88 protein-coding genes, 1 tRNA gene and 1 riboswitch (1 of these 90 running past the window's edge) are annotated in these 102,991 nt (G+C 67.3%); of the genes, 45 read left to right on the top strand and 44 right to left on the bottom strand.

The window, feature by feature from the left end:
- Positions 1-1,894: M4 family metallopeptidase (locus VF557_10145; protein HEX8080557.1), on the bottom strand; the 1,894-nt coding region annotated here is incomplete at its 3' end.
- Between the two features lie 450 nt (positions 1,895-2,344).
- On the opposite strand from VF557_10145, the gene VF557_10140 reads away from it, so the two are divergent.
- From VF557_10140 to VF557_10130, 3 genes are all read left to right on the top strand, one after another.
- On the top strand, positions 2,345-2,824 hold the full coding sequence (locus VF557_10140; protein ID HEX8080556.1) for a hypothetical protein: 480 nt from the start codon (positions 2,345-2,347) through the stop codon (positions 2,822-2,824).
- A gap of 200 nt (positions 2,825-3,024) precedes the next feature.
- On the top strand, positions 3,025-4,347 hold the full coding sequence (locus VF557_10135) for an ATP-binding protein (GenBank protein HEX8080555.1): 1,323 nt from the start codon (positions 3,025-3,027) through the stop codon (positions 4,345-4,347).
- Positions 4,344-4,997 carry a response regulator transcription factor gene (locus VF557_10130; protein ID HEX8080554.1) on the top strand — a complete coding sequence of 218 codons (654 nt, stop codon included), beginning with the start codon at positions 4,344-4,346 and terminating at the stop codon, positions 4,995-4,997. Before VF557_10135 ends, VF557_10130 begins: the two co-directional genes overlap by 4 nt.
- Positions 4,998-5,019: 22 nt before the next feature.
- Here VF557_10130 and VF557_10125 read toward each other — a convergent pair whose 3' ends face one another.
- The 4 genes from VF557_10125 to VF557_10110 form a co-directional block, all read right to left on the bottom strand.
- Complete coding sequence (locus VF557_10125; protein HEX8080553.1) at positions 5,020-5,430, bottom strand: ChaB family protein; 411 nt, start codon at positions 5,428-5,430, stop codon at positions 5,020-5,022.
- A gap of 72 nt (positions 5,431-5,502) precedes the next feature.
- Positions 5,503-6,630, bottom strand: coding sequence for a Vms1/Ankzf1 family peptidyl-tRNA hydrolase (locus VF557_10120; protein ID HEX8080552.1), 1,128 nt, complete (start codon positions 6,628-6,630; stop codon positions 5,503-5,505).
- Positions 6,631-6,765: 135 nt separating this feature from the next.
- Positions 6,766-8,013 carry a hypothetical protein gene (locus VF557_10115; protein HEX8080551.1) on the bottom strand — a complete coding sequence of 416 codons (1,248 nt, stop codon included), beginning with the start codon at positions 8,011-8,013 and terminating at the stop codon, positions 6,766-6,768.
- A 45-nt stretch (positions 8,014-8,058) separates the two neighbouring features.
- Positions 8,059-8,925: an LLM class F420-dependent oxidoreductase gene (locus VF557_10110; GenBank protein ID HEX8080550.1), complete on the bottom strand. Its 867-nt coding sequence runs from the start codon at positions 8,923-8,925 to the stop codon at positions 8,059-8,061.
- 251 nt (positions 8,926-9,176) lie between these two features.
- On the opposite strand from VF557_10110, the gene VF557_10105 reads away from it, so the two are divergent.
- The 12 genes from VF557_10105 (at position 9,177) to VF557_10050 (ending at position 23,562) form a co-directional block, all read left to right on the top strand.
- Positions 9,177-11,885, top strand: coding sequence for a PEP/pyruvate-binding domain-containing protein (locus tag VF557_10105; GenBank protein HEX8080549.1), 2,709 nt, complete (start codon positions 9,177-9,179; stop codon positions 11,883-11,885).
- Positions 11,882-12,781 (top strand): UbiA family prenyltransferase, encoded by a 900-nt coding sequence (locus VF557_10100; GenBank protein ID HEX8080548.1) that lies wholly within the window; start codon positions 11,882-11,884, stop codon positions 12,779-12,781. The genes VF557_10105 and VF557_10100 overlap by 4 nt, the downstream gene beginning before the upstream one ends.
- Positions 12,778-13,404 (top strand): hypothetical protein, encoded by a 627-nt coding sequence (locus VF557_10095; protein HEX8080547.1) that lies wholly within the window; start codon positions 12,778-12,780, stop codon positions 13,402-13,404. Before VF557_10100 ends, VF557_10095 begins: the two co-directional genes overlap by 4 nt.
- Positions 13,398-14,126: a DUF6182 family protein gene (locus VF557_10090; protein ID HEX8080546.1), complete on the top strand. Its 729-nt coding sequence runs from the start codon at positions 13,398-13,400 to the stop codon at positions 14,124-14,126. The genes VF557_10095 and VF557_10090 overlap by 7 nt, the downstream gene beginning before the upstream one ends.
- A 52-nt stretch (positions 14,127-14,178) precedes the next feature.
- Positions 14,179-15,084, top strand: coding sequence for a hypothetical protein (locus VF557_10085; GenBank protein HEX8080545.1), 906 nt, complete (start codon positions 14,179-14,181; stop codon positions 15,082-15,084).
- On the top strand, positions 15,081-16,265 hold the full coding sequence (locus VF557_10080; protein HEX8080544.1) for a hypothetical protein: 1,185 nt from the start codon (positions 15,081-15,083) through the stop codon (positions 16,263-16,265). Before VF557_10085 ends, VF557_10080 begins: the two co-directional genes overlap by 4 nt.
- The gene (locus VF557_10075) at positions 16,262-17,293 is read left to right on the top strand and encodes an AfsA-related hotdog domain-containing protein (protein HEX8080543.1); all 1,032 of its coding nucleotides are present in this window, start codon (positions 16,262-16,264) and stop codon (positions 17,291-17,293) included. The genes VF557_10080 and VF557_10075 overlap by 4 nt, the downstream gene beginning before the upstream one ends.
- The gene (locus VF557_10070) at positions 17,290-18,339 is read left to right on the top strand and encodes a beta-ketoacyl-ACP synthase III (GenBank protein ID HEX8080542.1); all 1,050 of its coding nucleotides are present in this window, start codon (positions 17,290-17,292) and stop codon (positions 18,337-18,339) included. Before VF557_10075 ends, VF557_10070 begins: the two co-directional genes overlap by 4 nt.
- The gene (locus VF557_10065; GenBank protein ID HEX8080541.1) at positions 18,339-18,575 is read left to right on the top strand and encodes a phosphopantetheine-binding protein; all 237 of its coding nucleotides are present in this window, start codon (positions 18,339-18,341) and stop codon (positions 18,573-18,575) included. The genes VF557_10070 and VF557_10065 overlap by 1 nt, the downstream gene beginning before the upstream one ends.
- Complete coding sequence (locus VF557_10060) at positions 18,575-19,810, top strand: beta-ketoacyl-[acyl-carrier-protein] synthase family protein (GenBank protein HEX8080540.1); 1,236 nt, start codon at positions 18,575-18,577, stop codon at positions 19,808-19,810. The genes VF557_10065 and VF557_10060 overlap by 1 nt, the downstream gene beginning before the upstream one ends.
- 87 nt (positions 19,811-19,897) lie before the next feature.
- Positions 19,898-22,501 (top strand): PEP-utilizing enzyme, encoded by a 2,604-nt coding sequence (locus tag VF557_10055; protein ID HEX8080539.1) that lies wholly within the window; start codon positions 19,898-19,900, stop codon positions 22,499-22,501.
- Between the two features lie 17 nt (positions 22,502-22,518).
- Positions 22,519-23,562, top strand: coding sequence for a PEP/pyruvate-binding domain-containing protein (locus VF557_10050; protein ID HEX8080538.1), 1,044 nt, complete (start codon positions 22,519-22,521; stop codon positions 23,560-23,562).
- 51 nt (positions 23,563-23,613) lie between these two features.
- On the opposite strand, the gene VF557_10045 is transcribed toward VF557_10050, so the two are convergent.
- Together VF557_10045 and VF557_10040 are read right to left on the bottom strand one after the other, a co-directional pair.
- A complete protein-coding gene (locus VF557_10045) occupies positions 23,614-24,630 on the bottom strand; it encodes a methyltransferase (GenBank protein ID HEX8080537.1) in 1,017 nt (338 codons plus the stop codon).
- Positions 24,631-24,640: 10 nt separating this feature from the next.
- The gene (locus VF557_10040; GenBank protein HEX8080536.1) at positions 24,641-28,516 is read right to left on the bottom strand and encodes a beta-ketoacyl synthase N-terminal-like domain-containing protein; all 3,876 of its coding nucleotides are present in this window, start codon (positions 28,514-28,516) and stop codon (positions 24,641-24,643) included.
- A 233-nt stretch (positions 28,517-28,749) separates the two neighbouring features.
- On the opposite strand from VF557_10040, the gene VF557_10035 reads away from it, so the two are divergent.
- Positions 28,750-29,745, top strand: coding sequence for an amidohydrolase family protein (locus VF557_10035; protein ID HEX8080535.1), 996 nt, complete (start codon positions 28,750-28,752; stop codon positions 29,743-29,745).
- A gap of 76 nt (positions 29,746-29,821) precedes the next feature.
- Here VF557_10035 and VF557_10030 read toward each other — a convergent pair whose 3' ends face one another.
- Complete coding sequence (locus VF557_10030) at positions 29,822-30,853, bottom strand: hypothetical protein (GenBank protein HEX8080534.1); 1,032 nt, start codon at positions 30,851-30,853, stop codon at positions 29,822-29,824.
- A gap of 325 nt (positions 30,854-31,178) precedes the next feature.
- Positions 31,179-32,219 (bottom strand): hypothetical protein, encoded by a 1,041-nt coding sequence (locus tag VF557_10025; protein ID HEX8080533.1) that lies wholly within the window; start codon positions 32,217-32,219, stop codon positions 31,179-31,181.
- 203 nt (positions 32,220-32,422) lie between these two features.
- Here VF557_10025 and VF557_10020 point away from each other — a divergent pair, with 203 nt between their 5' ends.
- Positions 32,423-33,160: an aspartate/glutamate racemase family protein gene (locus VF557_10020; GenBank protein ID HEX8080532.1), complete on the top strand. Its 738-nt coding sequence runs from the start codon at positions 32,423-32,425 to the stop codon at positions 33,158-33,160.
- Positions 33,161-33,170: 10 nt separating this feature from the next.
- Here the strand turns inward: VF557_10020 and VF557_10015 are convergent, their stop codons facing one another.
- From VF557_10015 to VF557_10000, 4 genes are all read right to left on the bottom strand, one after another.
- On the bottom strand, positions 33,171-33,806 hold the full coding sequence (locus tag VF557_10015) for an NlpC/P60 family protein (protein HEX8080531.1): 636 nt from the start codon (positions 33,804-33,806) through the stop codon (positions 33,171-33,173).
- Between the two features lie 59 nt (positions 33,807-33,865).
- Positions 33,866-34,720 carry an SDR family NAD(P)-dependent oxidoreductase gene (locus VF557_10010; GenBank protein HEX8080530.1) on the bottom strand — a complete coding sequence of 285 codons (855 nt, stop codon included), beginning with the start codon at positions 34,718-34,720 and terminating at the stop codon, positions 33,866-33,868.
- 25 nt (positions 34,721-34,745) lie between these two features.
- Positions 34,746-36,458 carry a tachylectin-related carbohydrate-binding protein gene (locus tag VF557_10005; GenBank protein HEX8080529.1) on the bottom strand — a complete coding sequence of 571 codons (1,713 nt, stop codon included), beginning with the start codon at positions 36,456-36,458 and terminating at the stop codon, positions 34,746-34,748.
- A gap of 79 nt (positions 36,459-36,537) precedes the next feature.
- A complete protein-coding gene (locus VF557_10000) occupies positions 36,538-37,509 on the bottom strand; it encodes a hypothetical protein (protein ID HEX8080528.1) in 972 nt (323 codons plus the stop codon).
- 230 nt (positions 37,510-37,739) lie between these two features.
- Here VF557_10000 and VF557_09995 point away from each other — a divergent pair, with 230 nt between their 5' ends.
- The gene (locus tag VF557_09995) at positions 37,740-38,144 is read left to right on the top strand and encodes a VOC family protein (GenBank protein HEX8080527.1); all 405 of its coding nucleotides are present in this window, start codon (positions 37,740-37,742) and stop codon (positions 38,142-38,144) included.
- Positions 38,145-38,195: 51 nt separating this feature from the next.
- The gene (locus tag VF557_09990; GenBank protein HEX8080526.1) at positions 38,196-38,897 is read left to right on the top strand and encodes a DNA alkylation repair protein; all 702 of its coding nucleotides are present in this window, start codon (positions 38,196-38,198) and stop codon (positions 38,895-38,897) included.
- 19 nt (positions 38,898-38,916) lie between these two features.
- Here VF557_09990 and VF557_09985 read toward each other — a convergent pair whose 3' ends face one another.
- Positions 38,917-40,344 (bottom strand): serine hydrolase domain-containing protein, encoded by a 1,428-nt coding sequence (locus VF557_09985; GenBank protein ID HEX8080525.1) that lies wholly within the window; start codon positions 40,342-40,344, stop codon positions 38,917-38,919.
- A 218-nt stretch (positions 40,345-40,562) separates the two neighbouring features.
- Here VF557_09985 and VF557_09980 point away from each other — a divergent pair, with 218 nt between their 5' ends.
- The 7 genes from VF557_09980 (at position 40,563) to VF557_09950 (ending at position 47,474) form a co-directional block, all read left to right on the top strand.
- Positions 40,563-41,888, top strand: a complete 1,326-nt coding sequence (locus VF557_09980; protein ID HEX8080524.1) for a peptide ligase PGM1-related protein — start codon at positions 40,563-40,565, stop codon at positions 41,886-41,888.
- Positions 41,885-42,868 (top strand): zinc-binding dehydrogenase, encoded by a 984-nt coding sequence (locus VF557_09975; protein HEX8080523.1) that lies wholly within the window; start codon positions 41,885-41,887, stop codon positions 42,866-42,868. Before VF557_09980 ends, VF557_09975 begins: the two co-directional genes overlap by 4 nt.
- A gap of 1 nt (position 42,869) precedes the next feature.
- On the top strand, positions 42,870-43,799 hold the full coding sequence (locus VF557_09970; GenBank protein ID HEX8080522.1) for a CoA ester lyase: 930 nt from the start codon (positions 42,870-42,872) through the stop codon (positions 43,797-43,799).
- Positions 43,796-45,028 (top strand): aminotransferase class I/II-fold pyridoxal phosphate-dependent enzyme, encoded by a 1,233-nt coding sequence (locus tag VF557_09965; protein HEX8080521.1) that lies wholly within the window; start codon positions 43,796-43,798, stop codon positions 45,026-45,028. The genes VF557_09970 and VF557_09965 overlap by 4 nt, the downstream gene beginning before the upstream one ends.
- The gene (locus VF557_09960; protein ID HEX8080520.1) at positions 45,025-45,585 is read left to right on the top strand and encodes a MaoC family dehydratase; all 561 of its coding nucleotides are present in this window, start codon (positions 45,025-45,027) and stop codon (positions 45,583-45,585) included. Before VF557_09965 ends, VF557_09960 begins: the two co-directional genes overlap by 4 nt.
- A gap of 57 nt (positions 45,586-45,642) precedes the next feature.
- Positions 45,643-46,782, top strand: coding sequence for a hypothetical protein (locus VF557_09955; protein ID HEX8080519.1), 1,140 nt, complete (start codon positions 45,643-45,645; stop codon positions 46,780-46,782).
- Between the two features lie 113 nt (positions 46,783-46,895).
- A complete protein-coding gene (locus VF557_09950; GenBank protein ID HEX8080518.1) occupies positions 46,896-47,474 on the top strand; it encodes a GNAT family N-acetyltransferase in 579 nt (192 codons plus the stop codon).
- Between the two features lie 9 nt (positions 47,475-47,483).
- Here VF557_09950 and VF557_09945 read toward each other — a convergent pair whose 3' ends face one another.
- Positions 47,484-47,765, bottom strand: a complete 282-nt coding sequence (locus VF557_09945) for a hypothetical protein (GenBank protein HEX8080517.1) — start codon at positions 47,763-47,765, stop codon at positions 47,484-47,486.
- A 124-nt stretch (positions 47,766-47,889) separates the two neighbouring features.
- Between VF557_09945 and VF557_09940 the strand changes: the two genes are divergently transcribed.
- Entirely contained in the window at positions 47,890-48,321 is a 432-nt protein-coding gene (locus tag VF557_09940; protein HEX8080516.1) for a VOC family protein, read from the top strand.
- Positions 48,322-48,535: 214 nt separating this feature from the next.
- Here VF557_09940 and VF557_09935 read toward each other — a convergent pair whose 3' ends face one another.
- From VF557_09935 to VF557_09910, 6 genes are all read right to left on the bottom strand, one after another.
- Entirely contained in the window at positions 48,536-48,961 is a 426-nt protein-coding gene (locus VF557_09935) for a hypothetical protein (protein ID HEX8080515.1), read from the bottom strand.
- Positions 48,962-49,104: 143 nt separating this feature from the next.
- Positions 49,105-49,422 (bottom strand): NAD(+)--rifampin ADP-ribosyltransferase, encoded by a 318-nt coding sequence (locus tag VF557_09930; protein ID HEX8080514.1) that lies wholly within the window; start codon positions 49,420-49,422, stop codon positions 49,105-49,107.
- Positions 49,423-49,940: 518 nt separating this feature from the next.
- Positions 49,941-50,825, bottom strand: coding sequence for a carbohydrate ABC transporter permease (locus VF557_09925; GenBank protein ID HEX8080513.1), 885 nt, complete (start codon positions 50,823-50,825; stop codon positions 49,941-49,943).
- A gap of 13 nt (positions 50,826-50,838) precedes the next feature.
- On the bottom strand, positions 50,839-51,792 hold the full coding sequence (locus tag VF557_09920) for a sugar ABC transporter permease (protein HEX8080512.1): 954 nt from the start codon (positions 51,790-51,792) through the stop codon (positions 50,839-50,841).
- Positions 51,793-51,802: 10 nt separating this feature from the next.
- Positions 51,803-53,134 (bottom strand): extracellular solute-binding protein, encoded by a 1,332-nt coding sequence (locus VF557_09915; GenBank protein HEX8080511.1) that lies wholly within the window; start codon positions 53,132-53,134, stop codon positions 51,803-51,805.
- A gap of 381 nt (positions 53,135-53,515) precedes the next feature.
- The gene (locus VF557_09910; protein HEX8080510.1) at positions 53,516-54,298 is read right to left on the bottom strand and encodes a phosphotransferase; all 783 of its coding nucleotides are present in this window, start codon (positions 54,296-54,298) and stop codon (positions 53,516-53,518) included.
- A gap of 385 nt (positions 54,299-54,683) precedes the next feature.
- On the opposite strand from VF557_09910, the gene VF557_09905 reads away from it, so the two are divergent.
- The 3 genes from VF557_09905 (at position 54,684) to VF557_09895 (ending at position 56,146) form a co-directional block, all read left to right on the top strand.
- Positions 54,684-54,959 carry a hypothetical protein gene (locus VF557_09905; GenBank protein HEX8080509.1) on the top strand — a complete coding sequence of 92 codons (276 nt, stop codon included), beginning with the start codon at positions 54,684-54,686 and terminating at the stop codon, positions 54,957-54,959.
- 268 nt (positions 54,960-55,227) lie between these two features.
- Positions 55,228-55,830 carry a helix-turn-helix domain-containing protein gene (locus VF557_09900; GenBank protein ID HEX8080508.1) on the top strand — a complete coding sequence of 201 codons (603 nt, stop codon included), beginning with the start codon at positions 55,228-55,230 and terminating at the stop codon, positions 55,828-55,830.
- Positions 55,823-56,146 carry a LuxR C-terminal-related transcriptional regulator gene (locus VF557_09895; GenBank protein HEX8080507.1) on the top strand — a complete coding sequence of 108 codons (324 nt, stop codon included), beginning with the start codon at positions 55,823-55,825 and terminating at the stop codon, positions 56,144-56,146. The genes VF557_09900 and VF557_09895 overlap by 8 nt, the downstream gene beginning before the upstream one ends.
- Positions 56,147-56,296: 150 nt before the next feature.
- Here the strand turns inward: VF557_09895 and VF557_09890 are convergent, their stop codons facing one another.
- The 6 genes from VF557_09890 to VF557_09865 all read right to left on the bottom strand — a co-directional run bounded on the left by VF557_09890 (position 56,297) and on the right by VF557_09865 (position 62,388).
- Entirely contained in the window at positions 56,297-56,842 is a 546-nt protein-coding gene (locus VF557_09890; GenBank protein ID HEX8080506.1) for a hypothetical protein, read from the bottom strand.
- Entirely contained in the window at positions 56,797-57,381 is a 585-nt protein-coding gene (locus VF557_09885; GenBank protein ID HEX8080505.1) for a glycoside hydrolase family 15 protein, read from the bottom strand. The genes VF557_09890 and VF557_09885 overlap by 46 nt, the downstream gene beginning before the upstream one ends.
- Before the next feature lie 148 nt (positions 57,382-57,529).
- Positions 57,530-58,939 (bottom strand): DUF4038 domain-containing protein, encoded by a 1,410-nt coding sequence (locus VF557_09880; protein HEX8080504.1) that lies wholly within the window; start codon positions 58,937-58,939, stop codon positions 57,530-57,532.
- Positions 58,940-59,143: 204 nt separating this feature from the next.
- A complete protein-coding gene (locus VF557_09875) occupies positions 59,144-59,989 on the bottom strand; it encodes a carbohydrate ABC transporter permease (GenBank protein HEX8080503.1) in 846 nt (281 codons plus the stop codon).
- 4 nt (positions 59,990-59,993) lie between these two features.
- The gene (locus VF557_09870) at positions 59,994-60,959 is read right to left on the bottom strand and encodes a sugar ABC transporter permease (protein ID HEX8080502.1); all 966 of its coding nucleotides are present in this window, start codon (positions 60,957-60,959) and stop codon (positions 59,994-59,996) included.
- 106 nt (positions 60,960-61,065) lie between these two features.
- On the bottom strand, positions 61,066-62,388 hold the full coding sequence (locus VF557_09865; GenBank protein HEX8080501.1) for an extracellular solute-binding protein: 1,323 nt from the start codon (positions 62,386-62,388) through the stop codon (positions 61,066-61,068).
- A 558-nt stretch (positions 62,389-62,946) separates the two neighbouring features.
- On the opposite strand from VF557_09865, the gene erm reads away from it, so the two are divergent.
- The gene (gene erm / locus VF557_09860; protein ID HEX8080500.1) at positions 62,947-63,750 is read left to right on the top strand and encodes an ErmE/ErmH/ErmO/ErmR family 23S rRNA (adenine(2058)-N(6))-methyltransferase; all 804 of its coding nucleotides are present in this window, start codon (positions 62,947-62,949) and stop codon (positions 63,748-63,750) included.
- Between the two features lie 37 nt (positions 63,751-63,787).
- Here the strand turns inward: erm and VF557_09855 are convergent, their stop codons facing one another.
- Genes VF557_09855 through VF557_09845 form a run of 3 tightly spaced genes read right to left on the bottom strand, consistent with a single transcriptional unit; the run spans position 63,788 to position 66,532 of the window.
- The gene (locus VF557_09855; GenBank protein HEX8080499.1) at positions 63,788-64,783 is read right to left on the bottom strand and encodes a Gfo/Idh/MocA family oxidoreductase; all 996 of its coding nucleotides are present in this window, start codon (positions 64,781-64,783) and stop codon (positions 63,788-63,790) included.
- Between the two features lie 28 nt (positions 64,784-64,811).
- On the bottom strand, positions 64,812-65,768 hold the full coding sequence (locus VF557_09850; protein ID HEX8080498.1) for a Gfo/Idh/MocA family oxidoreductase: 957 nt from the start codon (positions 65,766-65,768) through the stop codon (positions 64,812-64,814).
- The gene (locus VF557_09845) at positions 65,768-66,532 is read right to left on the bottom strand and encodes a sugar phosphate isomerase/epimerase (GenBank protein ID HEX8080497.1); all 765 of its coding nucleotides are present in this window, start codon (positions 66,530-66,532) and stop codon (positions 65,768-65,770) included. Before VF557_09845 ends, VF557_09850 begins: the two co-directional genes overlap by 1 nt.
- A 566-nt stretch (positions 66,533-67,098) precedes the next feature.
- On the opposite strand from VF557_09845, the gene VF557_09840 reads away from it, so the two are divergent.
- The 4 genes from VF557_09840 (at position 67,099) to VF557_09825 (ending at position 72,056) form a co-directional block, all read left to right on the top strand.
- Positions 67,099-67,992, top strand: a complete 894-nt coding sequence (locus VF557_09840) for a phytanoyl-CoA dioxygenase family protein (GenBank protein HEX8080496.1) — start codon at positions 67,099-67,101, stop codon at positions 67,990-67,992.
- 31 nt (positions 67,993-68,023) lie between these two features.
- Positions 68,024-69,043: a hypothetical protein gene (locus tag VF557_09835; protein ID HEX8080495.1), complete on the top strand. Its 1,020-nt coding sequence runs from the start codon at positions 68,024-68,026 to the stop codon at positions 69,041-69,043.
- Between the two features lie 199 nt (positions 69,044-69,242).
- Entirely contained in the window at positions 69,243-70,007 is a 765-nt protein-coding gene (locus tag VF557_09830; GenBank protein ID HEX8080494.1) for a class I SAM-dependent methyltransferase, read from the top strand.
- A gap of 99 nt (positions 70,008-70,106) precedes the next feature.
- Positions 70,107-72,056 carry a carbamoyltransferase C-terminal domain-containing protein gene (locus VF557_09825; protein HEX8080493.1) on the top strand — a complete coding sequence of 650 codons (1,950 nt, stop codon included), beginning with the start codon at positions 70,107-70,109 and terminating at the stop codon, positions 72,054-72,056.
- Between the two features lie 8 nt (positions 72,057-72,064).
- On the opposite strand, the gene VF557_09820 is transcribed toward VF557_09825, so the two are convergent.
- The 12 genes from VF557_09820 to VF557_09765 form a co-directional block, all read right to left on the bottom strand.
- The gene (locus tag VF557_09820; GenBank protein ID HEX8080492.1) at positions 72,065-73,060 is read right to left on the bottom strand and encodes an aldo/keto reductase; all 996 of its coding nucleotides are present in this window, start codon (positions 73,058-73,060) and stop codon (positions 72,065-72,067) included.
- A 54-nt stretch (positions 73,061-73,114) separates the two neighbouring features.
- On the bottom strand, positions 73,115-74,116 hold the full coding sequence (locus VF557_09815) for an aldo/keto reductase (GenBank protein HEX8080491.1): 1,002 nt from the start codon (positions 74,114-74,116) through the stop codon (positions 73,115-73,117).
- A 28-nt stretch (positions 74,117-74,144) separates the two neighbouring features.
- Positions 74,145-75,326 (bottom strand): hypothetical protein, encoded by a 1,182-nt coding sequence (locus VF557_09810; protein ID HEX8080490.1) that lies wholly within the window; start codon positions 75,324-75,326, stop codon positions 74,145-74,147.
- Positions 75,327-75,426: 100 nt separating this feature from the next.
- Positions 75,427-76,521: a Gfo/Idh/MocA family oxidoreductase gene (locus VF557_09805; GenBank protein ID HEX8080489.1), complete on the bottom strand. Its 1,095-nt coding sequence runs from the start codon at positions 76,519-76,521 to the stop codon at positions 75,427-75,429.
- 271 nt (positions 76,522-76,792) lie between these two features.
- Positions 76,793-77,173, bottom strand: a complete 381-nt coding sequence (locus VF557_09800; GenBank protein ID HEX8080488.1) for a hypothetical protein — start codon at positions 77,171-77,173, stop codon at positions 76,793-76,795.
- Positions 77,170-78,696: an NTP transferase domain-containing protein gene (locus VF557_09795; GenBank protein HEX8080487.1), complete on the bottom strand. Its 1,527-nt coding sequence runs from the start codon at positions 78,694-78,696 to the stop codon at positions 77,170-77,172. The genes VF557_09800 and VF557_09795 overlap by 4 nt, the downstream gene beginning before the upstream one ends.
- A complete protein-coding gene (locus VF557_09790) occupies positions 78,693-79,232 on the bottom strand; it encodes an SIS domain-containing protein (protein ID HEX8080486.1) in 540 nt (179 codons plus the stop codon). Before VF557_09790 ends, VF557_09795 begins: the two co-directional genes overlap by 4 nt.
- Positions 79,233-79,395: 163 nt before the next feature.
- Complete coding sequence (locus VF557_09785; GenBank protein ID HEX8080485.1) at positions 79,396-80,523, bottom strand: glycosyltransferase; 1,128 nt, start codon at positions 80,521-80,523, stop codon at positions 79,396-79,398.
- A 620-nt stretch (positions 80,524-81,143) separates the two neighbouring features.
- Entirely contained in the window at positions 81,144-83,225 is a 2,082-nt protein-coding gene (locus tag VF557_09780; protein HEX8080484.1) for a RiPP maturation radical SAM C-methyltransferase, read from the bottom strand.
- A 492-nt stretch (positions 83,226-83,717) separates the two neighbouring features.
- Complete coding sequence (locus VF557_09775) at positions 83,718-84,848, bottom strand: condensation domain-containing protein (GenBank protein ID HEX8080483.1); 1,131 nt, start codon at positions 84,846-84,848, stop codon at positions 83,718-83,720.
- Positions 84,849-85,124: 276 nt separating this feature from the next.
- Positions 85,125-85,691, bottom strand: coding sequence for a phosphopantetheine-binding protein (locus VF557_09770; protein ID HEX8080482.1), 567 nt, complete (start codon positions 85,689-85,691; stop codon positions 85,125-85,127).
- A gap of 19 nt (positions 85,692-85,710) precedes the next feature.
- Entirely contained in the window at positions 85,711-87,201 is a 1,491-nt protein-coding gene (locus tag VF557_09765; protein ID HEX8080481.1) for an AMP-binding protein, read from the bottom strand.
- A gap of 565 nt (positions 87,202-87,766) precedes the next feature.
- On the opposite strand from VF557_09765, the gene VF557_09760 reads away from it, so the two are divergent.
- The 4 genes from VF557_09760 (at position 87,767) to VF557_09745 (ending at position 94,198) form a co-directional block, all read left to right on the top strand.
- Positions 87,767-89,194 (top strand): AMP-binding protein, encoded by a 1,428-nt coding sequence (locus tag VF557_09760; GenBank protein ID HEX8080480.1) that lies wholly within the window; start codon positions 87,767-87,769, stop codon positions 89,192-89,194.
- Positions 89,195-89,224: 30 nt separating this feature from the next.
- Positions 89,225-90,385 carry a thioesterase domain-containing protein gene (locus VF557_09755; protein HEX8080479.1) on the top strand — a complete coding sequence of 387 codons (1,161 nt, stop codon included), beginning with the start codon at positions 89,225-89,227 and terminating at the stop codon, positions 90,383-90,385.
- A 250-nt stretch (positions 90,386-90,635) separates the two neighbouring features.
- Positions 90,636-92,399: an ABC transporter ATP-binding protein gene (locus tag VF557_09750; GenBank protein HEX8080478.1), complete on the top strand. Its 1,764-nt coding sequence runs from the start codon at positions 90,636-90,638 to the stop codon at positions 92,397-92,399.
- Positions 92,393-94,198 (top strand): ABC transporter ATP-binding protein, encoded by a 1,806-nt coding sequence (locus VF557_09745; protein HEX8080477.1) that lies wholly within the window; start codon positions 92,393-92,395, stop codon positions 94,196-94,198. The genes VF557_09750 and VF557_09745 overlap by 7 nt, the downstream gene beginning before the upstream one ends.
- 228 nt (positions 94,199-94,426) lie before the next feature.
- Here the strand turns inward: VF557_09745 and VF557_09740 are convergent, their stop codons facing one another.
- Positions 94,427-94,783, bottom strand: coding sequence for an ArsC/Spx/MgsR family protein (locus tag VF557_09740; GenBank protein ID HEX8080476.1), 357 nt, complete (start codon positions 94,781-94,783; stop codon positions 94,427-94,429).
- A 120-nt stretch (positions 94,784-94,903) separates the two neighbouring features.
- Positions 94,904-94,976, bottom strand: a tRNA-Lys gene (locus VF557_09735).
- A gap of 160 nt (positions 94,977-95,136) precedes the next feature.
- A riboswitch (cobalamin riboswitch) is annotated at positions 95,137-95,275 on the top strand.
- A gap of 93 nt (positions 95,276-95,368) precedes the next feature.
- Between VF557_09735 and VF557_09730 the strand changes: the two genes are divergently transcribed.
- The 6 genes in view from VF557_09730 to cobC are tightly spaced (at most 60 nt apart) and all read left to right on the top strand, a layout consistent with a single transcriptional unit that may run on beyond the window.
- A complete protein-coding gene (locus VF557_09730; GenBank protein HEX8080475.1) occupies positions 95,369-96,331 on the top strand; it encodes a cobalamin biosynthesis protein in 963 nt (320 codons plus the stop codon).
- A complete protein-coding gene (locus VF557_09725) occupies positions 96,328-97,884 on the top strand; it encodes a cobyric acid synthase (GenBank protein ID HEX8080474.1) in 1,557 nt (518 codons plus the stop codon). Before VF557_09730 ends, VF557_09725 begins: the two co-directional genes overlap by 4 nt.
- Positions 97,881-100,109 carry a magnesium chelatase subunit D family protein gene (locus VF557_09720; GenBank protein ID HEX8080473.1) on the top strand — a complete coding sequence of 743 codons (2,229 nt, stop codon included), beginning with the start codon at positions 97,881-97,883 and terminating at the stop codon, positions 100,107-100,109. The genes VF557_09725 and VF557_09720 overlap by 4 nt, the downstream gene beginning before the upstream one ends.
- Positions 100,109-100,723 carry a cob(I)yrinic acid a,c-diamide adenosyltransferase gene (cobO, locus tag VF557_09715; GenBank protein HEX8080472.1) on the top strand — a complete coding sequence of 205 codons (615 nt, stop codon included), beginning with the start codon at positions 100,109-100,111 and terminating at the stop codon, positions 100,721-100,723. The genes VF557_09720 and cobO overlap by 1 nt, the downstream gene beginning before the upstream one ends.
- Positions 100,720-102,078, top strand: coding sequence for a cobyrinate a,c-diamide synthase (locus tag VF557_09710; GenBank protein ID HEX8080471.1), 1,359 nt, complete (start codon positions 100,720-100,722; stop codon positions 102,076-102,078). Before cobO ends, VF557_09710 begins: the two co-directional genes overlap by 4 nt.
- A gap of 60 nt (positions 102,079-102,138) precedes the next feature.
- Positions 102,139-102,991 carry the 5' portion of an Rv2231c family pyridoxal phosphate-dependent protein CobC gene (cobC, locus tag VF557_09705; protein ID HEX8080470.1) on the top strand. It continues 638 nt past the right edge of the window, so the window shows 853 of its 1,491 coding nt (coding positions 1-853); it begins with the start codon at positions 102,139-102,141; its stop codon lies off the right edge, out of view.

Raw genomic sequence — 102,991 nt, 5'->3', positions numbered from 1 at the left:
CCGGCTGGCCGGTGGAGTTGTCGATCACTCCGGCCGAGGCCGACCACGGTGCTGCGGAGCCGGTCTCAAAGCCGGGGTTGCCCAGCTTCTGCCCGGGGGCTGTGCAGCCCCCGCCGGTGCCGCTGATCGTCCAGGTGAACGCCGCGCTGCCACTGGCGCTGGCGGCGTCGGTGGCGGTCACGTTGACGTTATAGGTGCCCGCGGTCGTCGGAGTGCCCGAGATCAACCCGGTGGAGGCGTTGATCGACAGGCCGGCCGGCAGGCCGGACGCCGTCCAGGAGTACGGAGCGGTGCCGCCACTGGCCGTCATCTGCTGGCTGGTAGCGGTGCCCACCGTGCCGGACTTGGCACCCGGGTTGGCCACCGTCACACCACCGGTGGTGGAACAGGTCGGGTCGGCGGTCTGTGCGGGAACGCTGACGGCGTCCCAGGCTGCCTTGACCTTGTTGAAGTTGGTGCAGTTGCCGGGGGTGAGGTTCTTGGCGGCGTTCAGGGTCTGGGTGCGGTACCTGAAGTACGTCATGCCCGAGGTCTTGGCCAGCATGGCGTTGTAGAAGATCTTGGCGGAGGTCTGGATGCCGATGCCGACCAGGCCGGTGGAGCCGTTGCAGGTGGTGCTGGTGGGCTGGCCGTTGGTGGGGTTGGTGCCTTCGGCGAGCAGGTAGAACCAGTGGTTGCCCGGACCGGCCGCGGCATGGGTCGCGGTGGTGGGAATCGAGCTGGAGTAGCAGTTCGGGTGACCGGCCAGCGACGGGTTGTACATGTAGCGGATCGGCCCGTTGCCGACCAGGTTGACCTCTTCGCCGATGGTGTAGTCCGGCGGGTCATAGGCGGCGGCCTGGTTGGAGTACCACTCGGTCGTCGTTCCCAGGACGTCGGCGGTGAACTCGGCGACCGCGGAGGAGCCGATGCCGCCGGGGGTGTTGGCGTCGATACCGTGGCCGTATTCGTGGCCGACCACGTCTATGGCCGAGATCCACTCGCCGGCGTTGTTCTTGCCGATCGCGACCTTGGTGCCGTCCCAGAATGCGTTGGTGTCATTGAGGCCCACGTGGACGGGGAACCCGCCGCCGGTGCCGTTGATGCCGTTACGGCCGAGCCAGCTGGCCAGCATCTTCCACTGGGTCTGGACGCCGAACAGGCTGTCCACGCAGCCGGTCTCGATGTTGGTGCCGACGCCGTTGCCCCACACGTCATCGGAGCCCGAGAGCACCGCTCCGCCGCTGTAGTTGCGGCAGGAGATGCCCGGACGGATCGGGTCGGTCATCGTCCAGGTGGTGGTGGTGGGGTGGCTGGTGTCGATGGTCAGCGGGTTCGGGCCGTTCCACTTGCCGGTGCCGGTGCCGTGGCTGACCTCGTCGTAGGAGTAGGCCAGCGCGCCGGTCCTGGCGTCGGTGAACACGTGCAGCTTGCTGGGCTCGGCGCCGGTGTGGCTGGCGACCACGGTCTCGTAGGCCAGCCGCGGCGTGCCGAGGGCGAGCACGACCTGGCGGGTGCCGGTGACCGAGTCGATGACCTTGCCCTTGGCGTGGGCCCGGGCGGCGGCCGCGGCCTGGGCAGGAGTGCGGGCGGCGCTGGTGGCCACGTTGATGGCCCTTTCCTGGGCCACCGAGGTGGACAGCACCTTGCCGGTGGCGTCGGTGACCACCACGAAGTCGCCGCCGACTACCGGCAGGCCCTTGTAGGTGCGGTCATAGGGCACGTACTGCAACCCCTCCGGCGTGGAGACCACCTCGCGGGCGATGAACGCGTCGTGGTTGCTGACGTGCAGGGCGGCTGCCTTGGAGGCAACCAGCCGGGCCGCGGACGCCGCGGCCAGCGCGCTCGGCGACGCCTTGGGGCCGGGCGCGGCGGTAGCCGAGCTGCTGGTGAGCGCGACGCCGGTGACGGCCATGGCCGCCAAACCCGTGAGGGCGGCAATCGCAGTGGAGCGACGAGGTCGCTGGGCAAGAACCATTGGGTGGGTTCCTTCAGGGGTCGGTGAAGCAGGGGAGTGATGGGGATGGACGGGGCACGGCTATGGATCGTTCACAGCGACCTTGCAGGCGCGCGCCCACCCCGACTCTGCTGACGGATGAGGGCCCCCCGCGCGTAACTACTGCCCGTAGCGGACGTTATCGAGGTTTGCAGACAATTTCAATGGAAATTCTTATATTTCAAACAATGGGACGAAAGGGGCTGCCGGGGCTGATGGGACCATGTGTGCAGGCCCCTATGACGGCGCTGCCGCCGACGGCCCGGCGGCGGGCCGTCGGGGGTACTAGTCCTATCGTCTGATGGCGGGCGTACCGGGTCGGGGAGGAGAACTGTTAGTGACAGTTCCAGTAGCCACTTGGAGATCGACATGAACCGGGTGTTCCTTCTAACCGCAGCAGCTCTCACCGCTGTCGGACTCGCGGCCGCTCCCGCCGTGGCCGGCCTGGTCAACAACCCGTCGTTCAGCCAGCAGTTGCCGGTGCGCGCTCCCAGCGGCGCCCAGACGGTCGAGGTCGGCGACAACGCCTCCCTGACGGTGCGCCCGAGCGCGACCCCGTCCGCCAGCCCGAGCGAGAGCCCGTCCGATGACCGGAGCCGGTCCGCCGAGCCGAGCCGGTCCGCCGAGCCGAGCCGGTCCAGGACGCCGGAGCCCGGTGATGACAACGGTGGTGACCGCAGCAGAAGCGCCAGTTCCGGACCCAGCGATGACGATGACCGCAGCAGCAGCGCGAGCTCCGGAACCGATGACAACGGTGGTGACCGCGACGACAACTCCGGCAGTGGCTCGGACAACTCCGGCAGTGGCTCGGACAACTCCGGCAGCGGTTCCGGCGACGACGACGATTAAGGTAGTGGCGCGCCAAATCAGGCAGTGGCTCGGGCAGCGATGACGACTGAGAAGGACCGGCGTAAGCAGTGACGGCCCAGAACGACGGCGGCGCCGTAGCGGTCCCCGCGACCGTTACGGCGCCACTGCCTGCGCTGCCGACGCCGGATACCGGACCGGGCGGGGGGCCGGACGCCGGACCGGGTCGGTGGCGGACCCTGGTGTCACCGCAAGCCAGCGCTCCACGGCCGGCCTCGGTCCGGCGGATCCTGACCCAGGTGGCGGCCTCGGTGGCGCTGGCGTTCACCGTGGTGGCGGCCAGCGGCATCCTGATGTTCCAGCAGATCGCCAAGCAGGAAGCCGTCCACCGGGTGGCCGAGGTGACCGACGTCCTCGCCGAGAGCCTGGTGCAGCCGGCACTCACCGACGCGATGGCCAACGACCCGGCAGCGGCCACGGCAGGGCTGGACTCGGTGATGCGCAACCAGATCCTCACCACCCAGGTGGTACGGGTGAAGCTGTGGAACCCGCAGGGGCTGGTGCTCTACTCCGACGAGCGGCGCCTGATCGGCCAGCGCTTCGCCCTGGACGCCGATGCCCGGGACGCGCTGACCGCTCCGCGCACCCAAGCCGGTATCACCGACCTGGACCGGCCGGAGAACGGGCTGGAGTCAGCGCCCGGCAAGTTGCTGGAGGTCTACCGCCCGGTCTGGACGCCCAATGGCCAGCCGCTGCTGTTCGAAGCCTACTTTCGCTATGACCTGGTCTCCCAGCGCAGCGATGAGCTCTGGCGGGGCTTCTCCGGCGTGATGCTGAGCACCCTGGCGGCGGTGCTGGTGTTGCTGGCTCCGCTGCTGTGGCTGTTCTACCGGCGGGCCCGCTCGGCGCAGCTGCAGCGCGAGCAGTTGATGCGCCGGGCGCTGGATGCCTCCACCGAGGAACGGCGGCGGATCGCGGCGACCCTGCACGACGGCGTGGTGCAACAGCTGGCGGGCGCGGCCTTCTTGGTCGGCAGTGAGGTCGAGCGGGCCAACACCCAGGGTGAGCAGGCCCGGGCGGAGCGGCTGGCCGAGGCGGCCGCGTCGGTCCGTGACGGGGTGGCCGGCATGCGGTCGTTGCTGGTCGACATCTACCCGCCGAGCCTGACCGTCGGGGGGCTGGCCGCGGCGCTGGCAGACCTGGTCAGGACGCAGTCGGGCTCGGCCGCTCGGATCCACCTGGAGGTCGATCCGGCAGCCGAGGCGGCGCTGGACGCCGAGCAGCAGCAGGCGGTGTTCCGGGTCGCCCAGGAATGCCTGCGCAACGCGGTGCGGCACGCCGGGGCCGGCAACATCTGGATCGAGCTGAGCCAGCAGCCCAAGGACGTCCGGCTGGAAGTGGCCGATGACGGTCGCGGCCTGGAGCCCGAGCGCGTTGAGCAGGCCGCGGCCGGCGGGCACCTGGGCCTGCGGTTGATCACCGACGTCGCGGTCGCGGCCGGCGCCCGGCTGTCGGTGGCCAGCAGCTCCACCGGCACCCGGTTCCGCCTGGAGGTTCCCAGATGATCAGGGTGCTGCTGGCCGATGACCACCGGCTGGTGCGGGCCGGACTCGCCGGGCTGTTGAGCACCGCCGCCGACATCGAGGTGGTCGGCGAGGCGGCCGACGGCCGGCAAGCGGTGGACCTCAGCGTCACGGCACGTCCGGATGTGATCCTGATGGACCTGTCGATGCCGGTGCTCGACGGGATCGAGGCCACCCGGTTGATCCTCGATCACGCCCCGTCGACCCGGGTGATAGCGCTGACCTCGTTCGCCGACAAGGACAAGGTCAGCGACATGCTGGCCAGCGGGGCCGTCGGATACCTGCTCAAGGACAGCGAGCCGGCCGAGCTGCTGGCGGCGGTGCGCTCGGCCAGCGCCGGCGGCGCGCCGCTGGATCCCCGGGTGGCGATCACCCTGCTGCCCAACAGGCAACCCACCTCCGTCGTCGAGCAGTTGAGCAGCCGCGAGCGCGAGGTGCTGGCACTGGCCACCCAGGGCCTGGCGAACAAGCAGATCGGTCGGACGCTGGGCATCGCCGAGCGAACCGTCAAGGTTCACCTGGGCAATGTCTTTCGCACGATCGGTGTCAGCGATCGGACGTCAGCCGCCGTCTGGGCCCGTGACCACCTGCCCGAAGCGCGCGACCGGGGCGACGGCAGCCCCGGTTTCTAGGCCGCGCCGCCTACCCGCCGCGTCAGGACCTGGATTTGGCGGTGGACTTCCGGTTCGCCTTCTTGAGCGCTTCGACCAGTTCTGACTTGGTCATTCGCGATCGGCCTGGCACGTCGAGCCGCTTGGCCAGCTCCATTAGATGTGCCTTGCTGGCGTTGGCGTCCACCCCCTCGGCGGTCTCACCACCGCGCCGGGCGCGCGCGCCGCGCCGCGCGGAGTGCTCGTCAGAGGGGCCTTTCTTGCCGTCCTCCTTGGGCTCCCAGTGATCGCCGACCTTCTCGAAGGAGTGCTTGAGCGAGGAGAAGGCGGTGCGGTGCGCCCGCTCGCCCTCGCCGTAGCTCTCCACCGCCGAGTCGTGCGTCTTGGACCAGGTCTCCTGCGCCTTCTTCGGCGATCGCTTCAGCGTCGAGGGCAGTTCTTCCTTGGCAGGCATAACTTTCCTTCACTGGTTGGAGTCGGTTACCGGATGCTTGGGAGAAGGTGCGGCTCAGATCGGGGGCGCGGCTCAGGTCGGCGTCGAGGCATCGGTGTAGCGCAGCAGCGCGGCGATGCCCTGCTGCACGTACTGGTGACCGCCCGGGGTGATGACCAGGCCGGCGCCACTGCCCGCCAGCGCCCTGACCAGCGCGGCGTCCAGCCGGTCGTGCTGGATGTCGGTGATACCGAGGTCGCTGAGCTCGGCGTCGGTCTCGGCCAGCAGCAGCGGGTCGGGCCCGATCGAGGCGGTGGCGGTCGAGGACGGGTCATCGGAGAGCACCAGGGTGTCGACCTGGGCCTTGCGAAGCGCGTCCAGCACGGCCGAGATGCCGGTGACCGCGTAGTCGTGCCTGCCCACGGCCTGCTGCAACCGAGCCAGGATGTCGCGCCGTTCGGCCCAGATGTAGTGCAGCAGCGCGGAGTGCACGGCCTCGTCCAGCGCCTCGCGCGAGGCCCCCTCGGCCCGCGTGCCGTGCTCGAGCTGGTCGACTTTCACCCGCTGCGGCAGCACCTTGGACAGCTCGTCGTTCACCAGGTGGCGGGCCCGGACGTCCCCGGCCAGCAGCACCACCTGCACCTCGGGCGGCAACTGGTGGTTGATGGCCTGGGCCACCTCCTTGCTGTTGGTCTCCCAGGCGTTCTCGACCCGGTTCTGGAAAGCGCGCTCGTTCCAGACGTCGCGGCCGGTCTTGCGCAGCGGGTACTCCGCGCCGCCCTCGACGGAGGACTGCTGGCTGTGAATGTCGTCCAGGACGGTGTAGACGTCGGCGCCGGTCCGGTCGATCAGCACGATCAGGTGCGGGATCTGGGTGGACCGGTGGGCCAGGTAGGGCAGCACGTGGGGCAGCGGTGACCAGCGCCCGAGCTCGCGCAGCGGCGGCTGGCGGGTGATCTCGTCGACCAGCACCCCACCGCCGGCGGCCACGATGAACTGCCCGTGCCGGCCGGCCACCTCCAGATGCGCGCCGGCCACCTCGTCGATGGCTTCCAGCGTCTTGTCGTCGGCGCCGGCCTCGGCCAGTTGCGCGCGCATGCCCCGCCAGCGGAGCTCGACTTCGGTGTCGCCGGACTCGCTGGCCCGGGTGGCGTCCAGGTAGACCGAGGCGAACGGGCCTTGGTGGCTGTACAGGGCGGAGATCGGGTCTGGAATCTGCATGGCGGTATGCGTACCTCGTTAGACACGAGCAACCGGGCACGCTGTCGGCTCCGGGTCGAGGCGAACCTCGACGTAGGTGTCGATACTACGTCTGCCGGTTGCGAGCGTGCTCGGCGGAGCGGTCTTGAGGCGTGGTCAGGACTCGGTGTAGCTGACGATCCCCAGGCACATCTCATCGGATGACCCCTCGCCCCACACCACGTAGCGCGGCGGCAACTTGTCCAGGGCAGGAAGCTTCTGGCGCAGGGTGGCGTCGTGGGTACAGGTCACCCGCAGCCGGTCCCCGGCACGCACCGTGAGCGTCTCGGGCAGCACGGTGGCGCGCTGGTCGTCGAAGTCCCAGACCTTGACGTCGAGCAGTCGCCGGCTCGTCCCGTCCTGCCGTTGCAGGTCGATCCGGATCGACCTGCCGAGCAGGTGCATGTGCCCGGCGGTGGCCCTGAGGTCCATCGTCTTGGTGACCGGGCGTCCGCAGCTCTGGGTGGGACCGGCCTTGGGGGCGGTGAGCGAGCCGTCGCACAGCAGTTGCAACCCGGCCACCACCCGGCCCGAGTTCACTCCGAACCGGCGCATCACATCGATCACCGAGGCGTCGCGGTCGCACAGCGCTCCGGTCTCGTTGGCCGGGCAGGGCAACTCGACGGGCGCCGGCAGCAGCATGGTCTGCAGCGGCTGCAGCCGCGCGCCGCGGGGGGCGACCCGCAACTTGACGGTGGTGTTGTCGGCGCCGTCGCCGTTGAGCAGGTTGTAGTGCATCTGCAGGATCACCCGGGTGCCGGCCCTGGTGCGCTGGCCGGTGCCGGCGGCGAAGCGTTGCTCACCGCCCGAAGTCGCCCAGGCGGCCACCCAGGGCGCGGAGTTGAGCCCGCCCAGGTCAGCGCCGTTGCCGGGCAGGCCCGGCCCGCCGAAACAGGACCAGCCCAGCCGCGGGTCACTGGCGTCCTTGGCCTTGGCCGCGCCCAGCTGCTCCGGGTCGACCCGGTAGAGGATGGCGTGGTGCACCAGGTTGGGGTTGCCCGGCTGCAGCACCACCCCGGACAGGAACGAGTCGGCGGCGATCTTGGGGTCCAGCAGGATGCAGCGGTAGTCGTCGGTGCCGCCGGCCTCGGCCTGCGGGCGGTAGGCGCCACCGGGCATCGGCAGCGTGATCCAGCGCTCGCCCGGGCGCAGGGCCGCGATCGACACCGCGGTCGGCGTGCTGGAGTGCGGATGCGCCGATCGGGACGTCGAGGTGCCCGCGGTGGAGCCGGTAGGCCGGTCCGACATCGACGGATTGCCGCCCGCCGGGTCGGTGGCAGACGGCGCGGAGGTGCAGCCGGCGATCAGTGAGCCGACGGCGAGCGCGACGGTGACTGCCCGGCCCAGGCGAGAAGTTCCAGGCACCGTTACATTCTGCCCGGTTCGGCCTCCGCCGCGCAGCCGGGTTGATCACATCGCCGCGGCGGGAGTCACCACCTCCTTGCCGAGCAGTTCCAGCCGCTCGGTCTGGAAGACCTGCGGCACCCAGCCGTGCGCGTGGCTGACGCCGAGAGCGGCCAGGTCCCGCAGTTGCGCGAGCAGGTCGTCGATCTTCTCGCCATGCTCGCCCGGGTCCAGTTGGACCAGCACGGTCTTCTCGATCTCGTCGTAGTCGCGGCCCTCGGCCTCGCAGTGCCCGCGCAGGATCTCCAGCTTGCGCTCGAGGTCCGGGCCGGCGAACAGGTTGCAGGCCTGGGCGTAGCGGGCCACCAGGCGCAGGGTCTTCTTCTCCCCGCCGCCGCCGATCAGGATCGGCGGCCGACGGATCGGCTGCGGCACGTTGAGGGTGCGGGCGAGCTGGTAGTGCGTGCCCTGATAGGGGCCATCGTTCTCGCTCCACATCTGGAGGCAGATCCGCAGGGTCTCCTCCAGCCGCTCGAACCGCTCGGCGGTGCTCGGGAACGGCAGCCCCAGCCCGGCTGCCTCCTCACCGTTCCAGGCGGCGCCGATGCCCAGCCAGGCCCGGCCCTTGGACAGCACGTCCAAAGTGCTCACCAGCTTGGCGAGCATTCCGGGCTCCCGGTAGCTGACGGCCGTCACCCAGGCCAGCAGCTCCACCCGTGACGTGCGCGCCGCGAGGTAGCCGAGCGTGGTGTAGGCCTCGAGCATCTCGTGCTCGGGCGGGCCCAGCACGCCGATCTGCCAGACGTGGTCCATGACGCTGACCCGCGCGAAGCCGGCTTCCTCAGCCGCCACGGCCACTCTGGTCAGGTCATCGGCCAGTCCGGCCGGCCCGCTCGGATAGGTGAAATCCGCGATGTGCAGCCCGATCTTCACGTTGCTCCCCTTCCCGCGCAGAGCACCGGCGCGAGCTGACCGTCCTCGGCTTCGACCCACCGACCCTAGGGCGGTTGCCGCCGGGGGTAAAGGAGCGCTCCGGCAGGAAGGCACAGAGCGAGAGGCGCTACCGAGTTCTCCGTGTGAGGCTTGGCCATCCTGTCCGCCTGTAGCAATCGTGCTCACTCGCCACCGGACGTGGCCGCCGGAGTCGTGGCCGTTTACTCGAAGGCCTAAGGAGAAGCGCGTTGGTGAACCCCGTCTCGGAGTGGCTGGTCGAGAGCGAGTCGACCATCGCCAACCCCGAACTCTTCGGACACAAGTTCACCCGGCAGGCGTCCCTGGAGCAGGCGGGCTTTCCGATTCCGCGGCTGGCCTGCGTGCCGGCGACCGTGTTCGACTACGCGGTCGGGCCCGAGGTCCGCGCCTCGATGGCGACCCCGCTGGAGGCGTCTGACCGCGCCCAGGCGCTGCGGCGTCGGGTGCGGGAGCTGGGCGTGCCGCCGGCGTTGCGCGCGAAGCTGGACAGTTGCTTCGACGAGATCGCCGGGCCGGACGGGCTGGTCGCCGTCCGGGCCTGCGTGGTGCCCAAGGTCGGGAACTCGGAATCGGGTGAGGACTCGGCGGCCGACCCGTTCGCGGGCCTGTCCGACAGCTTTCTCTACGTCCGCCGTGCCGAACTGGCCGACCGGGTCGCGGCCTGCTGGGCTTCGGCGTTCAATCCCGAGGCGGTGCTGTACCGGGCGCACCGGGGGATGGACCCGTTCGCGACCCGGGTGGCGGTGGGCGTCCAGCGGATGGTGATGGGCGTCCGGTCCTTCGTCGCGTTCACCCGCAACCCGCTGGACGGCGCGGCGCAGTGCGTGATCGCGGCGGCGTACGGAATCGGCGAAGGGGTGGTGCAGGAGAAGGCCGACGTCGACCACTTCTTCGTCGACCAGGCGAGCGGGCAGATCCAGGCGCGCGTCGAGCTGAAGTCGCGGGCGGTCGGTTGGGATCCGGCCCGGCCCGACCAGGGCCCGGTCGCCGTCGCGGTCGAGCCGGGGTTGGCCGCGCTGCCGGTGCTGGCCGATGCCGAGCTGCACGAGATCACCGCCCTGGCCGCTCGGGTAGAGCAGCACTTCGGCGCCCCGCAGGACATTGAGGGAACCATCACCGCCGACGGCCGGATCCACCTGGTGCAGGCCCGTCCGATCACCGCTCCGGCGGCTGCCCAGCCGGCGGCTCCGATGCCGAGCCAGGCGCCGGCGATCCTGTGGGACAACAACAACATCACCGAGAGCTTTCCCGGGGTGAGCTGCGCGCTGACCTACTCGGTGGGCCGCGAGCTGTTCGAAGTGGGCTTCACCGACCTGTACCGGCGGATGGGCGTACCCGCCCGGGTGATCGCGCGCAACCGGCCGCGGCTGCGGCAGATGGTGGGATACCTCGACGGCCACGTCTATTACGCGATCGACAACTGGTACCAGCTGCACGCCATGATGCGGTGTTTCCGGCCGCTGTGGTCGACCTGGGAGCAAGCGCTGGGCCTGACCGCGGCAGAGCCCGTCGCCGTAAGGCCGAACGCGATCAGCAAGGCGCTCGACCTGGCCGAGATCGCGCTCCGGCTGACCGCCCATCCCCGGCGGGTGCGAGAGTTCCTGGACTGGTGGGACAGCTACCACGCCCGGCTGGACGTGTCGGAGCTGAGCCCGTCCGAGGTGGTGGCGGCCTACCGGGAGCTGTGGCGGCAGGTCAGTGACCGCTGGGGCGTCACGCTGGTCAACGGGGTGTTCCTGTTCACCGCCAACTGGGCGGTGAACGGACTGCTGCGGCGCTGGGCGTCGACGGCTGACCGCAGCGTGCTCAACGGCATGCTGAGCGGCGGTCGGCTGAACCGGTCGGCCCAGGCCCTGCACTCGGTGGTGGCGCTGGCCTCCCAGGCCGGCGAGTCCGCCGCGCTGCGGCAGGCGCTGCTGTCCGACGCCGATCCCCGGCGACTGTGGAACGAGCTCATCGGGGGCAGCCACGGCCAGGAGTTCGCCTCGGCGCTGAGCGAGCACGTGCGCCGTTACGGCGACCGTGGCCTGCAGGACCTCAAGCTGGAGGCGATCACCCCGCGCGCCGAGCCGTGGACGGTGCTGCCCGCGGTGCGCGCCTACCTGCGGCAGGGCAAGACCGTGCGGGACAGCCTGGCGATGGGGCAGAAGGTTCGTCGCCAGGCCCGCCGGGAGCTGCGCCGGCACTGCCCCAACCCAGCCGAACGGGCAGTGCTGGCAGGGCTGTTCAGCGCCATGCGGACCCTGCTGCAGGTCCGCGAGGACACCCGGTTCTGCCGGAGCCAGCTGTTCGGCGACCTGCGCGCGTTGCTGCTGCGCCAGGGCGAGCACCTGGTGGCGGCCGGCCTGCTGGACGAGCCGAGAGACGTCCTGGACCTCACCGTCGAGGAGGTTCTGGGCGCGTTCGACGGCACCGTCGCCGGTGCGGACCTGCGGGGACTGGCGGCCGTCCGGGCGGCGGAGCGGGCCGGCTGGATAGCGGCTGAGCGCACTTTTCCCGCGCGGCTGGGGACCGATCCCGACGAGCCCCTGACGCTCGCTCTGGCCGCCTTGGGCCAGCAGTTGCCGGCTGCCGGCGGAACCGACCGATCCGATGTCCTGGTCGGCCTGGCCTCCAGCGCCGGCACGGTCCGCGGCCGGGCGATGGTGGTGCTGGATCCGACGGTCACCGCCGATGAGACCCGTGACCGCATCCTGGTGGCTCGCGAGACCGATCCCGGCTGGCTGTTCCTGATGATGTCGGCCAAGGCCCTGGTGGTCGAACGGGGCACGCTCCTTTCGCATACCGCGATCACCGGCCGGCTGCTGGGCATTCCCACCGTGGTGGCGGTCCCCGAGGCCACCACGCGCATTCGGAACGGCAGCCTCATCGAGGTCGACGGGGCCGCCGGCACCGTCCGCATCCTGGACACCGAGTCGTGATCAGCAGGTGGGGCCGCTATATCGGCGCCGCCTACCGGCCGTCGGTGCAGCTGCCGTACACGGTCTCCTGGGCGCTCGGGCTCACCGCCCTGTTCGCCTGCGGAACCGGCGCGGTCCGCAGCTGGCGTCCCGATGCCGAGCTGCTGATCACGGCAGTGACGCTGGTGGTCACCATGCTGCTGATCCGGGCGCTGGACGACGTCAGGGATCTGGACTACGACCGCAGGGTCAATCCCGACCGGCCGCTGCCCAGTGGCATGGTCTCCGAGCGCGACCTGGTGAGCCTGGTCGCGCTCGGCAGCGCCTTGCTGCTGCTGCTCAACGCCGGTCGTGGGGTGGCCCTGGCGATGCTGGCCGGGCAGATGGCCTACACCATCGTGGTGGTCGCCCTGGAGCGGCTGGCCGGCTGGCCGCACCGGGACCAGCTGGCGTTGCAGCTGGCGGTGAACCTGCCGATCCTGGCGATGCTGAGCCTCTACGTCTACTTCGGCTTCCTGCGTGCCGAGGACCTGCGCCCCACCGCCGCCGGGCTGATCACCGTGCTGGCGGTCACGGTGAGCGCGCTGTGCGTGGAACTGGGCCGCAAGGCGACCCGGCAGCCGCGGCCGGGGGAGCGCAGCTACGTCACCGTGCTCGGCCCGTCCGGCACCTCGCTGGCCGCCTTCGGCGCGGCGGTGACGGCCACCGCTGCCGTGCTGGTGATCCTCACCCCCTGGCATTCGGGGGCCGGCTGGGGATGGTTGGTGCTGGCTCCGCTGGCCCTGCCGGCGCTGGCCGTGGCGAAGTTCGCCGCCGGAGCCCCGCACTGGCCGATTCCCCACACCGTGGCATACATCCCCGCTATGTATACGAGCTTCTTCGCCGTGGGCTGGTTGACCAAAGGAACTCTTCGATGACCCCGTTCTGGACGCTGCTCGGACCCGATTTCGCCGGCAAGTCGACCGCGCTGGCCCGGCTGCGCGACGAGCACGGCTGGCAGGTGGTGTCCCACGACGACCGCTTCCTGCGCGACTACCCGCTGGTGGCCCTGCTGCGCGGCTGCTGGATCGACGACGCGCTGGTGTGGGCCGGCAAGCGCTACACCGTCGAACTGGTGATCTCGGTGATGCACTCGGTGATCCTGCACCAGCGCGACGAGCTGGCCCGCCAGACCGGCCCGGGGCCGGTCATCATCGACTCGTTCTTCTACAAGGTGCTTGCCGCGTGTGACCTGCTCGGCGTCTCGCACGAGCCCACCTTCGACTACTGGCGGTCCTTCCCCCAGCCTGAGGGCGTGGTGTACCTCGACGTGCCCGCCGAGGTCACCTGGGAGCGCGCCGGACGGGGGGTCAAGGCCAGCGCCTTCGAGCATTACGGCCCGGTGGTCTCCCGGGACGGCTTCCTCCGGATGCAGAGCGATCTGCGGGCCCGGATGCTGGCCGAGATCAAAGGGCTGCCGCTGACCATCGTCGACGGAACCGCCTCGCCGGACTCGGTGCTGGCCAAGATCGTGTCAGCGGTGGGGGAGGCGGCGTGTTGAGCACCGTGTCGCCGGAGCAGTCCCAGTCCCAGTCTCAGTCGCGGTTGGCGGAGCTGCTCGCCGAACGGGTCAGCGCGGTGACGGCCCAGCCGGCGGCGGGCGAGGCGGACGCCACCGTGCTGGTGCTGCTGCGCTCGGTGCGGCTGGGCGACCTGGTGCACGGGGCGCGGCAGTTCGCCGCCGCGCTGGAGCCGGCCGAGGCAGTGGCCTGGCTGCGGTCCTGGACGCGGACCCGGTTCCTGTTCGGCAATCCCGCCAATCTCACGGTGCAGAACCAGGCCCGGGTGGTGTCGCCGGCCGCGACGGCTGCCTGGCTGGGGCCGTTTCCGAACAGTCACCGGCCCGGCCTGAGCCGGCTGCTCAAGCCGGTGACCGGGCAGCTGCCGGAGCTGCCCGGCGACCTTGACCTGCCGGGCGAGCCGGCCCTGCCGGGTGAGCCGGATCTGGCGGGCGAGCCGGATCTGCCAGGCGCCGGTCCGCGGCGGGTCCTGCAGGTCGCCGTGGCCGGGCTCAGCCTGGCCGACTACCTCATCCACCTGCACCACACCCTGGCCGAGGCGGTGCTGCTCGGACGGCTGGGCGCTGGCGAGTCGTTGCGGCTGAGCCACCGGCCGACGCTGGCGATCGATCCGACCGGTGACCCACCGGCCTATGCCCGGGTGCTGCCCGAGCGCGGCAACACCGACCGGCTGCACCTGCACACCTTGCTGTCCGCCGTGTGAGCGGCGATCACCACCATCCGGACGTGGCACGACGAACCCGAAGGACCATCGCGTGGACATCACCAACCTGACCGAGACCGACCTGGCCCGGCTGGCCCTGTCCACCCGGTTGCGCGACCTGTCGGAGGCGTTCCGGGTGGCCGTGGCCGCTGAGGACGGCGCCTCCGCCGCACCGGGCGAAGCCTCCGCCCAGCCTGACGGGCAGCCGGTGCTGGCCGGCCGGCTGTGGTCACTGCTGGCGAGCGAGCTGCCCAAGCTCGAAGAGGCGATCGTCCACCACCTGCGCAGCCGCGGCGCCAGCTGGGCCGAGGTCGCCGCGCTCGGCTCGCTGACCGAGGACCAGGCGCGCGAGCGCTGGAAGGACGTCGAGCTCTCGCCCACCTCCGACCCGGTCGCCGACGCGGCCGCGCTGGACGAGTGGTACATCCGGCACGCGCAGCTGGAGCCGCTGGCCCAGGTCCGTGATCCGTTCAGCCGGTTGCTGAGCGCGCACGCGGTGCAGGAGCACGAGTGCCTGATCTGCGTCAAGTACCGGGGCGGCGCGCTCCCCGCCTACGGCGGCTACATCTCCCCGCCGGGCGGATACCTGTTCGACGACGGGATGTGGCGGCTCGGGCACGGCCCCACCCCGTACTGGCCGGCGGGCACCCTGCTGATCGAGTCGCACCGGCACTACCTCGACTTCGCCGAGATGCGGGAGGAGGAGGCGGCCAGCATCGGGCCGCTGATCCACCGGTTCGTCGGCCCCCTCAAACGGGCCACCGGCGCCACCCGGATCCACGTGTTCTCCTGCATGGAAGGCGCCGAGCACTTCCACCTGTGGCTGGTGCCCCGGATCGGCGAGGTGCCGAGCGGGCGCAGTTTCATCGCCAACCCCGGCTACTGCAGCATTCCCGAGGCTGAGCAGGCGATCAGCCGGGTGCGCCAGGAGCTGGCCCGCGAGGAGACCGGCGTATGACGGTCGCGATCCGCCCCGCTCGCCGCCGGGTGCTGCTGGCGCCGGTGACGGTCAGCCCCACCAAGCCGCTTACCCCGTCCCACCTGAAGCTGCTGCTCTCGATGGACCTGCTGCACCGGGCGAGCGCCACCTTCGCCGACGTGACGCACGTGTATCACCCGCTCGCGCACGCCGGCAGCCGGCAGGTGGCCGGGTTCTGGGAGTACCTGGACCGCCGGTACCCGGGCTTCGACTTCAGCCGGTGCGCCGAGGAGGAGATCGGCGAGCTGTACGGGGAGTTCCAGCGCGATGAGCGGGTGGACTACCCGGCGCTGGAACCGCTGGTGCGCCGCGCTGCCGCCGGCTGGGCCCATCCGGTCAGCGCGCGCCTGCTCGATCTGTGGCAAGGCCACTACCGGATGCTCGGCATGCTCGACCCGGGGCTCGGCCGCACCGGCCCGACCCCGATGGCAGCCGAGGAGCTCATCGAGCTGTTGGTGCGCAACGACCTCTGCATCGACGGGCGCCCGTTCGGAGCCCCGGTGTACCTGGACGCGACGGCAGCGGGCCTTCCGCTGCGCATGATGCTCGGCTCGGACGGGCACGCCAACTACCTGATGTCGACGCTGTGCGAGCTGGTTCCGCAGCTGGCCGATCACGACCACGTGGTGCTCGCGCACGACGTCGAGATCCGCGCCGACTACCGGACGATGGCCCACGTGCTGACCGGGCTCGGAGCCGAGGTGTCGCGGCTGGAGTTCCCCAGGGTGCCCTTGGACGGCGTCGCCCGGGCCACCCGGTTCGGCGGCTGGCAGGGCTACACGGTGGGCGCGCTGTCCGGGCCGCTGGTGGCCGAGTTCGGCGAGCCGGCCTTCGCGCTCGGGCTTCGGCTGTACCTGGTGGCCGGGCTGGGCCGTACGGCCCGGGAGTCGTTCTCGACCAGGCACCTGCGGCGTTGGGTGCAGCGCGCCGGGCGGCTGCTGGCCGAGCACGGCGACCGGCCGGTGAGCTCCGCCGGCCTGGCGGCCAGCACTGCCGCCCTGTCGGCGCTGGCCGGCCGGCTGCCCTACGTGGACCCTTACCGGCTGGTCACCAGCCTGCTGAGCAGGGACGCGGCGGCGCCGCCCGCGCAGTTGCTCGGCGCCCTGCTCGGGCCGTCGGCAACCACAGCGGCGGGCTCAGCGGCGGGCTCAGCGGCATGAGAAAGGCAACCGTGATGTCGAGAACTCCGGACGACTCGGCGCCACCGGTCGCGGCCGGGCTGAGCTTCACGGCCACCGTGGACCGCGCGCTGCTGCATCGCCGCAACCCTGCCGAGGCCTTTCTGACCGGCGCGGTCCGAACCGGGCCGGCCGGCTTCACCGCGGCGGCTCTGCTGCCGGCCGGGCACCCGCACTACGCCGGGCACACCGGACCCAGCCGGCGTCGGGACCCGATGCTGCTGCTGGAATGCGCCCGGCAGGCCGAGACCTACGCCGCGCACGCCCTGTTCGGCGTCGAGCCGGACGCGCATTTCGTGCTGCGGAACTGGTCGGCCGAATTCCCTTCGACCCGGGCCGGCGCGAGCACGGCAGCCGCTGCGACGACGGCGCCGGGTCCGTCCGAGCTGCTGATCGCCGCGGTCACCAGCAACCCGCGGGTGGTCCGGGACCGGGTCCGGGGGCTGGACTACCGGCTGGAGCTCTGGACCGCCGGCGATCTGATCGGCCGGGTCCGGATGGAGGTCGGCTACCTCAGCCACCCGGCCTACCGCGTGGTCCGCTCGCGCGAGCATCCCGGCGCGCTGCCGTCCTCGGACGAGCTGACGCCGGCCGGTGGGAGCCCCGTCGCGCCCGCAAGGGTCGGCCGGCTCCGGCCCACCGACGCCGTGCTGCTCGACGTGGCGGCCGGCGACCGGACGGTCAGCGCCCGGCTGCGGGTCCCGGTGGAGAACACCAGCCTGTTCGACCACGCCCAGGACCACATTCCGGCGATGGTGCTGGTCGAGGCGGCTCGGCAACTGGCGGCGCTGGCTACCGAGCACTGGGGCGGCGCGGGTCCCGAGCACACCGAGATGACGGCGATGAGCTCGTCCTTCAGCGCCTACGCGGAGCTGACCGAGCCGATCGAGCTGATCGCCACACCGCTCGACGGTGTGCGGGGGGCGGTCGAGGTGCGCTTTCGGCAGGCCGGAGCCGAGATCGCCAGGGCGCAGTTGGCCATGACCGAGCCGGAAAGCAGGACCGCGTGACCCGGGCCGCCGTTCTGACCGGGGTAGGCGCCTGGGTTCCGCCCACTGTGGTGCGCAACGACGAGCTGATGCCGTGGTGGGACACCGACCCGGAATGGATCCGCACCCGCACCGGGATCGAGCAGCGGCACGTGGTGGGCGCCGGCCAGGCCACCAGTGATCTGGCCGTCGAGGCGGGCCGCTTGGCGCTGGCCTCGGCGGGCGCCTCGGTGGCCGACGCCCTGGTCATCGCCACCAACACGCCCGATCAGCTGAGCCCGGCGATCGCGCCCGACGTGGCCGCCCGGCTGGGGCTGGGGCCGGTCGCCGCGTTCGATGTGGGAGCGGTCTGCACCGGCTTCGTATACGCGCTGGCGACCGCGGCCGGGTTGATCGCCGCCGAGACGGTCGACAGCGTCCTGGTGATCGGCGCGGACGCCTTCTCGACGGTGCTGGACCCGACCGACCTGACCACCCGGGCGGTGTTCGGCGACGGCGCCGGCGCGGTGCTGCTGCGAGCCGGCACGGCCGGTGAGAGGGGTGCCCTGACCGGGCTGAACCTGGGCAGTGACGGCACCCGCCGCGAGCTGATCGAGATTCCCGGCGGCGGCTCCCGGCAGCGGTCCCTGGGCTTGCCGGTGAAGGAGGAGGACACCTACTTCCGGATGCAGGGCCGGCCGGTGTTCGCCCAGGCCGTGCACCGGATGACGCAGTCGGTGCAGCTGACAGCAGACCTGGCCGGCTGGCCGGTGGGCGAGGTCGACCGGTGGGTGCTGCACCAGGCCAACGCCCGCATCCTCGCGGCCATCGCCCGAAACCTGCGGGTGCCGCTGGACCGGTTCGTCAGCAACATCGCGCAGGTCGGCAACACGGTGGCCGCCTCGGTTCCGCTGGCACTGGCGGCCGGAGTCGGGTCCGGCGAGCTCCGGACCGGCGACCGGGTGGTGCTGGCGGCCTTCGGCGGCGGCCTCACCTGGGGCTCGGTCGGCCTGGTCTGGCCCGAGCTGCCCGAGGGTTCCGGCACCGAGCCGACAACCTGGTCCGACCCCTCAGAAGGGCGAGAATAATGTCTCTCCAAGAGCGGATCACGAAGATCCTGCTCGACGACTTCAAGGTCCAGCAGGAGCACATCGGCCAGGACACGGCTTTCGGTGATCTCGGCTTCGACTCGCTGGTGATCGTCGAGCTTGCCCTGGTGCTGGACACCGAGTTCGGCGTCACGCTCGAGGACGGCGAGCTGACCGACACGATGACCGTCGCCGACGCCGCCCAGTTGCTGGTGGCCAAGGGCGTGCTGCCCTGATGCCGCCGCAACGGCGGCCGTTCGAGGTAGCCATCACCGGGTTGGGGCTGGTGACGCCGGCCGGCATCGGGATCGGGCCGAACTGGGACCGGGTGAGTTCGGGCATCTCCTGCGCCAGCCGGGATGACCGGCTGCTGGGCTGCCCGGTGGACTTCAGCTGCCGGGTGCCGGACTTCGACCCCGACACCCTGATCGGCGGCTTCGCCTCCCGGCAGCTGGCCCGGTTCGTCCAGCTGGCGATCGTGGCCGCCCGGCAGGCCGCCGGCGACGCGGGCTGGAACCCCCGGACCTGGGACGGCGCCCGGGTCGGCGTGGTGCTGGGCAACTCACTCGGTGGGGTGCAGGCTTTCGAGGCCAGCCAGCTCGCGATGGCCGAGGGCGGCCCGCGCAAAGTGTCGCCGCTGATGGTTCCGATGTACCTGGCCAACATGGTCGCCGGCCAGGTCGCGATCGACCTGGGGGCCAGGGGGCCCAGCCAGGTCACCGCGACCGCCTGCGCCTCCGGTGCGACGGCGGTGGGGATCGCGCGCGAGCTGCTCCGACGGGGGGACTGCGACGTGGTGGTCGCCGGTGGCGCGGAGGCGGCGCTGACGCCGCTGGCGGTGACCGGACTGGCCCGGATGGGCGCGCTGTCCGGACGAACCGAGAATCCGGAGCTGGCGTCGCGGCCCTTCGACGCCGACCGGGACGGCTTCGTGCCGGCCGAGGGGGCCGGCGTGCTGGTCCTGGAACGGCTGACCGACGCCCAGGCGCGCGGCGCCCGGGTCCGGGCGGTGGTGCGCGGCTACGGCGCCTCGACCGACGCCCACCACCCGACCGCGCCGGCGCCTGGCGGCGAAGGCATCGAGCAGGCGCTGCGGGCCGCGCTGGCCGACGCCGGGCTCAGCGGCTCGGACGTCGATCACGTCAACGCGCACGGCACCTCGACGCCGCTGGGCGATGTGATCGAAGGCCGGATGTTGCGCCGGGTGTTGGGTGGGCGCGCGCTGGTGACGTCCACCAAGGGTGTGACCGGCCATCCGCTGGCGGCGGCGGGCGCCATCGAGGCCGCCTACACCGCGTTGGCGATCGAGCACCGCAGCGTGCCGCCGACCGCCAACCTCGCCCGGCTGGACCCCGAACTCGACATCGACGTGGTGCACGGCACGCCCCGCCCGGCTCCGATCGAGGTCGCGGTGAGCACCTCGATGGGTTTCGGCGGCCACAACGCCGCGCTGGTGCTCACCGCCGCCTGACCGGCAACCGCTGAACCGACTGACCGCAGAACTGACCTGCCGAACCGACTGATCGCAGAGCTGACCACCGACGACATTGGAGTAGAGATGAGCAAGCTGAACAAGATCCGCCTCGTCGCGCTGGACAGCGACGGGGTCCTGCTGAACGACACCTACAGCCCGGTGATCGAGCGGTTCGTCACCAAGCACGGCGGCGAGTACACCGCGGCGGTCGAGCGCGGCGTGTGGGGCTCGCCGCAGCTGGCGGCCGGGCAGAACATGGCGCTGGCCTGCCGGCTGCCGTGGTCGGGCAAGGAGACCATCGCCGCCTTCTTCCGCGAGCGCGACGAGTACCTCAAGGAGCACCCGATCCAGGTGATGCCCGGCGCTGCCGAGCTGTTGGCCACCTTGCGCGAGGCCGGGGTCCGGGTCACCTGCTACGGCGGCCGCAACCGCGAGTACACCTTCGACAAGTACCTCGGCCACCTGCGCGAGTTCTTCGACGCCGAGATCCCCTATGTCGACGTCAACGACTTCCGGCCGGGCATGCGCGAGATCGTGCGCGACATCTTCGGCTACGACTTCGACGAGGTGCTCTTCGTCGACGACATCAACCGGGTGGCCGAGGTGAGCAAGGCGCTCGGCGCCGGCTTCCTCGGCGTGCCGGCCAGCATGGCGCACAATTTCCAGCGCGCCGAGATGGCCGCCACCGGCGTGCGCCACACCGTCGACGACATCCGCCAGATCGACCTCGCGCTGCTGCGCCGGCTTGACGACGAGCTTGCCGCAGGCGCCCTCTGGCAGGAGCCGGGCGGCTCCGCGCAACCCCAGGCAGCCGGTGCGGGCCAGCTTTCCGAGCGGAGCGCGGGGTCAGCAGAGCCGCCCCGCTTCGCGTTCTTCCACGAGGTGCCACCACCGGCCGGCGGCGAGGGTTGGGAGTCGATGTACCCCTACTACCTCATCCCGTCCGAGGAGACCCGCGCCGAGGAGACCTCCCGGCTCTGGTTCGCCGACACCATGCACTGGTCGCGCGGCACCCACCCGCTGGGCAGCGTGGTCGCCGAGGCGGCCTACTTCGGCGCCGCCCAGAGCAGCACCCGGATCTTCTCGCTGCCCGCGTCGCTGGGCCTGGACGTGCGCGTCCAGCACGGCTACCTCTACATCTCGCCGATCGCGGTCAGCGATCCCGACGAGATCGCCCGCCGCGTCGAGCACTTCCAGGAGCGTGCCGGTTTCTACTACCAGAACTGGGATTCCCTCTACGCCCGCTGGAAGGACAAGGTCGTCGCCCTCGTCGATGACATGCGCACCGTCAGCTTTGCCCCGCTGCCGGAGTACGAGCCGATGGAGGTGGTCACCGAGGCCCGCGGCCGGTCCACTGCCTGGGAGGTGATCGCCGACTACCACCGGTTGATGGACGACCTCTTCGTGGTCTGGCAGCACCACTTCGAGTTCCTCAACCTCGGCTACGGCGGCTACATCGTGTTCTTCCAGTTCTGCAAGGAGGCCTTCCCCGAGATCTCCGAGCAGTTGATCGCGCGGATGGTGGCCGGCATCGACATCCTCGCCTTCCGGCCGGACGAGGAGCTGCGGACCCTTGCCCGGCTGGCCTGCGAATTGGGCGTGCACGACCTTATCGTGGGCGATGATCCGGAGAAGACCTTCGCGGCACTGGCCGGCACGGCTGACGGACAGAAGTGGCAGCAGGCCTATGACACCGCCAAGGACCCGTGGTTCAACTACTTCGCCGAGTACGGCTTCACCCACGACCAGGACACCTGGCTCAGCAATCCGGCGATCCCGCTGACCGGAATCGCCCGCTACATCGGCAGGCTGCAGGCGGGTGAGGAGATCGAGCGGCCGGTGGCCCGGCTGCTGGCCGAGCGCGACGAGATCGTCGCCGAGTACCGCAGCCTGCTCACCGACGAGGAGGCCGTCCAGTTCGACGAGCTGCTGGGGCTGTCCCGGCAGGTGTATCCCTACATCGAAGAGCACAACATCTACATCGAGCACTGGGCGCACTCGGTGTTCTGGCATAAGCTCTGGGAGCTCGGGGACTTCCTGGTGGCCTCGGGGTTCACCCGGCAGCGCGACGACGTGTTCTTCTTCAATCGCTTCGAACTCGAGCAGGTGCTGCACGACATCGTCCAGTCCTGGGCGATCGGCGTTCCACAGCGGGGCGTCCAGCGCTGGGCCGCCGAGATCGACCGGCGCCGGCCGATCGTGGCCGCGCTGCAGGCCGCCAATCCGCTGCCCGCGTACGGGCCCGCACCCGAGGAGGTGGTCGACCCGTTCGCGATCATGAACTACGGCGTCACCACCGAGCGGGTCGCGGCCTGGCTGGGCCTGGATCAGGACGGCGGCGCGGCCGACAACCTGACCGGGATCGGAGCCTCGCCGGGCGTCGTGGAGGGTTCGGTGCGGTTGCTGCGTTCCGAGCGCGACCTGGGTGACCTGCGTCCGGGCGAGGTGCTGGTCTGCCCGATCACCGCCCCGTCCTGGGGGCCGGCGTTCTCGGTCGCCGCCGGAGTGGTCACCGACATCGGCGGCATGATGAGTCACGCCGCGATCGTCTGCCGCGAGTACGGGCTGCCCGCCGTGGTCGGCACCGGGTTCGCCACCATGCGGCTGCAGACCGGTGACCGGGTTCGCCTGGACGGCACCACCGGTGAGGTCGTGGTGCTGTCCGCGGCGGCCGGGCAGGCGGTGTGAGCGCGGCGCATTCAGCCGTGCCGGCGGCATTCACCAGAGGGCTGGACGATCCGGCCTGCCGGGACCCGCGCGAGTTCGGAGGCAAGGCCGCGGGCCTGGCCGGGCTCTGCGCGGCAGGGCTGCCGGTGGCCCCGGGGTTCGCCATCGGCGCCGCGGCCTACCGCGCCTTTCTCGACGAGTCGGGATTGCGGGCCGCCGTGGTCGCCGCGCTCGAAGGCGGCGATCCGGCCGCGGCCGCCGACCAGCTCGGAGCACAGCTGGCGGCGGCCCCGACCCCGGCGGCGGTGGACGCCGAGATCAGGCAGCGTTATCAACGCCTGTGCGAGCAGTCCGGCGTCGCCGACCTCGATGTCGCGGTCCGATCCAGCGCCACCGCTGAGGATTCGGCGACGGCCAGCTTCGCCGGAGAGTTCCAGACCTGGGTGGACGTCGTTGGGGCTGAGGACGTGCTGGCCCATGTGCGGCGCTGCTGGAGCAGCGTTTTCGCGGCCCAGGCCATCGGCTATGCCCGCAACAGCGGCCTGGACCCGGCCGCCGTCGAGATGGCGGTGGTCGTGCAGCGGACGGTGCGAGCCCGCGCGGCCGGGGTGATGTTCACCATCTCACCCGTCACCGGAGACCGGTCCCGGATCGTGATCGAGGCGAGCTGGGGCCTGGGCCTGGCCGTGGTCGGCGGCGAGGTCACCCCGGACCGCTGGGTGATCGACAAGGTGGGACTCGGCATTGTGGAGTTCACGCCCGGCGACAAGCGGATCGAGTACCGCCGCGGCGGCGCTGCTGTCGGCGTCGACCCGGCACGCTGGGCGCAGCCCTGCCTGACCGACGCGCAGGTGATCTCGCTGGCCCGGCTGGGCAAGCAGATCGAGCGGCAACAGGGCTGCCCGCAGGACCTGGAGTTCGCAGTCGAGCAGGACCAGCCGGCCGGCCGGGAGCTGGTGCTGCTGCAGCGCCGGCCGGAGACCGTCTGGTCCAGCCGGCCGCACCGGCCGCGATTCGACGCCAGCCATCCGGTGACCAGGTGGATCAGCGGCGCGGTGACCGGTAACCGCGCCGGCGGCTAGGTCCGCGCCGGCGGCTCGGTCCGCGCCAGCCGGCTCGGTCCGCGCCGGCGGCTAGGACGCCCGGACCGCCACCAGCAGCCCGGTGGACGCGGCCACTTCTCGAGTCTCGCGCAGCCGCAGGCCGGCCCGGGCGAACAGCGCGGCGAACTCGGCCTCGGTGCGTTCGCGGCCGGGGTGCAGGGTGAGCATGATCAGATCGCGCAACTTGCCGTCGTGCGCGGTGTTTCCGGGTGGCACGATGGCGTCGACCACCAGAAGCTCGCTGTGCTCTCCCATGGCCTGCCGGGTGTTCGTCAGGATGCCGACCACCTGGGCGTCGTTCCAGTCGTGCAGGATCATCGACATCAGGTAGGCGTCGGCGCCGGCGGGCACCGAGGTGAAGAAGTCGCCGCTGATCACCTCGCCGCGGTCGGCCACCCCGGCGCCGGCCAGCACCTTCCAAGCGTGGCGCACCACCTCGGGCTGGTCGAAGACGGCAGCCCGCAGGTGCGGGTACCGGCGCAGCAGGGCCGCCACCAGGTGCCCTCGGCCGCCGCCGATGTCCAGCAGCCTCCCCACTCCGGACAGGTCATAGGCATCCACGGTGGCCGCGTGCAGCCGGCGGGCCAGATCGCCCATCGCGGCGTCGAACACCGCGGCCTGGTCCGGCCGCGTGGCCAGCTGCGCCCACCAGCTCAGGCCGTGCAGGTGCTCGAACGACGGCTGCCCGGTGCGGACGCTGTGCAGCAGGTCACCGATCGCGGCGTGCCGCTCGGGCAAACCCCACAACCGCGCCCAGTTGCGCAGCGAGTGCTCGCCGCCGGCCCGCAGGGTGTCGGCCAGCGGGGTGGAGCCGAAGGTGCGCGCCGACACCTCGCAGAACACCCCTGATCCGGCCAGCGCCCGCAACACCCGGTACAGGCCGTCCGCGTCCACCTCGACCTCGGCGGCCAGGCTCTCCACGGTGCGCGGCCCGCCGGTGAGGAGGTCCGCGATTCCAAGTTCGGCGGCCACCACCAACGCCTGGGTGATCAGCGGCGCGTGCAGCATCCGCATCATCTCGACGTACGGCGCGCTTGCTGTGGTCATCGACGCCTCCTCAGGCCGCGGGGCGCTCGTCCGCCGAGGCGCGGGAGTTGAGCAGCGAATCCGCCAGGAACTCGGCCACCGCCGCCACGCTGGGCCGGTCCCAGAGCAGGCTGCTGGGCAGCGCGATCCCGAATCGCCGGTTCAGCTGCTGCCGGATCGATTCGCTGAGCAACGAGTCGACCCCCATCTCCGACAGCGGGCGGTGCACGTCGAGATCGGTGGGGTCCATCCGCAGCTCGGACGACACCACCCCCCGCACCGCCGAGTCGACGTAGCCGGCAAGCTCGGGGGCCGGCAGCTCGTGCCACTGCTGGTCCAGCTGGTCGCGCACGCCCTCTGATGCTCCCGGTTCGGGAAGCGCCGCCTGCTGAACCACCCCGAAGTGCACCCCGAGCATCTCGGCGAGCACGGCCCCGTCCAGGTCGGCGATCGTGACGTCCACCTCGACGTCCTCGGCCTGGTCGCGGTCCTGGCCTTCGCCCCACTGCACATCGACCAGCCGGACGCTGACGATCGCCTCTGCCGGCGGATCGCCGTGCACGCTCACCTCGCTCAGCCGGCTCGGCATCCGCAGCCGTGGCAGGCCGGGAAACAGGATCGGCGCCGCTGACAGCCCGCCGTCGAACAGCGAGCCCCAGGTCGCGGTGGCCATCAGCCGGTCCGGGTCCGCGGCCATCCTGACCAGCAGGTGCTCGGCAGAGCGGCGAACCGCCAGCGCCTGCCACGGAAAGCCGATGCCGACCACGCCGATGTCGTTCAGCCGGCCCATCACGCAGCCCGGATCGAGCTCGTCGGTGCCGGCGTCGATCAGCGCGGGCGCCAGCCGGCCGGCGTCCCGGTCCTGCGCCTTCGCGACCTCGGCCGTGGAGTGGGTGAGCCAGGACTGGTCGCTGGCCTGGCCGGCCAGCCGCGAGCTCAGCCGCAGCGAGTCGTCCTGCCGGACGGCCTGCAGATCGCGTTGCGTGGTAAGGGCGATCGGCACCCGCAGCACGACATCGGTGAGACCTGATCCGCCGGCGGCCGCGAGGAAGGTGGTCAGCACCACGGCGGCCGGCAGGATCTCGGTGTCGAGCACCTTGTGCCCGCCGGGGTAGGGGCGGCTGAAGTCGTCGATCCGGGTCTGCCACAGCGACACCGGTGAGCTGCCCTGCACCAGGGTGTGGTGACCGAGCACGGTGTGGCTGTCGACGTCGTGCTGCAGGTGCCCCTGCGGCTCCGCCTGGACGGCATCGACCCAGTAACGCCGGTGCTGCCAGGCCGTGGTGGGCAGCCCTGCCAATTCCCGGTCGGGGTACAGGGCGGACCAGTCCAGCCCGACCCCCAGGCAGTGCAGGACGCCCAGGTTGTCCAGCAGCGTGGGCCGTTCGGGACGATCGCGCTTGAGCGTGGCGACCACGACGCCGTCGGTCAGCTGGCGAGCCGCCAGCGTCTCCATGATCGAGTGCGCCACCACGGGATGGGTCGACACCTCCAGGAAGATCCGGTGGCCGTCGTCGATCGCGGCGCCGATCGCCTCGGCGAACCGGACCGGGTTGCGCAGGTTGGCCGCCCAGTAACCGGCGTCGCGCGGCGGGTTGGCCCGTGGATCGGCGAGCGCGGTGTTGTAGACCGCGCTCCGGCCCGGCTGGGCTGGCAGGTCGGCCGCCCCGGCGAGCAGGTCCGGAACCAGATCGTCCATCTGCGCGCTGTGAAAAGCCACGTCGGAGTTCACCCGCCGCAGTGTCAGGCCCTCGGCCGGCCACTGCTCCAGCAGCTGCTCCACCGCGGCGGCGCTGCCGCTGAGTACGGTGGACACCGGCGATGCCGCGATGGCGGCGGTCACGTCCGCGCGGCCGGCCAGTCTGGCCTCGGCCTGCTCGAACGGCAGGTTCACCATTGCCATCGCGCCCTGTCCCGCCACTCGTCGCAGCAGCCGCGAGCGGCGGCAGATCAGTCGGGCGGCATCGGTCAGCTCCAGCATGCCGGCGGCGACCGTGGCCGCTATCTCGCCGACCGAGTGGCCGATGATCGCGGCCGGCTCCAGGCCGTACCCGCGCCAGATGCGGGCCAGGCCCACCTGCATGGCGAAGGTCATCGCCTGGATCTGGCCGACATCGCCAAGGTCACCGTCCAGCACCGCCTGCCGGGGCGAGAACCCCAGCTCGGCCTGGTAGATCTCCTCGATCTCGTCGAAGGTCGCGCCGAGCAGCGGCTCGGTGCGCAGCAGGTCACGGCCCATTCCCGACCACTGGGCCCCGTGCCCGGAGAACACCCAGACCGCGGCCGGCGGCGTCGCGCCGCGCAGCACCTGCCCCGAGCTGAGGCCGGCGGCCGGCCGGCCGGCCGCAAGCTGGTCCAGCCGACCGGCCAGCTCCGCGCGGTCCCCGGCTACCACGCAGGCCCGCGTGCCGAGGGCGGATCGTCCGGCCGCGAGGGTGTGGCCGATCGCGGTGAGCGGGGTGTCCTCGTCGGCTCTGAGCCAGTCGGCCAGTTGGGCGGCGTTGGCCCGCAGGCCGGCGACGGACGCTCCGGACAGCGGGAACAGCAGTTCCCCCGCGACCGGGGCAGAACGGACGGCAGCCCGGAGCACCGGGGGCGCCTGCTCGACGATCACGTGCGCGAGCGTCCCGCCGTAGCCGTAGTTCCCGACCCCGCCCCGGCGCGGATGCTCGCCGGACTCGGGCCAGGCGGTGTTCTCGGCGACGACCTCGAGGCCCGAGCCGTCCCAGTCGATGTTCGGGTTGAGCCCGGCCCGCGACAGGGTCGCCGGAATCTCGCCCGCGCGCAGGGACAGCACCAGCTTGATGATTCCCGCCACTCCGGAGGCAGCCTCCAGGTGGCCGATGTTGGTCTTCACCGAGCCGATCAGGCAGGGCCGGCCAGGGTCCCGGTCAGCGCCGACGGTGGCGGTCAGCGCCCGGATCTCGATGGGATCGCCCACGCTGGTTCCGGTTCCGTGCGCTTCCACATAGTCAATCGAGGCCGGGGACACCCCGGCGTTGCGGCAGGCCTGCCGCACCAGGTGGGCCTGCGCGTCCTCGCTGGGCGCCATGATGCCGTTGGTCCGGCCGTCCTGGCACACGGCGCTGCCGCGCACGACGGCGAGCACCTGGTCGCCGTCACGGTGGGCGTCGGCGAGCCGCTTCAGCGCCAGCACCGCGCATCCCTCGCTGCGCACGTATCCATTGGCCGCGGCGTCGAAGGCCTTCGAGGTCCCGTCGGGTGAGAGCGCGCCGGCAGCGTCGAGTACCAGCGCGAAGCTCGGGCTGGCCACCAGCATCACCCCGCCGGCCAGGGCGAGTGAGGTCTCACCGGATCGCAGGCTCTGGCAGGCCTGGTGCACCGCGACCAGCGATGCCGAGCAGGCGGTGTCGATCACCACGCTGGGACCGCGCAGGTCCAGGGCGTAGGAGACCCGGTTGGCCACGGCGCACATCGACGAGCCGATGCCCGTCCAGGCCTCCAACCGCGGCAGGTCTTCCAGCAGCCTGCGCCCGTAGTCGTCGCAGCAGACCCCCATGAACACGCTGGTGTCGCTGCCGGCCAGGCTGCTCGGCGCGATGCCGGCGTTTTCCAGGGTCTCCCAGGCGACTTCGAGGCTCACCCGCTGCTGAGGGTCCATGAGTTCGGCCTCGCGTGGCGAGATTCCGAAGAAGTCCGCGTCGAAACCCTCGATGTCATCGAGGTATCCGCCGTACTTGATGGCCCGCCCGACCGCTCTAGCGTAGTCGGGGCCCCTTGCCGCGTAGGACTGCCAGCGGTGCGCCGGCACCTCGCCCAGGGCGTCGAGGTTGTCCTGCAGCAGCTGCCAGAAGGCGCCCGGGGAAGTGATTCCACCGGGAAACCGGCAACCCATTCCGATGATCGCGACAGGCTCGAGCTGGCCGTGCTCACCTTCAGGAGTCAAAGCGAAGCCTTCCTCATTGACGCGGCTCAGTCGCCTGGTCCTGTCGATTGGCAGCCCGAACGGGAGGTCGGCGCTTTGTCACAGGCTGGTGCCAGCGGGCGCCTCGGCGCATCTCCGCAATTGCGCCGCAGGCAGGGACAGGGCAGGCATGAAGTCGCAGCTCCCGGAGTCCTCCGATGACAATCGCGCTGTCGGAGAAGACATCTTCCGGCGCCTCTCTGAAAGGGCGTGGCGTGACCGATCTCATCGACGTGCATTCCCACTTCGTCACCGAGGAGTACGTCCTTGAGGCCACCCGCGCCGGCCACCAGCAGCCGGAAGGGATGCCGCGCTGGGCGAGCTGGAGCGCCGCTGAGCACCTCGCCCTGATGGATCAGGCCGGGGTGCGGACCTCGATGCTGTCGGTGTCCTCGCCCGGAACCCACTTCGGCGACGACGAGGCGGCTCGGCGGCTGAGCCGGTGCTTGAACGAATTCGGGATCGAGCAGGTGCACGCTCATCCTGGCCGGTTCGGGCACTTCGCGTCGTTGCCGTTCCCCGATGTCAGCGGCTCGCTTGTCGAATTGGCCTACGCCCTCGACGTCCTGGGCTCGGACGGGGTAGCGCTGCTCAGCAACGCGCACGGGGTCTATCTGGGAGACGAGCGGTACGAACCGGTGTACGCCGAGCTGGATCGCCGCGGCGCGACGGTCTTCGTGCACCCGGTGTCACCGCCGAACTGGCAGGCCGTGTCGCTGAACCGGCCGAGGCCGATGTTGGAGTTCCTCTTCGACTCGGCCCGGACGGCCAGCGATCTGGTGCTGCGGGGAGTGCTGACCCGCTACCCCGACATTGATTGGATCTTCTCGCACAGCGGCGGCGCGTTGCCCGTCCTTGCCGAGCGGATCCAGCTGTTCGGCGAGATGTTGCCCGGCGGCGTAGCAGGTGGGCTGGCCGGTGGCCGGCCGGTGTCGGAGCAGCTCGGCAAGCTCTGGTACGACATCGCCGGCACCCCGTTTCCGAATGCCGCCGAGGCCCTGGTTCGCGCGTTCGGATGCGAGCGGGTGCTCTATGGCAGCGACTACTGCTGGACGCCGGGACCGGGCGTGCTGTCACAGGTGGCGTCGGTGGATGCCGCGCCGCAACCCGATGGCGACACCTGGCGCCGCCTGACCACACGCAACGCCGAGCGGCTGATTCCGCGGCTGCGGCTGGAGGACCCGGTGTCGCGGCCGTCGGTCGGCTCATGACGAAAGCCGGCTGCCCGTCGGGTGATGACGGGGCAGCCGGCTGATGCGACGGGTGCGTTAGGAGTGTTGGAACTTCTCAGGAGCAGATCGCGGCGCTCGGGATGTTGCTGGGGTATCTGACCATCAGGATCCGGTAGCAGGTGCCGGCCGGCGGCGAGGAGTAGTCGGTGGCCGTGCCTCGGCTGCCGGTGCCGCTGATCGCGGGGTACTGCGAGCCGACCGAGAGCCAGCTGGCCTGGGCGTCGGTGCTGCGCTGCAGGACGTAGCCGGTCTCGTCCTTCGCGTTGTCGGTGAACCCGATGATCATCGAGGTGCCGGTGTTGGTCAGCGTCAGGTTGGTGGGCGGGCCGTAGACCGTGTAGGACCAGCAACCCAGGTTGGTGTCGACGCCGCCACCGACGTTGATCGCCCGCACGCACAGCGTGTGGGAGGTGCCTATCGCGGTGGACTTGAGACCGGTGAAGGTGTAGCGGTGGTAGTCGCCGTAGCCGGGGTACCTGGTGTTCAGTCCGCTGTAGAAGGCGTTCGCGGTCGCGGTCTGGGTGACCACGCCGTCCACTGACAGCGAGACCTCGATCGGGGCGATGGTGTCGAAGTCAAGGGCCCAGCCGGTGATCGAGTAGGAAGGCCCGTCGGGTGAGTAGCTGTTGCTGATGGGCGACGCGCCGACCGGGTTGGCCGGTTGCTGGCGGGTCTGGACCGACACCCGGACCGAGGCGCTGGAGGAGCAGGCCACGTCGGTGCACCGCTCGGCCGAGAGGTAGTACTCGAGGTAGCTGCCGGCCGGGGCCGTGGTGTCGGTGAACGTGGTGCTGTTGGCCGCCAGGCTGAAGTACGCGGTAGCGCCGTTGACGACCCGGCGGAGGTTGAAGGCGGTCTCGGTGCTGGACTGGTCTGCCCATTGCAGCGTGACCGAGGTCTGCAGCACCGATGTGGCCCGCAGCGAGGCCGGGGCCGTCGGGGCCGGCGGGGGCTGCTCCTCGAAGCAGTAGTCCGGTGGGTCATAGCTCTGACACGGGTGAATGGCCGCCGCCGGCGCGGCCGTTGCCAACAGCGAGGCAAACCCGGAGACGGTCACCGCCGCGGCGATCGCCAGGACGCGCTTCATTCCTTGCATTGTCGTTCCTTTCTATAGGTGGACGATGCCGAAAAGAGCGGCCTGGCTGTGCGGTGATACCGGCGGAGAGCGGCAATAACTGACATGGGTAAGGGCGTTTGTTTGGGTATCGAGCGCTCATCGGGCATCTCGGATAAGGGCGTCAGAGCCGATAACCGGGTCGAGTCCGGCGCGTGCGATGGGGGTTATCGCCAAGGCGTGCGAGAGCACCAGGGCGCACCAGCGACCGTTGGAAAACCGGCTGCCCCGTTGGCCCGGAAGGGCTAACGAGAGGCAGCCGGTTGACGCAGATTGTGCTGTGCGTGTGCTGGGTGATTTACGAGCAGACCGCCGCGCTGGGGGTGTTGCCGTAGGAGTTGACCATCAGGATCCGGTAGCAGGTGCCGGCCGGCGGGGTCGAGTAGTCGGTGGCAGTTCCTCCGCTGCCGGAGCCGCTGACCGGCGGGTACTGCGAGCCGACCGAGAGCCAGCTGGCCTGGGCGTCGGTGCTGCGCTGCAGGATGTAACCTGCCTCGTCGCTGGCGTTGTCGGTGAAGCCGATGACCATCGAGGTGCCGGTGTTGGTCAGCCGCAGGTTGGTCGCAGCCGACGGCGGGCCGTACACCACGTAGGACCAGCACGACAGGTTGGTGTCGACGCCGCCGCCCACGTTGGTCGCCCGGACGCACAGCGTGTGGGTGCCCTTCACCGTGGTCTTGCCGGTGTAGAAGCTGTAGCCGTGGTTGTCGCCGTAGCCGGGGTGGCTGGCGTTGAGTCCGGAGTAGGCGCCGTTCGCGGTCTTGGTCTCGATAACCGTGCCGTCCAGCGTCAGCGAGACCTGGATCGGGTCGGTGGTGTCCCAGTCGGCGGCCCAGCCGGAGATCGCGTAGTAACCCCAGGTGCCCGGACTGGTGCTGGAGGACAGCCCGCCGGTCGGGTTGGCCGGCTGCTGCTTGGTCTGGACGGCGACCCGAACCGAGGAGCTGGTGGAGCAGAGGCCACTGACGCAGTTCTTGGCCGCGACGTAGTACTCGATGTAGCGCGCGGCCGGGGCCGTGGTGTCGGTGAACGAGGTGGCGTTGGCCGGCGCGTTGAGGTAGCTGGTGGTGCCGCCGTTGACGACCCGGCGGATGCTGAAGCCGGTCTCGTTGCTCGACCGGTCGGTCCACTGCAGGGTGACCGAGGTCTGCAGCACCGACGGCGCGGTCAGCGAGGCCGGAGCCAGCGGGGTCGGCGGCGCCGGGTCGTAGTCGTAGCAGTAGTCCGGCGGGTCGTTGTAGTCGCAGGGGTTCGCTGCCGACGCCGGCGCGGCAAGTGTCAGCATGGACGCCAACCCGGTGAAGGTCGCTGCCGCGGTGACTGCCAGGACTCGCTTCATTCCTTGCACTTTCTGGTTCCTTTCAAAGGGTGGTCGATGCCGAGAAAGAGCGCCCGGCCTGCGGATTGATACCCACGGAGGCTGGCAAAGGTTGACATAGAAAGCGGCATTCGCTTGGGTATCGAGTGCTCACGCGCATCTCGGGTGATAGCTCGTCAGACAGCTGCGAAGCCGACATCCGCCGCTCGATTACGCTCGCCAGGATGAAGACCATCGGCGTCCTGGGCGGCATGAGCAGCGTCGCCAGCGCGGAGTACTACCGGCTGTTGAACCAGGGCGTCAACGCCGCTCTCGGCGGGCATGCCTCGGCCGAGCTGGTGCTCTACAGCGTCGACTTCGCCGTGATCGAGGACTGCATCCGGATCCGGAACTGGGATCGCGCGGTGGAGCACCTGATCGAGCGGGCGCGACGCCTCGAGCGCGCCGGCGCGGAGTTCGTGCTGCTGGCGACCAACACCATGCACCGGGTGGCGCCCCAGCTGCAGGACGCGATCGGCATCCCGCTGATCCATGTGGTCGACGTGGTGGCCGATGCCGCGATCGAGAACCACGCGAAGGTCCTCGGCCTGCTGGGGACGGACCCGGTGATGCGCGCCGACTTCTACCGCGACCGTTTCGCCGAGCACGGCCTCGAGATCCTGACGCCGGCCGACGCCGATCATGCCGTCGTGCACCGGGTGATCTTCGAGGAGCTCACCCGCGGGGTCATCTCTGACGCCTCGCGGCAGGAATACCTTCGGATCATGGGTGATCTGCTCACCAGGGGCGCTGAGGGCATCGTGCTCGGCTGCACCGAGATCAGCCTGCTGGTCTCGGCGCGGCACCTGCCGGGCCACCGGCTGTACGACACCACGGCGTTGCATGTCGAGCGCGCGGTGCGGCTCAGCCTCGGCCTCGAGCCCCTGCCGGCGCCGGCAACGCCACCGCGCCGGAGGAGCTAGCCGCGCTGGCTCAGAAGTATCGGCGCACGCTCAACACGTCGGAGCGGTAACGCAGCGCCAGCTTGAACGGCCCGGCTTCGGAGCCGTGGGAGAACACCATCCCGCCGCCCAGGCAGACGGTCACGTGCTCTCCCGGGGCGCCCGACCCGTAGATCACCAGGTCGCCGACCTGGGCCGATGAAGCCGACACCGCCCGTCCGTGCCGCAGCATCGTGCCGGTGTAGCCGGCGGCCCAGCGCTGGCCGTTGACGACGTCGGCCATCCCGAGGTGGATGTGGAGGGCGTTCCACAGCAGCCAGGTCGCGGCGCTGGAGCAATCGCTGTAACCGGGAAAGCGGCCGTCGCGCACCAGCAGCCGGTTCGCGATGCCCTGCCACCGGCGCGGGCCCTGGGTGTAGTGCACCGCGGCCGGGCGGGCCAGCATCAGCCGGGCGCCCCTGAGCACCAGGTTCTGCGCCGCGGCGCGCTGTTGCGGGGTAAGCGCCAGCGCGGCCGGGTCCGGTGGCGTGCCGGTGTCGTCGGCGAGGTCGTCGGTGGCGCCGGCATCGCCCTCGTCCGGGGGTAGCCCGACCGGATCGGTGACCGGCAGGTCGGGCAGTCCCTCGTCCTCGAACTCATCACCCGGTTCGTCGTTCAGTCCTGCCACGTCGGCACAGCCTCTCCTCGGGTGATCGCTCGGGCCGCTATCGGGGTAGCTGCGAAAGGCTAACTGTGCGGAGTCGGGAACTGCGAGCGCAGCAACCGATCCCAGGCCCGGGTCGGCAGCAGCCGGTGCTGGTTGACCAGGACGTGCGCCGACGGGGTCACCCGGACCCGGACCGGGGCTCGCCGGGCGGTGATGGCGCGGGCGATCACCTTGGCGACGTCCTCGGCCTCACCGCCGAGCTTGGCCAGCGCCCCGCTCTCGTACACCGTCCGCGTCGCGCGGGCCACGCTGGCGTTGAACTCGTCGTAGGGCCCGGCCTCGGCGGCGGGCTTGGGCACTTCGGCGACGGCTCGCTCGCTGAACGACGTCCTGATGATGCCCGGCTGAACGACCGTCACGCCGACGCCGAAGCCGGCGACCTCGAACCGGAGGGCGTCGGACAGCGCTTCGACGGCGTACTTGGTGGCGTGGTAACTGCCGCCGCCGGGAAAGGTGAAGTTAGCTCCCATCGAGGACACGTTGACGATCCGGCCCTGGCCGCGCTGCCGCATGGACGGCAGGACGAGCTGGCACATCCGCAGCAGGCCGAAGACGTTGGTCTCGAACTGGCGGCGGACGTCGTCCAGGGCCAGGGTCTCCAACGCGCCGGACTGGGAGTAGCCGGCGTTGTTCACCAGCGCCCCGACCGCCCCGGTTTCGGACACGACGGTGTCGACGGCCGCGCGCATCGAGTCCTCGTCGGTGACGTCGAGCGACAGGGTCCGGCAACCCGCCGCTTCCAACCCCGCCAGGCTGGAGCGCTGCCGGGCGGTGGCGTAGACGGTGTGCCCCTGACGGGCCAGCAGCGCGGCGGTGGCCTGGCCGATCCCGGACGAGCAGCCGGTCACCAGGACCGCGCCTACCGATGACGACATGTGCGGCTCCCTCAATGGCTGGGCTTTACGCGCCGACCACAGCGTAGAGGATCTTGCTGCCGCCATAGGTGAGCTGGCTGAACGCCTGCCAGCCGCCGTTACCGATGACCTGGGGGGTGTTGACGTCGCCGCTGCCGTCGCGGTGGTAGTCCCGGTAGTAGAGCAGTCGGCCCAGGTCGTCCACCGCGTAGAGCACTCCCTGCTCGCCGGCGACCAGGCGTTTCATGTGCTGCCAGCCGCCCAGGCCGATGACGGACGGGGTGTGGACGTCGCCGGTGCCGTCGCGGTTGTGGTCGCGATAAAACAGCAGCCGGCCCTGGTCATCGACGGCGTAGATGATCCCGTCGCCGCCGTAGGTGAGGTGTTGCATGTTCTGCCAGCCGCCCAGGCCGATGACGGACGGGGTGTGGACGTCGCCGGTGCCGTCGCGGTTGTGGTCGCGGTAGAACAGCAACTGCCCCTGGTCATCGACGGCATAGATCACGCCCGGGTCGCCGCCGAACAGGTGTTGCATGTGCTGCCAGCCACCCAGGCCGATGACGGACGGGGTGTTGACGTCGCCGGTGCCGTCGCGGTTGTGGTCGCGGTAGAACAGCAGCTCGCCCTGGGTGTTGACCGCGTAGAGGATGCCGTCGCCGCCGGAGAAGACCTTGGTCAGGTACTGCCAGCCGCCCTGTCCGATGACTGACGGGGAGTGCAGATCACCGACGCCCTCACGGGTGTTGTCGCGATAGAACAGCAGCTGGCCTTCGATCAGATCAGGTGGCGACTCGCGCAGCGCGATCTTGCACCTGGACGAGTCGTTGAAAGCAGGCACGCCCGCGAGGTAGCCGCCGAGGAAGAACTGCTGCTCCGGTGTCAGATTCTGCGCGAGCTCCGCTGTCGTCGGCGGGATCAGCGAATCGTCGATCTTGGTGGACAGGTCGGGCCAGTGCTCGGGCTGCAGGTAGCGGGCGAAGAACATCGTCACGGTGTCGGTGGTGTACGCGCCGACGAACGGGCACGGGCCGCGGAGCTTACGGCAGCGGAGCTCGGTGTCGTAGAGGTAGTCGAAGTGCTCGGCGCCGGCGAACAGCACCCGGTACTTCGGCTGCGGGACGGGGTTCCAGTACTGGGGAGGAAGGTCTGCGTAGGCCTCGGAGTCCGTATTGGTGCCCCAGGTGAACAGCCGGGCCGGCGCGCCCTGGTGGATCGGGAACGGCTGCTGCGACAACTCCTCCCACACGCCGCTCAACGAGGCGACGGCCAGAACCGGCCGGGTGGTGGCCAGGATGCCGGCGTGCAGCGCGCCATAGGAGTGCCCGGCCAGGCCGGTGGCAGGCGGTGGTAGCAGGGTGTCGCGGTGTTCCCAGCCGGCCCGCATCCAGTCGAGCAGGCCGTGCAGCAAGGGCTGCACCTCGGGACGGTCCTGCGGCAGCCCGTCGATCTTCTCGATCTGAGGTACCGCCACCACATAGCCGGCCCGGGCCAGCTGGGCCGGCAGCTCGAACCATTTCTGGTACTGCAGGGGCTCACCCGGGCAGTAGCCGTGGCAGAACATGATCAGCGGGTAGCGCCCGCAGCCGAGCAGCGGCGGCGCGCCATCGGGAGCACCGTCCAGGCTGGGGTAATAGACCCGCACCGTCATCGGGGCGCCGTCGGCAGTCGTGTACTCGCGGTAGCCGTAGAACACCGGGGCCAGCGCGCTGGGCTGCCAGTCGATCGGGCAACTCGATTCCTGTATAGGAAGTGGCGGCATGGGGCAAAGCTAAACCCTCACGGCAGCTGTCGGGAAGAGCCGGAGAAGGGCGTTTGCACCCTGATTCGGCTACCAGGCGCTAGCCGGGGCGCATGACTCCGCCGGGCATCAGCCGCTTGGCGATCCCGGTCACCGTGGCGGGGGTACCCGAGTTGTACTCATACGGCGGCCCCTTGACCAGGATCGCCACGGCGTAGCGGTCGGAGTTGACGAAGCCGGTGGAGTTGAAGTCCGAGGCCGCGCTCCAGTCGTCGTCGTCCTGGCCCCAACCCTGCTTGATGGCGGCGTTCGGGTCGGCCTGCTTGAGGCCGAAGAACTGGTAGGTGCCGTCGGAGCCGTACTCGGTGGCCGCGTGCATGGCCTTGGACAGCCACGGCCAGACCTTGGGGTCGGCTTTGACCTTGGCGTAGAAGCGCACCAGGCCGGCCGCGGTGATCTTGGCGTTGGACCACCAGCCGACCTGGGCCGGTGGCGCGCCCAGATCGGGGATGTCGTAATGATCGGCGATCCAGGGCGTTACCTGGTCCGCGCCGGCGAACCCGTACAGAGCGTCCATGGCGCCGTCGTCGGACTGGGCGATCATCCGGAAGGCGATGTCGGCCCGATCGCCGGTCAGCTGCCCGGTCAGCAACAGCCGGGTGGCCACGAACACCTTCACCACCGATTCCGAGGCGAACCTGGCGGAGTGCTCGCTGGCGCCCCAGAGCTTGCCGGTCTTGGTGTCGAGTACCGCCACTCCGGCCCGGTATCCGCGCGAGGTCGCGTAGTCGGCCGCCGCCTGGACCCCGGCGCCGCCGACCGGGACCCGGGCCGGGGACGGTGCGGTCTTGGCCAGCGGGGACTCGGTCTGCGACGGGGTGGCGGATGCGCGGGCGCTGCTTCGCGGCGGGGACGTGGCGGCCGATGATGACGGACTGGTCGCGGGCGACGCGGCTTCGGCTCCAGAAGATGTCGCGGGCGCTGCTTCTTGCGCAGGAGCGATCGAGGAACTCGACCGGCTTCCGGTGTCGGAGTCATTGCCGTCAGGAGGCAGGATGCCCGTCGCGAACAAAGCCAGGACGGTCGCGCACGCGGCCAGCGGCGGTAGCGCGTACCACCGGCGTCTGCTCGTGCGAGCAGCGGCTTGGTCAGGGCGTTTTGCGGGCATCTAGTCCAGTGAACCATCTTTTTCTAAGCGTCGCCTGTAAGGCATGCGGGCAGTCTCGCGGGCAGCGCCGGGCTCGCGGGCCGGTGATCAGAAAACGGCTGGACTGGAGGGGCGCCAACGCACAAGATCACGGCATGGTCCTACGCATCCAGTGCTTGTGCATCGACACCACCGACCCTGCTCGGCTGGCCGCCTTCTGGCAGTCCGCGTTGGGCTGGCGTCAAACCTTTGCCGACGACGATGAAGTCGTGCTCGAGCCGCCGGCCGGCAGCCCGCAGGACGGCGTCGCGCCGGATCTGGTGTTTCTGGCCGTCCCCGAGAGCAAGGCCGGCAAGAACCGCCTGCATCTGGACCTGCGACCGGAGGACCAGTCCGCTGAGGTGGCCCGGCTGGAGGAGCTGGGCGCCCGGCGGGTCGATGTGGGTCAGGACGCGAGCGTCAGCTGGGTGGTGATGGCCGACCCGGACGGTAACGAGTTCTGCGTGCTGCGGCCCCTGACCGAGGCCGAGCTCGCCGAAGACGCCGTCAAGGCGGGCTGACCTCGTTCGCCACCCGAGCGCCGCGGCGCCCGGCGCTGGCAGGATGGCGACGTGACGACGCCCGCATTAGACGCCGACCAGTTCAGGAAGCGCATGGAGGTTCTCGCCACCGCCGAGAACCGGAGGAAGTACGAAGGGTTCTTTCCGCCGGACAAGCGCAGGGGCGATGTGTTCATCGGGGTGCGGATGGGCGACACCTTCGCCCTGGCCAAGGAGTTCAAGGGCCTGTCGCTGGCGGAGGTGGAGAAGCTCCTGGAGAGCCCCGTTCATGAAGTCCGGGTGGGCGCGGTGAGCATCATGGACTTCAAGGTTCGCGACAGTAAGGCTTCTGAGTCCCTGAAGAAGGACGTGTTCGACCTGTACCTGCGACGCCACGATCGCATCAACTACTGGGACCTGGTGGACCGCGCCGCCATCAACGTCATAGGGGCGTATCTGCGGGACAAGCCGCGGGATGTCCTGTACGCGCTGGCTACATCGAAAGATATGTGGGAGCGGCGGACTGCCATCGTCGCCACCATCGCGCTCGGAGACTCAGCCGACACGTTCAAGATCGCCGAGCTGCTGATCGAGGAGAAGGAAGACCTGGTACAGAAGGCCACCGGTTGGGCGCTGCGTTCTGCCGGTGGACCCAGGCTCGTGGACTTCCTCGACGAGAACGCGGCCAGGCTTCCTCGGGTCACCTTGCGGTATGCGATAGAGAAGTTCGACAAGGACACCCGGGCGAAGTACCTCAAGGCCAAAGCTCGCTGACTCGTGCGAGAGCGCCTTCTCAGGCGGGTGGTTGGAACGGGCGCATGGTCAGGCCGCTGGTTCCCCGCACCGACCGGATCGCGCCGTCCGGTGCGAATTCGTAGCGCGCCAGCTCACCGACCGAGCCGGTGCCCGGGCCGCTGATCATCTTCAGCGTGGTGTCATCGACGACTTCCAGGGCCACCGGGTCATCGGTCGGGCCGGCCCCGGTCGGGTTGAGTCCGAACAGCCGGCCGTCGAGCAGCGCGACGTCCTGCACCCCCCACAGCGTGGCGAACCGGCCGGTGAACCTGGCGCCGGTCGGTGCGGGCTGGTGGTCCGCCGACGCGGCCAGGTCCATCAGCTTGAACAGCGCCATGGCCAGTGGCTCGGCCGGTCCGTCGACGGCGTTGGTGAGCACCGACACCACGGTCCGGCGCTTCGGACAGGCCAGGGTCCTGGTGATGTGCCCAGGGAAGCCGCCGCCATGCCCGAACAGCTCGTGCTCGCCCACCCGGTTCAGGGACACGCCGAGCCCGTAGCCGTACTCCGCATCCTTGATATCCCACATCCGGTGCCGTAGCTGGCGCAAGGAGTCCTCGCCGAGCAGCCGGCGGTCTCCGGGCAGCTGGTCATCTCCGGACGGCTGGCGGTCTCCGGGCAGCTGGTCATCCCCGGACGGCTGGCGGTCTCCGGGCAGCTGGTCATCCCCGGGCAGCAGGGCGCTGTAGAAACTGGCCAGCTCGGTGGCGGTGGAGAAGAATCCGGTGGCCGAACCGAGCGCGGCGGTATGGACGTGCCCGATCACTGTTCGCTCGGTGGCGTAGGAGAGCGCGCTGTGCCCGGCGGCGAACTCGCCCTGTCGTTCCGGTGGGAGGTCCGGCCCGGTGTCGGCCAGCCTGAGCGGCTCGAGGATCTCGCTCCGGGCCACCTGTTCGAAGGTGGACCCGGTGACCTGCTCGATCACCTGACCCAGCAAGCCGTAAGCGATGTTGGAGTACTTGAACCGCTCGTTGCGGGGCAGCACCGCCGCGGAGGGCTCGGCCGCGATCCGCAGCAACTCGTCCCGGTCGGGATAGGGCCGCGACAGCTGCCAGAAGTCACCGTCCTCACTGTCACGGATCACCCCGCCGCCGTGGCTGAGCAGCTCGCGCAGGGTGGTGTTCGCCACCGCGCTGCCGGCCAGTGCCGGCAGGTGCGCCCCGACCGGATCATCCAGGCGCAACCGGCCCTGCTCGACCAGCCGAAGCACCAGCACCGCGGTGAACGTCTTGGAATGCGAGGCGATCCGGAACAGGTGCCGTTCGGTGAGCGGCGTGCCAGCCGGTTCGTCGGCGTAGCCCAGCGCGGTGGACAGCCGCTGCTGGCCCTCCACGGTGACGCATGCCTGCACGCCGGGAACCCGCAGGAACCAGCGCCGGTAGCCCAGCCAGTCACGGTAGTAGTCCAAGGTGTCCTGCCCGACCACGCCTGCCCCTTTCTGCCGTGAGCTCGCCGCACATCCCGAACAGCTTAGAAAGTCTCGCAGCTCTGAGCACCAGGTGTGCGCAGAATAATTATGTAGGAATCACCTATTGCTACTCATTCGGACATTTAGTTTAATCAGGAGGAGCCACCACACTGTTCTGTCGATCGGGGGATCACGTGCCGGCATTAGTCCTCGGCAACAGCCGCACTGAGGAGATGGTGGGCGAGCTTGCGGCGTTGACTGGCTTGGAGCGTCAGCTCGGTGGCTGCGCGGCGCTGCGTTCACTCTGGTTCACCCAGTCGGGCGATGTGGTCGTCCTACCGTATCCGCCGCGGGATGAGTATCTGACGTATGTCACTGACCTGACCCACACCGATCCCGGCTCCCTCACGGTGTTGGTGCCACCGCCGGGCGTTCTCGGTGCGGACTTGTTGACTCCGGACCGTACCGCTGATCCCGGTTTCCGAAAGCAGGCACAGGCCGCCGTGCGAGAAAGAGGCGTTGACCGGGTCCTGGCGGTCTACAAGGACGTGCCGATCGCGCAGTTCGCCGTTGCCGTGGGATTGGCCTTGCCCGGTCATGCGTTCGCCGCCCAGGGCGGTGACGCGATCGTCAATAGCAAGGCGGCGTTCAGAGCGCTGGCCGCAGGCGCCGGAGTGCCCATCGCGCAGGGCCTGGCCACTACCCGAAAGATCGAGGCTCAGGCAGCGATCACCGAGTTGCTTGCCGCCGGGCACAGCGTGATGGTCAAGCAGGAATATCAAAGTGGCGGGTTCGGAAATGAGATCCTCAGCCCGGTCGCCGGGGTGCGGCTAGCCGGCGCACCGGCAGCGGTCGTGTTGCCCGACTCCGCTGCTGTGGCTGACTATCTGGAGCAGCGCTGGGAAGGGCTCACAGTCGGCGGCAGTCTCAAACTGATCATCGAGCAGTACCTTCCCGATTGCGCCACGGTCTATGCCGAGTACCTGATCTGCGATGAGGGCCCCGAGCTGTCAGGCACCGGGGAGATCTTGATGGAACCGGTGGCGATCGGTGAGATCGTCCCCGCACAGGCCCTCACGCCGGCCAGCCGGACCTTCCTGGTGGAGTCGGGCCTGCGGTTGTGCCGCTCGCTCCATGCGATGGGCTACCGCGGTTACCTGAGCGCCGACGCCGTGCTGACTCCTGCGGGTGACATCGTATTCACCGAGACCAACGGGCGAATCAGCGGCTCCACCCACCTGCACATCTCGATCGGCGCCCGGGTGCTCGACGCCGCCCACCGCGGCCGGCGGGTGCTGCTGCAGCTCAGCGGTTGGGCAGTGCCGTCCTTCGCCGCCGCGGTCGAGCGGCTCAGGGACGCCGACTTGGCCTTTGACCGCGAGACCGGCGTCGGGGTCGTGCTCGTCAGCGATCTGATGCCCGATGGCACCCTTTCCTATTGCGTGGTCGCCGAGAACCTTGAATCGGCCCGAGCGCTCGACCGCCGGCTCACCGGGTTGTTCGACCTGGCGGCTCAGGGGAGCACGGTCGACGCGGGCGATTCGGATATGAGCAATAGATGAGGGCCGCGGTAATGCGCAGGGTCGGTGGCCCGGACGTGCTAGTTGTTGAGGATCTGCCCGAACCGCTGCCCGGCGTCGGCCAGAGCCTGGTCGACGTGACGCTCGCGGGCGTCAACTTCGATGACCTCGAGCGGCGAAACGGTGACCACCAGCCGCTGTCGCTACCCGCCGTGCTCGGGGTCGACGTGGTGGGCCGCAGGCGTCGCGACGGGCGCCGGGTGGCCGTGCTGCTGCGCGACGGCGGTGGTTACGCCCAGGTCGTCGCCGCCGAGGACCGGCACTCCATCGACCTTCCCGACCACGTCGAGGACGATCAGGCCAGTGGCCTCACCGAACAGGGCTGCACCGCCTACGGCGCGTTGATGCTGGCGGGGCGGCTGCGTCCCGGAGAAGCGGTCGCGGTTTCCGCCGCTGCCGGTGGCGTCGGCCACCTGGCGATCCAATTGGCTTTGGCTTATGGAGCCAACCCTGTCATCGGTCTGGCGTCCACCGCCGCCAAGCGGGAACTGGTCACCGAACTCGGAGCCCACCGCGTCCTGGACCCGGCTCACGGGGACCTCGGTGAGCAGTTGCGCGAGGCCTCCGGCGGACGAGGGGTGGACCTGTTCATCGACTCCGTCGGCGGAGCGGCGGCCCGTTCGGCCCTCGACGGGCTGGCGCCATTCGGTCGACTGGTGTCCATCGGCTGGCGGGCGGGCGATGACCGGTCCGGTGACCGGTGTGGGCCGATCCAAGTGTCCACTGAAGCGCTGACCGACCGGTCCATCGGTTGCGCGGGGTTCTGGATGCGGCACGTGGTGGAGGACCGGCAACTGCTGTGCCGCATCGCCGACGAATTGTTCGACCTTTCCAAGCGAGGCCAACTGGTGGCCCGGATAGATCGGATCGTGGCGCTGACCGAGGTGGGCCAGGCGCACGTTGCGATGGCCGCCCGGGTCACCGCCGGCAAGGTGCTGGTCGATGTGAACAGGGAGCGCTGAGATGTACACCCGTTACTGCCGTTCGATGCTGTGCACCCCGGCGACCGACCTTGGCAAATACGCCAAGTGCCACCAGTCCGGCGCTGACATCTGCCAGGTGGATCTGGAGGATTCCGTTCCACTGCCGCAGAAGGAGGAAGCGCGCCGCAAGGCGTCGGCGTTCTTCTCCGCCCGAACCGCGACCTCGACGACCGCGCCGGTCCGCTGCGCGGTGCGCATCAACGCCGTGACCGAGCTGAACGGATTGTGCGACCTGCTGGCACTGCGTGGCTACCCGACCAAGCCGGACATCGTGGTTGTTCCCAAAGTGGAGTCCGCCCGCGACATCGAGATCGTCGAATCGGTGCTCAGCGAGGACTGCCCACGGCTGGAGCTGATGGCGATCATCGAGACACCGCGCGGACTGGAGAACCTGACCGCGATCGCGACGTCCTCGCCACGGCTGCGGGCCCTGATCTTCGGATCCGCGGACTACGCCGCGGCGCTCGGCATCGGTTTGGCCTGGGAACCGTTGGCCTATGCCCGGTCCAGGCTGGTCAACGCTGCCCGGGCGGCGAACATAGACGCGATCGACTCACCGCAGTTCAACCTGACGGATCAGCTCTTGCTCGGTCGCGAAGCCGAGCGCGCGCAGAGTTTGGGTTTCAGCGGCAAGATCGCGCTGCACCCGCGGCAAATACCTGTGATCAACGAAGTCTTCTCACCGAACGCGGCCGAGCTGGAGCACGCCTATCGCGTCGTCACCGCCGCCCACCGCAGCGGACAGGGCATCACCACAGTCGGTGGCTCAATGGTTGGCCGGCCGTTCTACCAGGCGTCCCAGCGGCTGCTGGACGAGTTCGGTCAGCTCACCACGGCCGGGCAACAACCCCGCCCACCCCTGAACACCGAGTCAAGTACGGCAGAAGCTCGACGAGGAGAGCAACGATGACCGAGACCGAGATCCGGCACCCAGTCGTGGGACCGCGCCGCTACCGCAACGGCGAGAAGATGGTGCAGGGCTCTGACCCGGTGTGGCAGGCCGCCCTGGACCATGGGCTGATCGGCATCGAGGTCGATGTCCGGTCGAGCAACAGCTTTGTCGTGCCCGAGACCGGCCACGAGTTCATCAACATGTGCTCGTGTGACTATCTCGGCCTCAACTCTCACCCAGCGATCATTGAAGGCGCGATCCAGGCGTTGCGAGAGGCCGGGACGATAATGCTGTCCAATTCGCCTACCCGGATCCGGCACACCCTGGACGCTCGACTCGAGGAGGAGCTGGGCCGGCTGTTCGACAGTCCTGTGCTGTTGGGCATGTCCTGCACCGCGCTCACCTCAGGAATCCTACCGCTGGTGGCCTCCGGTCAACTTGCCCCCGGCGGACCGCGGGTGATGGTTTTTGACCGCTTCTGCCACTTCTGCATGTCCTACGTGAAGCCGATCTGCGCCGATGAGAGCCTGGTGCTCACCTGCGATCACAACGATCTGGACTACCTGGAGGCCCTTTGCAGGCGGTACCCGAGCGTCGCCTACGTAGGCGACGGCGCCTACTCGATGGGTGGCTCGGCGGCCCTGGCCGGGTTGCTGGAATTGCAGGATCGATACGGCATGTTCCTCTACCTCGACGACTCCCATTCGCTGTCGTTCACGGGTGAGCGGGGTGAGGGCTTCGTCCGCTCCCAACTGAGCATGAACGAACTCACGGTGATCACTGCCAGCCTGAGCAAGGGGTTCGGCGTCGGCGGCGGAGTGGCAATGCTGGGCAGCCAGCACATGGTGGATTTTTTGAGCCGGCACGGCGGACCGGTGGGCTGGTCGCAGCAGATGGCGCTACCGCTGGTCGGCGCATCGCTGGCAAGCGCGGCCATTCACCGCTCGCCTGAGTTAGGCGAGTTGCAACGGAAGCTTCAGTCCAATATCGAGTGCTTCGATGGGCTGCTGCCTACCTCGTTCTCGGGTAACGGCCTGCCGGTTCGTCGGGTCACAGTGGGCGATAGCGACCGGGCGATCCAGCTGTCGGCCGAACTCTATCGTCGCGGCTTCTACAGCTCCGCGGTGTTCTTTCCCATCGTCCCGAAAGGCGAGGCCGGGATCCGGATCATGATCCGGGCCGACCTCAGCCACGAAATGCTGGCTTCCTTGGCCGGGCACGTGACCGAACTGACGTCGGCGCTGTGAGGGCCCACCAGCAGGTCGGTGACACGACCGAGGCGCAGCAACCGATCGGGTACCGCAAGGTCGGGGACAGCCGCTACCGGGAGGTGGTCGGTTTCTGCTACGAGGACCTCGCGGTGGGCATCGTCATCGAGCATCGGCCCGGTCGCACCGTGACCGAGATGGACAACGTGCTGATGAGCATGCTGAGCATGAATGCCTCGCCGCTGCATATCGACGCCGCGTTCTGCGCCCAGGGCCGATGGGGCCAGCCGCTGGTCTCAAGCCTGGTGACCCTGAGCATCATCGGCGGCATGGCAGCGCGCAGCACCAGCGGGCGGGCCATCGCCAACCTCGGCTGGGATCACATCCGGCTGACCAACCCGGTGTTCGTCGGTGACACGCTCTATTCGGAAAGCGAAATCACCGGCAAGCGGCTGTCAGCCAGCCGGCCGGGCGAAGGCATCGTGCACTGCCGCACCACCGGGACCAAGTCAACGGGTGAGGTCGTGCTCAGCTTCGAGCGCAGCTTTCTGGTGCCGACCCGGGAGCACGACGGCCATCCCACCGCTGGGTACTGACCGCGTCAGGACCCCCTCAACCTCGATTACCCACCACTTTCACCAGATGAGGTACCCATGCAGCTGAACAGCTACGACGATTTCACTCCGCTGCGCGAGATCATCGTTGGATCGGCGGCGAACTACCTTTCCCACGACCGGGACCTGACCTTCGAGCTGTTCCATTACGACAACCTGACCGGCTACGGCACTGAGCTGGCGAACCCGCGGTTGAGCGCCGGTGGCAGTGGCGCGGCGGAAAGCTGGAAGATCAAGCGACGCTATACCGAGGAGCTTCATGAGGACGTGGAAACGCTCGCGGCAACCATCGCCTCGCTGGGGGTCACCGTGCATCGCCCGCTACCCCTGCCGCCGGATCCGGCTCCCATCGCCGGCCTGGGCTGGCAGGCAGCCCCTACCCCTGCGCTGAATATCCGCGACAACACCCTCATTCTCGGCGACGAAATCATCGAGACCCCGCCGGCTGTGCGCTCCCGCTACCTCGAGACCCGGCTGCTGGCGCCAGTTTTCCAGCGGTACCTCCAGGCGGGTGCCCGGTGGACCACAATGCCTCGACCACTGTTGACCGACCTGTCCTTCGACCTGTCTTATGCGCGTGACTCGATGAGCGTGCGACGCCTGGAGGTGATCGAGGACCCGCAACCCAGCCCCTACGATGTCGGTCTGGAGATGATGATCGACGCCGCCCAGGTGCTGCGGCTGGGCCGGGATCTGCTGATCAACATCGCGCATGAGAATCATCGGATGGCGGTCGACTGGCTGGAGCGCCACCTGGAAGGTCGGTACCGCATTCACCGCGTGAATCGAATGGCCGATGGCCACATCGACAGCATGCTGCTGGCGGTCCGGCCCGGCCTCTTCCTGGCTCGCAACGAGAATTTGCGCAACCTGCTGCCCGAGGAACTGCGGTCCTGGAAGTTCCTCATCCCACCGCCGCCGGACCCGGGAGATTTTCCTGTCTACGACGATGGCGACCTGGTGCTCACCAGTCCCTACATCGACCTGAACGTGCTGTCCATCGATGAGGACACGGTGCTGGTCAACGAGGACTGCACCGGTGTGCGCAAGCTGCTCGAGGCCGAGGGCATCACCGCGATTCCGGTCCGGCATCGGCACCGGCGGCTGTTCGGTGGGGGATTCCATTGCTTCACCCTCGACACCCGCCGCGACGGCGGTTGCGAGGACTACCTGTCGTAGCCAGTGGGCTGTGCCGACGGGCCGCTCGTAACTGGCGGCTTGGAAGTCGAAGTAGCGACGATGCGCCTCCGGGTGATCCATCCGATGATGCTAGAACCAGTTAACGTGGCAGGGTGAGCATCGAGGTCAAGCCCGCGACACTGGCACGGTTCGACGATGTGGCGATCATGCTGGGGCCGAAGAATCCCGAGTCCTCGGTGTGCTGGTGTCTGAGCCACCGGGTGGACCTAAAGACCAACCGGGAGCTCGTCGGACGCGCCCGGGGCGAGTTCGTCCGCGAGCTCTGCGGCCGCGAGGTGGCGCCGGGCGTGCTGGCCTACGAGGGAGACGAGGTCGTCGGATGGGCGGCCGTGGCGCCGCGGTCGGAGCTGCCGTTCGCGAGGTCCAGAAAGATCCCGCACGTCGATGACCTGCCGGTCTGGTCGGTGTGGTGCATCCGGGTGCGGCCGGGTCACCGCGGCAGGGGGATCTCTCCCGCCCTGCTCGACGGGGCGGTGGCTTACGCGCGGTCCCAGAACGCGCCGGCCGTCGAGGGCTACCCGGTTGACAACCAGGGCGCCAAGGTCGACGTCACCATGGCCTACGTGGGCACCCGGAAGCTCTTCGAACGAGCGGGCTTCACCAAGGCCGCCGACACCGACGCGGTCTCCGGCGGCTTTCCACGGGTGGTCATGCGACGCGACCTGCGCTGAGGTGGATCTTCAGTCAAATTTTTCCGCAAGCTCGCTCATGGCCAACGTTCCCCAGAGGACGACCAGGCCGACCACGACCTTCACCCGCAGCGGAGCCGAGAAGCCGAACCTCTTCCTGAGAAGGGTGTCCGCCGGAGGAAGATAGAGGAGGGAAAGAAGCAGGTAGAAGACTCCGGGAACGGGATGTATCAGAAGCACATTCAGCACGCCGATCACGAGAAAGGTCAGGCCGAACACCCAACCGATCACGTTGAAGACCGCTGAGCGTGAGCTGGCGCTGCTTGCCTTCACGGACTCACCTCCTTCCTCTAGTAGACCATCGCGTCAGGTGGCTTCGAGCCCCCACGGTGCCTCCTGCCCCGACGATACAATTGAGCCGAAAGCTGACGCCTCTCTCCAAGGCAGGACACGCATCGTGACCCACTTGAACTCCTCGCTGCCTCGCTTTCACCTGGCAGTGCCGGTGGACGACCTGGCCGCGGCGCGGCGCTTCTATGGCGGGGTGCTGGGCCTGGCCGAGGGCCGCAGCGCGGACACCTGGGTCGACTGGAACCTGCACGGCCACCAGTTCGTCACGCACCTGGTGCCCGGCCGCGCCCAGCGGGCCCACAACCCGGTCGACGGCCACGACGTGCCGGTGCCGCACTTCGGACTTCTGCTGGAGGTCGGGCAGTTCCAGGAGCTCGCTGATCGGCTGCGGGCGGCGGACACCGAGTTCGTCATCGAGCCCTACCTGCGTTTCGAGGGTCAGGCCGGCGAGCAATGGACGATGTTCCTTCTCGACCCGGCGGGCAACGCCCTGGAGTTCAAGGCATTCGCTGACGATGCCCAGGTCTTCGCCGTCTAGAGACCGACCGTGGCCGAGCTTGCATCTGCGATGGAGCATGGTCACCAACGAAGAACGATGTCCCTACTAATCTGGGGATGTCGCGACAATAGTATTCGCCCGTCGCCCAGCAGGTGTCACTTACCGAACAGCCGCTCCAGCACCGGTTCCAGCTCGCCGGTGTCGCCGGGCAGAATGGAGGAATGCAAGTTCCTCGCGCAGGGCGCCGGCCTGCTTAATAGGACTCGTACCGACGCACCCTGCGCAGCCGCCACGGCAACGGCAGGTGCACAGCACCGGCCTGCACCAGCCCGTCCTTGGTCCGGATGCGAGCGAAGGCGTTTTCTTTCCAGCCTGACTCCTCGACGGCGCCCGCGAACACGGCGTCCACCACATCACGCAGATAGGGCAGCGACTTCTGAACATCCCCGAAGACCTCGAACCAGGTTCTGCCGACGGTGATGTTGATCGTGTTTTCTTCCACGGCGATGTCGAGATTGGCCGCACGGCTGTTGCGCGGTCGCACCTGCGTGAACCACATCCCGGCGCGGTCACCCCACACCAAGGTGACCTCCGCAGCGCCGGCGTACGGCAGCAGCGCCTCCAGCACGAGATCCAGCACCGCGACGTCGTCCGGAGACGGAGTGCTCGGGTCAGTCACGTACCGAGGGTAAGGCTGGTTACCTGGTGGCGCCTTCCGGCAGCGGGACCAGCAGCTGTTTCGGGTGGCCGGGCATTTCCAGACGCTTAACGACACGGAGCCGGAGTGAACCGTGGTGTCCGGATCCCCGTTGTACTCGGACCTCAATTGATGATTTCGCCACGCTCGCTTGAGAGAAGCACCGACAGACGCTCCCGCCATGTCTGCAACTGCTCGGGTGTTAGCCGCGTCCACTCGGTGATCTCACCTACGATCCGCAGCGGGGCGCTACTGCGGTACGAGCGGGTGGGATTACCGGGGAACTTCTTGTCGGTCACGTTCGGGTCGTTCTCGAACGCCCCAGTCGGCTCTACTGCATACACTCTCGGAACCGCTTCACCCTCCGCGAGTTCTGCAGCGATCTCCGCAGCGAGGCCGGCTCCATCAACAAGCGCGGTGAAGTAGATGTGGTTCATGACGATCTCGGGACGCTCAGAGCGCAGGCTTCGGCGACAGGATCGGTGTCGTCGCGCCGGACGGTTCTACGAGCCCTCACGAGCTGCCACGGTCACTGCTAAGACGCAACGGTGGTCGCCGGAGAGTTTCCGCGCACCCTGGTCGAGGCCGAGATCACTGCCCGGCGGCGTCGCAGTGAAGGCTGCGCGCGCGAGTATTAAGCGGCACTTGGCTGAACCCCTCAGCAGAATCGACAAGTTGGCGCTTGAATTGTTTGACTTTAGCCAGGTCGGCTAAACCGGCAGTCCAGTGGGATCACCTGCAGTCCCCTAGGCACCTTGCAGCAGGCATCCGGCCGCACTCGCCGCCCGTCCAGCCTCAATGACCCACCATGGCTGCCGATACATCTCGGCGATTCGGCAGTGACTCCGATGCGATGACCGCAGCCCCTCAGTTCCACGGTGATCCGGCATTGCTCCCAACGCCATCGGGCCTGCCTATGTCCACCTCACGGGTCACTCCGGCGCGATGGAACAGACGGAGGTCACTTGATGCCGGTGCTGGCTACCCCTTCGGCGATCTGGCGTTGCAGCAGTAGGAACACCGCGAGCAGGGGAAGGATGCCCAGCACCGCTGAGGCCATTGTCTCGGCGTACTGGATCGCAGAGCCGCCGATCAGGCTGCTCAGCCCGACGGGAATGGTCTGCGACTTGGTCTGGGTGAGGACCAGCAGCGGCCAAAGGAAGGCGTTCCATGACGTGATGAAGGTGAAGATCGCGACCGCAGCGGTCGCAGGCCGGGCCAGTGGCATGCAGACCTGAAAGTAGATCCGCCACCAGGTGGCGCCGTCGATACGCGCGGCCTCGATGAGGGCTATCGGGATGCCCTTGATGAAGGAGTGAAAAATGAAGACAGCGACCGGGATGGCGATGCCGGGCACGATGACCGCCCAGTAGGTGCCGAGCAGGTGCAGTGCTCGGAACTGCAGGAACCTCGGCAGGATGAGCGCCTCTGTGGGCAGCATCAGGCCGGCCAGGATCAACGCGTAGACGGCGTACCTGAACCGGTAGTTCAAGTGGACGAGGGCGAACGCGACCATTGAGCAGACAATCACGGTGAAGATCACCGTGAGCGTCGAGATGATGAAGCTGTTGACGTACCACCAGCCGAGGGGGCTGGAGTTCCAGGCGGAGCTGTAGGCATCGAAGTTCCACTGGCTGGACCACGGACGCGTGGGGTGCGCCGCGATCTCGTCATTGGGCCGCAGCGAGGTGATGACCGCCCAGGCCAAGGGGACCAGCCAGATCAGCGCGAAGAGCGTCACGCAGGTGGCGGCCAGCCGGTTGAACGCCTTTCCGGCCTGGTCGGGCCGGCCTCCCTGACGCGACGTTCTGGCGCCAGCCACGGGATCGGCCAGGATCGTTGCCATATTTGTGATCCTTTCAGGCGTTCGCAGGGTCGGGGCTGCGCCGGTTGCGGACCAGGAGCCAGCCGACGGAGACCAGAACCAGGATCACGAAGTAGACCATCGTCGCGGCGGCCGCATAGCCGCCTCGGTAGGCGGTGAACCCGGTGTCGAAGATGTACTGGATGACCGGACGCGTCGAGTAGTTCGGACCACCGGCCAGCAGGATGTAGATCTGGTCGAACACCTTCAGGGAGGCAAGCACCTGCAAGATGAGCACCAGGCTCATCGTCGGGCGCAGCTGCGGGACGGTAACCCATTTGACTTGCTGCCACGGCCCGGCGCCGTCGATCGACGCCGCCTCATAGACCTCCTCCGAGAGCTCCTGCAGGGCCGCGGTGTAGAGGATGAAATTGAAGCCGAAGGTCCACCACAAGGTGAGCAGCACCACGGCGAACCAGGCGCCGGAGGTGGTGCCGAAGAAGTTCGGGGGGGTCAGTCCGACCCAGGTGAACGCGTTGGTGATCAGGCCCGTCTGCGGCGTGTACATGAAAGCGAAGATCAGGCAGACCGCCGAGGACGGCACGACGTAGGGCGCGAAGAAGGCGATCCGAAAGAACCATCGGTTGTGCACCATGCGTGAGGCGAGGATCGCGAACACCATCGGTAGCAGCACCAGCAGTGGAGTGGTGAGAAGCGTGAACAGCACCGAGTGCCACATCGAGACCCAGAAGTCCCTGTTCCCCAACACATCCACGTAGTTGGATACGCCCACCCAACTCCCGAGGCCGGATCTCACCGTGGTCGTGTTGAACAGGCTGATCACGATCCCGACAAGCACGGGACCGATGAGGAAGAGGATGTAGAGGACCATGAACGGGGCGCTGAAGAGCCACCCAGCCCGATTCTCGCCGTCGAAGCGACGCTTCTTGGCCGGCGCGGGACGCGCGTCGGTGCTGGCCCCCGTTGGCAGTGTCGCCACGGCACTCATCTCGAACTCCTCACGTCACAGGCGGTCGAGCGGTGGAGAACGTCTGCAGGCTGCTTCTGATCGCGTCCACTCCCTGCTTGGGACTGGTGGCCCCGGTGAGCACGCTCGCCACGACCGACCCCATCGCGGTTTGGAAGTCCGAGCCGGCGCCGGTGTACCAGCCCACCGGGTCGTACACCGCGTCGAAGGCGGCCTGGGTGTAGTTGCTCTGCGGTTTCAGTGCCCCGAACTCGGCGCCCTTCTGTGCCGGAAGCCACGCCGGCACGTGGCCGCCCTCGGCCCAGAGAGTGCTCTGGTCCAGTAGCCCCTTGATGAAGTTCACGGCATCGGTGGTCCGCACTGCCGAGCGCCCCGAGCTCTTCGGGATGACCAGGGAGTGCGAGTCCGCGTAGGCGACTGGCTTGGATCCGAGGAGCGCGGGGAAGGGCTCGATGTTGAACTGCAGACCCTTGACCTTCCGGTAGGTCGGCAACTGCCACACTCCCTCGAACAGGAAGCCGACCTTGCCCTGGCTGAACAGGCTCGACGTCGTCGTCGCCGTCGCTGTGCTCGGCATCAGCTTCTGCGACCCGGTGAGGCTCTGGAGAAAGGCGAAAGCCTCCTCCATCGCGCTCTGGTCGATGGTCACCTTGGTGCCCTGATCGGTGACGAGTGGCTCGGCCGCGCCGAGGTACACCATGCTGAAAAAGCGCCAGCAGGTCGATGGGCTGGCCGTGATAGTGGCGACGGCCCCGAACTGCCCTCCGGAAGCGTCCTTCATCGCCTTGAGGGCGTTGCGGAAGTCATCGGCGCCCGACATGGGCTTGAGCCGGTCTCCGGTGTCGTCGAGCAGCCCGGCTTTCTTGGCCAACGCCGTGTTGTAGTAGAGCACGAACGGGTGAGTGTCCAGGGGCACCGCGTAGGTGATGCCGTCGACCGTCGCCTTCTTCCAGGCAGCGGGGGTGAACTTGTCCTCGGTGATGCCGGAAGTGCGGAACTGGTCCCCGATGGGTTCCAGCAGGCCGGCCTGCGCGAGCAGCGGCAGCCGGGACAGGTGCGCGACCCCGACGTCTGGGGGGCGGCCGCTGGACGCAGCCAGCGCGAGCTTCGTGTAGTAGGGGTTGCCCCAGGACAGCAGCGTGGCCTCAACCGAGCGCTGGCTCGGTTTCTGGTACTTCTGGACCATCGTGGCCATGTTCGCGCCGTCACCACCGCCGAACAGGTGCCAGAAGATGACGTCAGCCGTCGACGGCTGCCCCCCGGAGAAGCTCGTGGCGACCGGGGAGCCGCAGGCCGACAGCACCCCCGCGAGAGTGAGACCGCCGCCAGCGGCCAGGAACTGGCGGCGCGAAAGTCCGGTCATGAGACCTCGGCTGTGGACGCGCATGAACGCATACCGTGCTGTGCAAGCTCCTGAGGGCTCATCAGGTGCGCCATCGCGGCTCCTCCATTGGACCGATGCGTGACCTAGGCGAGGATCTTGGCTTATGTGTCACAGCGATGCAACCTGGACACGCGCTCAGCGTCGCCCGGCGTTCAGGGCCGGCCGAGGTGATTAATGGGATGCCTGCCGCAGGCGGGTGCCGCGCCCAGATCGACCGCTACATGTCACGGGTCTACTTGGGAGGGACGGGAAGGGCCCGAGCGGCGGCCCGCTGGGTCGCGCGGGCTGCTGAGAGTGTCGAGCGGAACTCGCTCCTGATGTTCTGGTCCAGAGGGATCACCGACCGGGATCGGTTCGTCTTCAAGTCGCCAGCTGTGCGCGGAAGTCGTCGAGCTCTGTAGCGGCGGTTCTGAGGTCGGCGTCGATGCCTCGTTCGATCATCTTCACGTAGACCATGTCGCCGGTCTGGGCGATGCGGCCGATGCCATTGGCGGAGGCGATGACCCGAGCTTGAACGGTGGCCAGGAATTCGTGCAATGCGCCCGCCCAACCGTAGGTGGTCAGGAACAACTCGAGACGCCGACGCCTATCGTCGAATGCGGTGAAACCCTCTCGTTCAACCACGTGGCGCGCGTGCAGCGGCACCCAGGCGAAGACGGTGAACGCAAGGTCCCATTCTGCCGTCACCGGGCCTGCAAAGTCCCAATCGAAGAAGCCGACCAGCCGGCCATCGTCACCCCACGCGGCGTTGTACGGCGCCGCATCGTTGTGCCCGACGATCAAACCCGGACGCCAGCACCCGCCCTCCCGCCACACAGCGTCGAACGGTGGAACGAAACTGGCGACGGCTGCATGGAAGGACCGCAACCATGTTGCGACCTGGATGAGCGCGGAGTCGCTGTGCACCCACGGCGGCCACGGCATCCGGGTGCCCACAGTGCGCCCTGGCAGCAGGCTGAGGATCTCTCGTCCGGCCTCGTCGATGCCCAAGGCATGCGGCGCTCCGATGAACCCGCATGCCGACAGATGGGCGAGCAACGCGTGCACCGACGATGTCCACGGTCCGATGGGGCGACGCACCGTATCGCCCACTCGCAGGGCACCATCGGCATTGCCACCCGGCAGCCGGCCCTCGTCGTCCACCTGGTGATTGTCTCACCGCGTGGCGTGGTTGCGTCTGGCGGAGTTCCAGTAAAGCCGTCCGGTGATTGTCCCGGTGACGGGGCGCAATGAGTCTCGCAGCTGCTACGAGCATGCGCTATGGACGTCATCGTGGATGTGCTCGCCGTGACGCGCATGCTCTGGTGGTCCCGGTTCGCGGTGCGGGTGGCTCCGGCGGCGCGCCTCACGCATTGGCGATCGCCGCGATCTCGCCCGACCAGGTGACTGCTTGCGCCAGCGTCGTCGGGCTGGCCCCATTCGACGCACCCGGCCTCGACGTGAACGCGCAGCCCGCCGTCACGACGACAGCTACCGCCACCTCCCTCGTCACTCAACCTGGCACCACGGTCACAGCTACGCCGACGAAGTGATCGCCACGAAGACCGTTCAGGTGCGAGTCACGTTCACACCGCCGCCGGTGGCGGAGACCTCTGATGGGCAGTACGTGGTGAGCGGCGAGATCAAGGCGGGGTTGTGGCACACCGACGACGGCGACTGCTACTACGCCCGCCTCAGCGATCTGGAGGGAGGGGTGAACTCGATCATCGCTAACGGGAACACAGGCCCAGCCACGATCCAGATAAACCCTTCGGATAGGGCTGTCGAGTTCAGCGGTGGATGCACCTGGCGGAAGATCGGCTAAGCCTCAAACGCAAAGGAAGCGCCTCACCTCCCGACGTATCGGTGAGGTGGGGCGCGCTTCTGTGTTGCTGGGCTTTAGCGCGACCAGGCAAGCCTGCACGAGATCGAGGGATATCTTTTGCGTCGATATACCAGCGGCCGCTAGAGCCGAAACGCAATGTGAAAAAATTCAATATTGTGCGCCGCCAGGTGTCTGAGTTCAGGACATAGTTGGCAGGTGTCTCGCGTCATCGTTTACACCCTGACGGTGGGGGTGGCAGGCGATGTCGATGGCGCGGGTAGTAATCATGGCCGTGGTGGTGGAGGGCCGGTCCAAGAGCGAGGTGGCCCGTGATTACGGTGTGTCCAGGCAGTGGGTGCAGACGCTGGTGCGGCGCTACCGGACCGAGGGCGAGGCCGCGTTCGAGCCGCGCTCCCGCCGCCCGCACAGCAGTCCGCGACGAACTGCCGACGCTGTCGAGGACGCGATCGTGGCCCTGCGCAAGGAGCTGGCCGGGGCAGGGCATGACGCCGGAGCTGAGACGATCGGCTGGCATCTGCGTCAGCGGACCGGGTCCGCGCCGTCGACCGCGACGATCTGGCGGGTGCTGTCGCGGCGCGGGTTCGTCACCGCGCAGCCGCACAAAACGACGACGGGCGGCCGGGCTACTTCTCGGCCTACCTTGTCCGCCCGTTCCGGTTCGGGCAGCTCGGGCACACCGCGGACCAGACGCGGCTGGCGGTGGAGTTCGAGCCGGCCGACGACGGCGGGCAACCGTTCCGGTGCACCATCCACGCGACCATGCTCCGCAACCTCGCGGCGTACCTGGCGCACCGCCGACGTGGAGGAGGGGTGGCGACCGGCCCGGCAGGTCAAGCACGCCGATGCCTGATCGGGAGGAACCCGGCCAGGTGCACCTGGACAACCGGTGCGTGCTCTCCGACCGGGAAGCCCAGGTGGTCCGGCTGCTGCTGACCGGTCACCGGGTACCGGACATCGCCCGCCAGTTGTTCCTCAGCCAGTCCACCGTCCGGAACCACCTGTCCATGGCGTTCCGGAAGCTGCGGGTGGACTCGCAGCAGGGGCTAACGCTGCTGTTCCATGAGCTGTCGCGCGAGGAGTACACCCCGGCTGCCATGCTCGGCGGCGAGGTTCTACAACGGCCTAGGCCGCTCTGCACGGCCTGCCGCACCCCCTGGTGGCGCTGAGCACGATCCCAATTGAACGGCGGCGGGTCTAATTGGCCCGCCGCCGTTCTGTGCGCTGGCGCACCCACTGAGAGGACAACATGAGGACACCTACTCGCTCAACCCGTCGGTGGTGAGCCGAATCCCGAGTGCCCGACTTGGCGCTAGGGGTCAGGTCGAGGGGCCGGCGAGTTCGTCTGCGAGGACGACGTGCATGGCGTGGGACCAGAGCAGCGGGCTGGCGGTCGCGCCCCATCTCGACCGCCAGTAGGCGAGCATGTGGGGTGACTGGACGTGGTCGGCGACCTGTTCGGGCAGGTAACCGTCGCTGTTGGCTCGCGATTCGATCCAAGCCAGCATCCGCTCGGCGAGTCCGTGGTCGCCGAGCGCCAAGCACGACCAGCCTAGCGAGGCGGCGAGCAATATCCATTCGCTGCCGCCGTAGAACGTGTCGCCCAGATAGCGGCGCACCCCTCCGCCCGGCACAAGCAACTCTTCCCGCACCCGCTGCACCGTGGTGCGGTAGAGACCGGAGGTGGTGTCCACCAGGCCGAAGGGAACGCCGATCCAGAGCAGTGACCCGTCGATGCGGGTGTCCCCGGGGTAGCGAACGAAACTGCCGGCCAGGGTGTGTTCAGGTCCGGTGATGCGCTCGACCAGGGCGCCAGTCATCACCGTGGCGGCGGCATCGTCGAGCAGCGTTCCCGCGTCACGCAAGCCGGCCGCGACCGCGGCCAGCGAGGAGGTGTGGCGGTTGCCGGATGTTCCTCCCAGCAGTCATAGCAGGGTTGGTCGCCGGCGGCGAGCAGGTAACGGATGGTCAGTCTCATCGCGGCTTCCAGTTGGTCGTCGAGCACGCCACCTCGCCGGATGTGGTCGGCGACGGCCCACAGCCAGAACCCGTAGCAGTCGGTCTGGTAGTTGGGCCATTCCTCCTCGCCGGCGATCTCCTCCTGGCCGTCCAGGGTGAACCGGGCCGGCATCATGACCAGTCCTGTGACCCTGCCCTCCCGGACAGCGGCGATCGCCTGATCGACACGATGCTCGTGGGCCAGCACCGTTTGGGCGACCCAGTGGTGCCAGGCCGAGGCGGCGTCGCGGCGCCCGGCCCGGTCCAGTGCGTAGGCACACCATGACCCGTCGCGCAGCCAGCCGTACTGGTAGACGTCGTGAACAGTGCTGGCGGGGATGGCCCCGGTCGATGTCTGTGCCGAGGCGAGCAGTTGGACGCTGCTGCTGACGCTGAGGCGGGTCATGAAGAACAATCTCTCACGAGCAGCCGCCAAGGGGTGTGGCGGGCCGCGGCCAGCTCCGGCCCGAATCGACGCTTAACCGATTCCCTCTGATTTGATATCCGGTGCTGACTTTACGATGCCCGGAATTGCTGGGCTGCATGAGCACTGGTTACGCGCCCTGCGCCGCCGCACGTCGTACAGCCAGTGCCATGTCATTGCCCAAGCTCGGCAGTGCGAAGCGTAACCTTCGAGTGCGGTCTGATCTCACGTGCATACGGCCTATGCAGACCCCTTTGCGTGTGTCCCATTGCATAACTGAGTAGTGACCCGGCAACAGGCCTCGTATCGTGACTCCTACATCATGCAGGGGCTCTCGTGGGGGTAGGGTGCCGTGATGTCTCTTCGGCACTCCCCGCAAGAGCCAAACGATGGCTTGTTGATCGTCGCGGCACGCGAACACCTCGATGCTCTGCGTTGCGACCTGGATGTCGGCTACGGCGTCCTGCTGGGCGAAGCGGAGCCATTCCACGTGCTTGATGAACCCTGCCATGGCGCCGATAGAGCGGCGCGTTCCTGCTGTGAGCACATGAGGTCTGCGCGCCGGCCAGCGCATGCCGCAGCCTGCTCCACCGCTTGCCAGATGCGCCCACATCATGTGGCGCTCGTACTCGTCGTCGAACTTTTCGGTCATCATTCTATTTAAGTTATTGAAGAGGTTGATCGGACCATGCTCTGTGTCGGTGAACGGCCGATCCGACGGGGTTCTCTGTAATCCGTAGCGGACGTACTGAGCCATAGTAAGCGCTGGCACCACCGTGTTGGTGGGACGATCAATGCCGCGCCGGTGGTAAATATGGGTCGAGGCGAAGTCGAGATTTGGATGGCGAAAAACCAACTGTTCGTAGTCCCCTTTGGGTTCAGGGCCAAAAATAGAAACCGTCTGCGGGCGCGTATAGCCCCAGCAACGCATCTCAACTTCGCGCACTGCATCCGAAATCCGCGCGATCACAGCGCCCTGTTGCTTTGGCGTGCCGCCATAATTAGGGTGAATTTCATTGAACAAATCCCACGCGGCGAACGCGCCGCAACCGCCCCAGCGTTCCGCCACGAACTGCAAGCGGCGAATGGTTGCGGCAATCGTCGCCTCTTCGGTGAAGAAGGCTTGCAATGACTGTGCCGGTCCGCCATTGGCCACGTTGTAGGGATGATGGTGCCAGCGCGTAGCCATCCAGTAATTGTCCCAGGGCGCTAAGAGCACTCGCAGGCCAAAGCGTTCGCAGCGCTCGAACAGGTCGTCCCAAAGGCGCACCATGGGAGGATTGAACCTCCCGACGGGACGTTCGAAGAAGCGCGTATTGACGTGCGCATACTCCAGCATGACGCGGAGAATGTTAACGCCATTCTCCGCCATGTCCTGCAAATATGCTTCAACGCCCGCGATGCCCTTCCGCCGGTATAAGCCGTTCAAGCTGGGCCAGCTTACGGCGTCATTGGGGCCTAGAAATAAAAACGGCTCGCCATCGAAAGTCTCAAAGTAACGCCCTCCGGGTGCGACACGAATCGGCGAAAGCCTCGACACAAGCCACTTCCTCTCTGCAAATCCCGATGGAGTTAGAAGTAAGGGATTGTGTGACAGCGCAACGTTATGTTCGACGCCGCGGCAACCACGGAACCCGTACCGCAACCACGTTGTACACGCCCTTAGCGGCGTTCACGAGCGTCGTCGATGCGCTTGCCGGCGCGGCCCGTGACGGCTGGATTGCCGAGACACTTTCTCGGTTAATCATCTGAGAGAGCCCAACCGCATCCCCGAGATGATGCGTCGGTTGGCAATAAGATAGAGCATGATCATGGGAACGATCGCAAGTACCAGTCCAGCAAACTGCGGGCCCAGCTCTACCTCGAACTGGCTCCGAAACTGGGTCAGGCCAAGAGGGATCGTCTGACTGTCGGGTTCCAACAGCAGGATGACCGCCAAGGCGAGTTCGTTCCAGAGCATGATCGCCTGCAACAGCGCTACGAGGCCGATCGTGCCCTTGGACATCGGTATCACGATGCGGGCAAGGGCATAGGTCTCCGACGCTCCGTCTACCTTCGCCGCCTCGATAAGATCGAGCGGAAAGCTCGCGAAGTAGGTGCGCATCAGCACGGTGGACAGCGGGATGACCAGCGCGGCGTAGACCAACCCGAGAGCGGCCGGGCTGCTCAGGACGTTCAAGTCGCTGGCCAGGCTGAAGAGCGGCACCCAGATGACGATCTGCGGCACCGTTAGCAGCAGGACAAAGTAGCGGTTCAACCACGACAGCGTGCGTGGGTTCCTTGCCAGCGCATAGCCGGCGACGGTGCCGACCGAGACGCCAACGCCAACGCCAACGCTCACCGCGATCGCGCTGTTGATCATCGTCTTCCACAGCGGCACGCCGTACAGGGGCCCGTTCCACGCCCGAGTGAAGTTGTCGAACGTCGGATTCGCCGGAATGCCAAGCGGCGAGGCGGTGATCGCATCCGTTGTCTTCACCGAGGCCAGGACGGCGGAGACGATGGGGAGTAGCGCAGCGAGAGTCCAGAGCGTCAGAGCCGCCACGACGGCGAGCCCGCCTACCCGCTTGAGCGTCAGCTTCACAAGCACGTCGCTATCCCGCCTTACTGATGCCGCGCGGCCGGATCAGCGTTGTGTAGAACATCGCGAACGCCCCCATGAGAACGGTGGTCACCACCGCCGCGGCGCAGGCATAGCCGAACCTCGCGTTCTCGAACGCCTGTGAGTACACGAACGTGCTAGTCACCTCAGACGCCGTCCCTGGACCGCCGCTGGTCATGATGTATACGTAGTCGAAGTTCGTGAACCCCCAGAGGAACTGGAGCAATGCCATGGTCGCGACGGCGTCACGCACCAGCGGCAGACTGACGTGGCGGGCTCGTTGCGGCTCAGAGACACCATCGAGCGTGGCGGCTTCGTGAATCTCTGACGAGACGTCTCCTAGCGCGCCCATCACCACGATCATGACAAAGCCAGTGCTCTGCAGGATCGGCGCGATGGCAACCGCGAAAAGAACTGCATGTGAGTCATTGAGCCAGGCATGTTCCATCCCGAACAAATCAGTGATTGCGACAACCCAGCCAAAGTACGGATCGTATCCATTTGCCCATGAAAGCGCGACGAACGCAGTCGGCAGGATCCAAGGCAAGAAGATGAGCAGCTTGAACGTCTTGTGCCCGAAAACCTTGCGATCGAGTGCGAGCGCGATCGCGGTCCCGACGGTCACCTCGACCACAGTGGTCACCAGCGCAAACAGGCTGGAGTGCAGTACGGCGTCCCAGGCGAGTGGGTCGGAGGCGAGCTCCGTGAAGTTGTCGACGCCGACGTAGCGTTCTGGTCCGTACCCCGCCCAGTCAAGGAGCGAGTACCGGAGCGACCCAAGAGCTGGATAGAGAATGAAGAAGCCGGTAAGAGCCAACGCGGGCAGGATGAACAACCCCCATCTGGCAATCTCTGAGAAGTGCGGCCGGCTCCGCGGGTCTCGACCTGCCCGATACCGGCGCAGGCGCGAACGCGCTGGGGCACGCGATCCGGTCGACACCGGCACGGCGCTGTCCACCTTGCCCTTCTTCCTGCTTGACGACCGCGCCCGACCGCGTCGCACGGCAATAGAACGACGTGAGTCGGCCCACCCCTTCGCGGGCGTGCCGGCTCAGGTCCGTCGCCTATCGGGCACGCGCCTTGTCGTTGAGTTTGGCGAACCTCTGTGCCACGGCGTCCGCGTCGGTTTGGCCGGCAAGCATGTTGAGCACCTCTGAGTTGATCGAAGACTGCCACGGCACCGAGGCGGTGAGGTTTTGGACAGCGCCGATGCTGCCCGTGGCGGCCTTCGTGATCTCAGTCCTCGCCGGAGCCGTATCGGGGGCGAAGTCCACGTCAGAGCGGGGCTGAATACCAGGGAGCCCCGCCTGCACCTCGGGCTGGGAGTTGAACTCCTTGCTGGCGATTAAGGCCAAGAACTCCTTCGCCAACTCCTTGTTCTTGGACCGAGCGTTCACGCCGAGCGCATCGAGTGCGAACACATGGATCTTGGTCGGCGCACCGCCTGGCACGGGCGGGTAAAGCGTCCAGCCGTACGGGAATTTGACGTGGTAGTCGGACTCCGGGTCAGGGAAGAGGGTGTCGAAGTACGACCCGCTCACCAGCATCCCAGCCTTGCCCTCCATGAAGAGCGTTCGAGCTTGCGCCTGCTTCTGTGTGGCGAAGTGCGGCCCGTAAAGACCGTTCTTGGCGTACAGCGAAACGGTGTCGAGCGCGTTGATAACGCAGGCATCCGTCCACGAGGTCGTGATGGCCACCTCGGGGTCCCAACTCGTCGTCAGATTGGCGAATCCCTCGTCGCCACAGGAACTCTGCAGAGCGACCGAGAAGGCCCATGACGCCCCGTTGTTGTCGGACTCCAGCGCGATCGGAACGTATCCCGCCTCCTGGAGGGCCTTGCCCATGCTCAGGAGTTCTTCCTGCGAGCCGATTCGCTCGGCGGGCGGCTGGATACCTGCTTTGGCCAGAGCGTCTTTGTTGTACCAGATTATGGGCGAGAAGAAGGTGTCAACATTGATCGCATAGTGATTGCCGTTCGGGGCCGTATAGCTCTCGACAACCGCTGGCGGGTACGCGTCAGCAAGACCTTCGTCCTCCCAGACGCTGTTCAGATTCTCGAGTTGGCCGGCCTCCTGCATGGACTTGAACGGTCCGGGTATCGCTTGCAGGACCGAGATGTCAGCTCCGCTGACCGGCAGCGTGCGCGCGAGGTTGTCGAAGTACTGCTGTCCCGTCACTGACGCCTGGACCTCGATCTTGACGCCGGGGTGTGCCTTCTCGAACTGCTCAACCGCAATGGGAAGGAACGGCCATGACCAGGTGACCACCTTTATCGTCGCCGTCTGGGCGCTCCCCTTCTTCCCTCCGCTACTGGATCCGCCGTCATTCGATCCACAGCCGACGCTGACGAGCATTGTGAGCACCCCTACGCTCGCCAAGGCCGCCACCCGGGTCCTGTTGCCAGGCAGCGCAGCCCGTGCTCTCGGCCAGCGCCGTACGCGCTGGATGAGCGCATACGTACGACGACACCCACGGCTCTTCCTCATCCAAGTCCCTCCTCCGACGTCCGCTCTTCGAAAGTCTCCTCACAAGTTGTGAGGTAGGCAACCGGGGGTCGGAAGGTCCTCAGGTAGCGCTACCTCACCACGCTCGCGGAAGAAGATGCTCTTCCTTCAGACCGTTGACCCGGGCACCCTCGGGGTCTTCTTCAGCTCCGTGGCCAGCGCAACCCCTGACTTCACCCCGCCCTCGTACGGACCGATCCGGGCAGGCGCCGGTGGCCCGGTCGAGCTGGGTTGGTATGGCTGCTGGCAGGTCGCGCTCGAAATGCGCTCCGCTTTCCGAAGCTGTCGACCGCTACCTCATGCCTCGACCGGGGCGTAGCCGGGCCTGGAATCCGAGCGATGCGGCCAAGTTAGACTGGACTTTCGCCGCCACTGGACGTCCGTGCTACCTCCACTTGGCCTGACTTTCCAGGAAGCCGCGCCCGAGAGGAGGTTGACGACGTGACAGACAAAGGCGTGAGGCCTCGCCGAGCACGGGACACCAGACGGCGTGAGTTATCACAGAACTTCCTGCGAGGGAAAGAGGTCGCCGGCTGGTTCGTCGACCTGTCGGATCTGAACCCGCGTGGTCTGGTGCTGGAAGTCGGTGGCGGTGAAGGCATCATCAGCGAGGCTGCCGCTGCCAGGTGCCGTGAACTGAAGGTCTATGAGCTCGACGCTGCCTTCGTGGCCAAACTGGAAAAGCGGCTTTCCCACCACGGCAACATCCACGTCGTCGCGGGGGACTTCCTCTCCGCCCGCCCGCCGGATGAGACATTTCAAGTCATCGGCAATGTGCCGTTCTCGATTACCGCCCCGGTCATCGACTGGTGCTTGAACGCTGTAGCACTCGACAGTGCCACCTTCATCACCCAGCTCGAGTACGCGCGGAAGCGGACCGGAGACTTCGGTCGCTGGAGCCTGCTGACGGTACGCACGTGGCCGTTCTTTTCATGGGAGCTTCGCGGCCGCATCTCGCGCACCGAGTTCCGCCCGGTACCGCGGGTCGACGCCGGCGTCCTTCAGCTCATCCAACGGGCGCGTCCGCTCATCCCCTCCTCCCGCTATCGCGCCTACGAGCGCATGGTCGAGCTCGGCTTCACCGGCGTGGGCGGCAGCTTGCACGCCTCGCTGTCGACCCGGTTCCCGACGGCCAGGGTCTCGAGGGCCTTTGCCGCCGCAGGCGTGGAGCGGGACCGCGTGGTCGCGTTCGTGCATCCGTCCGAATGGCTCGACATCTTCGAAGCACTGAACGCCAGAGGCTGATCCACATCTCGCGCACCCCGGCTGTGGACACGCTGAATCAGCCGAGGTCGAGCCTGGAAAAGCCGACCGGCGCGCGTGCTAATGCGTCTACCAGACGCATCGCCTGAACCGCGTCATCGATGTTGCCCATGACCGGGCGGCGGCTCAGGACGGCGTCCGCCAACTCGATCATCTCACCGGCGTATCCCTGCAGGATCAGGCTGTTGTTGTAATCGGTGGGGATGGTGAAGTCAGGTCGCCATGACGACATCATGGCGGGAGTGGTCCCGTCGGCGTCCGTCCAATTCGGCGCCGCCCGTTCGACCGTGAGTTCGGCGAGGTCCTGCACCCGGAGCAAGGTCGACTCTCCGGCGAGCTCGAGAGTCTCCTGAAGGCGCGGCTCTAAGGCCGAGAGGCTGAGCATCGAGACCGAACCCGCGGAGTGTTCTAGGGTGAGAGCGATGACATGCTGCCCGCCCCGCTCGGAGATGTGGACCATGCCGGCGACGACGTCGCCCATGAAGAAGCGGGCTAGATCCAGCGCGTGGATGCTCATGAAGGCGAGCTGCTCGAGCAGCGGCGCCGTGCGGACGTGGGAATAATTCAGACGGAGCATCGACGGCCGGCCGAACTCGTTGCTCGCCGTGGCTTGCATGGCGAGTTGGTAGGCGCGGGCGTACCGCTTCTGGAAACCGACCATGACGTGACGACCGTTGGCTGCCTCGGCGAGCTCACAGGCCTCCCGATAGGTTGGCGCCGGAGGTTTCTCGACGAACAGGTGACGTCCTGCGGCCAGCACGTCCAGTCCCACCGAGTGGTGAAGGGCGGGCGGCCCGACGACCGCGACCACGTCGACGTCTTCCCCGGCGAGCAGGTCCTGGTGACGGGAGTAGTAGGCAGATGCGCCGTAAGCGCGGGCGACTCGCTCGGCTCGTTCCCGATCCACGTCGCAGACGGCGACGAGATCGATGGGAGCGAACCGGAGAGCCGGCAGGATCGCCATCCAGGCGTGACTGCCGCAGCCCACTAGGCCAAGCTTCACTCGTGCGGGCATGTGAGTATCTCCACTGCAGCTGATTGGTCTAACCGCCGTTGCGGCCGAGCTGGGCTCTGATCTCTTCGATGAGGGCCAGCGTTCGAGCCGCGCTGGCGATATCGGATTCGCATTTCTCCGCACCACGGACGACATCGCGGAAATGCGTCAGCTCCGGACCGAATCCCATTGTGGTGAACGTCGAGTTCGCCTCGTGCGGGATCGTGTAATTAGGTGACCAGCGTTGCTCGGGGCCTTCCAGCGGCCGCAGGACGCAGGTGTCCATGTTGTCAATCAGGACTGAACTGCCCGCCCCGAATACTTCCACCGACTCATTGTGCTGCTGCCAGCTCCCGGTGCTGCCGAGCTGCAGGCTGACCACGGCGCCCGAGTCCGTGCGGGCGGCGACCGTCAGCGCATGGCGGCCACCATTGCTGCGTCCCCTCGTCACGTGGAGGTCGTACAGCTCGCCGAGGAGGTACCTTGCCAGATCGAGGTGATGAACTGGATTGTCGACCAGATAGCTATCGAAGTCGATTCCCATGTCTCCCATGACGAACGTGAACGTGGCCAGCGAGGGAGCTCCGAACAGGGGGTCCGCCATGGCTGCGCGGGCTCGCCTGTACGCAGGGGCGAACCGCTTCATATAACCCACCATCACCGGGACGCCGGCATCTGCGCTGAACGCGGCCAACTCGCTCGCCTCGACCGTCCCGCCGGCGCCTGGCTTCTCCGCGAAGACTGGCAGTCGCGCTTCGACACACTGACGGATCACCCTTCCGTAGACCTGCGGCGGAACACAGGCGACCACTGCTTCCAGGTTCTCGCGGCGGATCATCTCGGCCGGATCGTCATAGGCCACACCCCCGCCGAACTTGGCAGCCGCGGCTTGCGCGGAGGACAACCGCCGCGCACAGATGGCGGCGAGGTCGAAGCCGAGGTGGACGAGAGCGGGATGCAGCACCGACGTTGCATGCCGTCCACAGCCGATCACCCCGATTCGCATCACGAAGCGCTCGTCAGCCGGCCGAGGAACTCACGTCCCCTGCCTACCTCGTCCGCGACTTGGTTGGCGGTGAGTCGCCCGTCGAACTCAAGCTCAAGGCAGACCGGCCGGGGATTCAGTGTGAGGAAACGGGCCAGTGCGGGCCAGTCGTACTCGCCGTCGCCGGGGGTGAAGTGAACGTCGTTGCCACGGTGATCACGGGCCTGCACCCGAGTGATCCGATCGCCGATCAGACGCAGCCCCTCCTCCGCGGGCACCCCTCCGCACGTCGCGTGGCTTGTGTCGTAGGTGATGCCGAGCGCGTCCTCACCGGCGAGGTCGAGCAGCCGCAGCGTCTCGGGGATGGTCTGCGCGTTCATCCCGCGATGCGGCGCCTCGACGCTGACCGTGACGCCATATTGCTCACGTCCCCTGCGGAAGACCTCACGTGCCACGTCGGCGGCCCGGCGCAGTCCGGCATCGGTGCCCTCCTCCCGCTCGCCGACGTCCAGAATGAGGTCGCAGTGCAGTCCGGCGGTCAATTGCAGCAGGCGATGGGCAACTGTCAACAATTCGTCTCGGTCACGCGGATCATCGCAATAAATCCGGGGAGCCGTGTTCAACGCTACTGGGCGCAGCCCATGCCGGTCAAAGGCCTCGACGCAGTGGGCGACAGTTTCATTTACTGGCGCCTGTGGGTCCAGGTGCGGGCAAAAATCACCGAGCACACCTATTTCGACGTCGATAAATCCGAGCGCCGCGATGTGACTGAGGGCTGCCTCCATCGTCAGCATCCCGAATCCGATGGTGGAACAGGAAGCCTGCATACGATTCCGCCCTATCTTTTCCGGATAATGCGATGATGCGATCTCCGAATCAAAGCAGAGTCCATTTCATTGCGTCAATAGTGCGTGCTTTCCGCTTCTCTTAAAGCGACACTAAGGGCCGGAGGACCGCTGGTCAATCGTCACGGCCGAAGTGCGCGATCCGGGTCCCCGGGCTGGGGCTCCGTTCAGTCGCCTAGTGGAGGGCCGCCCCTTGCCACTCATCGACCCATCGACCACCTGACGCCGCTTCCTGTGCCTCGACTTCGGTGGCCGTTCCGGGCAGCCTGAGACCCGGACCTGAAAGGGAGTCCAGTGGCCATTCGACCACTACGAGCTGTCCCGCCAGCGAGACATTCTCCGATGCGCCGACGCCGCCGCCATGTCGCTAATGTATATCACCCCCAACCTTTTCAGGTGCAGAGAAGTCTGATACTCTCTTTATTGCCTGAATGTAGCCTCGTGAATAATACCCCCAGCCGATTCGCCGAAGTCGACGGCTCGAAAGAATGAGGGAGGCTCTAAGTATGAGCAATGAGGGTCATTCATCTCTCATCGCAAAAGCGGTTGCAGAGTACCCGACGCTGGGTTACTCCATACTCCCCGGATTCTTTACCGAAGAGGAGCTGGCTCCCGCCCTAAGCACGTTATACGAGACGCTGCCAACGCCAGACGCATTCGTTAACGGATCGGCCGAATTTCAAGAATCCCACCGCAAGAACTATCGTGCAGGTCTTGTTGACTGGCCCTATCCAAGCACCGAACTCAGCCTGCTCGCATTGCATCCGAAGCTGATTGAGCTCTCCGAGATCCTCTTGGGCAGCCCGGACATCCGCATGTATAACGGGCACGTGTGGGTGAAGTATGCCGGCGCTTCCTACGACCAGGATCACCATCGCGATTATCGCGGACACACGCCTGTCATCGCGTCGCAGGATCCCGAGTTTGCCCACGTTCAATATTTCATCCTCCTGTCCGACGTGGACGAGGGCAACGGTCCGCCGATGTTCGTGGATAACAAGCTTGCCGAAAACGTTCCGATGCACCCCCATCTTGCCCCCCGTGACGCTCACCCGGAATTTTATGAGGCAGAGATTCCCGGAGTCGGGCCGAGGGGAACCGTGATCGCCTTCGACATCGACACCTTCCATCGCGCGACCGACCTGAAAAGGGACGGCGCGTCCCGGTACATGCTCCTGTCGTTCTTCCGGCGCGCTGAGGCGAACTGGGTAGCCGGTCCGGGCCGGGGGATTCTCACAGAAGACGCGGAGTGGATATCCTTCGTCGAAAACGCGAGCAGGCGGCAGCTCGACATGCTCGGCTTCCCCGCCCAGGGTCACCGCTACTGGACCGAGGAGATCAAGCAAGCGTACATCCTCCGCTATCCCAACGCGGATCGATCGTGGCTGGGGATCGAGTAGGTCCGCGGGCAGGATCACCTAGGAGGTCAGCGTGCGTCTGCCGCACACTCCCGGCCTGGCGAAACGCTATTTCCAATACTTCAAGTACGCGACTGGAATCACCAGATCCGTTCACGTCTTCCGCCGAGGCAAGCCAGAGAGAATCACGCTTGTCATCCCGGACTCCCTCGGGGACGTCGCCATCAACTCTGGGGTCACCAGGGCGATCCGTGCCGGCGGGTTGGAGGCCGAGATCACTCTGGTCACCGACCAGAAGTACCGGCCGGCAGCTGCGTTCAACCCTGACTACGACTCAGTGGCAGTGCTCAACGACTGCACCGACAAGCCGCCGTGGGCGCTCTCCTATCACGATCAGCTGGCTGTCGCGAAGACGTTGACACCGGACATGGACGCGCTCTTCCTGTGCCAGCCGGGAGCCTGGTGTGACGCCCTATGGTCCAGGCACCAGTCGCTCGAACTCCAGCACAAGTTGTGCCGTACGCCGCCCGGTCTACGCCTGCGACCCAGGCTGACCATTCCGGCCGGGGCAGCCGAAAAGGTCTTTGCGAATTGGTGGCAGCCTGACGGTCGCCCCGCCATCTTCATCGCTCCCAGCGCTTTCACCTTGAAGTTCGGCGCTGCTGGGGAACGCTTCTTCCTCGACCTGGCCGCGAGCCTGGCCGGAGATGGCTGGCACGTGTTCTGGAACGGCCCTGTATGGCCATCCGGGGCCGGCCGGCCGGAGGCGGGTGCGGGGACGGTTGTTCCCGTGGGGCACCTCCCGCTCGCGGAGGTCGTGGCCCTGGCGAGCATGTGCGAGCGCGCGGTTTCCGCCCGGAGCGGTTTATCCGACATGATCACCTTCTCGGCTCCGGAGCTTCCGCAGTACGTTTTGTACCCGAACACGCGCTATCCCTATTCATTCAGGTCCGTGCGCCAGTGCTATTCACTGAACGCGATGGGCGGGGTGAACGTGCGCGAGACCGAGAATTCCCTCGACACCGCCGCCGACCTGGCTACCGAGTTGGGCAAGGTTCGGCAGTGGCTCGACTCGCGACCGCGAGCGCACTGATGCGGCTTGCGACCGTGACCGGTCAGGGCACGACGATCCCCGGACGCGGCCGTGCTGGCCTTCGTGGCGCGGGGAGTTTCGCCGCGTGTGCGAAGGACGGCCTTCCGCGGCCCGGCGTCCTTGGAGTGTGCAGCACAGGCCCTTTAGTTTTCCGGCGCCGACGCTAGGTTTGAAGTCAACCATTGATTACGCTCAGGATATGCTTGTTTTCGTAGATTTGGTGGCCGCCTATGCTGCGGAAGGCTTCGCGGTTTCCACCGGCCTCAACCCCACCGCTTTTCACAATCTGCACAGCGTCCCGTTCACGTGGCTGGTCCGCGACGGCGTCGAAGTGGCGGACGGACTAGGAATCTCGCTGCCGGAAATTTACCTGCTCGAGTGCCTCGCCGTAGTCCAACCGGCGGAGTCGATCCTGGTGATCGGCAACTCGTTTGGTTGGAGCACACTCGCGCTTGCGATCGCGCAGCCACAAGCGCGAGTGGTCGGGCTCGACTCGGCTGCGGACCGATACTCCCTTGAGGGCCTTGAACTAACCGCACGCCTTGCTGAGCGACTCAACCTCCACCACGTCTATCCCGTCAGAGGAACGTCACCGGAGGACATCCCCGCCACCGTCGAGGAGCGGCTCGATGGGCGGATAGATCTGGCCTTTGTCGACGGTTACCACACCAGTCAACAGATCGTCGCCGAGTACCGCGCGCTCCGTCCATTCCTGACGCCGACCGCGATGGTCTTGTTCCATGACGTCCAGTACACCGGACTGCAGTCGGGATTCGACACCATCGTCGAGGAATCCGGCTGGCAGGGCACGATGCTCCACGCCACACCGTCGGGCATCGGGTTTCTCACCAACGAGCCATCTCCAGCACTAGCACGGGTGATCGCGGCGTTCGCCACTGACCCTTCCGCCCTCGAGGTCGTCAGGAAGAAGGGAGAACGCTTCCACGCGGAATTCGGCAGCTGAGCCAAGACCTTTCCGCAGCCATGGCCCCGGTCCGGCGGTCCGTCAGCTGTCCAGCCATCCATACTCAGCGCCGAGTCAGTAACGTTCGAGGAGTTCACAGTGTCCAGGACGATCGTTCTCGGTATCAATTCGGCGCACGACGCCGCCGCCTGCCTGCTCATCAATGGCGAGATCGCCGTGGCCGTTCCCGAGGAACGGCTAGCCCGTACCAAGCATTATGAGGGCTATCCACATCGCGCCGTCGACTATTGTCTGCGATCGGCCGGCCTTGCCGGTCTGACCGCCGTCGACACGGTCGTCATCAACGAGTACGTCAAGGATGACACAGGCCTGCTGGTCCGTCAGGCCGGGTTCAACGGAGACCTCATCGTCAACCCGTCGCACCATATGCTGCACGCCTACTACGCCTGGCTGGCCTCCGACCTCGACCGCCCGGCGGTGCTGATCCTGGATGGCGCCGGCTACAACTACGGTGAGTACGAGCGGCGGCAGAGTCCGCTGCTCGGAGCTCCACCTCCCTTCTCCGAGATGGAAGAATCGGAGTCCATGTACGTGGTGGGTGACGACGATGAGCTGAGGCTGGTGCGCAAACGCTGGGGCTTGTGGTCATCCAGCGACCCGTTTCTGCGGTTTCCGAGCCTGGGGCACATGTACTCGGTGGCTTCTGAATACATCTTCGGGCACATGATGCACGCGGGTAAGACGATGGGACTGGCGCCCTACGGCGACGCATCCAGGTTTCCCGACCCGATCATCGAGTACACCCCCGACGGGCTTCTCATCGATACGGATTGGATCACCAAGGTGCCGCCTCGGTCCTCCGAGCCGGCCCACCTCGATGCCATCTGCCGAGATATGGCCGCCAAGGTCCAGGTTGAACTCGAGCGAGCGGTGCTGCACCTATGTCAGGAACTCCATGACCTGACCGGCGCCGACGAGCTGGGCTTGAGCGGCGGGGTGGGGCTCAACAGCGTGACCAACGGAATGATCCTGCAGCAGACTCCGTTCCGCCGCCTCTTCGTGACGCCGGCATCCGGTGACTCCGGGGTGGCGATTGGCGCCGCCTTCTACGGACACCAGCAGACCACTGGCCAACGCGCACGGGTGAAGTCCTACGACAACTACCACGGGCACTCGTACTCGACAGAAGAGCTACAACGGGCAGTCGACAGTCGCTGCGCGTTCGTCGACGCTCAACTGGTGGTAGACGTCGCCGAAGAAGCCGCTCGAGACATCATCGACGGCAAATTCATCGGCTGGTTCGAAGGGGGCAGCGAGTTCGGCCCGCGCGCGCTCGGCCACCGCAGCATCCTCTGCGATCCACGTCCACCCGAGATGCGAGACCGCCTGAATGCGCTGGTGAAGTTTCGTGAGCCCTTCCGCCCTTATGCCGCGTCGGTGCTCACCGAGCACGTCGAGGACTACTTCGAGGCGCCCGACGACGACCCGTTCATGATGACCGTCGTACAGGTGCGCCAGTCGCAGGCCAGCACCATCGCCAGCGTCTGTCACGTGGACGGCACCTGCCGCATCCAGACTGTCGACCGCGACCACGTGGGCGATTACCGTCGGCTGATCGAGCGGTTCTTCGCGCTGACCGGGATGCCCCTGGTGCTCAATACCTCGTTCAACATCCGCGGAGAACCGGTCATCGAGACGCCGGACGACGCCATCGAATGCTTCCTCAGTTGCAATCTGGATGTCCTGTATCTGGGTGGCTTCCGGATCACCAAATCCATCGTGGGCACCGCCGACAGTCCGGAGCGACTTGTTCCCAGCCTCGGTAGGGGCCTGTCGATCTGGGCGGTCACCGACACCGAAGCGGGCGCCGCGGCAAGCCCGCGGTATTACTGCCAGAAGAGGACAGGGCACAAGACCCCGATTTCGGCCGACGAATACGCTGTGCTGTCCGAGATGGACGCTCAGCGGAGCATCTCGGACCTGGCCGCGGCGCGGCCCGGGCGCACGACCGAAGATGTTCTGCGTGTCGTTGCCGACTTGCAGCAGCGTGGCCTGGTGTACCTCGCACGCCCAGCTCAGAACGGCTGATCTGTCGGCTAGTCGCGGTGCCTGACGCCGGGCTCGGCCAGCGGTGCGAGCCTCTGCCCGGTGACCGGCACGTCCCCCAGAGCCTCGTCGACCGCCTCGAGCACGTCGTCACTGAGGACGACGGCCGAGGCGGCGGCGTTGGCGTGCACCTGGCCGGGATTGCTGGCGCCGGTGATCGCGGAGGCGACTTCAGGACGACGCAGTACCCAGGCCAGGGCCAGCTGGGGCATGGTCAGGCAAGCACCGCTGGCGATGGGCCGCAGCCGCTCGACGGCTTGAAGCGTCCGCTCGGACATCAGCGGGTCCATCAAGCTGGTCCTCAACTCGCCGGCCGCCCGCGAACCGGGCGGCGGCGCCTGCCCGGGCCGGTACTTGCCGGTCAGCACGCCCTCGCCGAGCGGTGACCAGACGACGTGCGAGATCTGGTGGCGGGCGCACAATCGGAAGATCTCGGCTTCCGGGGCCCGCCACAGCAAGGAGTACTGGGGCTGGGACGACACGAACAGCTCTGGTCCGCCGATCTCGATGGCGGCGTTGATCTGTTCCGACGTCCACTCGCTGAACCCCAGATACCGTGCCTTTCCCTGCTGAACCACCTTCTGCAGTGCCTCCACGGTCTCTTCGACGGGCACGTCGGGGTCGAACCTGTGCGCCTGGTAGAGGTCGACAAAGTCGACCCGCAGCCGGCGGAGTGAGGCATCGATCTGCTTGGCGATCTGCGCCGCCGACAGCCCTCGGTCGGTTTCATCGTCCGACATCTGGCCCCAGACGGTAGTCGCCAGAACGTAGGAGTCGCGTCGGTGCTGGGAGAGAATATTTCCCAAGGCCTCCTCGGCCGCGCCTCGACCGTACGCGTTGGCGGTGTTGAAAAACGTGATGCCGGCGTCGAACGCTGCCTCGATACAGCGGCGATTGAGATCGACCTCAACGCCGATGGCGTAGACCAGTCCCAGCGCGATCTCCGAGACCTCGAGATCGGAACTGCCAAGCTTGCGGTAGCGCATGTACCGCTCCTCACATGCGTTTGGTCCGGCAACGTGCCGAAGTGCGAATTGCGGTCAGTGGACGGCGTCCAGCTTTGCGCGCTGTTCCGGAGTCAGCTCCAGATCGACCGCCGCGAGACTCTCCTCCAGCTGGGCCACGGAAGAAGCTCCGACGAGTGGGATGACGGGAACCTCCCCGCCGATGAGCCAGGCAAGCACCACCTGGTTCGGCGTCGCCCCGATCTCCTGCGCGACCGCGCGCAGCGCGGCGAGCCTGATCGGCGTACCCGCATGATCCAGATCGGGATCGAACGGCTTGTCCGCCCGGGTATACGCACCGCCGAGCAGCGCGGAGTATGCCACGAGGGTGAGTTCCGGGTTCGCTCGGACATAGCTCAGGAGATCTCCGCCGGCATTGCCGGGCTTGCCGTCCACGGTCCGGAAGCCAGGCATGTCCGTCCGCCTGCGCAGATAGCTGTGCTGATACTGAAGCACTTCGTAACCGGGAAGCCCGGCCGCGGCGGCAATGACCCGAGCCCGCTCCACACGCCATGACCATTGGTTGCTCACGCCAAGCAGGCCGACGACGCCGTCGGAGACCAGCCCGGCGAAGGCTTCCACCACGTTCTGTTGGGGCACGGCCATGTCGTCCTGATGCGCGTACAGCAGGTCGAGCTTGTCCACGCCGAGCCGTTTCATGCTTTGCATCGCCGACTCGAGGATCACCTTCGGCGCGAGTCCTTCGACATTGCTGGACTTGGCGACATCGTCGATGCTGATGCCCTCGTGCACGGGCCGGTCCCCGAGCTTGGTGGCGATCGTGACTTCGTCGCCGATGCCGCGGGCCCGTCGCCACCGGCCCAGTACGCTCTCGCTCTCCCCGCCCCGAGTGCCGGTCAACCAGAAGGCGTAATTGTTGGCCGTGTCTATAAAGGTTCCGCCAGCCTCCACATACCGATCCAGGATCGCGAACGACGTCCGCTCATCGACGGCGCTCCCGAACTTGATCGCGCCCAGACCGAGCACGCTCACCGTGCGCCGGGTCGCCGGGTCCAGGCCCATCGTGCGGTATTTCATGTGACTTCCTCCTCGCCGCCACGGGTGACTAGTGGGAACGACTGAAGACCGCAGCTTGCTGCCGCAATTCGGACGCCGCCCGCTCCAGGTCGCTGAGATCGACGTCGTCGACGAACTCGACCTTCGCGATGTCGAGCAGGACAGGCAACCGCAGCCGTCCGCCACGGAGACCAGTGGTTGCCCGCAGGGCCGCGCTCAACATTGCTGGATCGCCGAGGGATTCATGCCAGAGTGGAAGCCCCAGCGTCCGCCCCAGCACCGACAGGATTTCCAGACACAAGTCCGGGACGAGGCTGCCACGCTGCATAGACAGGACCAGGGAGAACGCCATGTCCACCGCTACCCATTCGCCATGCGACAGCGTGGAGCCGGGAACCATCTCGCCCGTAGGTGAAATGAAGTGGCCGAAGTTCATCGTTCGCCACAAGCGAGGCTCACGCAGATTATCGGCCAGCTCCGTCAGCATGGGAATGATCGACCGCCAGAGCACATCGCGCCCAACCGGATGCTGCATTCGCTGTTCGCGTAGTTCGCGACCGTACGAGACGAGCAGATCCCAGAGGGCGGGGTCCTCGGTGAGTGCCACCTTGCTGATCTCGGACAGGCCGCCCGCCGTGCGCCGCTCGCTCTCTGTCGAACAGAGCCGGAGGCAGTGCAGCGTCAATGGCACCGGCGCGAAGGCGCCCAGTCCGTTCTTCACGCCAGCGTGATTGACGCCCACCTTCGCCGCGATGCCCGCGTCACAGAGTCCGAGCAGAGTCGTGGGAATCCGGATCGCGGGAATACCGCGATAGAGCGTGGCCGCCAGAAGACCACCGATGTCCGTGATCGTGCCGCCGCCGATGAGGATCAATGGCTGCCCGCGCCGGTCAAGGTCCAAGGACAGCAGCTTGCCGGCCAGATCGCCGTACTGTGCGAGAGTCTTGGAATTCTCGCCACCCTCGGCCTCGAACCAGATCGGTTCGAGGCCGAAGCGCTCGAACAACGCGGCGAACTGGTCACCGAAGAGCACCTTGACGTTGCGGTCGATGACCACGGCGCGAGGGCCCGGCATGTTCGCGGTCGCGTAGACCGGATCGCTGAGCCAGAACAGGTCGGGGACGGTCTCCGGCGTGGCCTCGAGTAAATCATCGACGAACCGGACCTGCCACGTCAGCCCCGCTTGAACGGACGTGGCGGTTATCCAGTCGCCATCGGTCGATACCGGCACTTTGGCTGTCCTCCCCTGATCTGCAAGCCGATCGCACACCCGTAGCCACGAACCGGATAGTGGTGCTGACTCATCACTGTCAATAACAACGGAGTGGTCGTCATGGGGTGGCGAGGCCAGCCGCCGGCCATGCGAGAGGCGTTGGCTGACCGGAGCGAGCGGCGGCTGCCATGGCATCGATCACAAGAGCGCAGCGGTAGCCGTCTTCGAAGTCAGCGGCGGATTCCCGTACGGTCGTCATTCCTGCGACCGCTCGCAAGAAGTGCGCAGCCTGGTGAATGAAGGTTTCGGTCCAGCTGATCGGATGGCCCGGCTCCGGCCACCACATCGACATGAAGGGGTCGGTGGGGCGCGTCACCTCAATGAGGGTCGAACGATGCCCCGGAGTGATGTGCCACAGCTCGTTGAGCCGTGGTGACTCCCAGCGCAGCGCCCCCCTCGTCCCGGTAACCGTGAAGCTGCACTCGCTCGTGACGCCGCCCGCCACCCGAGACCCACGGATCGTTCCCTGAGCACCGGACCTGAACTGCAACGTGCCGCCGAAGAAATCATCTCGGGCCGCCGAGGAGGGATTGAGCTTCTTGCTTTGCGCCTGGACCACCGTGGGCTCGCCGGCGAGCCAGAGGGCCAGGTCCAAGATGTGCGGTCCGAGTCCGAGCAGCGCCCCGTCCTGCGGCGGAGGCGGCCATACCGCAGCAGAATCGGCGTCGTATTCCGGAAGACCGAGAGATTCCAGGAATGAGCCGTCGAAGGCAAGGATCTGACCGATTTCGCCGCTCGCCACGAGATCGTGCGCGAGCCTCACCGCGGGGGCGAACCGGAAGTTGAAGCCGCACATGTGGACGACGTCGGCGGCTGCTGCCGTCTGCCACATCTCGTAGGCGTCGGCCGCCGTCACGGCCAACGGCTTCTCGCACAGGACCGCGTGGCCCGCTCTGATGGCTGCCAGGGCTGCGGGGTGATGCAGCTCCGTGGGCAGCACCACGTCGACAGCAGTCAGGCCCGCGCTGTCGATCTGCGCTCGCCAATCGGTGAACGCTTCTCGGTAGCGGTACTGATCGGCCGACCTCCGAGCCTTGTTGGAGTCACGGCCCGAGATCGACAGCAGCTGGACCGGCGGGAGATCCGGTGCCAGCAGGCTCGCGACCGTCAGTCCTAGCGTGTGCGCTCGGCCCATGAAGCCGTTGCCCACCATGCCCACGCCGACGGGCTCAGGTTGTCCCTCTGCATTTTGGCGCCCCACGTCCGTAACCTACTTTACGAGATTGGAAATGATCAATGACGACCGCGGCGGCTCACAAATGAACCACCGACCAGCCCTGAGAATTTCGTTCGGACTTGACAGGATCTCTGCGTGCCAGGGCAGCAGCCCCTTGGTCCGCCGCGGCGAGGCAAATCCTGCGGGGGCAGTCGGTAAGCCGGCCGCCATCACGAAGCCGCCGCCGGAAGGACCGGGCCGCACGCCATTACAGGGTCTCGTCTATGGTTATCCGCACGTCGCCGAGCCCTTTGTCACGGAGCAGATTCACTGCATGGGCGGTCAGCAGACCTGACGGCTTGTTGTCGTTGATGACCACCCTTTCTCCTCTTGGCATGCCGAACATCGCGTGGTCCACGCGGAGGCCCAGATCGGCAAGTAGACCCAGAGTCCTAGGCCGTTCGCTCTCCGAGCGCCCGGTCATCACCACCACGACGTCCTCGGGTGCGATCTGCTCCCAGAACCGGGCCGCTCCGTCGAGGACGTCGTCGTCGCCTTCCAGGTAGGCGTTGTGCCGGAACACCACACCGTCGAGATCGATGATCCAGATCTTCGGCAGTCTGCTGAGCGTCAACTCGAAAGCTGTCATTCCGCAACCTTCTCCAGGAGGTAGACGCCCTGGTAGAAGGCGCCGATAGCGGAATCCACATCGTCGAGCGCGTATCCCGTCAACGAGAGCCAGATGAGGGCATGGATGATTTCGATGTCAACTGCGGACTCTTTGATGCGCTCGCTGATGAGCGGGCCCTGCTGCTCCCATCCATTGGAGGCGATTTCCAGGGCTACGACCTGCCCGGAAACAGTCAGTCGAAAATTCCGGCGGTTGAACTGATCGTAATTGCCCTCGACCGAATACAGGAGCTTGGCCCAGTCGTACCGCGGATCGCCATAGCACTCGGCCCGCCCGAACGTACCTCGGGGATCGATCAGCCATATGTCACCGACCTTGTCCACCAGGGTGTTCGAGAAGGTCGGATCGCCGTGGATGAGGGCATGGTCCACGGTCGGCAGACAATCCATCGTCGCGTCGAACCAGTCCGCGTAGCGGGGATGCAGCGGGTTGCGGCAGGTGCGCCCATTGATGACGAACGAGGGGCGATCGACGTTCGGCAGCAGGCGGCGGATAGAAGACAGCCGGTTGACCGTCTTCTCGTGGTACACGATGCGGTCTGACTCCGGATCCGGGGGTGCTGAGCTGAGGCCGTGCAACTGGTCGAGGCAGTCCATGATCCCAGTGAGGACCTGCGCCTTGCCATCAGACCCGAGGTTCAACCCGAACGGGTGGGTGCCGTCGATCCGCTCGATCGTGAGCGGGGAGTGGCGTAGCAGCCGGGGAGCATGCGGAAACCCGAGCTCGGCGACCACCTCATACCAACGCGCCTCCGCTTCCAACAGGTGGACATACTGGTTCGCGCGCGCTGTCTTGACGACCTCACGACCCTTGATCTCCACCTTGTTGAAGAAGCGGGTGGTCTGCCCCGCGTGTTGCTCCTCGTACTCCCGCCACGCGGCCAGGGTGCCGAACTCCCGCATTCCGCGGAGGACCACGGTGTCGAAAGAGGTCGACGACTGCTTGAGGTGTCTGACGAATTCGCCGTGGGCCGGGAGGTCCCCGAGATGATCCTTCGAGGGAACCGCGAACAGGCCTGCCACCCCCCGGCTGCTGGAGGGCACTTCCTTCAGCAGCCCATCATCGTCAACGCTCCAGCGGCAGCGAAATTGATCGCTGAGGCCGACCAGCAACCGGTCGCCCAGGTCTTCCTTCGGAAACTCCTCGAACAGCAGGTCGCACCAGAGGACCAGGAAAGCGGACGTGTCATCCACCATGGAGATCGCTGCCGACAGCCCGCTCAGCGTGCCGTCGCGCTCCGCCATTACGACGTCAAAACCCACGTCCGGGGGCACTGTCTCCAGATAAGCCGTCAGGACATCAGCGCGGTAGTCCGCGACGATGATGAACCGCGCCTGGGGCAGCTGGCGGAAAAGCCGGTAAAGAAGCGGCTCTCCGTCGACTGAGAGCAGACATTTGGGTTTGTTCGCCGTGAGCTGTCCCATGCGTGACCCGCGCCCTCCGGCCTGGACGATCACGTAAGGAACCTCGTCGAGCTTCATCTGATCCGCACGGGGTCGAGGCCTATGGTGCCCCCGGGGTGCGTCCTCCGGAAGGCGGATGCAGACAGGCCCGCTTCACTCGCGAGTTGGGTGGCCAGCGATTGCAGAAAGCCGAGGATGCAGACCGACGAGGCCGTCGGGGCGAGGTCGAGGTGGTCCGCCTCGCTCTCTATCGGCACGTAGACCGAGTGCCGGCAGCCCGCCGCGAGCGTGGAACCCCGCGACGAGTGGATACCCAGCGTGTTCGAATAATCGATTTGCCCGCACGCGTCCAAGAAGCGAACAAGCTCGGGCGTCTCTCCGCTCTTGGAGATGAGGATCAGGAGGTCGTCCGACCTGAACAGGCCCATGCCCCCGTGCAACGCCGCGATCGGGTCCGCGCTCACAGCTCGCAGGGAAAGCGAACTGAACGTCGACGCCACCTTGCCGGCCAGCAGCAGGTTCTGTCCGACGCCGCTGAATATCAGGAGGCCCTGGCAGCGTCGCATCATTTCCATGGCCTTGACGACTTCCGACTCGTCGATGTTATCGGCCATGTGCCGAAGATTCTCGATCTGACATTGCAAACTCTGCTGCCAAGAAACGCCTCGACCAGACAATTGTCTCCAGCCTAACCGGCGGCACAACGCCGCCTCTGCTTACTTACTACCCGCTTGCCGTTCGGCCGCGCAAGAGTTGGCACTTCCACTGCTTAATAAGTCAGGGGTGCGGCAGCCGGTTAGCCAAGTGCTCGACATGTCGTTCATAGCTGTGGTTCTCGACCAGATATTCTTCGAGTTCCCGAGTCGGCTGCCCGAAGTCTGCCGGACTCGTCAGCGCCCGGCTCAGAGCCGCCCGCAGCGCGACCGCGTCGCCGGTCGGCACCACCTGGCAAGAGGCCAGGTCCGGCACCTGCGCGCGCAGTTCCTCAGAGACGATGATCGGCTTGGCGAAGGTCATCGCATGGACCAGCGCACCGGAGACCCCGCCGTGCGCGTCGAAGCCAGACAGGTAGGGGAACACGATAACGCCGGCGCCGGCGATCAGCTCGTTCAGCCGCTGGTTGTCTACCCATCCCGGCTCCCACGACACCCGCGCGCGAGGAAAAGTCCCGGCCAGCCAGGCCGCGTCCTCGGCCACCTCCAGCTTTCCGGCGATCCGTAGCGGAAGCCCCGAGCCGACCGCCTCAAGCAGGACGCGAATGCCTTTGTAGCGGTTCCCTCTCCCGATGAGAAGAGCGTACGGCTCGTCTCCGACTCCGTCGGCCGACGCCGCGGCCGCGAAGCGATGACGGATCGACTCGACCGCGGCAGCGGGCCACCCCAAGCGGATGATCCTGTCCGGGGGGATCCACTGGGCCGCCTGGCGAAAGCCGGCCGCAGTGTGCACGACGACCATGTCGGTCTCCGCGAGGGTTTTGAGGACCTCCACGGCATCACCGCGCTTGACAGCGTTGATGCCACCCAGGGTGCCCGGGAGTGCGCCCGGGCGGTGCAGGGCGTGCGCCAGCCGCATGCCCTGCCTCTCGATCGGAAAGGCGTCCCAGTTCTCGTCGAGGAACAGGTTGACAAGAACATCAGCCCCGAGCCGTGCGGCGTCCTCATAGGCCTTCTGTAGATTGGCCCGGGTAGGCCCGGGAGAGCGGTCCACATCACCGGTCATACCGTGGTGGATCAGGCCGGTCGTCGACGGGCGGCCGTTGAGAAAGCTCGCCGGGCAGTAAATCGGCGCCTTGGCCGCCAAGCCCAGGCCGACAATGTAATCCGGGTGATGTCCTGGCACTTCACCGTAGTCATCAAAAAAGGCCAGTCTCACTCCGCGTCCCGTGATGTCGTTACGTCCATCCATTTCGATTCGACAGTAATCGACGGTTCGACTAATGTCCCGCGGCGGGACAAATGGCACCGCCTCGTCGACGACTTCGCAGAACGAGCGATGCCATTGTGCGTGACCGGCGGGTCGGCCGACGGCAGGTGAAGCGAGCGCCGGGCCATCCCGGCCTCCGATTCCGGCCGCTGACCCGTGAGCAACCGCTGGCGCCGGGGCGTAGGCGTAACACCTTCCGGACGGGCCACCACCGGCAGGGCAGGGACAGGAGCGTCACCACAGATCGCCTCAGCTTCCTATCCCGCTGACCGCCGCGCGTCGAGAGCGTCACCGTCCAGACTGAGGGGCCAGCGGAAGGTCGGACAACGTCAGCCGTTGCGCGTCAATCACCGCGAGCTCGATCTCCCACACAGCCAGACCCACGAGCGTCAACAGGACTGACCGAGGACCGACGACAAGGGCAGCGTCATCCGTCGTCACTCCGGGTTGACCCAGCGCCCTCAGGGGTGGGCTGCTGGGCCGAGGTGCTTGGCTCACGCGCTCCATCGTGGAATTCGCCGGTGCGGTTCGCGGCTGTTCTCCAATGGACCACAAGCTCTCCGGCGGCAGTGAACTCGAAATCTTCGGGCGACAGTGTTTGTTCAGGCATCTACTGGCTCCCGCTCAATTGTGTTGCTCATGGCGGGCTTGGGTTCGATACGTAATGTTGCCTGGGCAACCACCTCGGGTCGCAGCACGAAGCGGTCGGCTCGTTCCTCGGACAGGCTGAGGAGCACCTCGTGGAGGCGCTTCATCGTCTTCTCAGTGGGCGAGTATTGACCCAGCCGCACGGGCAGCGACAGATAGGCGTTCTCGTCACTGATCGCCAGACGTCTATCGGTAAGCAGTGCGAGGGTATCTTCGATCACCGATAGCGTGATTCCCTCGTGGAGCGGTGCGACAGCCTCGTGGACTGCGCTCGCACTTCGATACGCATCGCAGGCCAGGAACACGTCTATCGTCAGGCTGTCATCAAGGATTGTTAGTGGTGAAACGGCCTCCGAGCGCAGGTCCCAGATGACCACCTTGCGGTCGGCAACGCTGTAGAAGAGGTCGCTGCCTGACTCATAGGAGATGCTCCAAGCCTTGCCTAACTCGATGACATCGGCGGCGTAGCTAGTGACATCTCGACCGTCGAGAAAGTCACAATCAAAGAAATATGCGAGATTGGCGACTGCCTCACGGTCAAGTGCATAAATGTAGTCGTAGGCCGGCACAGGACGGATGTTTGCGAGCCCGAACTGCTGAGCCTCTTCGAACAGTGGGCTGAAACGATTCAGAAGGACCGGGCGAACAGAGGTTGGCGGAGGGAGATGACTCAGCTTGCGCATCTTCTCCGCCATCCGCGCATAGTCCTCTGGTGATTCGTCCGGGAGGCCGTACAGGATGTTCCAAAAGACAGTGATGCCCACCTCTTTGCACCACTTTAGCAGTTGGATGTTCTGCAAGGCGCGGACGCCTTTTCGCATGAGGTCGAGGATATTGTCGTCGAGGCTCTCGATGCCTGGCTGCAGCGTCCGGATGCCAGCGTCTCGAAGCGCCTCCACCTGTGATCGGCGCAGATTGGCCTTGACTTCGTAAAACAGGTCGACTTTCTCGGAATTCCTGGCGAGCGCGGGGATCATGTCCTTGAAGTAAGCATAGTCAAGGATGTTGTCAACCACTGTGACGGAGAGACCAGGGTGCCGCTTAGTAAGCGACTCGAGCTCGCGTAGCGCGCGGTTGCTCGACTTGCTTCTGAAGCGCATTGTCGCCCCGTTGAGACCGCAGAAGGTGCAGTGGTGTTTTTGCCCCCACCAACAACCACGAGACGTCTCGAACAGAAGGCTTGGCTTTGAATCCCACTGGAAGTCCGCGCGGGAATACTGCTCAAAATAGTCGTTGTAGTCCAGCTCGGGAAGCTCATCCATCGTCTTGACACCGGACGCGACCGTAAGCTGGGCATTGGTAGCCAGCAGACTCAATGGCTTTCGGAGCCGAACGCCGGAGAGATCGGAGAGGTTGGAGAGCGGCTTAGCGCTACGGATCCGGCGGACGATCTCTGGAAATACAACCTCACCCTCACCCGACACTGCGGCGTCCACCCAGGGAAAATTCGTGAGGATCTGCTGACCCATGACACCTTCACAATTCGGGCCCCCGAAAATGATTGGCGTGTCGGGCAGGAGTTCTTTCACCGCGCGTGCCAGGGCCAGCGAGCCGAGGTTCTGATCGAACACGGTCGTGAAGCCCACAAGGTCGGGCGATAGCGACACGATCCGAGCGGCGCTTTCCTCGAGAAAGCCCGGCACCATGTCGCGGGCGCTCAATAGGTCGCGGATCAGCCCTTCCTTCAGGGCTCTGCTGCCGTCGGCGGCTTCCTCGGTCCAGGTCTCGCCGAGTCCTAGGATGTTGGTGATGTAATCCCTGGGAATAGCGTGGTCAGGAAATACGGCATCTGCGAACAGCCATTCACCAAGCAAGTTACAGGTCGAGTCGCCGTCAGTAATACGGGTATACAGTTCGGGGCCAATTCGCTTGGCGAAATCGATCGTGAGATAAAGGATTTCGACGCCCACTTCGGAATTGTCCGCAAGAACAGCGGATTTCAGCAGGCTGAGGCCCAGCGATGGCAGCAGGAGCGGACCGAACGGCGCTGAGACAAGCACGACGTCGGTGTGCTGACCTGATGACGATTGTCCCATACGGCCACGTCTCCCTAAATCTGGAACACTGTGACTGTGAAACGGCGCGTGCAGACTGACTGGGGCCTCATCTGATGGCCTGACGCGGTATTCCTTGACTTTGAAGGCGTTCCAGACCAATCTTCATTGTCTTCGGCAGTGTTTACACTAGGCCGACCCGCACTGCAGGCCAGTCCATCCAACAGTGTCATAGCGGAAGCGCCAGGTCAAGACATGCGTGGCGAGTGCTATGACAGGATATGCGCTTTGGAAAAGACTGCCTTAGTCGCGCCCGGCTCAGCCAGCGCCGTTGACTCGATTCGTCGCCACCTTGTCCGTGCACTACGGGTGGGCCGGTGAGAGCACTCGATGCGATCCGCATCAAGGTGCAGCCCCTGATGGCGACTCCACGCGTGGGAATGCCGGCCTGCCGCAGGCGGCCGCGCCTGCGGACTTAACGCCTTCTTCATCTGCTTGTGGCCGCGCGCCGCTGGGGTGAGGGCAAGTCACAGCTCAACTATCGTGACGCCACTTGTCCGGCAGCCCGACCAGCATTGGCACGGCCTCCTCGAACCTTTTCCGAGAAATGAAAGTCGAGTCGAGCATGAAGAGGAAGGAGCCATCGGCGGGAAAGATATCCACATAACACACGCTCGGGTCGAATTCCCGTTCCCCGATCCACTCGAACTGGAATTCGTTCGCGGCCGCGGCAGCCAGTTCTTTGGCACCACCCTGCTGACAGTTGATCAAGACTCGACGATCGGGGACGAATCCCTCCTCCGCCAGCGACGTAAGCATCGATGCCAAGTCGGCCGGGTTATACGCCCCGTACTCCTGAGCGCGTAGAAGTTGGCGGAACATAGTGGACAACGACTCCCGCACGCCACTGTGATCACTTGCGGGTGAATAGAGAGCGGGGGCGTCCTCAGCCATCGGTCCGACCGTGTGCGCCTGTTTTCTGGCCCTGCCACTGGTACGCAGCAGGAACGGCAACTGTCTCATTCCGGTGAGCCTGCACAGCGTTTCTGCCACGGCGGCGATCAGGACAGTCGGAGCCGAGACCCGGGCGGCCGCTGCCGCCCTGGTAGCCGCCGCCACCATTCCGGGCGCCTCCAATCGGCCCAGGAAGAAGCCGGCCTCCTCGCCCGCCCCGATGCCAACATAACGAGCCGGGAAGTGGGGCAGCTGGGACCGCCAATGTTCGAGCGATCGCCTGTTGTACGCGAGGCCGTCCTCGGACACCTCCCACGCGGAGCATTCGACGGGTTGCACCACCGCGCCAGGGGAACGGTCGAGCCCGGACAAGGCGGCCGTGAGCTGTTCGCAGACCAGCTCTGTCGAGTAGGCGTCGAGCAGCAGGTGCGACCACACCAAGTGCACCCGGACGACCTCGCCCCCCTCGGTCTCGAAGCCCACTCGAAGAAGCGGCGGCGATGTCACGTCGAAGGTCGACGGGTGGAACCCGGGCGGAATCTCGCCGGTCGGGAAGGACATGACGGGGACGGAAACGCTTTGCTGCACCAGCTGATGTACGGAATTGCTTTCAGTTATCTCAAAATGCGTCCGGAACGTCTCGTATGCCGATAGCACTTCGGCCAGCGTATTCGAGCAGGCATTCGGAGATCGCTGCTCCCTGGCAACCACGTCGACGGCTGCGTAAATATTTGTCCAACCCTCGTTCGGTCGGTGCGGTTCGAGCGCCCGCCAAATGTATTCCTGACCCCATGTGGCACTGGAGGGGCTGTGGCCCCTCCCGCTCAGCACAATTTCCAATTCAGTGCCCCTCACTACGGCGAGGACGAACAAGCCTTCCAGCGGGAATCCACGTACGGAGGTAGCTATCTTCCCCGGTGAGACATGCGCTCCGAAAACGAGTGCGAAGAGTGTCCGCTCGGCTTCCGGACGGCGGAAAATGACGCACTACGATTTATCATCCGCCTTCGGATCCGCTTGTCGTTTTTGGTCGGTCAGCACCGCCAGTGTACGAATTCTCCCTCCGTCGAAGAATTCCTCAAGGCCGAGTCGGACGCCAAGCCGCTCCTCGATGAGGTTTATCGCCTCGATCGCGATCGACGAATTGCCGCCTTGCTCCAGGAAATCGTCGTTAACCCCTACCCGCCGCTTGCCTAGTAACTCCGCAAATAGCACGGCAAGTTCGTTCTCAGTCGACGTCGTCGGTGGAAGGTACACGGACAGGCTGTCGGGCTCTTCGTCGATCCACCGTCGCAGCGCGAGGAGATCGACAGCGCCGTCTGCCGCTATCGGAAGCTGGCGCACGAGCAACACGCCGTCGGGCGCCTCTTCATCACCAAGCGTCTCCCAAGCAAATTCGCGGATCTCTGGCGCACTGGCGAAATCTCGAGGGACCACGACAGCCACCCGCCGCGCTGCCAGCGAATCCGCCTCCGGCAGGTCCACGATCGCCACTTCCCGGACGTCTGGATGCTGGGCTATAACCGGCTCTAGATCTGTGATGCGGGGTGACATGTAGTCCCTTCCTTGCGATCTACGTTGGGCTAGTGGGCGCGTCCGGCTGTGTGCTACTTAGCCGCCAGCGTTCCAGTTTACCCGCGGGGGACCTTGGCACCTCATCAACGATATCGATGCGTCGAGGCACTTTGTGCCCGGCCAAGCGACGCCGGCAGTGAATCAGCAAGCTCTCGATATCTGCGGCTTCCCCATCCTGGGTTGTCGCGTAGACACGCACCACACAGCCGAGGTCAGCATCGGGCATCGCTACCGCGACCGCATCTCTCACCCGAGGGTGTTCGAGGAGCACTGCCTCCACTTCGGCCGCATAAACGTTCTCTCCGCCGACATTGATCATATCGTCGCGACGTGGCACCAAGAACAGATAACCGTCCTCGTCCAACCAGCCATGATCACCAACGCTCTTGAACCCGTCCACGGTAGACTCGATGTGCCCCTCGCCCGCAGAGTGGCGGCTGTGGTAGCCGTGCGCTGAACGCATGAACACCCGCCCGACGGCTCGCGGCGGCATGCGCCTGCCCGCCTCATCGAGGATGCGGATCTGGGTGAATACTCCCTTGCCCACCGTGCCTGGCCGGATCAACCATTGATCACCCCGCACAGCAGCAACGCCGACCTGTTCGGTCGCGCCGTAGTACTCGTATAGCCGACTCGGACCCACCAGATCGATCCATGCCCGCTTAGTCATGTCGTCACATGCGGCGGCAGTGTGCACAACCGCGCGCACAGTGGCGAATGAAGTCGGTTTCGGGTCAGCCAGCTGGACAATGGCCCGCATGTAGGAGGGAGTCAGCTGAACCCATTCCACGGCCTGCTCCTGAATCAGCTGGATCGACCACTGTGGCGAGAAGACGGGTTGAAGGATCACAGTATTCGCATCCCATACGCCATCCAACAAGGTCAGGAACGGGCCAGCGTGATGCAACGGTCCGACTGCGAGCTGCCGTTGGCCGGACCGCCAGCCGAGTTGGCGGAGAAATGGCGAAGGCACCCGCGCTGCGTTGTAGCCGAAGGGGCCCGGGTGCGCCGTCACCTTGATGGTTCCAGAGCTTCCCCCGGTAGGAAGTAGGAACGAGCTGTGCCTATGTTCTCCTAGATCTGTGGCAGCGCCGGATCGCCTTGCCGGCTCCGCGCGGGGATACAGCGCAAGGTTGTCGTTAATCCCTAGGACCGGCCCGTGCTCGGCTGCGACGAGGTCGAGTAGGCGTTGGCGCTCTGCCTTGGGCGCCTTGGCGTTAAGTGGCAGTAGCGTCATCCCCGCGCAGAGCGTCGCTACGATGTGCAACACCGAGGCCGTGGTGTTCGCGGCGTCCACCGCGATGACGGGTGGCTGAGGGTCACCCCCTACCTGGGCCTGCATCGCATCTGAGATTCGGCCTACCTCTGTGGCGAACTCCAGCCAGCTGACCCGTTGAGGTGTCAGATCCGCGTCGAAGCCGATCAGAGCTGGGTCGCCTGGCCGGTTCCGCGCTATCTCCTCGATACGGTCGCGAGCGGTCAGATCCACAAGTGGCTCCTGAGAATTGCTGCAGACTTCACGCTCGCCGCCCAAGCACTAGTAGATCTTCGTTCTCGATGGGCGGTGGCCGCTGAGTCATGCGGCGAGACGGACGGCTGGCGTTGTGGTCGCGTGGGGCAGTGCAGAGCGTCCACCGTGATTACGGTACCGCCCGGGTCGCCAAACCGGTCGAGCAGCGGCCGGGACCGTTGGACCCACGCCCTGCTCTCACTGGCAGGCGTCTGGTCCAGAGACCTCAAGACGGGTACCTCACGACCGTGCCGGAGCGCTGGTCCTGCGCCATGTCGAACGATTGCCCACGTTAACGGCTCGACAGTCGAGAGCTTGCAAGGCCATAGTGGATTGCGCATCGATACCGGTTGCGATATCGAGGTGTATAATCTATACAATATTCCCTGGGGCGGGTTCTACCACATACGGCGGAAGCAACTCAACCGAGAGCAGTCGATCGAAAGCGATGTAGCGACGCGTCAAGCGATGCTCTATTCCCCCTTGATTTTCTAGTGGCGGCGGCGCCGAAGCGGCGCTAGCCGGTGCTATTTATAGTGGAGATATGATGCTTGTACAGACCTCACCGCTTGAGGCCGCCGGTTACCGACGGGATTCTACCGTATTTGTTCTGCCCGATGGCGAAGAGCTTTCTTATGCAACAGTGCGTCGTTTGTTGGAAGACTGGCTGCGGGTTTTCTCCTCCCCCGACAAAGTGCTCGTGGTGTGTCTGGGCGCGAATGTCTTGTCGACTGCGCTTGCGTACCTCGCGGCCTGGGAGGCCGGCCACGCGGTCGCTCTGCTTGATCCGGCGATCGACTCCGCCGCTCTGGACGGCTTCCTAACGGCGTACCAACCCGAGTTCGTCGTTGGCCCGGGTGCCCTGCCGGAGACAGATGTCGCCAACCGTTACGGGCTCGTGGGTCGGCCCGAGCCCGCCACCGCGATCTGGCGCGCGCACAGTCGGCCAGGCGCCGCCATTGATGCTGACCTCGCGCTCGTGCTACTCACCTCTGGGACGACCGGCGGTAGCAAGTCGGTCCGCCTGTCCCATGCAGGGGTGGTGAGCAACGCGCTTGCAATCGCCGAGACGCTTGATATCAAGCCGTCCGATCGCGCGGCGACCTCACTGCCACTGCACTATTCTTACGGGCTCTCGGTGCTCAACAGTCACCTAATCCGCGGCGCATCCGTGGCGCTTTCCGCGGATGCTCCGAGCAGCCAATCGTTCTGGCGACACTTTGCCCGTGACGGCTGCACAAGCTTTGCCGGCGTGCCGGCGACCTACGAGACGTTGGCCCGCCGTCTTCCCCAGATCGCGGGACTGCCGAGGATGCGGGTGATGACCCAGGCTGGCGGCCATCTGCGTGATGAGTTGGTCCGGTTGTACTCCGCCGCCCTAGATGGCGCCGGAGCTCGATTCTTTGTGATGTATGGCCAGACCGAGGCCACCGCGCGGATTGCCTGTCTGGACCCGCAGAGCGAGCCTGGCCGTATCGGCTCTGTCGGTACAGCCATACCAGGCGGCAGCATTGACATACGGGATGAGGTGGGGCTCCCTCAGCCTGACGGCATCGTGGGCCAGGTCTGGTACGAGGGGCCGAACGTCATGCACGGGTATGCGAGCACGCGCCAAGACTTGTCGCTGGGCGATCAGCTTGGCGGCCGCCTGGCCACCGGGGATCTGGGCTTTCTGCGGGACGGCTATTTGTATCTCGTTGGCCGGACTAAACGAATCAGCAAGATCATGGGAAAGCGGCTCGGGCTCGACGACCTGGAATTGCGCCTAGGCACGGTCAGTTCGACCGCCGCGGTTGATGGGGGTGACTGTGTTGTGTTATTCGCCGAATGCCCACCAAAGGAATACTATTCCTCCGTTCGGCGTTTGGCGGCTGACTTCGTGTTGCCATACTCCGCCTTCAGAGTCCATGAAGTAGCGGCCCTTCCCCGCCTCACCTCGGGCAAGATCGATTACCAGGCGCTAACTCGATAATCCATTCCACCACCCAAAAGGATACGACGCGTGAACGCCGACTCAGCGATGCGGGAGAACAACGACCCTAACTCTCGTGTCCCCATCGATGTGGTGGAATCAACTATCTGGTTCATAGTCGAGCAGACACTGAGGACCAGTGTCCGCCCCTGGGAAAATCTCCTCGAGATCGGCGCTACCTCCATCGACGCTCTGCGCATCATAGGGAGGGTCGCCGAGGAAACCGGCGTGAAGGTGGCGCTGGAACGATTCCTTCTGCGGCCGACCGTACAGGACCTCGCGCGGCTAGCCCGTGAGAAGCGGGGTGCTGGTGATGGCGGTTCCAGAAGTTGGGATGGCGACCTTTCGAGGCAGGTGCCGTTACTCCTTCCGTTCGGTCGGGTCAGCGTGATACTGAGTCTCTTGCCGCCGACCGCTCAGGCCGTGGTGTGTACCGTCGAGCCCCCGGACGTCCGGGAGGACTCCCCCCTGGTCTCGGTCTCAGACCTATTGGCGCAGTATCCAGCGCCCGTGCGCCGCTGGCTGTCCGAGAGCCCAGTAGTGGCTGCTTACTCTGTGGCGGCGGACCTCGCGATAGAGGCGGTTGCGCGCCGCGAGCGGCAAGGCCGACCGGTGCGGCGCCTCATCCTCGTGGACCCGGCGCTTCAACCGCACGTACGGTCGGCGCGGATGTCGCAGCTCCTGGAACTGTCTTCTGAGGACCTTCGCAACAATCCTGACTTGCTCAAGGTTCTGGACGACATCGACGAGTTCCGCCGTACTTCGGTGGACCGGAGGCGCGCGGACCAGTTGCCCGAGCTGCTGTCCGCACTGAAACCGCACGTCGAATTGTTTGCTCGGCTTGACGACAACTTCGAACTTCACGACAGCGAGCGCGCGCTGTTGTTCCGCGATTACGCATCATTTTTCAGATTGATGGTGGCGGCCTCGCAGCACGAGCCGCCGACGATCGATGCGCCTGTGACGGTCGTCGTGTCGAGTCAATACGAGCGGCAAGGCGGTGGACGAGTTCTGGAACAGTGTCGTTCCTTCTTCCACGGGCCGGTAGAGCTGCTCCGGGTGCCGGGAGACCATTTCACCGCGCTCCTTTCGCCTGAGCTCGCCGAACTATTCGCGAACGCGCTGGGCCAATCCCCTGGACTCGTGGAGAGTCCCGTTGAGCCACTCCGGCCCTCTTGGCTTCGGCCGTGACGAGCTATGGCCTTGGTATCACGACGGTTGCTTGCTCCTGCGCGCTTGGGCTTGATGCGGCGCCGCCGAATGCCGATGCAGGCTTATCCAGCACCAAGGCGATTGGAATAGCGATCGTGGCCGACGACACGACCAGCGTCCATCCGTGAAGGAGTTATCGCAAACCGCGGATCCCACTACGCACGCCGATACCGTAGATCCGCAGGGAAATGCGACGGCCGCACCGGGTTCGCCGTCGCCAGGCCGGGGGATGACCTGGCGCTTCGCTACGCGCCGTTTAGGCCGGCATCCACTAGCAATCACAGTTCTGGCGCTGACTTTATTCGGTGGTGTCGGGCTCAGCCTGTTGTCACCGTTGCTGATTCGGCAGTACATCGATCAGGAGATGACTCGATCCGCCCCGCCCGTGGCGTCCGCGGCGATACTGGTGAGCGGGTACCTGCTCGTCAGTCTGGTGGTTCAGCTGGCCGCCGTCGGCGAAGCGGCAGTGGCTGAGCGCCTGGCGCGGACGGTCATGGACCAGGTTCGCGTCGACGTCACCCAGCACTGTCTGACGCTAGGCATGGACTTTCACAACGCCACCCGCCCCGGTGACATGGTGGAGAGGATCGAAGGCGACGTCAATTTGCTGGCGAACTTCTTGTCCCGATTCGTGATGATGGTGGTAGGGCAAGTGTTGCTGCTGGCTGGGTTGATCGTCGCGCTCCTCTTGGTCGACTGGCGGATCGGTGTCAGCATCGGTGTCCTCACCGTCCTCGTCACGCTGGCGCTGCGCCGGCTCGCCCGGCTGGGTCGGACGTCGTTCAACCGTTTCCGCCAGGCATCCGCTGGCCTAAGCGGCTTTCTCGAGGAGGCACTGACCGCCGCGCCCGACGTTCAGGGCGTGGGTGGCCTGGCGTACACGCGACAGCGACTGTCCGGCGCCACCCGGGAAGTCTTTCGCGCAGAGCAGTCGGCCGGCATCTGGGGCATCATCGCGCTGTGGGCCGCGGCCTCCTTCGCCGCCTGGTCGGGCACCGCGGTGGCGTTGCTCTGGTCGACACATCTCTATTCCGTTGGTGCGATGACCATCGGCACGGTCTTCCTGGTCTTTCTCTACACCCAGCAAATGATGCAGCCGTTGGACCAGATGGCCTATCAAGTTCAGGACTACCAGGCGGCCGCTTCCTGCGTAGGGCGGCTGCAGCAGCTCCTGGACCTTCCGGGCACGACGCCGATGGGCGACCGACGACCCTTTCCGCCGGGGCCCGTACGCATCGAACTTCGCCGAATGAGCTTCCGTTATTCCCCGGAGTTGCCCGCCGCGCTCCGCGACATCGACATCGTGTTGCCCGCCGGGGACACCCTCGGAGTTGTGGGCCGCACCGGCAGCGGCAAGAGCACGCTCGTGCGGCTGCTGGCCGCCCTGTACGCGCCGACCGGCGGCACGATCCTGCTGAACGACGTGGATATCGCCGCCATCGACCGTCCCGGCATCCGGGAGCGAGTGGTCGTGATCCCGCAGGAAGTGCAGCTGTTCAAGACGACGCTGCGGAACAACGTCACCATCTTCGACCAGTCCCGGTCCGATGCGGAGGTGCGTCGCGCATTCGAGGAACTCGGAATGAGCGGCTGGCTGGAACGGTTACCCGCCGGATTCGACACGGTGTTAGTGCCAGGCGGCTCCGGCCTGTCCGCCGGCGAGGAGCAGCTCGTCTCATTCGTCCGGGCGTTCCTGAGCGACCCGGCCGTGGTCCTGCTGGACGAGGCGTCATCGCGTCTGGATCCCGCCACGGAGCAATTGGTCAGGCAAGCCATGACCAAGCTGTTGACCGGCCGGACCGGGGTCGTGGTCGCGCATCGACTGTCGACTATCACCGAAGCCGACTGGATCCTCCTTCTGGAGGACGGGCAGGTCGCCGAGTATGGCCGGCGCCTCGACCTCGTCGCGAATCCTCGGTCGAGGTTCAGCCGACTGCTAGCTCACGGTGTGAACGACCTTGAGGCCACACCGGGCGGCGAGCGGTCATGCTGACCCGGGACCGCGCGAGGCGGCTGCCTCTCGTGCTGCTGCGGCAGCACCGCTGGGCGTTCCTCGCAGACGCCGCCATCGGAGCGGCGTTCTTCCTCGTAGGCATAATACCGGGCCTCATCGCCAAACAGGTCCTCGACCGCCTAGCAGCGCCCGAGGGCGAAACCCTCGCCATCTGGCTGATCGTGGCCTTGATGCTTGTCAAAGCCGTTCACGTTGGTCTCGGCATCGGGTGGATGGCCGCCGACACCGCCCTCCGCGGTGTCCTGCTGGCACTGCTGCGGCAAAACCTGTTCGACCGGATAATGTCGCTGCCGGCGGCACGCGCGCTGCCCACGCCGGTCGGCGATGCGCTGAACCGGTTCATGGAAGATGTGCGTGAGGTCGTGGAGGCGCTGTGCAAGCGCGGCGGCCTGACGAATCTGACCTCGTCGTTGTCGTTCACGACGGTGGCGGTCGCGGTGATGGTGCATATCAACCTACGAGTGACCGTGCTCGTACTGCTGCCAGTACTCGGCGTCATACTGATCAGCTACAGCGCCGGGCAGCGCATCAACCGGTTTCGGAGGCGCAGCAGGCAGGCAGCCGGTGAGGTGTCGGGTTTCCTACAGGAAATCTTCGCCAATATTCAGCTGATCAAGCTTAGCGGAGCACAAAGTCATGTGATCGCGCGGCTGGTCCAGCACAACAGGGTGCGGCGCCAGGCCGCCGTCCGCGACAACGTCTTCGTCGCAGTCCTGCACTCCTCATCGGCTTTCGTCCTGGCTCTTGGCGTCGGCCTCATCCTCCTCGTCTCAACCGACGACTTCCGCCAGGGCGATTTCACGGTGGGTGACCTCGCGCTGTTCACCTACCTGCTGCAGGAGGTGGGGATTGGCGTCGTCGTGCTCGGCGACTTCCTACGACAATGGCGGCAGGCCAGGGTTTCCGCCGAGCGATTGGCCGCGTTGCAGCAAGGCGAGCACATCGCAGAGCTGGGTCGGCGCCGCCCGCTGTACCTGCGCGGCGGGCCTCCCGAGGCAACGGCGGACAAACATCCGGGCTCCTCCGCGGATGAGCTGCGGCAGCTCGAGATACGCGGCTTGTCCTACCGGTACGGACCGGACGGGTTCGCGCTGCGGGACGTCGACCTGGCGCTCGTCCGGGGCTCGATGACGGTCATCACCGGCCAAGTCGGATCTGGCAAGAGCACCCTCGTCCAGTGTCTGCTGGGAATGCTGCCGGCCGACGCCGGGACGGTGTACTGGAACGGCGAACCGATTGCTGATCCCGCCAGCTTCCTGAAACCCCCGCGGTGCGCCTATCTGCCGCAGAACCCGCAATTTTTCAGTGACACCGTCCGGCAGAACATCCTGCTCGGTCTCCCCAGCGACGGCGATATCGAGCGCGATGCGGCCTACCGGGCGGTCTTCGAGCAAGACCTCGCGGCGATGCCCGAGGGTTTCGACACGGCGGTGGGACCTCGTGGCTACCTGCTCTCGGGCGGGCAACGTCACCGCCTGGCCGCGGCGCGGATGCTAGCCCGCGAAGCTGACCTGTTGGTCATCGACGACGTGTCCGCCGCCTTGGACGTGCAGACCGAGACGGTGTTGTGGGACCGGTTGATCACCAGTGCTCAGGCGTCGGGTCAGACTCTCCTGATCGTCACGAACAAGCTTCCGACTCTCATGCGAGCCGACATCGTGGTGATGCTGGAGGCGGGGCAGGTGGTGGGGACGGGTGAGTTCCTGCCTCTGCTCGTCGATTGCCCTCCCCTGCGCCAGCTCCATCCCGAGCTGCGCTCAGGCGATGCGTTGCCATGACGTCGCCGCTGTCGCCATTTTGGCTCTTCGAAGTTGAGAGCGGGATTCGCAGCTCATCGGTGATCATCTGAGTCGCTCGTGTCGTGAGTCGTTGATGCGGATGCAGGAGCGCCCATGGGGCGTGATCCTCGCTGCTACCTCGAACGAAGCGCCTGCCCGAGATCGACGAGCGCTGTCCGCGGCAAGAATGCGTAGGAGGGCGAGCGGGGACGTCGGCCTGCCTGCCCGCTAGGGCTCCAGGAAGGGGCGAACACGGTCCTTGGGGCGGCCGATGATGGCGCGCTCGCCCTTGATCAGCACCGGGCGCTGCATCAGGCGCGGATGCTCGACAAGAAGGTCGGCCACCGCCTCGGGCGTGACGAAGTCATCGGCGTCGAGGCCGAGCTGAGCGAAGTGAGGGTCCTTGCGAACCAGGTCCGCCGGCGGATCCTCTAACTTGCCGATCAGGGCCAACAGCGCGGCGCGGTCGAGTGGCGTCTTGAGGTAGTGCACGACCTCGGCGGCGGTTGCGGTGTTGTCGGCTTCGGCCAACGCATGTTTCGACGTCGAGCAGGCGGTGTTGTGCAAGATCGTGACGTCGGCCATGCCCAGCAGCGTACTGGGCTGGCAGGCCTGCCGAATATGTCTTGCGGACCGATAGCCCTTTGCTTCGGTGGGTCAGTCCGCGCCGAAGCGCACAGCATGATGTCGGGATCCACTACGTTGTGCGCCGCCAGGGACTCGAACCCCGAACCCGCTGATTAAGAGTCAGCTGCTCTGCCAGTTGAGCTAGCGGCGCCTACAACATCGTGCCCCCTGGCCGGTGGGCACGAGAGAGAACCTTAGCAGAGCCCGTTGGACCGCTCGAAATCCGGCGGCGACCCTGCCCAGGCACCCCAGCGACCTCACGTTGACCGGTCCGACCCCCTGTGGTTGGGTGGGCGGCAACGACGACAGTGAAGGAAGTCCGGTGCGAATCCGGCGCGGTCCCGCCACTGTCACCGATGAGCGGACCCCGCTACATCACGGCCTCGCGGCTGGAAGATGGGGCGAGCGCGCTGGGCCGTAGGCCTGGCAGATTCGGGAGCCAGGATACTTCGGTCGTCGGCAGTAGCCCCAGGGCGTGGACACCCGACGGAGGTTTGAATGACGCCAGCCCGAGCCATCCGACAACGCGCGCTCTCACCCTAGATGTCCCGATTTCCGGTCGCAGTCGGCCTGGTCCTCGGCGTGCTGGCCGATGAGCTGCTCGGCGACCCCCGGGGCGGGCATCCGGTGGCCGGCTTCGGCGCCGCCGCCGCCGCCCTGGAGCGCAGGATCTACCGCGACGACCGCCTCGCCGGCGCGACCTACGCGCTGGCCTGCGTGCTGCCGGTGACCGCCGCCGCGGCCCTGGTCGAGCGGCGCGCCGCCCAGCACCCCACCGCCAGGACCGTCGCCATCGCCGCCGCCACCTGGACCGTGATCGGCGGCCGCAGCCTGCGCCGGATCGCCGCTGACCTGGCCACCGCGCTGAACCGCGACGACACCGAAGCCGCCCGGGCCCTGATCCCCAGCCTGTGCGGCCGTGACCCCGCGCAGCTGGACAGCAAGGGCCTGGCCCGAGCCACCGTCGAGTCGGTCGCCGAGAACACCTCCGACTCGGTCACCGCGCCGCTGTTCTGGGGCGCCGTCGCCGGCCTGCCCGGCCTGCTCGGCTACCGCGCCGTCAACACCCTGGACGCCATGGTCGGGCACCGCTCGCCCCGCTACGCCCGGTTCGGCACCGCCGCTGCCCGGCTGGACGACCTCGCCAACCTCTTACCCTCACGACTCACCGCCGCGCTGACCGTCGCGCTGGCCGGCCAGGTCGGCGGCTCACCCGCCCGGGCCTACCGCGCTTGGAACCGTGACGCGGGCGGCCACCCCAGCCCCAACGCCGGCCAGTGCGAGGCCGCGGCGGCCGGCGCGCTCGGGCTGGCCCTCGGCGGCCCGACCAGCTACCCCAGCCACACCGAGCACCGTCCGCTCCTCGGCGCCGGCCGGGCGCCGGAACCGCACGACATCCCGCGAGCGACGAAACTCAGCCACCTGACCCAGTACGCCACCCTGGCGGTGCTGGTCACCGCGCTGCTCCTGCGCGACAGAGCCACCTGCAAAGGCAGGCCGGCGTGAAGGGCTCGCTGCTGGTCGCCGGAGCCAGTTCGGACGCGGGCAAGAGCCTGCTCACCGCCGGCCTGTGCCGGTTGCTGGCCCGGCGCGGCGTCTCGGTGGCCCCGTTCAAGGCCCAGAACATGTCCAACAACTCCGCTGTCGCGGCCGACGGCGGCGAGATCGGCCGCGCCCAGGCGCTGCAAGCCGAGGCCTGCGGCATCGAGGCCAGCGTGCTGATGAACCCGGTGCTGCTCAAGCCGGGCAGCGACCGGCGCTCGCACGTGCTGCTGCACGGCCGCCCCTACGCCGAGGCCAGCGCGCTGGACTACCGGCAGTTCAAGTCCGCGCTGCGCAAGGAGGTGCTGGCCAGCTATGACGAGCTGCGCCAGCGCTATGACGTGGTGATCTGCGAGGGCGCCGGCAGCCCGGCCGAGGTCAACCTGCGCGAGAGCGACCTGGCCAACATGTGGCTGGCCGACCAGCGCGAGCTGCCCACCCTGGTGGTCGGCGACATCGACCGGGGCGGCGTGTTCGCCGCGCTCTACGGCACCGTGGCGCTGCTCAGCGAGCGCGACCAGTCCCTGATCGCCGGCTTCGTGGTGAACAAGTTCCGCGGCGACGACCGGCTGCTGGCGCCGGGGCTGGACATGTTGAAGCAGCTGACCGGGCGTCCGGTGTTCGGGGTGCTGCCGTGGCTGCCCGACCTGCGGTTGGACGCCGAGGACTCCCTGTCCACCCCGCCGGCCCTGGATGGCGGCCCGCCGACCGGCGCCGACCGGCTGACGGTGGCCGCGATCAGGCTGCCCCGGACCTCGAACTCCACCGACGTGGACGCGCTCGGCGCCGAGCCGGGCGTGACGGTGCGCTGGACCGCCTCGCCGACCGAGGTCGCCGCCGCCGACCTGGCGGTGCTGCCGGGCAGCCGGGCCACCGTCGCCGACCTGGCCTGGCTGCGCGAGCAGGGCCTGGCCGCCGCGCTGGCCGAGCGCGCCGGGCAGGGCGCTCCGGTGCTCGGCATCTGCGGCGGCTACCAGATGCTGGCCCGGGCCATCGTCGATGACGTCGAGTCCGGCGCGGGCACGGTGCCGGGGCTCGGGCTGCTGCCGGTGACGGTGCGCTTTCAGCAGGACAAGATCCTCGGCCGGCCCACCGGCGAGGCGTTCGGGGCGGCTGTCAGCACCGGCTACGAGATCCATCACGGCCGCACCACGCTGCTGCCGGACGGCGACAACCGGGGCGGTGACGACCCAAGCAACGCCGACCCAAGCAATGCCGAGCCGTGCGAACCCTTCTTGGACGGCTACCGGGTGGGCTCGGTCTGGGGCACCATGTGGCACGGCGCCTTCGACAGCGACGAGTTCCGCCGCCGGTTCCTCACCAGGATCGCCGCCGTCACCGGCCGCGACTTCACCGCCGCGCCGGACACCGAGATCGCCGCCGGCCGGGCCCGCCAGCTGGACCGGCTGGCCGACGCCGTCGAGGCCGGCCTGGACATCGAGGCGTTGACCGACCTGATCACCGCCGGTCCGCCGTCCGGCCTGCCGTTTCTGCCCCCAGGAGCACCGAAGCCATGACAATCACTTCTGGCGACACTCCTGACGCCACGACCATCACCGGCAAGACTTCCGACGCCACGACCATCACCGACAAGACTTCCGACGCCAAGACGATCAACGACAAGGGCTATATGAACAAGGGCTATCTGGACACCGGCTACCCGTTCTCGGCGGTGCTGGGCGCGGAGGAGATGCGGCTGGCGCTGCTGCTCAACGCGGTGTCACCGGCCATCGGCGGCGTGCTGGTGCGCGGCGAGAAGGGCACCGCCAAGTCGACGGCGGTCCGCGGCCTGGCCGCGCTGCTGCCAGCCATCGACGTGGTCGCCGGCTGCCGGTTCGGCTGCGACCCGGCCGCGCCGGAACCGCACTGCCCGGACGGCCCGCACACCGCCGACCCGCACACCGCCGACCCGCAGGCCGCCGACCCGCACGCCGCCGTCGAATCCGTCACGGTGCCGGCCCGGCTGGTGGAGCTGCCGGTCGGCGCGTCCGAGGACCGGGTGGTCGGCTCGCTGGACCTGGAACGGGCGCTGGCGCACGGCGTCCGGGCCTTCGAGCCGGGACTGCTGGCCACCGCGCACCGGGGCATCCTCTACGTCGACGAGGTCAACCTGCTGGCCGACCACCTGGTGGACGTGCTGCTCGACGCCGCGGCGATGGGCCGCAACCACGTCGAGCGAGACGCCGTCTCGGTCAGCCATCCGGCCCGGTTCGTCCTTATCGGATCGATGAATCCGGAGGAGGGCGAGCTGCGGCCACAGCTGCTGGACCGGTTCGGCCTGACGGTCGACGTCTCGGCCAGCCGCGATCCCGCGGTCCGGGTCGACGTGGTCCGTCGCCGGCTGGACGCCGACGCCGACCCGGCCGGCTTCGCGCGGCGATGGGCGAAAGCCGAGGCCGAGCTGGCAGCCCAGATCGTCGCGGCCCGCAAGCTGCTGCCCGACGTGGTGCTCGGCGACGCGGCGTTGCGCCAGATCGCCGAGGTGTGCGCGGCCTTCGACGTCGACGGGATGCGCGCCGACATCGTCACCGCCCGGACCGCCGCCGCGCACGCCGCCTGGCACGGCCGCACCGAGGTTCTCGAAGCCGACGTCCGGGCCGCTGCGCTGCTGGCACTGCCGCACCGCCGCCGGCGCAACCCCTTCGACCAGCCCGGCATGGACGCCGACGCCCTGGACGAGGCGCTGGAACGCGCCCGCGACACCGAGCCGGAACCGCCGGAGCCCGATCCCGGTCCGGACGGCGGCGCGCCACCCGAAGATCCCGACGCGGCGCAGGACGGCAGCGCGGACGCGCGGAACAGCCCGCCAGCACAGGACCATCAGGAACCGCAAGGCAGTCCGGAACCGCAAGGCAGTCCGGAACCGCAGCGAACCGCCGGAGAGCGGGCCGAGGCGCCGGACACCGACCAGCAGGCCGGCAACGCAGGACAGGCGAGCACCGCCGCCACCGGCAAGGCCGGCCGGGCGAAGGTGTTGCGCGGCAGTGGCGGGTCACTGGCCACCCCCGGCCGCCGGGCCGCCGCCCGCACCGGCCGTGGCCGGACCGTGCGCGCCCTGCCGCCCGGCAGCCAGGCAGGCCCGATCCACCTGCGGGCGACGGTGGCCGCCGCCGCCCCGCACCAGAAGGATCGGGGTCGCAGCTCCTATGACGGCGGCCCGCTCAGGCTGACCGGCCAGGACCTCAGGCGCGCCGACCAGCGCGGCAAGGAGGGCAACCTGGTGCTGTTCGTGGTCGACGCCAGCGCGTCAATGGCGGCCCGAGCGCGGATGAGCGAGGTGAAGGCGGCGATTCTGTCGCTGCTGCTGGATGCCTACCAGCGCCGTGACAAGGTCGGCCTGATCACCTTTCGAGACAAGGGCGCCGAGCTGGTGCTGCCGCCGACCGGGTCGGTGTCCCACGCTGCCCGGCGGCTGGATGACTTGGCCACCGGCGGGCGCACCCCGCTGGCGGCCGGCGTGGCCAAGGCGGCGCAGGTGGTGCGCACCGAGTTGCTGCGCGATCCGCTGCGCCGGCCGCTGATCGTGCTGATCACCGACGGCCGGGCCGACACCCGGGCCGCGGCCCGCGCCGGAGCCGGCTTGCACAATCACGACATGGTCGTCATCGATTGCGAGCGAGGACTGGTCCGCCTCGGCCTGGCGCAACGGCTGGCCTATGACCTGCACGCGCAGTACCTGCCGCTGGCCGAGGTCACCAGCGAACCGCTCACCACTCTCGTCAACGATTGGCAGGCCGCCTGATGCCGCAAGGGAAACCCGAATCCGTTCCGCAGGACGGCCTGACCACCCGGCAGCGGCGCAACCGGCCGCTGACCATGGTGCACACCGGGTCGATGAAGGGTAAGTCGACCGCCGCGTTCGGGATGGCGCTGCGGGCCTGGAACGCCGGCATGAGCGTCGGGGTGTTCCAATTCGTCAAGAGCGCCAAGTGGCGGGTCGGCGAGGAGTCGGCTTTCGCCGCGCTGAACGCCGTCCACCAGAGCACCGGTCAGGGCGCGCCGGTGGCCTGGCACAAGATGGGGGAGGGCTGGTCCTGGATCCAGCGCCCCGGCACCGAGGCCGACCACGCCGCCGACGCCCAGGAGGGCTGGCGTCAGATCCAGCGGGACCTGGCCGCCGAGAGCTACCGGTTCTACGTCCTGGATGAGTTCACCTACCCGATGAAGTGGGGCTGGGTGGACCCCGACGAGGTGGTGGCCACCCTGGCGGCCCGGCCCGGCTCGCAGCACGTGGTGATCACCGGCCGCGACGCCGCGCCGGCGCTGCTCGACTACGCCGACCTGGTGACCGAGATGACGAAGGTGAAGCATCCGATGGACGCCGGCCAGAAGGGGCAGCGGGGTATCGAGTGGTGAGCCAGCCACTGAACTTGCCCCGGCTGGTGATCGCCGCTCCGGCCAGTGGCACCGGCAAGACCATGGTGGCCACCGGGCTGCTGGCCGCCTTCCGCAGGCAGGGGCTGGAGGTCAGCTGCCACAAGATCGGCCCGGACTACATCGATCCCGGCTACCACTCCCTGGCCGCCGGCCGGGTGGGACGCAACCTGGACGCCTGGCTGGTCGGTGAGGACCGGATAGCGCCGTTGCTCAGGCATGGGGCGATGACCCCGCGGCCGGCCGACATCGCCGTGATCGAGGGCGTGATGGGACTGCACGACGGCGCGGTCGGCCGGGGCGGTTTCGCCTCCACCGCCCACATCGCCCGGCTCACCGGCTCGCCGGTGCTGCTGGTGCTCGACACCACCGCGCAGGGCCGGTCCGCGGCGGCCCTGGTGCTCGGAATGCAGTTGTTCGACAAGGGCATCCGGATCGCCGGGGTGATCCTGAACCGGGTCGGCAGTGACCGGCACGAGCTGCTGCTGCGCCAGGCTCTGGAGGAGGTCGGGGTGCCGGTGGTGGGCTCGATCGGCCGGTCGGCGGCGGTGGTCACCCCGTCCCGGCACCTGGGCCTGATCCCGGCCGCCGAACGGCACGACGAAGCGCAGCGGACGGTGACCGCGCTGGCCGAGTTGATCGAGGTGAGCCTGGACCTGGCGGCGGTGCGGGCCATCGCCGAGTCGGCGCCGGAGCTGACCGCGCCCGCCTGGGACCCGGTCGCCGAGGTCGAGCGGGTCGGCGACGGGGTGCCGATCGCGGTGGCCGCCGGGCCCGCTTTCACCTTCAGCTACGCCGAGACCACCGAGTTGCTGACCGCGGCCGGCGCCGAGGTGCTGCCCTTCGACCCGACCCGCGACGCCGCGCTGCCCAGCGGCAGCCGGGGCGTGGTGATCGGCGGCGGTTTTCCGCAGGTGCACGCCGAGGCGCTGTCGGACAACGCCGGCCTGCGCGCCGACCTGGCCGCCTTCGACGGGCCGATCGCCGCTGAGTGCGCCGGCCTGCTGTACCTGGCTGCCGAGCTGGACGGCAAGCCGATGGTGGGCCGGATCCAGGCCCGGGCCCGGATGACCGCCAAGCTGACACTGGGCTACCGGGAGGCGGTGGCCGAGGCCGACTCGGCCGTGGCCCGGGCCGGCGAGCGGGTGCACGGCCACGAGTTCCACCGCACCGTCACCGACCCGGCGCACGGCGAGGTGGCCGCCTGGCGCTACGCCGGTGACCAGGGCGGCGCCCGGCAGGGTTTCAGCTCGGCCGGCGTTCACGCCTCCTACCTGCACACCCATTGGGCCGGCCAGCCTTCAGCCGCCCAGCGCTTCGTCGAGGCCTGCCGGTGAAGGGCTCAGACCGTGAAGGGCCTCAGACCGTGAAGGGCCTCAGACCGTGAAGGCCGTCCGGTGAGGGGTATCAGGCCACGCCGTCCGGCGGCGGTGAGCCAGGCCCTGACGGCCGAGCCGATGCTGATCGCGGGCATGGGCGCCAGCTTCGGGGTGTCGGTGGAAGAGGCCCGGGCGTTGCTCGACATCGCCCTGGACCAGCTCGGCCTGGACTCCGCCGCGGTCACCGCGATCGCGACGGTGGACAGCAAGGCCCGTGAGCAGGGCCTGGTGGAGCTGGCCGCCCGGCTCGGCGTCCCGCTGGTGCTGCACTCGGCGGCCGAGCTGGCCAGGGTGGCCGTGCCGCATCCCAGCCCGGTGGTCGACGCGGTGCTGGGGACGCCCAGCGTGGCCGAGGCGGCAGCCCTGCTCGGCCTGCCGGGCTGGCAGGCCGGCAACCCCGCGGCGGCGGTCGAGCTGCTGGTCGGCAAGACCGCCAGCCCGCGCGCCACGGTGGCGATCGCCAGGCACTGGCTGGCTGATCTGCACCATCACGGCGACGCCGAGCTGTCCGGTGGGCTGCTCGACTTCGCTGTCAACGTCAGCTCCGAGCCGATGCCGGACTGGCTGAGCGAGCCGATCGCGGCGGCCTGCCGGCAACTCGACCGCTATCCGGATCCGCGGGCCGCGACCGCGGCGGTCGCCGCCTGGCACCGCCGGCCGGTGGCGGAGGTGCTGCTGACCGCGGGTGCTTCGGAGGCGTTCACCCTGCTGGCGCAAGGGTTCTCGCCCGGCCGGGCCGTCATCGTGCACCCGCAGTTCACCGAGCCGGAGGTCGCCCTGCGGGCGGCCGGCTGGCGGATCGACCGGGTGCTGCTGGACCCCGCCGACTGGTTCGCCCTGGACCCGGACCGGATACCGGACGAGGCCGGCC

This window comes from Jatrophihabitans sp. (assembly GCA_036389035.1).
In the GTDB taxonomy this organism is placed as follows: Bacteria; Actinomycetota; Actinomycetes; order Mycobacteriales; family Jatrophihabitantaceae; genus Jatrophihabitans_A.
This window is presented reverse-complemented; position numbering and strand designations above follow the sequence as displayed.

Excerpts from the sequence above, each read along its gene's own strand:
- VF557_10140 (HEX8080556.1), top strand. The coding sequence starts at position 2,345 with ATGAACCGGGTGTTCCTTCTAACCGCAGCAGCTCTCACCGCTGTCGGA.
- VF557_10130 (HEX8080554.1), top strand. The coding sequence starts at position 4,344 with ATGATCAGGGTGCTGCTGGCCGATGACCACCGGCTGGTGCGGGCCGGA.
- VF557_10125 (HEX8080553.1), bottom strand. The coding sequence starts at position 5,430 with ATGCCTGCCAAGGAAGAACTGCCCTCGACGCTGAAGCGATCGCCGAAG.
- VF557_10120 (HEX8080552.1), bottom strand. The coding sequence starts at position 6,630 with ATGCAGATTCCAGACCCGATCTCCGCCCTGTACAGCCACCAAGGCCCG.
- VF557_10095 (HEX8080547.1), top strand. The coding sequence starts at position 12,778 with ATGACCCCGTTCTGGACGCTGCTCGGACCCGATTTCGCCGGCAAGTCG.
- VF557_10080 (HEX8080544.1), top strand. The coding sequence starts at position 15,081 with ATGACGGTCGCGATCCGCCCCGCTCGCCGCCGGGTGCTGCTGGCGCCG.
- VF557_10075 (HEX8080543.1), top strand. The coding sequence starts at position 16,262 with ATGAGAAAGGCAACCGTGATGTCGAGAACTCCGGACGACTCGGCGCCA.
- VF557_10065 (HEX8080541.1), top strand. The coding sequence starts at position 18,339 with ATGTCTCTCCAAGAGCGGATCACGAAGATCCTGCTCGACGACTTCAAG.
- VF557_10060 (HEX8080540.1), top strand. The coding sequence starts at position 18,575 with ATGCCGCCGCAACGGCGGCCGTTCGAGGTAGCCATCACCGGGTTGGGG.
- VF557_10055 (HEX8080539.1), top strand. The coding sequence starts at position 19,898 with ATGAGCAAGCTGAACAAGATCCGCCTCGTCGCGCTGGACAGCGACGGG.
- VF557_10045 (HEX8080537.1), bottom strand. The coding sequence starts at position 24,630 with ATGACCACAGCAAGCGCGCCGTACGTCGAGATGATGCGGATGCTGCAC.
- VF557_10030 (HEX8080534.1), bottom strand. The coding sequence starts at position 30,853 with ATGAAGCGCGTCCTGGCGATCGCCGCGGCGGTGACCGTCTCCGGGTTT.
- VF557_10025 (HEX8080533.1), bottom strand. The coding sequence starts at position 32,219 with ATGAAGCGAGTCCTGGCAGTCACCGCGGCAGCGACCTTCACCGGGTTG.
- VF557_10020 (HEX8080532.1), top strand. The coding sequence starts at position 32,423 with ATGAAGACCATCGGCGTCCTGGGCGGCATGAGCAGCGTCGCCAGCGCG.
- VF557_10010 (HEX8080530.1), bottom strand. The coding sequence starts at position 34,720 with ATGTCGTCATCGGTAGGCGCGGTCCTGGTGACCGGCTGCTCGTCCGGG.
- VF557_10005 (HEX8080529.1), bottom strand. The coding sequence starts at position 36,458 with ATGCCGCCACTTCCTATACAGGAATCGAGTTGCCCGATCGACTGGCAG.
- VF557_09995 (HEX8080527.1), top strand. The coding sequence starts at position 37,740 with ATGGTCCTACGCATCCAGTGCTTGTGCATCGACACCACCGACCCTGCT.
- VF557_09975 (HEX8080523.1), top strand. The coding sequence starts at position 41,885 with ATGAGGGCCGCGGTAATGCGCAGGGTCGGTGGCCCGGACGTGCTAGTT.
- VF557_09970 (HEX8080522.1), top strand. The coding sequence starts at position 42,870 with ATGTACACCCGTTACTGCCGTTCGATGCTGTGCACCCCGGCGACCGAC.
- VF557_09965 (HEX8080521.1), top strand. The coding sequence starts at position 43,796 with ATGACCGAGACCGAGATCCGGCACCCAGTCGTGGGACCGCGCCGCTAC.
- VF557_09955 (HEX8080519.1), top strand. The coding sequence starts at position 45,643 with ATGCAGCTGAACAGCTACGACGATTTCACTCCGCTGCGCGAGATCATC.
- VF557_09925 (HEX8080513.1), bottom strand. The coding sequence starts at position 50,825 with ATGGCAACGATCCTGGCCGATCCCGTGGCTGGCGCCAGAACGTCGCGT.
- VF557_09920 (HEX8080512.1), bottom strand. The coding sequence starts at position 51,792 with ATGAGTGCCGTGGCGACACTGCCAACGGGGGCCAGCACCGACGCGCGT.
- VF557_09915 (HEX8080511.1), bottom strand. The coding sequence starts at position 53,134 with ATGACCGGACTTTCGCGCCGCCAGTTCCTGGCCGCTGGCGGCGGTCTC.
- VF557_09900 (HEX8080508.1), top strand. The coding sequence starts at position 55,228 with ATGGCGCGGGTAGTAATCATGGCCGTGGTGGTGGAGGGCCGGTCCAAG.
- VF557_09895 (HEX8080507.1), top strand. The coding sequence starts at position 55,823 with ATGCCTGATCGGGAGGAACCCGGCCAGGTGCACCTGGACAACCGGTGC.
- VF557_09885 (HEX8080505.1), bottom strand. The coding sequence starts at position 57,381 with ATGACCCGCCTCAGCGTCAGCAGCAGCGTCCAACTGCTCGCCTCGGCA.
- VF557_09855 (HEX8080499.1), bottom strand. The coding sequence starts at position 64,783 with ATGCCCGCACGAGTGAAGCTTGGCCTAGTGGGCTGCGGCAGTCACGCC.
- VF557_09850 (HEX8080498.1), bottom strand. The coding sequence starts at position 65,768 with ATGCGAATCGGGGTGATCGGCTGTGGACGGCATGCAACGTCGGTGCTG.
- VF557_09845 (HEX8080497.1), bottom strand. The coding sequence starts at position 66,532 with ATGGAGGCAGCCCTCAGTCACATCGCGGCGCTCGGATTTATCGACGTC.
- VF557_09840 (HEX8080496.1), top strand. The coding sequence starts at position 67,099 with ATGAGCAATGAGGGTCATTCATCTCTCATCGCAAAAGCGGTTGCAGAG.
- VF557_09830 (HEX8080494.1), top strand. The coding sequence starts at position 69,243 with ATGCTTGTTTTCGTAGATTTGGTGGCCGCCTATGCTGCGGAAGGCTTC.
- VF557_09820 (HEX8080492.1), bottom strand. The coding sequence starts at position 73,060 with ATGCGCTACCGCAAGCTTGGCAGTTCCGATCTCGAGGTCTCGGAGATC.
- VF557_09815 (HEX8080491.1), bottom strand. The coding sequence starts at position 74,116 with ATGAAATACCGCACGATGGGCCTGGACCCGGCGACCCGGCGCACGGTG.
- VF557_09805 (HEX8080489.1), bottom strand. The coding sequence starts at position 76,521 with ATGGTGGGCAACGGCTTCATGGGCCGAGCGCACACGCTAGGACTGACG.
- VF557_09800 (HEX8080488.1), bottom strand. The coding sequence starts at position 77,173 with ATGACAGCTTTCGAGTTGACGCTCAGCAGACTGCCGAAGATCTGGATC.
- VF557_09795 (HEX8080487.1), bottom strand. The coding sequence starts at position 78,696 with ATGAAGCTCGACGAGGTTCCTTACGTGATCGTCCAGGCCGGAGGGCGC.
- VF557_09790 (HEX8080486.1), bottom strand. The coding sequence starts at position 79,232 with ATGGCCGATAACATCGACGAGTCGGAAGTCGTCAAGGCCATGGAAATG.
- VF557_09785 (HEX8080485.1), bottom strand. The coding sequence starts at position 80,523 with ATGGATGGACGTAACGACATCACGGGACGCGGAGTGAGACTGGCCTTT.
- VF557_09780 (HEX8080484.1), bottom strand. The coding sequence starts at position 83,225 with ATGGGACAATCGTCATCAGGTCAGCACACCGACGTCGTGCTTGTCTCA.
- VF557_09770 (HEX8080482.1), bottom strand. The coding sequence starts at position 85,691 with ATGTCACCCCGCATCACAGATCTAGAGCCGGTTATAGCCCAGCATCCA.
- VF557_09760 (HEX8080480.1), top strand. The coding sequence starts at position 87,767 with ATGATGCTTGTACAGACCTCACCGCTTGAGGCCGCCGGTTACCGACGG.
- VF557_09750 (HEX8080478.1), top strand. The coding sequence starts at position 90,636 with ATGACCTGGCGCTTCGCTACGCGCCGTTTAGGCCGGCATCCACTAGCA.
- VF557_09745 (HEX8080477.1), top strand. The coding sequence starts at position 92,393 with ATGCTGACCCGGGACCGCGCGAGGCGGCTGCCTCTCGTGCTGCTGCGG.
- VF557_09740 (HEX8080476.1), bottom strand. The coding sequence starts at position 94,783 with ATGGCCGACGTCACGATCTTGCACAACACCGCCTGCTCGACGTCGAAA.
- VF557_09730 (HEX8080475.1), top strand. The coding sequence starts at position 95,369 with ATGTCCCGATTTCCGGTCGCAGTCGGCCTGGTCCTCGGCGTGCTGGCC.
- VF557_09720 (HEX8080473.1), top strand. The coding sequence starts at position 97,881 with ATGACAATCACTTCTGGCGACACTCCTGACGCCACGACCATCACCGGC.
- cobO (HEX8080472.1), top strand. The coding sequence starts at position 100,109 with ATGCCGCAAGGGAAACCCGAATCCGTTCCGCAGGACGGCCTGACCACC.